The organism is Halomonas sp. IOP_6 (assembly GCF_021151565.1).
In the GTDB taxonomy this organism is placed as follows: Bacteria; Pseudomonadota; Gammaproteobacteria; order Pseudomonadales; family Halomonadaceae; genus Vreelandella; species Vreelandella alkaliphila.
In genome coordinates this window covers 342,626-457,968 of record NZ_JAIRBO010000001.1, presented here as the reverse complement: position 1 = coordinate 457,968, position 115,343 = coordinate 342,626, and the positions used below count along the sequence as shown (strand labels likewise).

The following is a 115,343-nucleotide window of genomic DNA, read 5'->3' as shown; positions in this document are numbered from 1 at the left end:
GATAGCTGGCGTGGTCGTTTGCAATTAGCAGAAGGTAATCCGCGTGAAGTGGACTATTTGCGCATTGGCCGAATCGGCTTTTATTACCTAACCCCTGATGGTCGAGAAGGGGGCGTGTGGGATAAGGCGAGCGGTGAGTGGCAGGCGCTTGATGAAAGCGCCCGCCGCGAGGTGCGTAACGGTCTACGTATTGCTGACGATCAGCGCACGCCAGAGCTGCTGCGTCTACCGCTTTCCATTATTGCTAACGACCACGCAGGGGGCCAGCAATGAGTCTGTTAACACGCCAGCGAGGCGCGCGCAGAAGCATCATCTGTTTTGCATTACTGGCAAGCCTTCTGGGCGGCAGTATGGCAATGGCGCAAACTGACAGCGTTGGTTCGTTACGTGAAGCTCGCGAAGCCGCTGAGGCGCGTGACCAAGCGCGCTTGCAGTCGTTCCTTGAAGATCAAGAGGCGCTGGATGAAGCGCTAGCAGAGGCGCGGGCTGAACATCAAGCTGCAGAAGAACAGCAAGTCGCATTAGCCGCGCAGCAACAGGAACAAGCGCAACAGGCTCAAGCGCTGGCTGCGCGCCAGGAAGAACAGGGCGAAGCACTCACTTCGCTGTTGGCGGATTTGTCACGGCACAGCGAAGAGGTACGTAACGAGCTAGGTGGTGACAGCTGGTTAACGCTGGATGCTGATGCATTACCACCGCGTCTCAATGAGATCGAGGTGCTGGAGCGTCAACAAATCGAAACTGTCGTGGACAGTTTAGCGATGCTAACGCTGAGCACTGGGCGTGCCGAGCGCCTTGAATTACCGGTGGCCGATGCCAGGGGCGAGATTGAATCGAGAAGCGTTGTGCGCTTGGGTGATTTTGCAGCGTTTACTGACACAGCGTTGCTCAGCAAAGGCCAAGATGATGGTGGCTTGGCGGAAGTGCCGCATACTCCTGCTGAAATCAGCGATGTGCTGGCGGCCTATCATCAAGGTGAAAGCCGTGTATTTGCCATTGATCCTACCCAAGGCAGCGTGCTGCAAGCTCTCGCTCAGCAGCCAAGTCTTTGGGAGCGATTCCAACAGGGTGGTTATGTCGGTTACGTCGTGGTCGCGCTGGGTGGTTTTGGCCTATTAGTGGCATTGGCGCAGTATCTTTACCTGGTCGTCGTCAGTGCGCGGGTGCGACGTCAGCGTAAGACGCTGGATCAACCGAATGCTAATAACCCGCTGGGTCGCGTGCTTCAGCGTTTCCAGGAGTTGGATAAGCACCAAACACCGGAAGCACTGGAAGCGAGGTTAGATGAGTCAGTGTTGGCTGAACTGCCGCGTATCGAGCGTGGCCAGCCGATTGTTAAGCTGTTGGCAGCCGTTGCGCCGCTACTGGGTCTGCTGGGTACCGTGACCGGCATGATTGTCACCTTCCAGGCGATTACCGTGTTCGGTACCGGCGACCCGCAGCTAATGGCGGGTGGTATCAGCCAGGCGCTGGTAACAACGGTGCTGGGGCTTGTGACAGCAGTGCCGCTACTATTTGCTCAGACGGCCTTAGCGAGTCGCAGTCGCTTGATTACCCAGGCCATTGAAGGTGAAGCAAGTGCCACCTTAGCTGACCATCTTGAAGCGCAGTCGACGGCTAATGCGCAAGCGGTGACCTAATATGCCCACGTTACCTCTTTGGCTTGAGCCCGTTGAGCGGCTGCTTGATGCCGGTGGTGCCGTTTTAGTGGTGCTGGCATTCGTTGCCGTGTTGGTGTTTGGGATGGCAATTGAGCGCTGGTGGTATTACCGCTTTAGTTGGCGGCGTGCCCGTCGCCAACTGATTCGTCGCTGGGCGGCACGCAGTGATCACCGTAGCTGGAGTGCACGCACGCTACGCAATGTCTGGACAGAGGCGCTGGTTGCTAAGCTACGCCGCCCGTTGCCATGGATCAAACTGCTGGTAGCGTTATGCCCACTGCTAGGCTTACTGGGTACTGTCACCGGTATGATTACCGTGTTCGATAGCCTTTCTCTTAGTGATACTCATCAGGCGCGGGCCATGGCCGACGGTGTTGCCCGTGCCACGCTGCCCACGCTAACCGGCATGGCAATTGCTGTGGTGGGGTTGCTGTTTATTAGTCGTTTAGAGCACGTGATTCGTCGCGAAGACCAGCGGTTACACGACCGCTTAGCCCGTGCCTTGGAGGAGAATGATGCGTAGACGCCGTTCCATAGACACCACGGCTGATAGTAATGAAGTTAACCTAACGCCGATGCTGGACGTTGTCTTTATCATGCTGATCTTCTTTATTGTGACGACCAGCTTCATTAAAGAGAGCGGTGTTGAGATTGAACGCCCCGAAGCGGCAGCAGCAAGCCCGCGCCCCGATGCACAGGTGCTGATTGCTGTGACGCCGGAGGGGGCTGTTTGGGTTGATGGTAAACCAGTTGATGTGCATCGTATTGGCCAGCAGGTCGCCGGCATGTTGAGTGATGATGGCTCTGTTGTTATCCAGGCTGATCGGGAATCCACGACTGGCTTGTTGATTGAAGTGATGGATCGCCTCAAGCAGGCGGGTGTTGACCAGATCGCCGTGGCAGCGAGCCGGAGTGCACCATGATTCGTCATGTCCTCTCAATACTGGGCGGCATTGCCTTAGCCGTTGGTTTGTTTTGGATGTTAGCGCTACTGGTAACGCCCCCGGAGCGCTCGCCTGAGACGCCGATCATGACCATGTCGATGACCATGATAGAAGCGCCAGAGATGGCGCCAGAGCAGGAGGCACCGCCGCCGGCGCCTTCAGAGGCAGCGCCAGTAACACCGCCGCCGATGCCTATGCCAGCGCCGGCACCTATCGCTGAGAGTGCGATTGCGCTACCTGAGGTAGAGCTTCCTGACGAGCCAGTGGAACCGGTTGAGTTGGAGAGTGAGTTACCAGAGCTGACTGAGATTACTCCCGAACCCACCCCGCAGCCCGCGCCGAAGCCGTCTCCACGACCAGCGCCGCAACCTGACCCTGCGCCACAGTCAGCAGCAACGGCAGCGCCTTCTCCTGCGCCTTCGACAGCGCAGCGAGAGGCCGCGCCAGTGGCAGAGCCGGCGCCATCGAATGAGCCTGTCAGTGTCGGGCAAGTTGCCCCGACCAGTCGCGTGAATCCTTCTTATCCGCCGCGTGCTCAGCGGCGGGGCATGGAAGGCTTTGTTGAGGTGGAGTTTGTTATTCGCCGAGATGGTAGCGTCGATAACGGCACGATTCGCGTGACGCGGGCACAGCCGAGGCGAGTGTTTGAAGACGCAGCCCGCGAAGCGATCGCGCGCTGGCAGTTCGAACCCGGTCAGCAGCTTCGTCGCGCCACGCAGCGTATTGAATTCCAGTTGAGATAGCCCGTTGAGTTAGTCCGTTGGAACAGCTCGTTGGAATGGTTCGTTGAGTCAGTCCATTGAAAATGCCAGTCGAGGAAAGAGTATGCAGCGTTGGGTGGGAATCGCCGTATTAAGCGCGCTAAGCGTCATGGCGCACGCGAACGAACCGCTGCCGGGTGACATTGTTCGCGATCTTAATGGGTTGCAAAGCCAATTAGCTGAGCAGCCCAGCGGCGAGGCTGATAGCGATGTGCTCAACCGTATTACGCGACATGCGCGATCCCAGGCAGAGCGCCTCGCTGGCGGCAATCGTGCGGACCAGTGGGCAAGTGCGCTTTATCATCAGCTCGCCGCGAGTGCGTTGGTGCGTCAAGGTGATCACGTTGCGGCAGCTGATGAGTTAGCCAGCGCACGGCAGCGCCCTAGCGTGCCTAGCAGCCAAATTCTGCGCTGGCTGCGTGATGAGGCGTCGCTACGTCGTGCAGGTAACCAGAGCACTGAAGCTATCACGCTATATGAGCAGTGGCTAACCCAGTCCAAGGGCAATCCGCACTACGATGAATCTGCGTGGCGACTCGTTCGCTTATTAGCGGAAGAGGAGCGCTGGGAAGACGCCGCTGAATGGTTGTCCCCGCTACTGCAAAAAGGCGGATTGACTGACACGCAGCAGGCACTAACCACGGTGGTGTTACGCAATGCGGGACAAAACGAGCAAGCTCTCGGTTGGCTAGTGGGTGATTTGAATGCGCAGAGCAAGCCTGATGCTTGGCGTCAGGCGGCAGGGCTTGCCCAGCAAGCAGGGCAGGCTGGTGTGGCTGCTGGCGTGTGGGAGATGGCGTGGCAGCTGGGGAAGTTCACCACGGTCGAAGATCGCTTAACGTTAATTCGTCTGCATTTAGCGGGGGGTACGCCAGCTAGGGCAGGTGAACACTTGGAAGTGGCTATTCAAGAAGGTGTGTTGGCGCGTGATGAAGAAACGTTGCGGCTGCTGGCGGGGGCGTGGCAGCAGGCGAGGCATGTTGATAAGGCGTTAAGCGCTTGGAGAGCACTTGCTGAGAATACTCAGCAAGCGGAAGACTGGCGGCAGTATGGACAGCTGGCTTACCGCTGGGGGCAAGATGATCAGGCTGAGGAAGCGCTTATCAAGGCGGCGAATCTGGGTGATGATCAGGCAGAGCAGTGGTTGGCGAATTTTGAAGAGTGAAGTGACAAGCCCTCGGTAGACGCCCCTCGAATAACGTAAGGGGCGTATGTGTGTTTGGCTTGTTTGTGCTTAGTCTGTCTGGGAAAGCATCAGCGCAAAATCACTCCAGGTAGGAGCGTGATCGGAAGGCCGCTCCATGCCGCGCAGTTCATAATCAATGCCTGCACCGGTGACGCATTCGGCAAGCGGTTTAGACACCAGAATGTAGTCAATGCGCAGGCCGCGTTTTGGCTCGCGGTCAAAACCTTTTGAGCGATAGTCAAACCAGCTGAACCACTCACTATTATCTGGGTGGCACAGTCGATAGCTGTCGCTAAGGCCCCACGCTTTTATACCTTCAAGCCATTCTCGTTCGATAGGCTGAAAGCTGGCTTTGCCCTCGCGCAACCAGCGTTTGCGGCTTGGTTCGCCAATACCAATATCCTGATCTTCCGGCGATATGTTGAAATCTCCCATGATCGCCAGCTGTTCTTCAGGATGGTGCTGGTTTTGTAGCAGGCTTGCCAACTGCTGATAGAAGCGCGCTTTATGAGGGAATTTAGTTGGGTGTTCAACGTTTTCACCCTGGGGGAAGTAGCCATTCCAAACAGTGACCGGTTCACCATTATCGGCTAGTAACCGTACGCCAATCATCCGGCGTTGGGCGTCTTCCTCATCATCAGGGAAGCCATAAAATACCGCTTGGGGTTTTTGCCGACACATTAAGGCAACCCCGTAATGGCCTTTTTGACCGTAATAAAAAACGTGATAGCCCATGGCTTCAACGTCAGCCAGAGGAAACTCGCTGTCGTGTACTTTGGTTTCCTGTAGGCCAATGACGTCTGGCTGCTGCGTATCAATCAGCGCTTGAAGCTGATGAAGCCGTGCCCGAATGCCATTGATATTAAACGAGACCAAACGCATTACGAACGATCTCCTGAAGGGTTGTCTCCTTCTTTATCAGGATGGATGGCAATATTCTGTCCGTCTTGCTGGCGTGCCAGTTTACGCACCGCTTGAAGCTTGCGTTGTTGCTGCTTCTTAGCCACAAAGCGGCGTGAAGGAGCCACTTGGTCAGGGTTGTCATGGCGCCATTTTTTGTAATCTTTGCGGCGACCAGTGCGGATAGTTACCTTATCCGCTAGCGAACGAGTTTTTTTCTTACGCGTCATGTCGCGCTCCTTGGGTTAATTTATGCCTCATTCTAACAGGCAAGCGCACTCCTTCGACAGCAGGACGCGCTCTTATCGCCAACCCCTGGTACAATGCGCACTTCGTGATGCCTAACATCCACAGCAATGGACAGATACACAGCCTATGAGCGAGTCGGAACAGACCACAGCATCGGCCCAGAACCGCAAGCCTAAACGCCGCCGTCGGAAGCCGCGTCGTCGTCAATCGAACTGGGATCTTCGTCAGTTTCAGGTGCCCGCCGTTGCCGGCAAGTGGCGCTTCCATGACTTTGATTTACCGCTGCCTTTAATGCGTGCCATTCATGCCCAAGGGTTTGAGTACTGCACGCCTATTCAGTCAGAGGCACTGCGTCACACGTTGCTGGGTGGCGATATTGTCGGCAAGGCGCAAACAGGCACCGGAAAAACCGCCGCCTTTTTGATCTCGGTAATGGCTTGTTTTCTGGAAGAGCCGACCCCTGATGGCCAAAAACAAGGCGCACCCCGTGCGTTGATTATTGCTCCTACCCGGGAGCTGGCACTGCAAATTGAAAAAGATGCTAAAGCGCTTGCTCGCTTCACGCAGCTCAATGTGGCCAGTGTTGTCGGCGGTATGGACTATCAAAAGCAGCGCGACAGCTTGGGTAAGAAGATCGATATCCTGGTGGCAACACCCGGTCGCTTGCTGGATTTCCACCAGAAGCGCGATATTGACCTCTCCGAAGTTGAGGTGTTGGTATTGGATGAAGCGGATCGCATGCTTTCCATGGGCTTTATTCCCGATGTGAAACGTATTATTCGCTATACGCCTAAGAAAGAGGAGCGCCAGACGTTTCTGTTCTCGGCAACCTTCACCGACGATATCTTAAGCCTAGCGAGTCAATGGACGCTCGATCCTGCTCATGTAGAGATTGAAGTCACCGTTGAGAACCAGGCAGATATCGATCAGCGTGTTTATCTAGTCTCTGATGACGACAAGCAGCGACTGTTGGTTAACCTGCTGACGCAGGAGAGCTTCGAGCGCGTGATGGTGTTTGGTAACCGTCGTGATCTCGTGCGCAAGCTAGATGATTTGCTGAAAAAAGCAGGCGTCAGTGTTGCTATGCTGTCTGGTGACGTGCCACAAAATCAGCGCATCAAAACCTTGGAGAGCTTCCGTGAGGGAGAAATCCAAGTGCTGGTGGCAACTGATGTCGCAGGGCGTGGTATTCATATTGAAGATGTCAGCCACGTGATCAACTACACGCTGCCGGAAGACCCAGAAGATTACGTTCATCGCATTGGACGTACCGGTCGTGCGGGTGCCAAAGGCGTCTCGATTAGTTTTGTTGGCGAAGAAGATGCGTTCTCGCTACCAGAAATTGAGCGCTACATTAACGGTAAGCTGCCCTGCGAACATCCGCCGGAAGGCATGCTGTAACGCGCATGCTCGATAATGCGCTGAAAAGTGATATTCAAGACGCCTATCGTCGCGTGGTGGAAAAGCTTGAACTGACACCACGCTACGGCCAGCGTCTGATGATCGCAGAAATCGCTCGTACGCTAGGTGGCATTGAGCAGGATAGTGAAGGCAAGCGCACAAACGACAATCATGTGTGCGTGCTGGAAGCGGGTACTGGAACCGGTAAAACGCTTGCCTATCTGATTGCCGCATTGCCGATTGCTAAGGCGCAGGGAAAGCGGTTGATTGTTTCCACCGCGACGGTGGCACTGCAGGAGCAGGTGCTTAATCAGGACTTGCCTTCGCTTGCCAGTCATAGCGGTATTGCCTTTCGTTACGCCTTGGCAAAAGGGCGTGGCAGGTACGTATGTGTTGCGCGCCTTGATCAGGCGTTAGAAGGCTCTGAGCCGAACCCGACACTGTCGCTGTTTGAGCAGTCACTTCAATCCCACAGCAGTGACTTTTCCCTATTAGCCACGGATCTGGCCGAAGCCTACGGAAAAGGTGAGTGGGCAGGTGATCGCGATACATGGTCGGCGTCGATCGACGACGGTCATTGGCGACAGCTTACGGTGGATCATCGTCAGTGCACCGGGCGTCGTTGTGGTCATTTCGGTGCCTGCGCCTTTTTCCGTTCCCGGCGTGATCTGGAAGATGCCGATATAATCGTGGCCAACCATGATTTGGTTCTTGCTGACCTAGCACTGGGGGGTGGGGCGATTCTACCTGATCCCGCTGACTGCATTTTTGTCTTTGATGAAGGCCACCACCTGCCGGATAAGGCACTTTCCCACTTTGCCCATCGCTTTGCGGTGCATGGTTGCCTGCGTTGGTTAAAAACACTGAAAAGCAGCCTAACCGATCTGCATCAAGGGTTAGCAGTTCAGCCGACGATTGCGCGTTTGCTCGCTGGGCTACCTGAGCTGCTGCATAGCTTAGAGCCCGCTTTGGGCGATGTGTTTAGCATGGGGCACCAGCTGGCTGGGCGGGAAAACGGCTTGTCGGATGAAGAAGCTAATCATCAACTTCGTTTTGAAAAGGGTCAGGTACCAGAAGCGCTTCGCGAACAAGCTCAGCAACTACTGGTTATGTTCGCCACGCTGTCACGCAGTCTGGAGAGCATTAGCGATATCCTGCGCGAAAGCCTCGACCCTGATAAGCAAACAGGGTTGGATAGGGATCAAGCCGACACGTGGTTGCCGCTGATTGCACTGCTGCATGGGCGTTCGCTTGATGCCCATTCACTATGGCAAGCGTTCAGTGAGCAGGATGCTGCCAATGCGCCGCCCAGTGCTCGTTGGATTACGCTTAGTCGTGTGGCAGGAGAGCCGGAAATTGAGTTTTCGGCAAGCCCCGTATCCGCGGCGCATACCCTTGCGAAACATTTGTGGGGTCGCTGCCATGGCGCGGTAGTAACGTCAGCAACACTTACCGCGCTGGGGCGTTTTGAGCGAATCCAAGAGCGCGCTGGGCTAGCAAACCGCTATCGCTATCAGGCGTTGCCGAGCCCCTTTGATTACGCCAATGCCATTCTGCGCGTACCTAAGGAGGCGACCGATCCCAGTGATCGTGATGCCCATGAAAGCGCCATTGTGAATTTCGTGACCCAACTGGGAGACGACGAAGCTGCACTGGTGCTGTTTTCTTCCCGGGCGCAATTGCGAGCAGTGGAAAAAGCCTTGCCTGCGGCGGCTAAGGGGCGGGTGTTAGCGCAGGATGCGTTACCCAAGCACGAATTGCTTGAGCGTCATCGCGCGGCTGTCGATGATGGCAATGGGAGCATCATTTTTGGCTTGGCTAGTTTTGCTGAAGGTATCGACTTGCCTGGCGACTATCTCACCCATGTGGTGATTACCCGGCTGCCATTCGCAGTGCCAGATGATCCTGTGGGGGCTACGCTTGCCGAATGGATTGAAAGCCAGGGCGGTAACCCATTTATGCGGATTAGCGTTCCAGATGCGTCAATCAAGCTAGTGCAGGCCTGTGGGCGATTGATCCGTAAGGAGAGCGACCGCGGTGTCATTACGCTGTTGGACCGCCGGGTGATTACGCGTCGATATGGCCAGGCGTTGCTAGATGCACTGCCGCCGTTCAAGCGAGAAATCATGCCGTAATAAAAGGTAGCAATAAAAACGCCCCGCTAAGGCGAATTACCTTGCGGGGCGCTTATGGCTAGCGTTGCTAGCCGTTTTTTACTGTGCGATACGCTGGGCGAGCACTGGTGCAAGCTTGTCGTTCATGCGGGTAAAGGTTTCTACCGTTGTGTCCCAATCAATGCAGGCGTCGGTGATGGAAACACCATACGTTAGCTGGCTAAGATCGGCAGGAACTTTCTGGTTGCCCCAGCCAATGTTTGATTCAACCATCAGGCCAATGATGGACTTGTTGCCTTCTAGGATTTGGTTGGTGACGTTTTCGAGCACCAGCGGCTGTAGGCCAGCATCTTTGTTAGAGTTGGCGTGAGAGCAGTCGATCATAATGTTGGCTGAAAGATCAGCTTTTTTAAGCTCTTTTTCAGCCAGAGCAACGCTGACGCTATCGTAATTTGGCTTGCCATTACCACCGCGCAACACGACGTGGCCGTAAGCGTTACCCCGTGTACGGATAATCGCAACTTGGCCTGCGTTGTTGATACCCAGGAAGTTATGCGGGCTGGCAACAGACTGCAGGGCATTGATAGCGACGTCGAGGCTGCCGTCGGTGCCGTTTTTGAAGCCGACTGGGCAGGAGAGCCCTGATGCCATTTCACGATGGGTTTGCGATTCTGTAGTGCGTGCGCCGATCGCAGACCAGCTAATGCAGTCTTGCATATACTGGGGGGAGATCGGGTCTAACGCTTCCGTTGCGAGCGGCAGGCCAAGCTCAGCCAAATCGACAAGTAGCTTGCGCGCGATATGGAGGCCTTCATCAATTTCGAAAGAGTCGTTAAGATGAGGGTCGTTTATCAGCCCCTTCCAACCTACTGTGGTACGGGGTTTTTCGAAATAGACGCGCATGACAATGAACAGGCTGTCGCTCACTTGATCTGCCAATTTACGCAGGCGGCGGGCATAGTCCAGTGCGGCATCGACATCATGGATGGAGCATGGACCTACAACGACGAGAAGCCGGTGATCTTTACCATCGAGGATGTTTTGGATGGTATGGCGGCCCTCAATAACAGAGCGTTCCGCAGCTTCTGTCAGCGGAATAGTCTCTTTAAGGGCTTCGGGGGTGGTGAGAACATCCTGTGCAAGGACGTTAAGATTACTAACCTGCTGATCTGACATCTTGCTACCTGTGCGTGCGCTATGGACTAAAAGTGGCTCTACTATGGCGTGTCAGGCAGGTAAAAATCAATTGTTACGGAACTTGATCTAGACGAAAAGTGTCACGGTCAAGATTTGCGGGGGCTGTGGGTCAAGTTGAGCGGAATGAGGGGGGGAGTGTGTGTAAGCGCTTGATGCCCCGCTAAGAACGCGCAACACTAAGTACCATTGAATACTTTTTCACACTGAATGTGGTTAGCGAATCATTCATTATTATCTGTCATCATTAAGATTAACTAATGCCCAAGGGACACTATGCTGCTTGCTGTGAAGGCCCACATGAAAGGGCGAAGAGAGATAACGCTCGGCGTAAGTCGTACGAGCGGGAGGGGGGTGTGAATGGGCACTCGTGAAACAGACCAGCAGTTGGTTGAACGTGCCCAAAAAGGTGATACACGCGCTTTCGATCTACTGGTCAAAAAATACCAGCACAAAATTATTGGATTGATCGGACGTTATGTTCACGATCATTCCGAAGTACAAGACGTGGCGCAAGAAGCCTTTATCAAAGCGTATCGAGCACTGGGGAAATTTCGGTCGGAAAGTGCGTTTTACACATGGATGTACCGTATCGCGATTAACACTGCCAAAAATCATTTAGTGTCTCGGGGGCGTAGACCGCCCGGCAGTGATCTGGATATTGTCGATGCTGAAATGGTTGACCAAAGTGGACGGTTGGCTGACGCAGAGTCGCCAGAGGCATCGATTGCTCGGGATCAGTTGGAAGCAGCCGTTTACGAAGCCATCGAAAATCTGCCAGATGATTTACGCACAGCGATCACGCTGCGTGAACTGGATGGTCTTGCGTATGAGGATATTGCCCAAGTGATGCAATGCCCCGTAGGAACCGTGCGTTCGCGTATTTTTCGCGCCCGCGAGGCGGTTGATGAGCATATACGCCCATTAGTGACAACGGCCCGGAATAGTCGTGATGAGTAAGGGGCAGAGAGCTGTAGGAGCAGAGCTTTAAATTCACATTTGATTACGTTTTTACATTTTTTGTGAACTGTCTGGAAAGTGAAGCGTCATAGAACCTGACGATCTTAGTTGGGTCGAGTAAGCGCCAAGTGAACGTTCAATGTTCAGTAGTCAAACAGTTTAATCTGCTGATAATTAAGCGTTTAGGAATTGGCGATTTGAAACGAGGTCTTGGCCTGTGGAGTGGCTGTGGTGGTAAACACTGGGTAGCAGTGCCACCGCAGCGCTTCTAATAACACAGTGTGAGGGTGTGAAGTATGAGTCATAACACACGGGAGTCGCTTTCAGCATTGATGGATAGCGAAAGTGACGAGCTTGAATTGCGCCGAGTGTTGAAGTCATTGCCTGACGATTCTGATGCGGCAGAGACATGGCGGCGCTACCATTTGGCGCGCAGCATGATGCAGCGTGAAAGAAATGTTGATGTGAGCATCGATCTTTCCGCTGGCATTATGGATCGATTGCGCGATGAGCCTGCTCCAGCCCTTGAAGACGACACCGTGGTTATTCCCACTCGTTCTGGTGGACTTTCCTTTGCCCGTGGTGCCGGGGTGGCGGCTGCCGTTTCACTGATGGTGATTACCGGGGTGCAGTTCTTTAACAACGGCAACACAACGTCAGGTAGCGCGCAGAGTGCAGGCGATAGCATTGCTGCCCAGTCCGGCAGTGGTGTGCAGGTTCAGCCTGTTAATCTCGCGGCTTCTCAACCCGCTTCCATGACGCCATCAGAAATGCCGATGTTTGAACGAACGCCGTTTCGTGTGAATGGTCAGTCTGGACAAGGCGGCTTTATGAATGTCAGCGACGCTGGGTTCTCAACACCCCATGCGCCCCAGGGGGATATGGCCCAGCAGACACTGGCTATTGATGCTGACCAGATTCGCCTGCTTAAGACGTACCTTGAACAGCACGCGCAGGGTGCTGCCGGTGGAAGTGGTGATAGCTGGATGCCATTAATGCGCTCTTCTTCAGTAACGGAGCCTTTAGGACAACGTTAATATTAGGTGCGTTGGCCAACTTTTTTAACCAAGTGAGGGCCCGCGTGGCTGGAAACGTGATAGGTAAATATCTTTACGGGAGAGGTAGAGGTAGGCTTGCAGTTGGCCTGTGCGTATTGAGCACCTGTTTACTGCCTCTCCATTTGAAAGCTGATAGCTACCCATCGCTTTCCTGCGCAGATGCTCCCAGCCAAGCCCCTTTCACTACTGCTCATGAGTGGCTAGTGGCTAGTGTCTATGCTGGGCACTGCTTTGAGTTTCAAGCGCGTGCGGTTTCTATTGATGCTATCGGGGTTAGAACGCTGGCGCTCTCCCACCGTGTGCGAGATGGCGTTCGCCAACAAGTTGTGCAGCATTTGGATGGTCCGTCCGTTAGCGTTGAGCGCCGTTCCATCGCTGGGCATTTAGCTTGGTTTCCATCTGGCGAGTCTGACTCAGTATCTGCACCAGAAGCATGGGCAGAGCATGTTGCCGAGTACTATGACATAACGCTTCAGGATGAAACACGAGTCGCCGAGCGTGATGCTGTAGAGCTTCGCTTTTCTCCTATCGATAGCCAGCGATATCAACATACTTGGTGGATCGATCAAGCGACAGGACTATTGCTTAAGCATGTGCTTAGTGATGCTCAAGACCGTGTCCTTGAAACCTTCCAAGTTACCCAGCTTCGCTCTCCTACCGCCTATAGTGGTGAAGTGCCCAGACCCACCGATGAGCAGATGCTTGACCAGCCTTGGCAAGCAACTTGGCTGCCTGAAGGATTTGTCGAGCAGCCATTGGAGCCAGGGCAGCAAAGCGGCCAGCGTGTGTATAGCGACGGATTAGCGGCGGTGAGCGTGTTTGTGTCGCCCGCCAGTCAGCCAGCGTTGGAGGAAGGTCTTCATCGAGTCGGTGTATCTAATGCTGCTGTGTCGTTGATTGATGTCGGAGATCAGAGCTGGCAATTAGTGGGCATCGGCGAGCTGCCCGTTGAATTGTTGCAGCGCATTGTTCAGTCAGTGCAATTTGAATAACCAGGTACATCGTTGTGAACACTACAGATTGCAATGCTATCGTACGCTCAGGCACCGTCATTGCTCACTCTGGAGCAGGATTAGTGGTAGATGTGTCGAGCAGTGTCGCTTGTCAGCAGTGTGCTGAAGGGCGTGGATGTGGCGCAGGGCTGTTAGCTCGCCGTCAACCACGCACCGTCATTGATCCGGGTGGTTTGCCCTCGCAATATTCAAGCCTTTATCCAATAGGTAGCTCAGTTTCGTTCACCGTTACTAAAAGTGATGTAAATATTCTGGCGCTGCTCGTTTATGCATTGCCTCTCCTATTTACCATCATCATTACGGGTACGGCGTCAGGAATGGGGGCGAGTGATGGGGTTTGTGCGATGCTATTTTTTAGTACGTTAATTGGCTCTGTCGTCATCCTGAAATATCTACTACGCGGACGAGTGGAACGCTTCCGCCCGCGTCTGGTCAGTTAATACTCCTGTAACTCGCTGAGAGTTGCACTCCCTTGTGTTTAGTACGTGGTTAGTACTTTTGCTTGATTAGGAGCTGTTGCATGAAGCGCTTGGTTTTTCCTTCCGCACTTTGGTTGTGCTTTATTGTATTTTTGTTCGTTGGGCAAAATGCCCACGCGCAGAACTTGCCAGACTTTACCAAATTGGTAGAAGACGCTGCCCCTGGTGTGGTCAATATTTCTACTAGCAGGACGATTCAGCGTAGCTCTGGGCCTTCTATTCAAGGGTTCGGTGGCCAGGATATCCCCGAAATATTCCGCCACTTTTTTGGCGATAGTTTTCCTACGCCTCCCCCTAGTCGAGGGCCAAACCGCAGTGAAGAGCGCCAGTCACTTGGTTCTGGTTTCGTCATTAGTGCGGATGGTTACGTGCTGACGAACGCTCACGTGGTTCAAGATGCTGATGAAATTCTTGTGCGATTAAACGATCGTCGAGAACTAACCGCAGAGCTAGTGGGTAGCGATACGCAAACAGATGTTGCGCTACTGAAGGTGGATGCCAACAATTTACCGGTGCTTGATCTGGGCGACTCCGATGAGTTAAAAGTCGGTGAGTGGGTGGCTGCCATAGGCTCACCCTTTGGTTTTGACCATTCTGTATCTGCTGGCATTGTGAGTGCTATTAACCGCACGCTGCCTCGTGATGTTTATGTACCCTTTATCCAAACCGACGTTGCCATTAATCCAGGTAATTCCGGTGGCCCCTTATTTAACCTTGAAGGGGAAGTCGTCGGTATTAACTCACAAATACTTACGCGTAGCGGTGGCTTCATGGGGCTCTCTTTTGCTATTCCCATTAATGTCGCCATGGACGTGGCTGACCAGTTACGTGAAGACGGACATGTGAATCGTGGATGGTTAGGCGTAATGATTCAGCCTGTGTCTCGTGATCTTGCTGAGTCGTTTGGCATGGAGGAAGCCATTGGCGCGCTGATTGCTGACCTAGATCCGGATGGGCCCGCGGCGCAAGGTGGTCTTCAAGCAGGGGATGTCATTATTGCAGTGAACGGTGAAGAGGTTGATCGTTCCAGCACGTTACCGCGTCTGATTGGTCGCGTTGCTCCTGGCAGTGATGTGGATTTAACACTGATGCGCGATGGTGAAGAGGTGACCGAAACGCTTGAACTGGGTAGCTGGCCTGATTCAGAAGCTGGTCATAGCGATAGTTCGAGCAGCAATAATCAGGTTCGTCTGGGTGTGGCTGTGGTAGAAGTTGATGAGGCAACCCGTGAGCGCCTAAATATTGGTGGTGGCGTGGAAGTGCGTCAGGTTGACCCCGACAGTGTTGCCTCGCAAGCGGGGCTACGTGTGGGCGATATATTAGTCAGCATTGACCATCGCAGCGTTGCTTCAGCAGATGAGCTGTTGAGAATTGTTGAAGAACTGCCAGATGATCGTGCAATTCCATTGCGCTTGTATCGAGATGGACGCTCGCTATTTGTGGCATTACGTCTAGAGTAATCCACTGATTGTCTCTCCAGTCCGGCGGTTCTCGCCGGACTGCTGTTCCTATCCCGCGCATATCGCTACAATAGCGCTTATCTTTTTGACGAACATTGGCAAAGTAGTCGTGCGGCAATCTTTATTGCCTGCGCATATTGGCTCTATAAAGCCAGCTACACCTTGCACACCCATAAGGCAGAACACACTCGATGTCTCAAGACGTTTCCAGCGGAAAGCTCAAGCACATACGCAACTTCTCCATCATCGCGCATATTGATCATGGTAAATCGACGCTATCAGATCGTTTGATTCAGACCTGCGGCGGTTTGACCGAGCGAGAGCTTAAGGAGCAAGTGCTCGACTCCATGGATATTGAGCGCGAGCGTGGTATTACCATCAAGGCGCAGTCCGTCACGCTTGACTACACGGCTGCAGACGGTGAAGTCTATCAACTCAACTTCATTGACACGCCTGGGCACGTGGACTTCTCTTACGAGGTGTCGCGTTCTCTATACGCCTGTGAAGGGGCGCTGTTGGTGGTAGACGCCGCACAAGGCGTGGAGGCTCAATCGGTTGCCAACTGCTACACCGCAATTGAACAAGGCTTGGAAGTACTCCCCGTACTTAACAAGATTGATTTGCCCCAGGCTGACCCTGATCGTGTCGCACAGGAAGTCGAAGAAATTATCGGTTTGGATGCCACCGATGCCTGCCAAGTGTCGGCTAAAAGCGGTATCGGCATCGACGCCTTGTTAGAGCGGTTAGTGCGGGATATTCCGCCTCCTAAGGGTGACCCAGAAGCACCTTTGCAAGCGCTCATTATCGACTCTTGGTTCGATAACTATCTTGGGGTTGTCTCGCTAGTGCGCTTATTCGACGGAACATTGCGCAAAGGCGACAAAATCCGCATCAAGTCCACAGGACGTGATTGGGGGGCCACCGAGGTAGGGATCTTTACACCGCTTCGCAAAGAGACCAATATTCTGCGCGCTGGTGAAGTAGGCTTCATTGTCGCTGGCATTAAGGAGATCCACGGAGCACCGGTGGGCGATACAATCACCCACACCAAAACCCCTGATGTTCCCCGCTTGCCTGGTTTCCAAAAAGTGAAACCGCAGGTATATGCAGGTATGTTCCCGGTTAGTGCCGATGACTACGAAGACTTTCGTGACGCGCTTGAGAAGCTTGCGCTCAATGATGCTTCTCTTGAGTATGAACCGGAAAACTCGGATGCATTGGGCTTTGGTTTCCGCGTCGGCTTCCTGGGTACGCTGCATATGGAGATCATTCAAGAGCGCTTAGAGCGTGAATATGATCTTGATCTGCTGACTACAGCGCCGACAGTGGTGTATGAGCTCGCCATGAAAAACGGCGAGATTCAATACGTATCGAACCCCTCGAAATTGCCTGATATGGCAGACGTTGATGAGATGCGTGAACCCATCGTGCGCGCCAGTATTCTGGTTCCTCAGGAGTATGTTGGTAACGTGATTGCTGAGTGTGAGCAGCGCCGCGGTACGCAATTAGATATGCAGTTCCTGGGTAATCAGATCCAGTTAACCTATGAGCTGCCCATGTCAGAAGTGGTCATGGATTTCTTTGATCGTTTGAAGTCTATTTCTCGTGGTTATGCATCACTTGAGTACAACTTCGAACGTTTTGAAGCGGCTAAGTTGGTTCGCCTGGACGTGCTGATCAATGGCGATAAAGTTGACGCACTGGCCGTCATTATCCACCGTGACCATGCGCATAACCGTGGTCGCTTGCTAGTGGAAAAAATGAAAGAGCTGATTCCGCGGCAAATGTTTGATGTGGCTATTCAAGCCGCTATTGGTGGCCAGGTTGTTGCGCGTTCAACAGTCAAAGCGCTGCGTAAAAACGTGACGGCCAAATGTTACGGCGGTGATGTAAGCCGTAAGAAGAAACTATTGGAAAAACAGAAGGCCGGTAAGAAACGGATGAAACAGGTGGGGCGTGTTGAAATTCCCCAGGATGCCTTCCTTGCTGTGCTCAAGGTAAACGACTAGGGATACTTACCCCACATGGATTTTTCATTACTACTGGTGATCGCCGTTGCACTTTCTGGGGCAGTATATTTGCTGGATGTGCTTTGGTTTAGACCTAAGCGGCGTGAGCGATTAGCCACTGCTGAAGCAGCTACCACGGAAGGCTTGGATGAAACAACGCGAGAGACATTGCTAAAAGAACCGTGGCCGATTGATTACTCCCGCTCTTTTTTTCCAGTTCTGCTGGTGGTGCTTGTCGTACGGAGCTTTATTGTTGAGCCGTTTCAAATTCCATCTGGATCAATGAAGCCGACGCTTGAAGTGGGTGACTTTATCTTGGTGAATAAGTTTGCCTACGGCCTGCGATTACCGGTGCTGCACAGCCGTTTTTTAGAGGTTGATGATCCTGAGCGCGGAGACGTGATGGTGTTCCGCTTTCCAGAAGAGCCGTCGGTCAACTTTATTAAACGTGTGGTAGGGTTGCCGGGCGACCGTATTCGTTATGAGGGGAAGCAACTGTATGTGAACGGTGAACCCATCAATAAAACTTTAATTGAAGAAGGTCCCGCGCTTTCGCCACAGCAACTATTATTGGAAGAGCAATTAGGTAGCATTAGCCACTATATATATAATAACCCCCGTGATCCTGGCCCCCAGATGCGTGAAGTGGTTGTTCCGGATGGGCACTATTTCACCATGGGTGATAATCGTGACCACTCCAACGATAGCCGTTATTGGGGGTTTGTTCCTGAAGATAATATTGTTGGAAGAGCATTTGCTGTTTGGATGCATTGGGACGGTGGCTTGCCTAGCTTTACCAGCGTGCGGCGTATTGAATGAAAAATAGTTTAGAAATTGTTAATGCTGTCATATTAGTTAACGTCAACGACGTAGGAGCACTGTGAGTAATTCCTTAACCGCTTTTTGCCGACGAATCGGCCATACCTTCGGTGACCCAACGCTGATGGAACTGGCCATGACCCATCGTAGCTACGGTGGTCGTAACAATGAGCGCCTGGAATTTCTGGGTGACTCTATCGTCAATTTTGTAATCGCTGAGGCGCTTTTTCAACGTTTCCCTCAGGCTAGGGAAGGACAGTTATCACGTCTTAGAGCGCGTTTGGTAAAAGGGCAGACATTGGCTGAGTTGGCTCGAGAAATGGAGTTCGGCGAATGCTTACGGCTTGGTTCAGGAGAAATGAAGAGCGGCGGGCATCGCCGCGAATCCATTTTGGCTGATGCAGTAGAAGCTGTAATTGGCGCTATTTATTTAGATGCGGGCATGGACGTAGTTCGTCAACGTGTGCTGGCATGGTACGCCGAGCGGCTTGAAAATATTTCGCTACAAGATACCCAAAAAGATCCCAAAACACGTCTGCAAGAATTTTTGCAATCGCGTCAGGCAGCGTTGCCACGCTATGAAGTAGTCTCTGTAAAGGGGGAGGCGCATGCCCAGACCTTTACCGTGGAGTGCTACATTGATTTGCTAACCGAGCATACCACTGGTAAAGGTCCCAGCCGCCGCCATGCTGAACAACAGGCAGCTGAAGAAGCGCTATTCCACCTTGAAAAAACACCTGGAGACAAGTCATGAGTCAAACCTGCGGCTTCGTGGCCATCGTTGGGCGGCCCAACGTAGGCAAATCAACCCTCATGAACCGGATTCTAGGGCAAAAGATCTCTATTACTTCGCGTCGCCCTCAAACCACGCGGCATCAGGTAATGGGCATTAAGACGGTAGAAGAGACACAGTTCATCTATGTTGATACGCCTGGCATGCACATCATGTCAAAAGACCGCAATAAAGCGATCAACCGCTTTATGAATCAAGCGGCAACACAGGCGTTGCGTGATGTTGACTGTGTGGTGTTTATTATCGACCGCACCCGTTGGACGGATGAAGATCAAGCCGTGCTAAAGCGGCTTGAGCACGTGAAAGCACCGGTGATTCTAGCGGTCAACAAGGTAGATCGCTTAAACGATAAAGGTGACTTGTTACCCTGGTTAGCTGAAGTAGGTGCACGTCGTGAGTTTGCTGCGGTTGTACCTATTTCTGCCAAGCATGGCACCCAAGTGGATACGCTCGAACAGGAAGTTGCCAAATACTTACCAGAGAGCGTTCACTTTTTCCCAGAAGATCAAATCACTGACAAGAGCTTGCGCTTCATGGCGGCTGAGTTGGTGCGTGAAAAAGTCATGCGTCAGCTTGGTGATGAACTGCCGTATCAAATGACCGTGGAAATCGAAGAGTTCCGTGAAACCGAGCGTGTGACCCATATCAGTGCCTTAATTCTGGTCGAACGTCAGGGGCAAAAGGTTATCTTGATCGGTGAGAATGGCGAGCGTATTAAAAGCATTGGTCGCGAAGCCCGCCTAGATATGGAGCGTGCCTTGGGTACCAAGGTAATGCTCAATCTATGGGTAAAAGTGAAGCGCGGCTGGTCTGATGACGAGCGGGCATTAAAGAGCTTGGGCTACGATCTCGATTGAGTGCTTCCATGTCGGCAGAGCCAGCGTTTTTACTGCATCGCAGGCCTTACCGTGAAACCAGTGCGCTGGTGGATTTGTTAACCCTTAACCATGGCCGTATCCGCGCCGTTGCCCATGGAGGGCAGCGGCCAGGTTCTAAGTCGCGTCAACGGCTGCAACCCTTTACCCCTTTGTTTGTGTCTTGGCGCGGCGAGCGTGAGCTAAAGCGATTAATGCTGATGGAGTCGCGAGGCCAGACGGCACTGCTAGCCGGAGAAGGGTTGCTCTGCGGCTTATATGCCAATGAAATAGCCACGCGTCTACTGCCTTTGGAGCTTGCAGCGCCAGAGGTTTTTGCATTTTATAGCGCGCTTTTAGAAGCATTGCCAACACCGGCAAACCGCGCCTTGGCGCTGCGACGTTTTGAATGGGCGCTGTTGGAGACGCTTGAGGCAACGCCGCGTTTTTGTACCTACGATGGCGGTGCTCTCGATCCTCAAACGCGTTATCGATTTGATGCAGCAAGTCGTGCTTTTGTACCTGCTGAGCAGGGCATCGAAGGCCGCACGCTGCGCTATATTGATCAAGGCGATTGGCAGCCCATTGGCTTAGCAAGTGCATTAAAAGCGGTTATGCGGGCAGCACTTGCGCCTCATTTGGGCGCGACTGCTTTACGTTCCCGAGAACTAATGCTCGATTTGGCCCGCCGCCGACAGCGCTAGGTGGGCATCTTGATATCACTTATTGGAGACACGTGATGCATCCTCCGAGGATTTTATTAGGCGTTAACATCGATCACATTGCGACGCTACGTCAAGCGCGCGGTACTCGTTACCCTGACCCTGTTCAAGCGGCACTGCTAGCAGAAGAAGCCGGCGCTGATGGCATCACGGTTCACCTGCGTGAAGATCGTCGCCATATTCAGCCTAGAGACGTTCGCCTATTGGCAGAAGTGCTTAATACGCGCATGAATTTAGAGATGGCTGTCACTGAAGAAATGCTAGTGCTGGCTGAGGAAATACGCCCGGCGCACGTGTGTTTAGTACCAGAAAAACGTGAAGAGCTAACCACTGAAGGTGGTTTGGACGTTGTGGGTGGTTTTGATCATATTGCCAATGCCTGTCAACGCTTAAGCGCAGCCGGTTGCGACGTGTCTTTGTTCATCGATCCTGATAACGCACAAATTGATGCTGCCATTCGTGCAGGGGCACCAACGATCGAACTTCATACCGGAGCCTATGCAGAAGCAAAACCTGGCAGTACGGCTGCTATTGCTGAATATGAACGCCTGAGTACAGCGGCCATTCACGCTGTTTCTGCTGGCTTAGTGGTTAATGCTGGGCATGGCTTGCACTACCACAACGTTGAGGCGATTGCTGCGCTGCCGGGTGTTAATGAGCTCAATATTGGTCACGCCATTATTGCTCGAGCTCTTTTTGTCGGCTTGAAGGACGCCATTCAAGAAATGAAACGCTTGATCATTGCTGGTCAGGAAGCTGGATTAATGGCGGCGTTAGATGCTCATGAGCATGAACATGAGCACGAACACAAGCATGACGGTTGCTGTAGCCACTAAGATGATTGTCGGAATTGGATCGGATATCGCCCGTGTCGAGCGCTTTGCTAAGGCAGTAAAGCGTCATGGGCCACGCTTTGCCCAGCGAATTTTAGGCCCTGAAGAGCAAGCTGTGTGGCAGACAAAAGGTCATCCCGCTAGCTATTTGGCAAAGCGTTTTGCGGCGAAAGAAGCGTATGTTAAAGCGCTTGGGCTTGGCCTGAGAAGCGGTATGCAATGGGGCGATATTCAGATTCTCAATGATTCACTTGGTAAGCCAAGCCTGCAGCTAAGTGGTGAGGCGCTTCGTCTATTTCAAGCTAGCGGCGCCTCGGCTACTCATATAACGCTCAGTGATGAAGCAGATTACGCGGTGGCATTTGTGGTACTTGAACGTTAGTACTTGAACGTTAGTACTTGAGCGCTAACGGACTAGCGCTGATTCAAGGTGCTTCGCTGCTCCCTGAGGCGTTTGATGGCGGCATACAGCTTATCAAGTAAATTTTCAGCCTGTTCCAAGCCCCCGGTGCGTAAACGTGTCTCCAACGTTTCGACCGTTAGCGCGAGCTCGGGTGCTCCGCAGTAACGGCTGGCACCATTGAGCGCATGAACATGATCGAGCAAGACCGTCAGGTTGTTTTCTTCGAAAGCGCTGTGAATTTGCTGTTCGCATTCACTTAGGCTATCGATCAGTCGCTTTAGCTGCTGTTTGGCGAACTCGGGGTTGCCGCCTGCTAGTCGCGTGCCCAGCTCAAGGTCAATGACGGATAACGAGGCGGGTGTATATCCAAGAGCAGGGGCTTTTGGGGTCGCCTGTAGCAGCGGACTGATTGGCAGCGTAATACCCAAGAAGCGTTGTAACTGCTGTTGCAGCTGAGTTTCATTGATAGGCTTCACCAATACGTCGTCTAAACCCTCCACAAGCCACTGCTGACGTTCATCGCTTAGCACGTGTGCGGTCACGGCAATAATTGGGCAGCGCGCCCAGCTATTATTAATGCGCCGCAAAGCCTGGGTGGTTTGAACACCGTCCATATCAGGCATACGAATATCCATTAGCACCATGTCTGCTTCGTTCTGGCGTGCGTAATCCAACGCTTCCTGGCCGCTGGCAGCTAATACAATGTTGATATGCTCATTTTCGAGCATGGCTTTTAATAGTTCGCGGTTGGGCGCATTATCGTCAACGATCAGAACCGTGAATGTTGACGAAGGAAGTACTTTAATCGTTTGTGCGTTGGCAGAAATAGTGGTTGTGACAGGTTCTAATAGTTGTTTGAACGTGGCAACCAATTGAGTTCTGGTAAATGGTTTACACAGTATATCCCCCCCATTAGGAAGCTCCCAGTGAGGCAGTTCAAAGCTAGTGGCGTTTGCAAGGATGAGTGTTGGGCAGGGCGCTTGAGCAATTACTGACTGCCAATACGTCTTTCGCTCACCGATGAAGTCATCATGATCTAGGCTCAGCAGTAGCAGCTGTTCGTTGCCAGATTCAATAAAAGAGACGGCAGTTGCGCCCCAGCGTTCCATTAAGTGTTCCAACACATTGCGAGTGGGTAGATGGGGCTCATGTAAACGAACAATTGAGCCGTCGAGTGAGAGTTCCTGCGGCCGTTCCTTGGTCATGTCGGCAAGTAGCGGCAACGTAAATGAGAACGTCGCACCTTCTCCAGGCTCGCTATCAACTGAAATCTCTCCGCCCATTCGTTGAACTAATTGCCTGCAAATCGTCAGCCCTAAACCACTACCGCCAAATTGTCTGGAGTGACTAGGATCTGCCTGGGAAAAGGCACTAAATAGCTGCTTTTGTTGTTTATCGTTCAAGCCAATGCCTGTGTCACTAACGCTAATTCGCAGCACGACATGCTGGCCCTCCTGACTGTCCAGCATGGCACGAATGATGATTTCTCCCTTCTGGGTAAATTTCAGGGCATTGCTGGTCAAATTATTGAGGACTTGATGGATGCGTAGCGGGTCGCCGCGAAGCGTTGACGGCACATCGTCATAAACCATCGCCACTAAATGCAGTCGTTTGCGTTGAGCTTCAGGTGCATGAAGGCCAACAACTTCATCCATCAGCGACACAAGATCGATATCGACTTCTTCTAACGTCAGCCGGTCGGCTTCTAGTTTCGAGAAGTCCAACACATCATTGACTAGCATCAACAGGTTATCGCACGCACGGTGCACGTGTTCTAGCCATTCTTTCTGCCGAGCGTCGAGAGATGAGCGGCCTAATAAACGGCAAAAACCGATGATGCCATTTAAAGGGGTGCGGATTTCGTGGCTCATATTAGCCAGAAATTCGGACTTCACTGCATTCGCGCGTAGAGCGCTTCGATGAGCAAGATCGAGTTTGATATTTTGCTCTTCAATCGTCTCCATGGACTCTTGTAGTTCACTGGTCGCTTGCTCGATTTGGCTTTGCATATCATGCTGAGCTTGCCGGAAATGTTCCGCTAACCCATTGATATGTTCTGCCAGTTGCCGAAACTCAGTAGGGCGGGCAGCCACCATATAAGGCCGGTAGTCCCCCCGGGATAGGCGATAAAGCGCTTGGTTCGCCTCTTCAATTGGACGAGTAGCGTAGCGGCTGATCGCAAACGCGACTAAAAAAAGCAGCAGCCCAAGCAGCATGCCGCCTAAGCTAAGACTGGCAATGAGCTTATAGCGCTCCAGTTTAAGCGTGCGTATGTCCATTTCGGCTTCAAGCCAGCCAGTATTAGCGAGATTAGATGGTTGGCCGTAAGACGTGGTTAAAGGTACCTGTAAACGCCAAATAGCTTCATCCATGGTGAGTGTCGTAGCATTGGGGGCATTTAGGCGAGGTGGTGGAGGTATCGAATATCCCAGTACCAATAAGCGACTCCCTTGCTCGTCGAAAAGCGTCACCGCACGTAACCCTTTGTGCTCCAGAAGCTGTCTGGCAATGGCTTCTAAACGAGGCAGGTCGCCATCTAACATGGCGTTACCCAGGCTTGGTGCCAGTAATTCACCGGCGCTAACTAAGCGCTCTTCTAGCATGTCATGGCCGGTGGTCTCGCTTTGCATCACCAACAATAGTGCCATGACGGCATAGACAAGAAGCGGAAATCCGAGTAACGCAAAAAGTAAGCGCGTGTTTAAAGACATGAGAGAAGCTCGTTGATTCAATGAGGTTGCCTGTCAAGCTAACGGCAGCACCGATATAATGCAGCATAATGGTGATGATAAGGAATGTACGATGAATTATCCGACGCTCGAAGATGTGGTTGGCAATACGCCACTGGTTCGTTTAAAGCGCATAACGGCTGGTCGTAATAACACGCTTCTAGCCAAGCTAGAAGGCAATAACCCTGCTGGTTCGGTGAAAGATCGCCCGGCACTCTCTATGTTAAGTGAAGCTGAAGCACGGGGCGATATTGTTCCAGGCGATACGCTGGTGGAAGCAACCTCGGGTAATACGGGTATTGCCCTGGCCATGGCCGCTGCTATCAAAGGCTACAAAATGACGCTAATCATGCCTGAAAACGCTTCTGACGAGCGTAAGCAGGCTATGGCGGCTTACGGTGCCACATTGGTTTCGGCGAGCAAAGAAGGCGGGATGGAAGAGGCGCGAGATATTGCTGATGCGATGATTGCGAGAGGCGAAGGTAAACCGCTAAACCAATTTGCTAATCCAGATAACCCGCTTGCGCACTATCGCACAACGGGACCCGAAGTATGGCAGCAAACTGGCGGTGAAGTGACGCATTTTGTCAGTTCAATGGGGACAACTGGCACCATCATGGGGGTGTCACGCTATCTCAAGGAACAAAACCCAGCGATCCAAATTGTCGGTTTACAACCGGAGGATGGTGCGAGCATACCGGGGATTCGTCGTTGGCCAAAAGAGTACCTTCCGTCGATTTTTGAAGCACCAAGGGTTGATATTACCCTTGACATCGGTCAGCAAGAAGCAGAAGCCCACATGCGCCGCTTGGCTCGTGAAGAAGGTATTTTTGCCGGGGTGTCGTCAGGTGGCAGTTTGGCTGGAGCATTGCGTATCGCAGAGCAAACTGAGAACGCGGTCATTGTCTTCATCGTTTGTGACCGAGGCGATCGCTACCTTTCCACAGGCTTATTTGCCCCGGAGTTATAGATGGCCATGTTGGGTAAGCGGAGGCCATCTCGCCCCGCCTCGGGACACTCAGGGCTAGTTCGCCAACCAAGCCGTAAAACTGAGTCAAAAGATGATATCTCGACAACGCTGGTGGTTGAGCGTTTAGCTCATGATGGTCGTGGTGTAGCGCATAATATCGAGGGAAAAACAGTCTTTATTGATCAAGCGCTTCCCGGTGAGCATGTCGATGTAGCGATACACGTGACGCGCAAGCGGTATGACGAAGCGCATATAAAAAATCGGCTCACCTCTTCAGAACAGCGGGTTGAGCCTCCCTGTGCTTACTTTGGGCAGTGCGGAGGCTGTGATTTACAGCATCTTAATCTTACTGCACAACGCCAGCATAAGCGCGACGTTGTCACCGAGCTAATGGCGCGTCAGGGCCTTACGCTAGGTCCTATTGCTGCGTTAGATGGTAGTAGCGAGCACTACCGACGTCGCGCCCGTTTGGGGGTTAGGGTAGATGGTCAGGGGAATGTTCTACTGGGGTTTCGAGCACCCAACAGCCACCGATTAGTTGATATTGAGCAGTGCCATGTGCTGGTGCCAGCGCTGAACAAATTGATTCTTCCGTTACGGCAACTGCTGGCAACATTAGCCTCGCCCCGTCTCGTTGGCCATGTCGAATTACTGGCGACCGATGAGGCGACAGTCGTGCTAGTGCGTCAGTTAAAAGCCCATGATCAAGATAGAGCTCGCTGGCAGCAGTTTGCGGAACAGCAGCAGGTCTCGCTCGGCACTTGGTTAGGGCGGGAAACACCTGTTTTGCACTGGAATGGTGCACACGGAGGCGCTACACCCGTTCTACAAGAAGTGCTTAATCTTGATGAACTCGGAATTCAAAGAGCGAGTTCACCCACAAGTGAACACTGTTTGTCGGGTGATAAAGCATCCAGCCTAGTGACGTTACGTTTTTCACCAGGTGACTTTTTACAGGTAAATGCTGAGGTTAACCAAAAGATGGTAGCCCAGGTGGTAGCATGGTTAAAGCCAGCGCCGGGGCAACAGCTCGTAGATCTCTTTGCAGGGATTGGTAACTTCAGTTTGCCGTTAGCCGCCGCAGGAGCAAAGGTGCTTGCTGTAGAGGGCAATCCAGCGATGGTGGAGCGAATTACCGCTAACGCTGATGCTAATCTACTGGATGTGCATGCCCAGCAAGCAGACTTAAGTGACGCCAAAAAGGTGCAAATGCTATTGAGCGAGCATCAGCAAATTGATGCGATTGTGCTGGATCCGCCGCGCAGCGGCGCAGAAGCAGCTTGCCAAGTATTAGGTAGTTACAATGTACCACGGGTGGCCTATATTTCTTGTGACCCGGCAACGCTTGCTCGCGATGCGGCACATCTTGTGCATGCAGGTTATCGCGTCAAGCAAGTAGCAGTGGCCGATATGTTTTTACACACTGCTCACCTGGAAACGCTGATGCTATTTGAATACGAGGGCTAGCCTGCCCATTGCATCAAGCCTCGGTGACGGAAAGTGGCTAGCCGTCACCCTGAAAGGATGAATGATTGTCATGGTGAAAGTGCGTGAAGACCAGCCGCTTACCGAAAGCGGAAAGGTGGACATACAGCAGTGGTTAGCGCGCCTTCAAGAGGATGTGCGCCTACGTGAACCCGAACGACTATTGCAAGCGTGCGCGCTTGCTGAACAGTTGGAGCGAGAGGCGCCGCAAACCCACCGTGTGTGGCTCTCGCCAGGTTCAAGTTTTCGAATGGGGCTGGAAATGGCCGACATTCTGGCCGAGCTCAAGCTTGATCAAGCAACCCTTGAGGCTGCCGTGCTGTATCGCGCGGTTCGCGAAGGGCTGCTGAGTATAGACGCCGTTACCAAACGGTTTGGCGAAGAGGTCGCTAAGCTGATTGATGGCGTTTTACAAATGGCGGCCATTAGCTACCCACTAGCGCCCAACCATGGTATGGGCCAGCATAATCAGCAGGAAAATCTGCGCAAAATGCTGGTTAACATGGTTGGAGATGTACGCGTTGCATTGATCAAAATTGCTGAACGCACCTGCGCCTTGCGCCAAGTAAAAGATGCGCCCCGTGAAAAGTGCTTACAAGTCGCACGTGAAGTGGCTGATATTTATGCGCCGCTTGCTCATCGACTTGGGATAGGACAAATCAAGTGGGAACTTGAAGACCTATCGTTTCGCTATCTGCATGAAGATGAGTACAAAGCGATTGCTAAGCTGCTGGCTGAAAAGCGCTTAGATCGTGATCGCTATATTCATGACGTGGTGGAAACCATCAAGAGCTTGATGGAAGCCCAGAATATTCACCACTATGACGTCGATGGGCGAGCCAAGCACATTTACTCAATCTGGCGCAAAATGAAGCGCAAACGGATTGATTTTTCCCAGGTGCACGATGTGCGCGCAGTGCGCATTCTGGTACCTGATGTGGCCGATTGTTATACCGTACTCGGAATTGTTCACTCGCGTTGGCACCATGTACCCAACGAGTTTGATGACTATATCGCCAACCCGAAGAAAAACGGTTACCAGTCACTGCATACCGCGGTGATGGGGCCAGAAAATAAGGTGTTGGAAATCCAGATTCGCACCTTTGCTATGCATGACGAAGCAGAATTAGGCGTGTGCGCACACTGGCGATATAAAGGGCATGATACCAACGCCAAAAGCCGTAGCTATGAAGAAAAGATTGCCTGGTTGCGCCAAGTGCTTGAGTGGCAGGATGAAGTGGGTGGCTTTGGCGACCTGCGTGAAGGTCTTTCCAGCGACGTTGCGCCAGACCGCATCTATGTGTTCACTCCCGATGGTCATGTCATTGACCTGCCGCGTATTGCCACACCCATCGACTTCGCCTATCGCGTGCATACCGAAATTGGTCACCGCTGCCGTGGTGCCAAGATTAACGGCCGGATAGTACCGCTTACCTATAAGTTAAAAACCGGCCAGCAGGTCGAGATTTTAACGGCCACCAAAGGCGGCCCCAGCCGCGACTGGTTAAACCCCAGTTTGGGCTATGTGCGCACCTCACGCGCGCGGGCGAAGATTCAGGCATGGTTTAAGTACCAAGCACGAGACCAGAACCTAGACGAAGGGCGGGCGCTGTTCGAGCGAGAGATGCGCCGTTTGGATGTTGAAGGGCTTGACCTTGCTAAGCTTGCCGCTGCTGTTAACTACCAAAACGCCGACGATATGTATGCGGCGCTTGGCGCGGGCGACCTGCGCATCGGTCAAGTGCTTCATCAAGCCCAGCAGTTGTTTGGTGAAACGGACGACCAAGAGCAGTTGGATCGGTTGCTGGCGAAGCCACGCCGCCAGCCAAGCAAAGCGACCAAAAGCGACATCACCGTGCTGGGGGTCGGTAACTTAAAAACCAGCATGGCGAATTGCTGTCGGCCAGTGCCAGGCGAACCGATTGTTGGCTTTATTACCCAAGGTCGCGGCGTCACCGTCCATCGCCAAGATTGCAGCAACATCCTTCAATTGCGCATGGAAGAGCCCCAGCGCATTATCGAAGTAGAGTGGGGCGAACGTGCCCACACCCGTTACCCCGTCACTATTGAAATTCAAGCCTGGGATCGCTCCGGCTTACTGCGTGACGTAACCGGACTACTCGGCAACGAGAAGGTCAATGTGTTAGCAGTGAATACGCTGACAGATACTGACGAGGGGATTGCGCGACTGCGCATCACGCTGGAAGTCGACGGTCTTGAAGCGCTAGGCCGTTTGTTTTCTCGTATCCAGCAGTTGCCCAACGTGACGGAAGTACGTCGTCTACGTAATGCCGACCCAGAGAAAAACGTCCGTAAAGGAGGCGCCTGATGCGTTATAGCGTAGAGGATCTGCTGACATTGATGTCGGTACTTCGCAATGCGGAACAGGGGTGTCCTTGGGATATTAAGCAAGATTGGGACAGCATCGTGCCCCATACGCTGGAAGAAGCTTACGAAGTTGCTGACGCTATTGAGCGGCGCGCTTTTGATGAATTGCCCGGCGAGTTGGGTGACCTGCTGTTCCAAGTGGTCTATTACGCCCAGTTTGGTGCTGAAGAGCAGCGCTTCGACTTTCACGACATCGTCGATACATTGACCGCAAAGATGTTGCGACGTCATCCGCATGTATTTCCTGATGGCACGCTAGCGTCACGGCGTCCACCCGGAGTGAGTGCCGAGGACGTACAAACCCAGCACGTTAATTCACGTTGGGAAGCGCTTAAGGCCGGTGAGCGTGCTGAGCGTTCACAGCAAAGCACGCCCTCTGTACTTGACGATGTTCCGCGCACGCTACCTGCGCTTAGCCGTGCCGCTAAACTCTCGAAGCGTGCCGCCAGGGTCGGGTTCGACTGGCCGGATGCCAGCGGTGTACTGGACAAAATCCGTGAAGAGCTGGCTGAAGTTGAAGAAGCCCTTGCCGAGGGTAACCAACAGCACGCTCAAGAAGAAGTCGGCGATTTGTTGTTTGCAGTGACTAATTTAGCGCGCACATTGGGTGCTGACCCCGAACAGTGCTTGCGTACCACAAATACCAAATTTGAGCGCCGCTTTCGCTACGTAGAGCGCGAGCTTGCTGCCGCTGCGCGTCCGCTAACCGACGCCTCGCTGGATGAAATGGAAACACACTGGCAAGCCGCTAAAGCACAAGAAAAAACGCTTACCCCTTAACAACTTATTTTTCACAACTAGCTTTTAACAACTAATGCGACCCCGTAAGGAGGCCATGCCAATGAGTCACGACCTACACGAATCGCTACGTGATAACGTGCGTATTCTCGGTGATAGCCTGGGCCGTACGATTGCCGATGATTTAGGCCAGTCATTTGTTGATAAAATTGAAACGATTCGTGCCCATGCCAAGCGGGGACGGCAGGGCGATTCATTGCAGCAGCGTGAGCTCATTGAGTATCTACGCCAGTTGCCCGAACGCGACCTGCTGCCAGTGACGCGCGCGTTTAACCAGTTTTTGAACCTTGCCAACATTGCTGAACAGCACTACCGGGCGCGCTTTCGCCGAGTGGAAGACTACAAGCCTGGTACCCAGCCAGTGCTTGGTGAACTGCTAAACCGTGCACAGCAGGCGGGTAATTCGCCCCGTAAATTAGTAGAAACCCTGGCCAGTATGCGCGTTGAGCTAGTGCTGACTGCCCACCCTACAGAAGTTATCCGCCGCACGTTGATTCAAAAATACGATGCTATCGACGAGTGCCTGACCGCGATTGAAAGCTCTGAAGACTATCCAGAGCGTGGCACTCGCGCCCAGGGGCGCCTGGAAGAGTTGATCAGTCAGGCGTGGCATACCGATGAGATTCGTCATGAGCGGCCAACCCCTGTTGATGAAGCCAAATGGGGCTTCGCGGTTATCGAAAACTCCTTATGGCAGGCAGTGCCAGACTTCCATCGCGATTTGGATAATTTATTACTCGATACTGCTGGAGAGCGTTTGCCGCTAGATGCTGCGCCTATTCGCTACGCTTCCTGGATGGGCGGTGACCGAGATGGCAATCCCAATGTCACCGCGCGGGTGACGCGAGAGGTGCTGTTATTGGGCCGATGGATGGCCGCCGATCTCTATTTGCGCGATCTTGAGCAGCTGAAAACCGAGCTTTCCATGTGGAAAGCCAACAGCGCCCTGAAGGCAGAGGTGGGAGAAGTTGCTGAGCCTTACCGCGAGCTGCTCAAGCGTCTGCTGCATAAAATGGAAGCCACACGCGACTGGGCAAAAGCAGAGCTGGATGGCCGCAACTATGACGGCGGGCCAATTATTGAAACCCGCGACCAGCTCTACGCACCGCTGCTGGCATGTTACCGCTCGCTGTGTGATGTCGGGCTGGACACCATTGCAAACGGTGCGCTGCTTGATACCTTGCGCCGCGTGGCAGTGTTCGGTGTCACGCTGACCAAACTTGACTTGCGCCAGGAGGCCAGTCGCCATGCCCAGGTAATGGAAGAACTCACCAGTGCGTTGGGCTTGGGGCACTACCAGGACTGGAACGAAGCACAGCGCCAAGAGTTCCTGCTCGCAGAGCTTGAATCAAGTCGGCCGCTGATCCCACGCCGTTGGGAGTGCTCGGCAGAATCCCGCGAAGTGCTCGATACCTTCAAAGTGATTGCTCAAGAGCATGCTGAAGCGTTGGGTACTTATATTATCTCCATGGCTGCCGAGCCTTCGGACGTATTAACCGTTGCGTTATTGATGAAAGAGGTGGGTGGCCAAGTCACGCTACCCATCGCACCGCTGTTTGAAACCCTGAACGACCTTGACCATGCGGGCGATGTCATTGACCAATTGCTGGCGCTTCCCGGTTACCGTGCCCTGGCGAAAGACCGTCAAGAAGTTATGATTGGCTATTCAGACTCTGCTAAAGACGCCGGACAGCTTGCTGCTGCCTGGGCACAGTACCGTGCCCAAGAGTCGTTAGTCGATGTATGTGACAAGCATGGCGTAGATTTGACGCTTTTCCATGGCCGGGGTGGCACTGTTGGTCGTGGTGGCGGCCCCGCGCATGCGGCGATTCTCTCCCAGCCGCCAGGTTCAGTGAATGGTAGCCTACGAGTGACAGAGCAAGGCGAGATGATTCGCTTTAAGTTTGGTCAGCCAGATATCGCACTGCGCTCTATGGAAATTTACGCCTGTGCGGTCATGGAAGCGACGCTCTTGCCACCGCCCGCACCGGAGCCTCAGTGGCGTGAAGAGATGGACCAACTGGCGAAAGTAGCCCATGCCGCCTATGTGGGCGTAGTGCGTGAAGACCCCGATTTTGTCCCGTATTTCCGTGCTGTCACGCCGGAAGGGGCGCTGGGTAGGCTGCCGCTCGGCTCTCGGCCAACCAAGCGTCGCCAGGATGGTGGCGTGGAAACCCTACGCGCGATTCCGTGGATTTTTGCTTGGACACAGATTCGCTTGATGTTACCTGCTTGGTTGGGCAGCGGTGAGGCGTTCTCGCGACGCCTGGAGCAGCCAGGCGGCCGGGAAGTGCTGCAAGAAATGCGCAGTCAGTGGCCTTTCTTTGGCACCTATCTCGATATGTTGGAAATGCTGTTGGCCAAAGCGGACGTAGCGATTGCAGCTTACTATGAGCATCGCCTAGTCGACGAGCCTTCGCTGAAAGCATTGGGTAAAAAGCTACGTGAGCGTTTTGAGCGGCTTGAAAACGTCGTGTTGGATATCCTTCAGCAAGAGAAGCTGCTTGAAAACACCCCGCTTATTCGCCAAGCAATTGATGTGCGCAACCCTTACATCGACCCGCTTCATGGCTTGCAAGCGGAGCTTCTGCAGCGTAATCGGGACGCCGATGGTGCCATTAGTGCCGATCTCTCTCGTGCGCTCATGGTGACCATGGCAGGTATTGCAGCAGGTTTACGCAATACGGGTTAAAAATAACAGTACGCCGCCACTACGCGTGGCGGCGTCGTCATCACCTTATTAGGAATTGGGGGCGTGATGATAAAGGATGCTCAGTCAGTACTGTCGTTTTGGTTTAATGAATTAACGCCAGCGCAGTGGTTTAAAAAAGATACGTCGATGGATCAGCAGATTACCCAGCGTTTCGGCCCACTGCTGACCAAAGCGGCTGCCTGTGAATGTTATGAGTGGCGCAGTACTGCTCGAGGGAGGCTGGCTGAAATTATTGTGTTGGACCAGTTTTCTCGAAATATCTACCGTGACCACCCGCAAGCCTTCGCCAGTGACGCGTTAGCTTTAGCGCTTGCACAGGAAGCGGTTGCTTTAGCGGCGGATAACGAACTGGCTCCCGTCGAGCGTAGTTTTTTATACATGCCTTATATGCACAGTGAGTCTGCCGCTATTCATGAGGTGGCAATGCAGCTGTTTGATCAACCTGGATTAGAGAATAACTTGGATTTCGAGATTCGCCACAAAGCGATCATTGACCGCTTTGGTCGTTATCCCCACCGCAACGAAGTGTTGGGCCGGGTATCTACGCCAGCCGAAATAGAGTTTCTTAAACAACCTGGATCCGGCTTTTAGTTAGGCTTTTAACGTTAGCTTTTGAATTTTGCTTAACCACTTCACCACACTTTTGCCTATGGCGTTTTATGTCGTTACGAAAATCTACCCGCATCAATAAATACATCAGCGAAAGCGGTTTGTGTTCTCGCCGAGAGGCTGACCGCTATGTTGAACAAGGCAACGTTTGGATTAATGGGCGTCGGGCAACGACAGGCGATCAAGTGGTGCCGGGTGATCGGGTTAAGGTCAACGGTCAGGAGATAGAGCCTCAGGAAGAAGAGGATTTGGTGCTTATTGCGCTGAATAAGCCAGTGGGGATTGTCAGTACCACCGAATCCAGCGAAAAAGATAATATTGTTGAATTCGTGAAACATGGCACGCGCATCTTTCCCATCGGTCGTCTCGATAAAGACTCACAGGGGCTGATCTTTCTAACCAACAATGGCGACCTGGTTAATAAAATCCTGCGCGCTAATAATAATCATGAAAAAGAGTATGTGGTTACGGTCAATAAGCCGATTACCGATGAGTTTGTAGCAGGCATGCAGAAGGGGGTACCGATCCTTGGGCAGGTGACTAAAAAGTGTAAAGTGACCAAAACGTCGACGTTTGTGTTCACTATTACGCTGGTGCAAGGGTTGAACCGCCAGATTCGCCGTATGTGCGAGTACTTTGGCTACGAGGTCACCCAGCTTGTTCGCACACGAATAATGAATGTTTCCCTGCAAGGTTTGGCTCTAGGTGATTGGCGGGATTTAACCCCTAAAGAGATTGATACGATTGTCGCGCTGACAGAACGCTCTGAGGCAGTTCCAGACAAGAGCCAGACGGCACGGCCTGATTACAATTCGGGGGCAGGCTCTAACAAACCTAAAAAAACAGCCACCAAGGGGAAGCAGAAACAGGGGAGGCAGAAACTGGGGCACCAGAAGCCGGCTAGGCCAGGAGCTAAAGCGGTTGGCAGCAAACCGCCACCTAAGGGCAAAAAAGCTGCCAGCGGAAAAGCGCGTATTGGCCCGAAGGCTAGTGCATCGGGTAAGCTACACCCTAAGGCCAAAGCTGCTGGCGCGGGTAAGCCTAGCGTAAAAGGTAAGGCCGGGGCTAAGGCAGTTGGTAAAGGCCGTGTTGGTCGGGCGAAAGGGAAGCGTTAGGTAAAAATAGAAAGGCGGGCAGCCCTGGGTGCCCGCCTTTAGCGCCTAACCTATTGCATACCTACAAGCTGATGGATCAGGCAAATAAGAAGTTAGCAATTAGTTCTTTGCCACCTTCTGTGGCAAACGATTCGGGGTGAAACTGAATGCCGTGAATGGGATAATCACGGTGCTTAACGCCCATCAATTCAAACTCACCCACTGTTTGCCAGTGGCTGCGTTGCTCAAATTTGTCAGCACCTAGCGCGCCCACTGTTGCGGTCACTTCCAGGCAGTCGGGCAGGGTGAACGCGTCGGCAATCAATGAGTGATAGCGCATCACCTCAAGCTGGTCGGGTACGCCATTAAATACCGAGCGATTGTTGTGGTTGATCGGACTGATTTTGCCGTGCATCGGTAAAGGCGCTTTTACCACCTTGCCGCCAAAAACGTGAACAATGCCCTGCATGCCCAGGCAAACGCCCAACAATGGTGTGGTTTTGCCGAGTTTCTCGATAACGTCGGCACAGACGCCAAAGTAACGCGGATCATCCGGCGAGCCTGGACCAGGAGAGATTATAATCCGATCAGGCGCCATAGCTTCTATCGCTTTTAAGTCGACTTGATTATTGCGCTTAACAATAATCTCGAAATGGGGCAGCTCGCCGCGGTTCTTCTGCGTGGTTAAAATCTCACCAATAAACTGATACAGGTTATAGGTGAAGGAGTCGTAGTTATCGATAATTAGCACCTTCATGCTTGGCTCTCCATGTCCATATCCGCGCTCATAAAAGGGGCAAGGGCTTTACGGGTGCCAGCAAATTTGCGGCGAATTTCTTCGTATTCATCCTCGGCGTTGCTATCAAACACGTTGCCGCCACAGGTTTGCACGTAAGCGCTTTCACCGTTTACAAAGACCGTACGAATGGGAATCGCGAAGGTGCAGTCGCCATTAAAAGAGAATTGGCCAACCGCGCCGCCATAAGGGCCACGACCGTCAATTTCTAAATCATCAATGATTTTCATTGCTTCGATTTTTGGCGCGCCCGTCAGCGTACCCGCAGGGAAGTTGCTGGCAAGGGATGTAAACATATCTTCGCCCTCGGCAATAATGCCAACAATTTCACTGGAGATATGCTGCACGTGGCTAAAGCGCTTGATGTCCATCAGGCTTCGTACTTTCACCGTGCCAAATTGCGCCACCCGGCCAATATCATTGCGATGCAAATCCACAATCATATTATGCTCGGCAATCTCTTTGGGGTCGTTGAGTAGCGCGCGGGCTAACTGCGTGTCTTCTTGCGGGGTTTTGCCACGAGTGGTAGTGCCTGCCAGCGGGAAGGTCTCCATCTCGCCCTGGCGGAGCCTGAACAGAAGCTCGGGGCTTGCGCCAATCAGCTTTTGCTCGCCGAATTTCACGTAGTACATCTGTGGCGATGGGTTAATGGTGCGCAACTGATCGTAGAGCGCTAGCGTATCGCCTTTAATGCTAAAGCGCTTTTTAAAGCCGACTTCGCACTGGAAAACCTTACCGTCGATGATGTCCTGCTTCACCTTGGCCACCGCTTCGGCGTGCTCTTCGCGGCTCATGGTGTCGCCCAGCGCAGTGATGTGTAATGAGCCTGGAGGGATATCTTCAGCGTCGATCAAGGTTTGCAGAAACTCGTAGCGACTGTTGTCGTAATAAAAATAGGTCACTTCCCCGGTCATTTTGTCGAGGATCAAACCATCTTTATAAAGGCCAAATCGAAACGTGTCGAAATCGTCGCTAGCTTTCAACGATAACGAAGGCTCAAAGTATTGCATAGCGTCATAACCAAGATAACCACTTAGTCCGCCTGCATACTTACGAGAAATAATATTCTGCGGAATCAAGCTGCGTAGCAGCTCATAAGGGTTATCGCTTGGATAGTGGTTTGCATTACCGTCACGATCTTCAATAGTTAGCGTGCTGCCATTGGCGTAAAGCGTGTACTCAGGGTCAAAGCCAATAATCGAGTGGCGCGCCATATGGCTATCTTCGCCTAGTGATTCCAGCATGTAGCAGGTATCAAATTGGCGTTCAATTTTTTGAAACAAAGCAAAAAAGTCACAGTCCGCCGCCAGGGTAACGTAGTGAGGCTTGCGCGACAGCGTAAAAGGCTGCGGGCCTGATGAAGCAGGCGTAGTCGTCGTCATGATTAATCGGTCCGTGAAGTGGGTGACGGTAGTGATGAAGGTAACGTTGAAGAGGGTAATGTGGTTAAAGCGCGCGAACCGCGGGATACCGTGGCAATACCGACGCCCAGGATTTCAGCGATTTTGCGGTGGGGGACTCCTTCACGCAAAAGCTTAAAAATCTGTAGGCGTTTGCAGATTTCTTGGTACTCTGCGGGCGTTAACAAGCTGGCGAGTGCCTCGTCCATTGCTTCTGGCGAATCAATGGCAAGTAAATAGCGTACTAAATCAGCCTGATGGTCATCATCAAATGACATAAAGTGAGTTCACCGTATTGCCACAAAATTAAGGAAATAAGTTGCTGTACTAGCGTACTAGTACGGTATCCTATTACGCAATGAAGTCAAGCCATTCGTGTTAATTTGAGGAAGCCCGATGACCGACTATTTTATTCAAGCGTTTATCTATCTTATTGCAGCGGTAATCGCTGTCCCCCTTGCCAAGCGGTTTGGACTTGGTTCGGTGCTCGGTTATTTGGTAGCTGGGGTGGTGATAGGCCCAATGCTGGGATTAGTCGGCCAGGAAACCACCACGATTCAGCACTTCGCCGAGTTTGGTGTGGTGATGATGCTGTTTTTAGTCGGTATGGAGCTCGACCCAAAAGGGTTGTGGGCCATGCGGGTAAGCCTGATAGGGATGGGTGGTTTACAGGTGCTGATAACAGCCGCTGCAGGTACCGCTGTTGCTTGGTGGCTGGGACTTGCTTGGCAAACATCTTTGGCCATTGGTTTGATTTTCGCGCTTTCCTCAACGGCGATTGTGCTACAAACCTTAAACGAAAAAGGGCTCACGAAAACTGAAGGCGGGCGTAGCGCGTTTTCGGTGCTGCTATTTCAAGACATCGCGGTGATCCTAATGTTGGCGTTGATCCCACTATTGGCGCTCCCTGAACTAATGGGAGAAGGTGGTAGTTATGCTGAACATAGCAGCCTTAGCCTTGTCGAGGGTATGCCAGCATGGCTCCACGGGCTGGTGGTGGTTGGGGCTATCGGGATCGTAATTATTAGTGGGCATTACCTTGGGCCAGTACTGTTTCGCTACGTGGTTTCCTCTGGCTTGAGAGAGGTATTTACAGCCGCCGCTTTAATGCTGGTCATTGGCATTGCTGCGCTAATGGGGATTGTCAATTTGTCTCCAGCGCTTGGCGCGTTTTTAGCCGGTATCGTACTCGCTAACAGCGAATTCAAGCACGAAATCGAGGCCAACATCGAACCGTTTAAAGGGCTTTTGCTCGGTCTGTTTTTCATCACGGTTGGGGCTGGTATCGACTTTCAGGTACTCACGTCACAGTGGCCAGCTGTGCTGGTATTAGTGCTTGGTGTTATTGTTGTAAAGGGCATTATCCTGTTCGGGCTAGCCATGTTGTTCCGGGTCCGCGATAGCAATGGCTGGTTGTTTACGTTAAGCCTTGCTCAGGCAGGGGAATTCGGATTTGTGCTGTTAACTTACAGCGTGCAGAGCAACGTTATTCCTGTTGATGTATCGCAATTACTTTCGCTTGTTGTCGCGTTTTCCATGTTTGCGACGCCGCTATTGTTTATTGCCTACGACCGCTTAGTGTTGCCGCGCTACCAAACAGCTAAAAATGATACGCGCGATGCCGATAAGATCGAAGAGCAAGCGCCGGTGATTATCGCCGGTGTCGGTCGTTTTGGGCAGGTTGTATGTCGCTTGTTGCGCGCCAATAACATTCCCATCGTGGCTTTGGATCTCGAAATTGAGCAAATTGAACTCCTCCGCCATATTCGGATTAAAAGCTACTTTGGCGATGCTAGTCGCTCAGATCTTCTAGAAACCGCGGGTATTGCGCATGCGCGAGTGATGGTAGTGGCGATTGATGATCGCGATCGTGCTGTTGATATGGTGAAGCACGTCAAGCATTACTATCCCAACGTTTGGGTATTGGCGCGTGCATTTGACCGTGGCCATGGGTATCAGCTTCGCGAAGCAGGGGCTGACGATATAACCAGAGAGGTTTATCACTCTGCGCTGGAGCTAGGCGGCCATACGTTAACGGCTATGGGTGTGCATCCTATGCGTGCCAAGCAGATGATCGACTCGTTTGAGCAACACGAAAATGCTCATGAAGATGAGCTGTTTGAAGCCTGGAAAGAGATTGAGGAGGGTATTAGCTTTAGCCCGCGTTACGGCGAACTGTTTATGAAACTGGAAGAGGCGCTGAGTAGGTCAATGCGGCACGGTTGGGATGAGTCAAATCAAGCTGAAGAACCCGTATGGACGTCGCCTGAACAGGCATCCGAAGAAAACCGCTAAAACGGCAGATGCAGAGAGGCGCTTAACATATTGAGGTGGCTGAGGGTCGGGGCATCGATGCGTTCGTACTCTACGCGGCTCACTAAGCGATTGATGGTCATGGTGGCACCAAAGCCTTGCAGGAAGGCGGTGCCGCCGTCGTCGGCTAGTGGTTGATCGGTTTCGCCACGCCACTCGGTGAGGCCAGACTTAGCGTAAACGCTGAAGGCGCCCATTCGCACGCCTGCGACGATCGCTCCGCCTAAGCTGAGAGTATCCATGATGAGGGGGTCAGCACTGGAGGTGATGGGAACTTCTTCACTTTCGCGGTAGGCAATTTCAGCACCAATATCCAACTGTGGTAATTGCCATGGGCTAAAGCCGGCCGAAAAGCGGAAACCTGTTGTGTAGCTATCGAGGCTGCTTAAGTCACTGCCTTCTAAAACGACACCGTTGCGCAGGGCCATAAACTCGCTGTTCGGAGACGCATAGGCGAGGTCGGTATCTCCGCCGCTGGCTAAACAGCCCATAAATGGCAGCATGGAACCAGCAAAACTACAAAACAGGGTGCTTGCCAAGCGTTTCATTGGCGTTCCTCGTGTCCCTGACTAAGGAAGTTATCTTAATCAGCCTAGCAACGGGCGCTGATTTCTACCACATTAATTGCGTTATTTGATAAGTTTGCTAGCAGATTTTTACCCATTTTCAAAAAGCGCTCGCCAAATACCCATTGCGGAGAAAGCACGGCGACGGTATTCGTTTGCTCTTTTTGTCGCTGTCGCTGACGCCACTCAAGCGCAGTGCTGCTCCAATCTTCACTGCGCTGGAGCTGAAAGCCGTTTGCTGCCAGCAAGTCAGTCAGTTCAGTCATCGAAAGTAAGTGTGAATGCTCTGGCGATGCTGCCCAAGGAACCGGGTAGCGCAATTCGGCAAAGTTTTTACCACTAACGACTTCATGCATGACAAGCTTGCCGCCTGGGCGTAGCACTCGTCGGCTTTCGGCAATAACGCGGGCCGGGTCGGGCATGTTCATCAGGCTGTGCTGAAATAGCACGGCATCAAATGTGTTCTCCGGAAAGGGTAATTCACAGGCATCTCCGGTAACCCAGCTAAGTGACGAATTTGCCGGAGAAGCCGATAAGTTAGTCAGTGCCTGATTAAGTACGTTAAAGCGGTGGGTGATATCTAAACCGGTAAGTTGAAAACCTAGCGCTGCCCCTTGACGCATTAATCCGCCTAAGCCTGAGCCTATATCAAGCACCTTTGTATGTTGTGAAGGATCAAGTAGGTTAAGCAGCTTTTTAGAGGCGGCAATACCACCGATATGTAGCTGGTCTAGCGGGGCAAGTTGGTGAAGTGTCGGGCCATCGGGGTAGTGGATGTGAATTTGGCTAAGGATAGCGTCATCGCGTAACCCTTGGTGGTAATGCTCTGCTAGCTGCTGTTGAGTGGACATGTTGGTGTCTCAATACCTTACAAAAATTAACGCCGACCACGGGCCGGCGTTGAGTAAAGGGTTATTTTTGATCCTCAAGCCCAAGCTCTTGGATAGAAATTTCGCGCATTTTAAATTTCTGAATTTTACCGGTTACCGTCATCGGGAACTCATCAACAAATTTAAAGTAGCGAGGAATCTTAAAGTGAGTGATTTTGCCTTTGCAGTACTCGCGAAGGTCTTCTCCAGTGACTTCTCCTGCGCTGCTGTTGAGTTTCACCCAAGCAATTAACTCTTCGCCATACTTCTTATCCGGAACACCGGTGACCTGTACTTCTGAAATCGCAGGGTGGGCGTATAAAAACTCCTCGATCTCTTTAGGGTATACATTCTCACCGCCGCGAATCACCATGTCTTTAATGCGGCCAACGATCTGGATGTAGCCTTCCTCGTCCATCGTGGCAAGATCGCCCGTATGCATCCAACCGGCTTCATCAATGGCTTCAGCCGTGGCTTTGTCATTGTTCCAGTACTTTAGCATCACACTGTAGCCACGGGTGCATAACTCGCCAATTTCACCACGGGGCAGAATGCCGCCGTTGCCAGGATCGACGATCTTGCTTTCCAGGTGGGGTTGGGTGCGGCCAACGGTGGAAACGCGCTTATCAATGGTGTCGTTAGCGCCGGTTTGGGTGGAAACCGGGCTGGTTTCTGTCATGCCGTAGGCGATCTGTACGCCTTTCATGTTCATCTTTTCGATGACCTGCTTCATGATTTCTGCAGGACAAATAGAACCCGCCATAATACCGGTACGCAGCGTGGAAAAATCAGTAGTGGCAAAGTCGGGGTGCTCTAGTTCGGCGATGAACATAGTGGGTACGCCGTAAAGCGCGGTGGCTTTTTGCTCGTGTACCGCTTTTAGCACTTTACCGGGGTCGAACCCTTCATCCGGATAAATCATCGCCGCGCCATGGGTCATGCAGCCCAGGTTACCCATCACCATGCCGAAGCAGTGGTAGAGCGGTACGGGGATGATCAAGCGGTCTTCGCTGGTAAAGCCCATGCTTTCGGCAACAAAGAAGCCATTGTTGAGGATGTTGTGGTGAGAGAGCGTCGCGCCTTTCGGAAAGCCCGTTGTGCCCGAGGTGTACTGAATATTGATCGGGTCATCAAACTGTAGCGTGGCCTGCAGGTCATCAACATCCGTCTGGCTGACCTTGTTGGCTTCGTTAATGAAGTCTTCCCAGCGCCACATACCACTATGCTTGTCAGTGCTCAGATTAATGATGCACTCAAGATCAGGCAGCTTTTGTGATTTTAGCTGACCCTCTGCGCTGCTGTTTAGTTCAGGCGCGAGCTCAAACAGCATGGCGGTGTAATCAGAGCTTTTGAATTGATTGGCAGTGACTAAAAAGCGCGCACCGGATTGATTAAGCGCGTAGTCCAGCTCATGAGTACGATAAGAGGGGTTAATGTTGACTAAAATCGCGCCAATCTTGGCGGTGGCAAACTGGGTTAGGGTCCATTCGCAGCAGTTTGGTGCCCAGATGGCAACCCGGTCGCCTTTTTTTACGCCAATGGCCAGCAACGCACGTGCGCAACGGTTAACTTCTTCCTGAAGCTGGCGGTAGCTCCAATGAATGTTCTGATGAAGGGCGATTAGCGCGTCGTTGTCGGGATACTGTGCGGCGATTTGATCAAATTTATCGCCAATGGTCATGCCCAGCAGCGGCTTATCTGCGGTGCTGCTGGTGTAGCTAGGTAGGGTGTGTGCAGGTGATGCCATGGATGTCTCTCCGAACTGTTTTTTTTGTCTCAACGGGAAGAAAGCAGTTGGCTTCTATATTTATTATTAGCTAACCGTACTTTTGGCCAACGCGACTTTAGAACTGGGCTTGCGACCAAGCTGCTGAGTGATCCAGACGCCCGTATCAATCACTGCCTGGAGGTCTATGCCGGTGTTAATGCCCAGTCCCTCCAGCAGGTAAAGTACGTCTTCCGTGGCCACATTGCCGGATGCACCTTTGGCATAAGGGCAGCCACCAAGCCCTGCAGTCGCTGCGTCAATCACGCTCACGCCTTCTTCCATTACGGCATATAAGTTAGCTAGCGCCATGCCATAGGTGTCATGGAAATGGGCCGCTAAATACTCGATGGGCACCTGCTGGCGGGCAGCCTCAATCATCCGCTTAGCGGCTAGCGGCGTGCCGACACCAATGGTGTCACCTAGGGAGATTTCATAGCAGCCCATCTCATAAAGTGCGCTGGCTACCTCGGAAACTTTTTGCGGTGAAATATCCCCTTCATAGGGGCAGCCCAGTACGCAAGACACATAACCACGCACCCGCACACCTGCTTCGTTGGCGCGCGCCAGCACTGGCTCAAAGCGTGTCAGCGACTCAGCAATCGAGCAGTTGATGTTTTTCTGAGAAAACGCTTCAGAGGCTGCACCAAATACCGCTACTTCCTCAACGCCGGCTGCCAGTGCTCCTTCCAGACCTTTCAGATTAGGCGTTAACGCCGAATAAACCACGCCGGGTTTGCGGGCAATACCGCGCATTACCTCGCTGGCATCGCCCATTTGTGGTACCCATTTTGGCGAGACAAAGCTGGCGGCTTCAATATGGGTAAGGCCAGCATTCGCCAGCCGTTCGATCAGTTCGATTTTGGTGGCGGTGGGCACCAGGGTGCCCGGTTCGTTTTGCAGGCCATCGCGGGGGGCCATTTCAAACAGTTTAATAGACGTCGGCAGTGCCATCGGTTAGCTCCTATTCGTTGGGGGCAAAGTCGAGTAGCACGTCACCTTGACTCACGGTATCGCCCGACTGGAAGTGGAACGTCTCCACGCTACCATCGGCAGGCGCGGTCATGGTGTGCTCCATCTTCATCGCTTCCATGACCATCAACGGCATGCCTTTCTCGACCGCCGCGCCAGGCTCTACCAGCAGCGCGACAACGGTGCCATTCATGGGGGCAGTCAGCGTTGATTCCGCTTCATGGTGACCGTGGTCAATGGCATCGATGCGTCGCCAGAAGAGGCGTGTTTCGCCACTGGGTTCAGCCATCACCACGATATGGCCATCGCGGCGTGCCTGTAGACGGCGGCGGTGGCCGTTTAGCGTGACGGCGACCGCATCACCTGTCAGCGATTGTAGGCTAGCGGTCAACGTTTGATCACCAATGGTCAGATTCCACAGCGATTCGCCGCTTTCGCGCTTACCTTCAACAATCACCACCGCTTCGTCGCTGTCGGCTGCCTGTGCACTTGCCGGGTCACACAGCGCAATACGAATGGTATGGGGAGCATTCAAGCGGAAGCCGTCATGGCGATCCCAGGGAGAGTCGCTCTCGCACTCTTGGGCCAGCTGGTTCAGGCCGATCAGCGCGGCGCTGGCATACGCCTCGGTAGAGTAGCTGCGCGGAGCAAACAGTGTGGCTTCGTTGCGTTCGATAAAACGCGTGTCTAGCTCGACGTTTTTAAAGCTGGGGTGATTTGCCAAGCGTTGCAGGAAGGCGCGGTTCGTCACCACGCCCTGTACATCCAGCGCCGCCAACGCGCGGTTGAGAGTGGCCAGCGCCGCATCACGGTCAGCGCCGTGAACAATCAGTTTGGCCAGCATGGGGTCGTAGTGCATGGAAACCACATCGCCACTTTCCACGCCGCTGTCTAAACGCACCCGATCGCTATCTAAGTCGGCACCTTCTAAATCCAAGGCGAAGCGAGTCAGCAAACCGGTAGCCGGTAGGAAATCTTGCTCCGGGTCTTCGGCATACAGGCGCGCTTCAAAACTATGGCCGGTGATGGTGAGCTCGTCCTGTGTGCAGGGGAGTGGTTCGCCCATCGCAACGCGCAGTTGCCATTCGACCAAATCCTGGCCGGTAATCATTTCAGTAACGGGATGCTCAACCTGCAGGCGCGTATTCATTTCCATAAAGTAGAACGAGCCGTCGGCATCGAGCAGAAACTCCACAGTACCTGCGCCCACATAGCCAATTTCTTTTGCCGCGCGAACGGCAGCATCGCCCATCGCACTGCGCAGTTCGGGCGTCATGCCAGGGGCGGGCGCTTCTTCTATGACTTTCTGATGGCGGCGCTGCACGCTGCAATCCCGCTCGAATAGGTACACGCCATTGCCGTAGCGGTCGCAGAATACCTGTACTTCGACGTGACGAGGCTGCACTAGGTATTTCTCAATCAGCATACGGTCGTCGCCGAAAGCGGCGCTGGATTCGCGCCGACAGCCATCAAGCGCTGCCTTAAATCCTTCGCCGCTTTCAACCACGCGCATGCCTTTACCACCACCACCGGCGCTGGCTTTCAACATCACTGGATAACCGATTTTGTCGGCTTCGCTGCGCAGCAGCGCATCATCCTGGTCGTCACCATGATACCCAGGCACTAGCGGTACGCCCGCATTGGCCATACGCGCTTTCGCGGCAGATTTATCGCCCATCGCGGCAATTGCCGACGCAGGGGGGCCAACAAAGATGATGCCCGCTTGCTCAAGGGCTTTAACAAACCCACCGTTTTCTGAAAGAAAGCCGTAGCCGGGGTGAATGGCGCCAGTGCCAGTGCGTTTGGCGGCATCGATAACCGCATCAACATTAAGATAGCTTTCGCGGGCGGCGGCAGGGCCTAAGCGAACGGCTTCATCGGCCTCGCGTACATGGCGAGCCGTGGCATCGGCATCTGAATAAACGGCAACCGTTTTCAGCCCCATGCGGCGGGCGGTGCGCATTACGCGACAGGCAATTTCACCGCGGTTAGCCACTAGCAACGTGTCGAATTTAGTAAGGTCAAGCGTCATGAGCGTGGCTCCGCAGCAGTGTTGGGTTCTTGAAGGCCAGACGGTTGCGTCCAGGCAGGGCGGCGCTTTTCAAAAAAGCTAGCTAAGCCCTCTTGACCCTCTTGGCTCACCCGCAGTTTGGAGATCACTTGGCAGGTGTGTTCTCGGGTGGCGTCGCTGTCGGGTGCCTGAGCCACGCTTGCCAGCAGTGCTTTGGTTGCCCGTTGGGCTTGTGGAGAGCCACCCAGCAGGGTGTCGAGCATGGCGTCTACGGCGCTATCCAAGGCATCGTGTTCCACCACTTGGTGAACCAAGCCGAGCGCCATCGCTGTTGGCGCATCCATCACTTCAGCAGTGAGTGCGTAACGGCGCATTTGGCGTTCGCCAAGCGCGCGCTGAACATAGGGACTAATCACCGCGGGCGATAGGCCAATTTTGACTTCCGACAGGCAGAATTTAGCTTTATCTGAAGCGATTACCAGATCGCAACAGGCGGCTAGACCCACCGCGCCACCAAAGGCCGCTCCCTGAACTCGGCAAACGGTAGGGCAAGGCAGGGTGTCTAACCCGAACATAAGCGCTGACAGTTTGCGTGAGTCCGCTAGGTTGTCTTCCAAGCCGTAATCGACCATGCGCTTCATCCAGTTGAGATCAGCGCCCGCAGAGAAACTCTTACCTTCAGAGCCAAGCACCACCACCCGAACGTCACCGGCGTTGGCCAGCGCGTGCAATTCGTCTAGATGGGCGTTTAGTTCAGCGATCAGGCTGTCGTCAAAGGCGTTATGCACCTCTGGGCGGTTTAACGTCAGGCGCGCCACGCCTTCTTCGATCAGTAGCGTTGAGTAAGCCATAGTGTTCGCCCTTACATCCGGAACACGCCGAAGCGCGTCTCTTCTACTTCAGCATTCATGGCCGCGGCTAGAGAAAGCCCTAATACGTCGCGGGTTTGAAGTGGATCAATGACGCCGTCATCCCATAGGCGGGCGCTAGCATAATAGGGGTGACCCTGGTGCTCGTACTGGTCGCGAGTTGGCTGTTTAAATGCCTCTTCTTCCTCTTTGCTCCACTCGCGGCCATCGCGCTCATACTGCTCACGTTTGACCTGCGAGAGTACGCCTGCCGCCTGCTCGCCGCCCATTACCGAAATACGCGCGTTGGGCCACATGAAAAGCAGGTTGGGGTCATAAGCGCGACCACACATTCCGTAGTTACCTGCGCCAAAACTGCCGCCAATCAAAACGGTGAACTTGGGTACTTTGGCGCATGCTACGGCAGTCACTAACTTCGCACCGTGCTTAGCGATGCCTTCATGCTCGTACTTAGAGCCGACCATGAAGCCAGTAATGTTTTGCAGGAACACCAGCGGAATCTTGCGCTGGGCGCAAAGCTCGATAAAGTGCGCGCCTTTTACCGCGCTCTCTGAAAACAGCACGCCGTTGTTCGCCACGATGCCAACCGGATAGCCGTGGATATGTGCAAAGCCGGTTACCAAGGTGTCGCCGTAGTAGCGCTTGAACTCATCAAAGTCAGAGCTATCGACAATTCGACCAATGACTTCGCGAACGTCGTAAGGCTTTTTAAGGTCGGTGCCAACAATGCCGTAAAGTTCGCTGGGATCGAGTTTGGGAGGTTTGGGCGCTTGCATGGCTAATTTGCCGCGCTTTTGCCAATTTAAACGGGATACACAAGCGCGCGCCAACTGCAGAGCATGGGCATCATTTTCAGCGTAGTGGTCGGCTACGCCGCTGATTTTGGCGTGCACATCTGCACCGCCCAGGTCTTCTGCACTAATGTTTTCGCCCGTGGCCGCCTTCACTAACGGCGGGCCGCCCAGGAAAATCGTGCCCTGTTCTTTAACGATGATTGATTCATCCGCCATGGCGGGTACATACGCACCGCCAGCCGTGCAGGAGCCCATGACCACCGCTATTTGCGGGATGCCCTCTGCCGACATGGTGGCTTGGTTATAGAAGATGCGTCCGAAGTGATCGCGATCGGGGAACACTTCATCCTGGCGGGGTAAGAATGCGCCGCCTGAATCGACTAGATAGATGCACGGTAAACGGTGCTTACGGGCGATTTCTTGGGCGCGCAGGTGCTTTTTCACCGTGAGCGGAAAATACGTACCGCCTTTTACCGTGGCATCGTTGGCCACAATCACGCACTCAACGCCAGATACCCGGCCAATGCCCGTTACCACGCCTGCCGCAGGCACGTCGCTATCGTAAACGTGATGGGCTGCCAGGGCGGAAAACTCTAAAAATGGCGAGCCTTCGTCAATTAAGTGATCGATACGGTCACGCACAAATAGCTTGCCGCGGCTCTCGTGGCGTTCACGCGCCTTGGGGCCGCCACCTTGGGCGACGGCAGCGGTCAATTCTCGTAGCTTGGAAACTTCCCCCAGCATGGATGCTGCGTTGCTTTGAAAGACATCGCTGCGGGGATTGATCTGTGTAGAGAGTGTGCTCATGGCGCGGCCCTTACTTTGTTTCGGTGAAGAGTTCGCGGCCAATCAGCATCCGGCGAATTTCGCTGGTGCCCGCGCCAATTTCATACAGTTTGGCATCGCGCAGAAGGCGACCGGTGGGGTACTCGTTGATATAGCCGTTGCCGCCGAGCAGCTGAATGGCATCTAGGGCAACTTGGGTGGCTTTCTCTGCACAGTAAAGAATCACGCCCGCTGCGTCTTTACGCGAGGTCTGGCCGCGGTCGCAGGCTCCGGCAACGGCGTATAAGTAGGCGCGACAAGCGTTCAGCGTGGTGTACATATCCGCCACTTTACCTTGCACCAACTGGAACTCGCCGATCGACTGGTTGAACTGCTTGCGCTCATGAATGTAGGGCAGCACGACGTCCATGGCGGCTTGCATAATACCAATAGGACCAGCAGCCAGAACGGTGCGCTCATAATCCAAACCGCTCATGAGAACGCGAACCCCTTTACCGACCTCACCCAGTACGTTTTCAACCGGTACTTTGCAGTCTTGGAAAACCAGTTCGCAGGTGTTAGAGCCGCGCATACCCAGCTTGTCGAGCTTCTGTGCCGTAGTGAAGCCAGGCATGCCTTTTTCAATAATGAATGCTGTAATGCCTTTAGAGCCTGCTTCCGGGTCGGTCTTGGCATACACCACTAATACGTCGGCGTCAGGACCGTTGGTGATCCACATCTTGTTGCCGTTAAGGATGTAATGATCGCCATCCAGCTTGGCGCGTAGCTGCATTGACACGACATCAGACCCCGCACCTGGCTCTGACATTGCCAGTGCACCTACGTGGTCACCGCTGATCAGCTTGGGCAGGTATTTCTCTTTTTGTGCAGCGCTGGCGTTGATCTTTAACTGATTGACACACAGGTTTGAGTGCGCGCCATAGGAGAGTGCGACAGAGGCGCTTGCCCGGGAAATCTCTTCCATCGCAATACAGTGGGCAAGATAGCCCATACCACTACCGCCATCTTCTTCAGATACGGTAATCCCCAATAGACCCATGTCGCCAAACTTCTTCCACAGATCATTTGGGAATTCGTTGTTGCGGTCGATTTCAGCAGCGCGCGGGGCAATTTCGCTAGCGGCAAAGGCATTGACCTGCTCGCGCAGCATGTTCAGTTCATCGTCGAGGCCGAAATTGAGTTCTGAATAGTGTGAAAACATGGTCAATCACCTTGTCATTGTTAAAGGGAGCTTTTCGTCGTTAAAGAAGGTTTTTCATTGAGTTCTTCAAGAGCCTGGCGGCAGCGGATTTCAGCGCTTTCAAGTTCCAGCTGCACCATCGTGATGTCTTTCATTTGTTGTTCTAGAGCCGATTTACGCTCGCTGATTTTGCTTAGCATCAAATGCAGCTGCTTTTTGCTGCCGCTGCGGGTTTCATCCCACAGCTCAAAGAGTTCGCGAATTTCTGCTAAGGAAAAGCCGAGTCGTTTACCGCGTAGCGTTAATTTCAGACGCACGCGATCTTTGCTGCTGTAGATGCGTGTTTGGCCACGGCGAGCAGGGTGGAGTAACTCCTGATCTTCATAGAAGCGAATGCTTCGAGTGGTAACGTCGAACTCGCTGGCCAATTCACTGATCGTGTAGGTTTTGCTCATGATCATTGTTCTCGTCGATAGGGGAATGTCCCTATGGAACACTGACCATGAGGCTAAAACAAGTTTACGTTAACGTAAAGCAGTAGTTGTGCTTTTTTGTTTTCCTTGATTTTTTTATAAGCTATTGAAAAATAATAATTTAGATTGTTAATGTGAAGAAACGTTAAAGAAGCGTAGACCAAAGTTGTAATTGTAATACCCCTCAAGTGATTGCTAGTTTGCACCTACACCTTACGTTCAGGTAAGGGTGTGTTGCCGGCTAACGAGTTTCACTTGGTGACGCAGTTGGTGAAATGTCAGCACCCAACACCCGGATACAAGAACACCCGAACACAAGAACAAAAAGAGGCTTACCACTCCATGCGTGCAGACGATGTTCTTAATGGGCCAGTGCTCGAGACCAGAGGGCTGACCAAAGAATTCCGCGGTTTTACCGCCGTGGATGACGTTAATCTTCAAGTTCAGGAAGGGCATATTCACGCCCTGATTGGCCCCAACGGTGCTGGAAAGACCACCGTTTTTAATTTGCTAACCAAGTTTCTGCCGCCCACACGTGGAGAAATTCTTTATCGCGGTAAGCCCATTACCAGCAAGAAATCCAATGAGATCGCACAGCTGGGTCTCGTGCGCTCATTTCAAATTTCAGCGGTGTTTGCGCACATGACGGCGCTGGAAAACGTCCGAGTAGCGCTACAGCGTCAATTAGGCACATCGTTTCACTTCTGGAAATCAGAGAAGTCGCTAGATCACCTTAATGAGCGTGCGTTAGAGCTGCTTGATGAGGTAGGCCTGCGTGAATACGCCGATACATTAACGGTAGAAATGCCTTACGGCCGTAAGCGCGCACTGGAAGTTGCCACCACGCTGGCGCTTGATCCTACGATGATGCTGTTGGACGAGCCGACCCAGGGCATGGGGGCTGAGGATGTTGACCGTATCGTCGCGCTGATTAAGCGTGTCTCGAAAGGGCGCACCGTTTTGATGGTGGAGCACAATTTGAGCGTGGTTAGCAGGCTTTGTGACCGTATTACGGTATTAGCCCGCGGCGCAGTGTTGGCCGAAGGTAACTATGAAGAGGTTTCCCGCAATCCATTAGTGCGCGAGGCTTATATGGGCAGTGAAGCTGCTGAAGAGGAGGCTGCCGTATGAATACCGCTGAAGCCTATGAAACCAACGAGCTAGCCGATTCCCAAACGCTAGAAATGCTGAGAGTGCAAGACTTGCACGCTTTCTATGGTGAATCGCACATACTTCATGGCGTGAATTTCGATGTTAAGCGTGGGGAGCTGGTTACGCTGCTGGGTCGCAACGGCGCGGGACGTAGTACTACCCTGAAGTCCATTATGAATATGGTCGGGCGTCGCACCGGCTCGATTGTGATTAATGGCAACGAAACGCTGAATATGAAGGCGCACCATATTCCAAGGCTTGGTATTGGTTACTGCCCCGAAGAGCGCGGTATTTTTGCCAGCTTGGATGTGCACGAGAATTTATTACTTCCACCGACAGTTCGCTCTGGTGGAATGAGCCTAGATGAAATCTACGGCATGTTTCCTAACCTTTACGAGCGTCGCAGAAGCCAGGGGACGCGGCTTTCTGGCGGTGAGCAGCAGATGCTTGCCATGGCACGCATTCTACGCACCGGTGCGCGTCTTTTGCTGCTCGATGAAATTACCGAAGGCTTAGCCCCCGTTATTGTGCAAAAACTTGGCGAAGTGCTTATTCAACTGAAAGAGCGCGGTATGACCATTGTTCTGGTGGAGCAGAACTTCCGTTTTGCAGCGCCGCTGGCAGATCGCCATTTTGTAATGGATCACGGCCAAATTGTTGAAGAGATTAGCGCTGAGCAGCTTCCGTCACGTCGAGACCATCTCAACACTATGCTGGGGGTATAACGCCAATCTAGATCATAAACGCAGCATCAGCTTCGCAGTATGTGCACTACAGCATTAACAACACTAAACGCTCTGTAAGTATTTCATTCGTACGTCGTAACACAACAACAAAGGCCTCAAGGGCCAGGAGACGAACATGACCTTTATGAAAAAAACGCTGACCGCCAGCATCGCCGTTGCCGCCGCTTCTACTATGGCAGTCTCAACCGCTCACGCTGAAATTAGCGATAATGAGGTACGCATTGGTTATTTGGCAGATATGTCAGGTACTTACCGTGACTTAGCTGGCCCAGGTGGCGAAACAGCCATGGAAATGGCGGTTGCTGATTTTGGTGGCAGTGTTAACGGCTCGCCCATCGTGATTTTTAGTGCTGATGATCGTAACAGTGCCGACGTCGGTGCTAACACGGTACGTGAGTGGATCGACCAGCGTAACGTCGACATGGTGGGTGGCCTAGTGGCGTCCTCGGTGTCTATTGCCGTCACTAAAGTGCTTGAAGAAAACAATGGCCTGGGCATTGTGTCGGGTTCTGCGGCATCAAGCATTACCAATGAACACTGCACGCCAAACCACATCCACTGGGTTTACGATACTTACCCGCTGGCGAACGGTACCGCAAAAGCAGTCGTAGAGCAGGGCGGCGACAGCTGGTTCTTGTTAACCGCTGATTATGCGTTCGGCCATGCGCTGGAAGCTGATGTGACCAACGTAGTTGAAGCCAATGGCGGCGAGATTGTTGGCGGCGTGCGTCACCCGTTCCCGACAAGCGACTTCTCCTCTTACATCCTGCAGGCCCAAGGGTCTGGTGCGAAGATTGTTGGTTTGGCTAACGCTGGCGCCGACACTGTTAACGCGATCACCACCGCTAGCCAGTTCGGTCTCACGCAGAGCGGCCAGCAGCTAGCAGGCCTATTGATTTTCCTCAACGATGTTCACGCGCTAGGTCTGGAATCCACCCAAGGGCTGCTGCTAACCACTGGCTGGTACTGGAACATGGATGAAGAGTCTCGTGAATGGTCTGAGCGCTACTTTGAAGAAGTTGGCCGTATGCCCACCATGGTTCAGGCGGGTATCTACTCAAGCACCATGCACTACCTGAAAGCCGTAGAAGCAGCGGGAACCGACGACCCTGAAGTTGTACGCGCCCAGATGGCTGATATGCCTATTGAAGACTTCTTTGCGCGTAACGGCTCCATTCGTGAAGATGGTCGTATGATTCATGACATGTACCTTGCCCAAGTGAAAACACCGGAAGAGTCTACCGGTGAGTGGGATCTGTATGAAATCCTCAGCACCATTCCTGCCGATGAAGCCTACCGTCCGCTCTCTGATAGCCAGTGCAAACTGGTTCAAAACTAAGTCGAATAACAACCGCAAGTGACGTTAGAACTGGTTGGTGGCAACTTGCCACCAACCGCTTGACGGCGAGGAGAGTCATACAATGACGATGATATTCGGCGTGCCATTAGCCGTTTTCATGGGCCAGCTAACGCTTGGGCTTGTGAATGGAGCCTTTTACGCACTGCTTAGCTTGGGTCTGGCGGTCATCTTCGGCCTACTGAAGATCGTCAACTTTGCCCATGGGGCGCAATACATGCTGGGAGCCTTCGCCGCACTGCTAGGCTTTCGCTATTTAGGCATCAACTATTGGCTGGCGCTGTTTCTGGTGCCACTGGTGGTGGGTGGTTTCGGCATGTTAATGGAGCGCTTTTTACTGCGTCGCATTGCCCATTTAGACCATCTTTATGGACTGCTGCTCACCTTCGGGTTGGCACTAATTTTTGAAGGCACGCTGGTAAATTTCTTTGGCGTTTCGGGTGCGCGGTACGCGACTCCTGAAGCACTGCAAGGCGGCCTGAATCTAGGCTTCATGTTCCTGCCTACCTACCGTGCCTGGGTGCTGGTAGCGGCACTGGCCATGTGTCTATTTACCTGGTTTATGATTGAGCGCACCCGGTTGGGGGCTTATCTGCGTGCAGGTACTGAAAACTCCCAGCTGATGCAAGCGTTTGGGGTAAACGTACCGCTATTGATTACGCTTACTTATGGCTTTGGCGTAGCGCTAGCCGCTTTTGCGGGGGTGTTGGCAGCGCCGCTATATCCTGTATCACCGACCATGGGGTCAAGCTTGCTGATTGTGGTGTTCGCGGTGGTCGTCATTGGTGGAATGGGATCTATTCTAGGTGCGATTCTTACTGGCCTGGGTATGGGGATCATCGAAGGCTTAACCAAAGTGTATTACCCCGAAGCCTCCAATACCGTGATCTTCTTGGTGATGATATTGGTGCTCATGTTACGCCCCGCTGGGCTGTTCGGTAAGGAGGCATAACCATGGCAGACTCTCAAGCACTCAATGCGCCATCAGCCGTAAAAGAGCGACAGAAGCGGGCCAAAATGCGCCGTAACATGTTTTATATAGCACTCTTGGCCATCGGGTTAGTCGCTCCTTTTTTGGCCTATCCCGTTTTTCTAATGAAAATTCTATGCTTCGCGCTTTTTGCCTGCGCCTTTAATTTGTTGCTGGGCTATGCGGGGTTGCTCTCGTTCGGGCACGCGGCATTTTTAGCCACCGGTGGTTATGTTACCGGCTACTTGTTGGCAAGCTATCCAGGGCTAACGCCAGAGGTGGGGATTATTGCGGGCACCTTAATGGCAACCCTGTTAGGGCTGTTATTCGGGGTGCTTTCGATCCGGCGTCAGGGCATTTATTTTGCCATGGTGACATTGGCACTGGCTCAGCTGATGTTTTTCGTCTTTGTTCAGTCATCGTTTACCGGTGGTGAGGATGGTCTGCACGGCGTGCCACGCGGTGACTTGTTTGGTGTGATCAGTCTAAGCAGCAACTTGGCGATGTATTACTTCGTTTTTGCCATCTTCATATTTGGTTTTGCGCTAATCCAACGCACCGTGCATTCCCCCTTTGGGCAGGTGCTTAAAGCGATTCGTGAAAATGAGCCGCGTGCTATTTCGCTGGGCTACAACGTTGATGCTTATAAGCTGCTGGCGTTTGTGCTTTCTGCGGCGCTGGCCGGGTTGGCGGGGTCTACCAAAACCGTCGTGTTTCAGCTGGCGTCGCTAACCGATGCACACTGGCACATGTCAGGTGAAGTTATCCTAATGACGCTGCTGGGTGGGGTAGGCACACTGCTTGGGCCCCTTATGGGTGCGGGCATTGTGGTTAGCCTGCAGCACATTTTGGCACAGTCGCCGTTGGGTAACTGGGTAAGCGTCATTCTGGGGATTATCTTTGTTGTCTGCGTACTTAGCTTCCGCAGCGGCATTGTGGGTGAGCTCACCAAAATGTATCGCAAAAATTTCAAATAACCGGTTCTGTCCGATGATTGGGTGCCCTAGGGCACCCTTTTTTCTGCCCAAATCACGCCTCTACGCCAAAGGTAGTGAGCTAAGCCGGTTGCACCTGTCAGAGTAAGAATATAAGTTAACGTAAACGTCAACATTGCCAGTAAAGACGATAGCCAGTAAAGACAATTGCCAATAACGCCAACGGCTAATAAAGATAATAGCAAACGCCAAGCTGCCCAGCCTGCTCAAAGGCTGTTCAGCGACGCATGCTGCGGAGATTCGCCATGAATTTTGAGTTAAGTGAAGACCAGGTCGCTTTTTCCGATATGGCTCGGGCATTCGCCCAGAACGAGTTAGAGCCCCACGCTGCACAGTGGGATGCAGAAGCCTTCTTTCCTGTTGATGTTATCCGCAAAGCGGGGGAGTTAGGTTTTTGTTCACTTTACGCGCCAGCGCGCGTTGGCGGGCTTGGTCTTTCCCGCCTAGATGCCAGCATTATTTTTGAACAGCTTTCCATGGGCTGTACCTCAACCACCGCTTATCTCACCATTCATAATATGGTGACGTGGATGCTGGCTGACTTCGGCACCTCTGAAGCAGTGGAACAGTGGGGCGAAAAGCTCGCCACTGGCGAGTTGCTGGGTTCTTACTGCTTAACTGAACCCAATGCAGGCTCTGATGCGGCCTCGCTTAAAACCACCGCCAAGCGTGATGGCAATGACTACATACTCAACGGTAGCAAGATGTTTATCTCTGGCGCCGGCAGCACCGACTTTTTGGTGGTGATGGCGCGTACTGGGGGCGAAGGCCCCAGCGGCGTTTCTGCCTTTGCGGTTGATGCGAAAGCAAGCGGCATTAGTTACGGCCGTAAGGAAGACAAAATGGGCTGGAACAGTCAGCCAACCCGCATGATTACCTTTGAAGATGTGCGCGTTCCCGCCAACCACCTGTTAGGCAACGAAGGTGACGGCTTTAAAATTGCCATGAAAGGCTTGGATGGCGGTCGTATCAACATCGCTACTTGCTCAATCGGCACCGCCCAGCAGGCGATCAACAAAGCCCGTGAATATATGCTGGAGCGTAAGCAGTTTGGCAAGCGTTTGGCAGACTTCCAGGCGCTTCAGTTCCGTATGGCGGATATGGTTACTGAGCTTGTCGCGGCTCGCCAGCTAGTGCGTATGGCAGCCACAAAACTGGATGCTGGCCACCCCGATGCCACTACCTATTGCGCCATGGCTAAGCGCTTTGCGACTGATGTCGGCTTCAAGGTGTGTGATGAGGCGCTGCAGCTCTATGGTGGCAACGGCTACATTAAAGAGTATCCGATGGAGCGCTATGTGCGTGACTCTCGCGTACACCGTATTTTGGAAGGAACTAACGAAATCATGCGGCTGATTATTTCCCGTCGCGTGCTCTCTGATGGTGCCTCTGAGCTGTAGCCAACTACAAGGACAATGGAATGAGTAGCGTACTGTTTGCTGAACACGCCACCCAAGATGGCCATGTTATTGGCGAGATCAAGCTTAACGCCGAGCGTTCGCTGAATGCCTTGACGTTAGAGATGATTGAAGAAATTCTGCCGCGCTTGAAAGCGTGGCAAACCGACGAGCGAGTTGTTGCTGTTCTGCTGGATAGCGCCGGAGAAAAAGCGTTTTGCGCAGGCGGCGATGTCGTCAATCTGTATAAAGCGATTAAAGGTGACGGCGAACCAGATTTTCCTGAGCGCTTCTTTGAACACGAGTACCGCCTGGATTACCTGCTCCACACCTATCCCAAGCCGGTCATTTGCTGGGGCAGCGGTATTGTGATGGGTGGGGGAATGGGATTGCTTAGCGGTAGCAGCCACCGAATCGTGACGGAAACCTCTCGGCTGGCGATGCCAGAAGTGACGATTGGCCTTTACCCGGACGTTGGCGCTAGCTGGTTTTTAAACCGCCTGCCAAATGGTACCGGACGCTTTTTAGCCATGACAGGCAGCCAAATAAACGCGCCAGATGCCGTTCATCTCGGCCTTGCCGATCGCGCGATTGCTAGCCATTACCGCGCAGACCTTGCTCAAAAACTGATGGATGCCACCTGGGGAGAAGGAAAGCAAACTGACGCCCATGGTGTGGTTAACAGCGTGCTGCGCGAGTTTGAACAAGCGTCTCAAGAGGTATTTGCCGAGCTGGAATCGCCGGTTCAAAAATCCGCCGCATTGATTCGTGAGCTAATGGATCACGATACGGTTGAGCAAGCCGTGGATGCCGTATTGGCGGTTCGTAGTGATGACAAATGGTTCAGCAAAGCGCAGAAAACGCTTTCCCACGGCAGCCCCGTATCAGTGAAGCTGATTGATGAGCAGCTAAAGCGTGCCAAGCACATGTCGTTGGCTGAGGTGTTTCAGTTTGAGCTGGCGCTTTCAGTGCAGTGTTGCCGCCATCAGGAGTTCCCCGAAGGCGTACGTGCGCTGTTGGTCGATAAAGACGGTAAGCCTGCCTGGAAATACTCAGATGTCGCGTCCGTCGAACAAACTTTTATCGATGAGCTGCTGGCTTCGCCGTGGCAAAAGAGCCCTCTGGCGGATCTTCACTAAGCTATTTCTTCAACCCATTTCCCCATCAATTTTCTAACAAGGACAATAAAGATGACCACTGTTGCGTTTATCGGTTTAGGCAATATGGGCGGCCCCATGGCGGCCAACTTGGCGAAAGCGGGCTTTAACGTTCGCGCGTTCGATCTTTCTAAACAAGCCTTGGAAACAGCTAAATCCCAAGGCTGTGAAGTAGCAGCCTCTGCAAAAGCAGCGGCCACCGACGCAGATTTTATTATTTCCATGCTGCCCGCAGGCAAACATGTGCGTGGGCTGTATGTGGATGGCGACGAGCCGCTGTTTGATGTCATCAAAAAGAGCGCTCTGGTGATTGACTGCTCGACTATTGATGCGGATACCGCCCGCAGCGTGGCTACCGCTGGCGCTGAGAAAGGTGTTGGCTTTGTCGACGCGCCTGTGTCTGGCGGGGTAGGCGGAGCGCAGGCCGGCACATTGAGCTTTATTGTGGGCGGTAGCGCGGCACAATTTGAACAGGCTAAGCCCGTGCTCGAGGTGATGGGTAAGAATATCTTCCACGCCGGCGACCACGGTGCAGGTCAGGTGGCCAAAGTGTGCAACAACATGCTGCTTTCCATTCTGATGGCGGGCACCTGCGAAGCGATCAATATGGGCGTGAAAAATGGCCTGGACCCAGCGGTGCTTTCCGAAATCATGAAACAAAGCTCTGGAGGAAACTGGGCGCTAAACGTTTACAACCCGTACCCCGGCGTGATGGAAAATGCCCCCGCCTCGAAGGGCTATCAAGGCGGCTTCCAGGTAGACCTGATGATTAAAGACCTGGGTCTCGCCATGGATGTTAGCCAGCAAAGTGCCTCACCAGTGCCCATGGGCTCTGCCGCACGTTCGCTATTCACCCTGCATAAAGCAGGTGGCAACGGCAAACTCGACTTCTCCAGCCTGCTGCAGTTTTATCAAGATAAGGAGTGAGGCCTAAGGCGTGAATGAAAAATGGTGAGGAGCAAGTGGTGGTGTAGCGCGTGGTAACGAGTTTTGCGCGGAACGATCAACATGAGGCACCCGCGAGAGGGCGGCATAAGCCGCCCCTTGCCACTGGCCTCAAGGGCGGGCACACTCATTCTCTTCGCTATTCTCAGATGTATGCTCAGATGTATGCTCAGATAAAAGGACTGCCATGATTACGCTTTGGGGCCGCAATAACTCGACTAACGTCAAAAAAGTACGCTGGGTACTCGAAGAACTCGGATTGACGTTTGAGCAAATTCCGGCAGGAATGCAGCACGGGGTCAACAATACTCCGGCATACTTGGCCATGAACCCCAATGGGCTAGTGCCGCTACTCAAAGACGACGCTACCGATAGCGTGTTATGGGAATCCAACACCATTATCCGCTACTTGGCTGCGCAGTATGGCCAAGGTAACTTATGGATAGATGACCCCGCCAAGCGCGCCCAGGCAGAGAAATGGATGGACTGGGCGAACAATACGCTTTCGCCCAGGCACCGCGTTATTTTGCAGGGGTTCGTAAGAACACCGCCGGAAGAGCGTGATAACGATGCTATTGATGCCGGAATGCTAGCCTGTGAAAGGTCATTCGAACTGCTAGATAACGCGCTGGCAAACCAAAGCCAACCCTGGTTTTCCGGCGATGAATTTGGCCTCGGCGACATCGCCTTAGCGCCTTTTATCTATAATTTATGGAACATTGGGTTAACCTGGCAGCGGCGCCCCAGCCTGGAGCGCTGGTACCAACAGCTTGCAGAACGCCCCGCCTTTCAGAACGTAGTGATGATTCCTGTAACGTGATATAGATAGCGGCCCTTCCTGATGAAGGGAGGGCGCTTTAGCGCGCTACAGTTTGCTAATCAGCAAAATACACGGGCTTTATCGTGCATTTATGCGATGGAGCATACGGGTTTCGTAGTGCGTGGTAAGCGAAGCGCACCCGCAATGGCAGCCCGGCGCAGCGGTTGTAAGTGGCACAGCACAGCCCTGACAGCACCGTAAATAAGGGCAATTTAATATTGTGGGAGGGCGCTTTAGCGCGCGATGATTTAGCCACTAAATTTTCCCTAAAACTCCGCCTCCAATTTAGCCAATTCGCTATCGAGCTCCTTCAACACCCCACACGGCAAACCATGGCGCTCGGCGCTATCAATCAACGGCCCTAAAATCGCCCCGCGCTCGGTGGGACGCCTGGCCTCAACATCCTGCAACATCGAGGCCTTATTGTTAGCGGTGTTCTCCACCACCTGCCACACAAGCGCCAACCACGCGTCTTCACCTTCGCCACCATTCGGGGGGGCAATGTTTTCCTGCTTTAGAATCGCCGCGACCTCTTTGACCACCGCTGCCAAACGGCCTGCATAAGCATCACCGCGCAGCTCACCATTGCGCACGCCATTGAGCGCGACCAATGGGTTTATCGCCGCATTCACCGCCAATTTTTGCCACAAGCGTTGGCGTATATCGCTCACCGCCGTTGCGGTAAAGCCTGCCTCACTCAATAGCGCCGCTAACGTCTTCTCCAATCCCGCGTGCTGATTATCTAAATCACCAATAAAAGTCGGCCCGCGCCCTGCGTGAACCACGCCATCATCTCCAGTGAGATAAGCGCCCTGAGTAGTGGTCGCGCACAGCACTGGCCCAGGCCACGTTTGTGTAATACGTGGTTGTGCTAAAAAACCGTTTTGCCACAGCACCAGCGGAGTCGTGGGCGCAACCACATCAGCAATGCTGGCAAGCGCCGCCTCGGCGGCCATGGCTTTGGTGGTGAGATGTACAAACCCAGGTGCGGGCAGTGGATGAGAGATCAGTTCCGCAACCGTAACGCTCTCCAGCCGCTGAGTTCGTTCTTCACCTTCAGGGGTGGTCAGGCGTTGTTGTTGAGGCAGTGCACGTCGGCCAATCAAAGTGGCGTCAGTGAAGGGTGAAAGCGAATGCGCCAACAGGCGACCAATGGCCCCAGGGCCAAGTATCCAATGGGAAGTCATCGTTGATTTTTAGCCATTAGCAGCGGTGTTGCCGCCAAGCTTACCGTGTTCAGCATAAGGAAATGAAGCCGAGGTGAGCAGTTGCTTCACCGTAGCAAGACGTAACGTGCCGATGCAGTTGACCGTGCTAGCCTTGCTTCACCGCATTGGTTTTTTGTTTTGGTGATAGAAGCTAAAGGGCGTTATGAGCGAATAGGCTCTAGGCGTGGCAGAAGACCGCAATGCGCGGCTAATGACTAATGACGGGGCTGAGGTTTATCTGCTAGCGTTAAGGCTAAGAAGATTTTGTTTGAGAGGCTGAGACGCGCCTCAGGGGAGAGGAAGGCTTGTGCGAAGTGGTATATGCAATATCGGCTTTCGACCCTGAGCGGACTTCGCTGAGACCGGATATTCATAAGTGCCTTTGGCTCACAATGCGCGTTTTTCTGGCAAAGCGCATCGCGTAGACGGCATTTATTTCTCTAAATTTCAATGCATTATAACTATATGGTCAGGATGGTGGTGGCCAGAAAAACACGCATGCGCACTAATAAACTGTTCAGCGTCGCACAAGGGCTAACGAATAAATGAAGCGATTAATCGACCTAACCAATGAAGAAGCACGTGCTCATTTCTTGAAGGGGAGTAGCTACTTCAATGGCGATATTCCGAGCTACATTAATTTCGAGCCTATTTTGGCAAGTGTTTCGGAAATCTTAGGCGGCGCTAGTTTTAATCAGTTCAAGAAAAGCAGTCCAGCCGATTTTCCTGATGTAAATTACAATTTCATTGCCAACAAGGACGGAAGGTTTGCTTGGCGACCATATGAGTTGATGCATCCTGCAATATACGTCTCATTGGTAAACGTTATTTGCGACGAGGAAAACTGGGCTCTAATCATATCCCGTATGGCTGAGTTTGAGGATGGCGTCATCGACTGTTGCAGCGCGCCTGTAATGTCAGTGGACCACCAGACCGATGTTGCCACTCAGATTAAAGGGTGGTGGCAGGCTGTTGAACAACGCTCTTTGACTTATTCGCTGGAATTCAATCACCTTCTTCACACCGATGTGACAGACTGTTACGGCTCGCTGTATACGCATAGCATTGCATGGGCTATCCATGGGATCGAAGAAGCTAAGAAAAACAAAACTAAGAAGTCGCTTCTTGGAAACAAGATTGATTTCCACATCCAGGCTAGTCGTTACGGCCAAACAAATGGAATTTGCCAAGGCTCGGTACTTATGGACTTTATCGCCGAAATCGTACTTGGCTATGTCGATGAGCTTATCAATACTGAGCTAGGTAGCTGTACTGATATCCGAATCCTTCGTTACCGAGATGATTACCGCATTTTTGCAAACAGCGACGAACGTGCAGAATCCGTTCTTAAGGTTGTAAGCGATAAGTTGCGAACGGTCGGGATGAAGCTTGGGGTTTCAAAGACTTTTTCCAGCGGAAACGTAGTGGAAGGGTCTATCAAGCCAGACAAACTTGCAGGTATTGAACTGCAAGACCTTGGAAAAGAAAATGCCAAAACGATCCAAAAACAATTAATGAGACTCCATGCGTTCGGTCAACGATATCCGAATAGCGGTGCGTTACGTCGGTTAGTGGGCGATTTTCACACTAACGTTTCTAGCCAAACGGAATCTCCCGACGACCTCGATGTTCAAGTGGCAATCGCAACAGATATTGCCTATGTGTCTCCAGCAACTTTTCCCGCTGTAGCTGGAATTTTGAGCCATCTTATTGCGCTTGCACCAACCGAAGACAAGGTTCGACTCTGGACTAAAGTCCGAGAGAAAATTAAGCGGGTTCCTTACAACGGTTATCTTGAAATATGGTTGCAGCGAGTAACTCAACCAAAAGCCGTGGGTATCCCATTCGATAGTTCTGAGCCAATTTGCCAGATAGTTAATGGTGGAGCACCGCAATTGTGGGGGTGTGACTGGATCGCTAGTGAAGCTTTGAAAAATGCGATTGATGTGAAAAGTATTGTGGTTGCGGACGTAGCAGAGGCAACAGAAGTGATTGAACCCGAAGAAATCGAGCTGTTCAAACAGAATGCTTGGGCATACTAACATTCTAAATAAGGGTGTCGTAAATGGTGCTGAACAAAGCGTTGCACCGGACAAGCCGGTGAACGCGGCGTTATATCAGCACTACCGCAATGGCCGCTCCTGGCCGCAATGCGAAATTAATTACGCAGTCTCGGCACGTAGTCTATTCTGGTAAATAGACGTTGTTGTTTAAATGCGCAGCATAGCGTTGTTGAACAGTAGAGGAGCACTATTAGTGCCCTCGGTGTCTGAAATCTTGGCGATGTTTTTGTTGCAGTGGGCTGCCAATGCCACATTACAAGAAAGAAAAGTGGGTTCAGTTTTAAGCTTGCTTCACTTAAAGGTAATGCCATGGTTAGGTGCACAACATGTTCGTTGTTAATCCGTGAGTCTCGTATCGCTTTCGCCGCCAGGGTTGGAGGTGATGAAAAAGCTGAGGCTTTTAATCATGCACTAGTGATAGACCGAGAGAGCAATGATCCATTTCCATTTGTGGCAGTTTACTGTTACGCAGAAAGGCCAGAATTCATTCAGCAACTCGGTACAGAACTTCGTACCGATGAGATCCAAGAACATGAGCTATTTAATCGAGAGCATGATTGCGTATTTTATCAACCAGGAACCGGTCATTACGACCTAGAATATGCGATTAACTTATACAATGAGCAGCGAGTAGCTATGACGATGACACCGGTAACAAATATAGTGGCAGGTGGAACGTTCATCCAGAGTCAGGTTGGAGTCGTCAACAGCTCTTTGGATGGGTACATACGCGCGCTGGATGTTAATGCCTACTGCTCTGACGCTGAGCGCGAGTTAAAATCGGTCTTGGCGGAGCTGCGCCGTAGCATCGAGATAGATGAGAGCCTAACGCCAGCGCAGCGTCAGGCCGCAGCATCGGATATCGCAATTTTTACTGAAGAGATGTCTAAGCCAGAGGGTGTGCAGAGTGCAGATACGAAAAGCGTATTCTGGGATCGCCTTAACACGGTTACAAATGCTTCTTCTGCATTGAATTCGCTAGTCCAAACAATCGGACGCATGACAGGACTACTTTAGTCTAGACGTTTTCGGTATGAGTCGAATCGTGGGCTTAAAACTCAGGCTCATGGCCGCCTATGTGTGTTATGTAAAGTTTACTGATTATAACGGCCACTGCGCGGCACACAGAAATCAGCCATTTTCCAGCTATTACTGTTAACACTTGGGTACATAGTCCTAAGGGCTGTTCCTGGACATATAACGACAGCTTGGCTTAAACCGTCGTTTGACTAATCCATGAGATAGTTCCGAAAACGCGACGAGGCTTGAAGGTGGCGAGTGAAGGTACGCCTGTCCACCTTCGCGATGCGGGGGAACCCCATGATACGGGCAATCTTGTTGGCAATCTTCGCGCCGTAATACTCGAGCACCATAAACAGGCACCCCGAAGTAGTCGTGTTGAATACTGGCGCCACCCAATTATGGGTATAGAAGACATACTGAATACCCATCGGGCGGCTCCTGATGCGACCATCATTGCAGTGCATATGGAGATGCCGTGAACCATGTGACGCTGGGCCGTAACGAGCTGGCTGACTACGTGCAGGATGAGGGGCTTAAGAAAAAGCGGGACTGTGCTGAGTGGTGGGTAACCGAGCCTAAGCGAACGTGCTAGGAAATACAGCAAGGCGCTAAGTTTGGAAATGCTACCTAATTTTAATTAACTTATAAAAAGTTAATGAAACTGGCGTTTTTAAAGCAGGCTTATCAAGCCTGCTCGAATTCTAATCGCTAATAATTTAGTAGGCGCCTTCGCTGTAGGTCAGTTCGTAGCTATGGCTATAGATTTCCACAATATTTCCGAATGGATCTTCCATGTAAATCATGCGATAGGGCTTCTCACCTGGATAGTAGTAGCGTGGCTTTTTCATGCGCCGCTTACCACCAGCGGCTACGATACGGTCAACAAGTTCTTCCAAATTGGGGTCTTGCACAGAGAAGTGAAAGACGCCGGTTTTCCAGTATTCAAAGTTATCCTCCGGGTTGGTCTGATTCTTGAACTGAAAAAGCTCGATACCTATCCGGTCTCCGGTAGATAGATGTGCGATTCTGAAGCTTTCCCACCCGGCTCCGAAGACATCCGTGCACATCTCTCCGATGGCGCTATCGTCCTCTTTGATCTCGGTGGGTTCCATGATCAGATACCAGCCCATCACTTCGGTGTAGAACTGTACGGCTCGCTCAAGATCCGGTATAGAAATACCGATGTGTGAGAAACTTCTTGGGTAAACGTTGGGCATTACCTGTCCTCCTCTGGTGTGACTGATAGTAGGTTACAGAACGCCTTTAATTACTTAAAATTATCATTTTTGATTGTGATAATTATGGATAGTGATGATAAACACCACCTGGTTAACTACCTTTTGCACCCTCGTTGATGTAGGACATTTCACCCGTACGGCCGAACGTCTCCACATGACTCAGTCAGGGGTGAGCCAGCATGTGCGTAAGTTGGAAGAGCAACTTGGTGTTGAGTTGCTAATCCGGGAGGGGAAGAAATTCTCACTCTCGCAGGCAGGCGAAAGGCTATACATCGAAGCGCAGAACATTCTGCAGGCGTTATCGAGTTTGGAGCAGGCAGTCCAAGAAGATTCGCCTTACGAAGGGGTAGTTCGGGTGATGTCACCCGGGAGTGTTGGGCTTAAGCTATATCCACGCTTATTGGCGCTGCAGAGTAAGTATCCAAAACTCATAATTGATTACCGCTTTGCACCCAACTCCGACGTAGAAACCGCCATCGCCGAATCTTCTGTGGATATTGGCTTCATGACGTCAAAATCTACCCTGGCCGAGGTCAGTTGCAAGCCTATCGCGGAAGAATCATTGTTATTGGTGACCCCTGAGACCATTGAGGAGCCATCTTGGGAGACGTTGATGGCCCTCGGTTTTATTGACCATCCTGATGGAAGTCACCACGCCAACCTGCTGCTTAGCAAAAATTATCCTGAGTTCCAGCACAGTCATCAGTTTCTAAGAAAGGGGTACTCAAACCAGATCGGGTTGATTCTGGAGCCTGTCAGCATCGGGCTAGGTTTTACAGCATTACCGGCTCATGCGGTTGAGGCGTTTCACAAGCCCGAACAAATAAAGGCTCACCGACTTCCTAACCCGGTGAGTGAGACACTATACCTTTGCGTCCGGCGTCACCGGGGATACCAGAAGAGAATAGAAACGGTAATAGCGGAAGCTAGGTGCTGGCTCTGAGTCCGATTGATATTTAACAAAGCATTGCAGCGAACAAGCCACTGAGTATGGCATTACATTAGAAGTATCCGAAAGTTCGCTTTTACCCGGATACTGACCAAAGCGACTGGTAACAAACTTATTAAATCACCCGAAACCTCTGCACCATGCAGTAAGTCCCCTATATGAAAAACTTCAACATCAAAGTACTAACCCCTGAAGACTGGGCGCTGTACAAGTCCGTCAGGCTGGAATCGCTCAAGGATTCCCCTGACTCGTTTGGAGCCACTTACGAGCAGGAATCTGCATTGTCGGATTCTGATTGGCGGGCGCGCTTAGATCTTAACGCGCGGGGGCTTGTGGCTTTTCCGTTAGTGGCAGAGCAGGGTGGTCGGGCGTTGGGGCTTGCTTGGGGGGTGATACATGCACCAGAGGTGGAAACCGCTCACATCTATCAAATGTGGGTTTCGCCTGCGGCAAGAGGGCAAGGCATCGCCAAGGCGCTTCTGGGTAAAATTGAAACCTGGGCGATAGATAAAGAGTGTGAGTGTCTCGCGCTTGACGTTACAACCAGCAATGAGGCGGCAGTTTGCTTGTATCGGTCGTCTGGGTTTATGGCGACGGGGCAGCCGACGCCGCTTAGGAGTGATTCATTTCTTATGATGCAGCCTATGGAGATGGCGTTACGTAGTGTTGGCTAAGTAACCGCTTAATAATATTTCGGACGCAAACTATGCGCCCGAAATAGGCTTGATACTAAGCAGCTTGGTGGGCTCTTAGCTCACTACGGCGGCGCTATCGCCAACCTGCTGCTTAACTTTCTCTACGATATACGCCCCAATGGGAATGGCAGACGTCGCCGCAGGCGAGGGTGCGTTACACACGTTGACAGTACGCGGCGTGTTGACGAACAGGAAGTCATCGACCAGCTTGCCATCGTTGGACACCGCTTGGGCACGCACGCCAGCCGGGTAAGGCTCAAGATCAGCAAGCGTTAAGCTTGGGCAGTACTTACGCACTTGCTGCAGGTAGCCTTTTTTATAGATTGAGTTCTTAAACTCGGAAAGCCCTGGACGCAAGTTGTCTTTCAGCACTTGGCGGATGCCGCGGTGGCGCAGCATGGCTAGCGTATCGGAAAACGAGATGTCGGTCTTTCGATAGCCTTCACGTTTCCAGGCCAGCACCGCGTTGGGGCCGACCGTCACGCTGCCGTCAATCATGCGTGTCAGGTGAACGCCAAGAAACGGCATCGAAGGGTCAGGAATTGGGTAGATCAGGTGATTAACGATTTGATTGTGCTGCGCGGGAAGACGGAAGTACTCGCCGCGGAACGGGCAGATGGTGAAGTCTGGTTCGATACCCAGCATGCGTACCACGCGGTCTGCCATCAGGCCAGAGCAGGACACCATATAGTGGGTAGAGAAATCACCCTGGCTGGTGGATACCACTACCTCGTTGGTTCGCTCGCTTAAGCCGGTGACTGACGTGGTGTAGCGGATCTCACCGCCAGCGGCTTCGAATTCGCGACCCATAGCGGCAGCCACTTCAGCGTAATTGACGATACCGCTGGAGGGGACAAAGATACCGCCGACGCCGGTGATGTTAGGCTCACGTTCGTGCAGTTCTTCCGCCGTCAACCAATACCGCTCCAGGCCATTAGCCTCCGTGCGCTCCCACAGTGCTTTCATACGCTGGAGTTCTAGGTCATTTGTGGCGACCAGCAGCTTGCCGCATTCGTCGTAGGCAATGCTATGCTCGTCACAAAACGCTTTGGTGGCGAGGTTTCCCTCTAAACAAAAACGCGCCTTTAAGCTGCCGGGCGTGTAGTAAACCCCCGCATGAATCACGCCACTGTTGTGGCCTGTTTGATGGCGGGCAGGACCATCCTCTTTCTCAACCAGCAGCATCTTCTTGTCAGGATAGGCACGGATAAGCTGCATGGCAGTCGACAGCCCAAGAATGCCGCCCCCGATAATAATGTAGTCGTACATAGGCGTCTCGGTAGCCAAGGGAAAATGGCCACCGTCATGGCGGTGGCCAGCTTATTCTAAATGATTATACCTGACGCGGCTGGCGTAGCGTTTTGGCATGGGTGAAATAGCCACGCTGACGCATCAACTCACGACGCAGATCAGGGTGCGGGGTGAAGCGATCGCGACCATGCAGCCAGAAGTGATTGTTAATCAGCAGGAAGCTGCCAGTAGCGACCGGAACCGATAGCTGATGTTGGCTACCTTCCAGCGAATCAGACAGATCAGCTAGCCAGTTGCCTTCCTCGAAGTTCTTCGGCTGAACGAACTGGTCAATGTAGGCCATGATCGGGCGACCCTCGGTATCCACATCGAACACGGGGTGATAGATGTCGCGATCAACATTCTTACTGGGTGGCGCGGTCCAGCGCATGTCACGACGCGCCAGTGGGTGAGAGTAGAAACTGTCTAACCCTTCCCAGTCATCGAGGTGCAACAGTAACGAGTTGCCGCCTTGCATGTTCTGTTCGTCAACTTTCATCATCAGCACGTAGTCAGTGTCCTGCTCCACGAACGTGCCGTCGTTATGCAGCTCCATCACGCGGTGCGGCTGACGTAGGTAGCTGTCTGAGTTATCGACATTCTTCACCACAAACCGCGCATAGTACTGGCCGCTCATGGCGTCGTAATTAGAGCGTCCCATCAGGTGAGACACTGCCGTGGCGAATATCACCATCTCGTCAGCCTGCTCAACCTGATCCAGCCCCTCTGGCGTAACCAGAAATGCCCCCGTATCCCGATCCACCATGGTTTCGATCAACACCGGCTGTAGGGTGTTCTTACACAAATCATCAAGAATCTTAGCCACTCGAAAACGCAGGAAAGACTTATATTCCAGTGCTTGAACCGGCCATTCCGACACGGCGTCAAGAAACGCTTTCACTGTTTCCTTAGGGAAGCTCAGTTGCAGTAAGCGGTCCGACTGCGGTGAGCGGCCAAGGGTGAAACCATGATGCTGCTGTGCGGGGATAGTGGCTGGAGCGTTCATTGGACGCCTCTCTTTAGCAAAAGGGTGAAAAAGAACCGACTGAATAAATAACCTACGCTTAAAAAATATCTACATTTTTATATTTCGTCAACGTTTTATATTTATTTAGTTAAAAATATGGTGCGGGTTCGACCGCAAGGGGAGCTCACATCGTCAAAACAGTGGGGATATCAGAGGGCGTTGCTAAAGGGGTACTTCAGCCTGCCGCGGCTTATGTTAACTTAGTCATTACCACGTCTAAGGTGCTGTCCCATGTCTATCGAAATTTGGTTTGCCTTTGCGCTTGCATCCGTGGCCTTGCTCGCTATTCCTGGGCCGACGATTTTGACGGTTGTCAGCTACTCCATCGCCCAAGGCCGGCGCGCTAATATTCCGCTTGTCGCTGCGGTGGCATTAGGCGATTCCACGGCGCTGATTTTTTCGCTACTTGGCTTGGGTGCTGTTTTGGCCGCTTCGGCGTTTTGGTTCACCGTTATCAAATGGATTGGCGGTTTATACCTGCTCTATATGGGTATAAAGCTGTTGCGTGCCGGGATATCGTCGGTTCAGCCAGTAACACCTGCGGTATCAGGGTCGCGCAGGAAGCTGTTCACCAATACCTATTTGGTAACGGCACTCAACCCCAAGGGCATCATCTTCTTCGTCGCTTTTTTGCCGCAATTTGTTAGCCCGGGCGCTAATGCGGGGCAGCAGTTGTGGATTTTGGCAGTCACGTTCGTGGCGTTAGCGACACTCAATGCCACGCTTTACGCGGTGTTTGCCTCATCCGTGCGCAAAATGCTTGCCTCACGCCGCGCCCAGCGCCGTTTCAATGTCATGGGGGGAACGCTACTGTCTTCGGCGGGTGTTTGGGCATTGCTGGCCAAACGACCTGCGTAATAAGCGGCCTGCGAAATAGGCGGTTGGTGATTTTAGACTGTCAGGAAACCGACGAATTAACCATGATCAGGGAGGCCGGTATTCACAATAAGTGGCGGCATCACGCGCCTGTCCATGGTGAAACCAAAGCTAGACGACTAATTTCTAATGACGGCAGCAATCATTATCTGCTAGCTTTTAGGCTAAGTAGATTTTGATAGTTGCAGGTTGTTGAATAAACGTAAGCGGAGTCGGTTACTGCGATCAGACACCTTGCCGGAAGTCTGTTTTCGGCCTGAGCGGTCATACGGTAACCTCCCGTTTTTAGAAGTGCTCGGTCTTGAAGGCCGCACGTTGGCTTTTGAACCCTCAAACTTATTGATAGGTTGGCTACTGTCTCTAAGATCCTTGTCTGTACTAATCGGTAGTAAATAATGATACTTCGGTGGCAAACTAGCTAATTATTCTGGGCGGGGGCATGGAGACTATGGAGCGGCGACCTTACCTTGCGTTAGAGACCAGCCGGCTGAGCAAGATCGTTAATAGCAACACGCAGGATAAAAAACTGTTAGAAGCAGTCCTCTTCGAGCTGGACTTTCGAAAAACAAGTGCAGCGAGGCAGCTCAAGCGCCGAGTTGAAAAACTGCTAGAGCAGTTTGGTCAGCGATTAAACGATTCCCATGAAGTACCTCAAATACAAGAAGTAAAAAATAAGCATGATGAATCAATAGATTATAGCTCTACTAAAACAAAGGAACCAAGCTGTACCATGTCTAATGAACAAGACCAGCAAGCTGCGGATAACTTCCTAAACTCATCAGACCCTTTCGTGCTTGAATCGCTGGAACTGATGCGCAAAAAGCTATTAGATCTCACGGCTCGAAACAGATTGTTGAATTTCCCTATCCAACAGAAAGCTGCAGCCCTGCGAATTATAGATGAAGTTCCAAACCAGCTATGCGAAGTGCTTCTTTCTGAGCGTGAGCTTACGTTCAGGTCTGTTCCGCCTCCTACCCGGGAGGAGTTAGTTGAGCATGGTTACCTTGAAGTAGATGAAGAAAATGGCAAAGATCGCCAGTTAAAAGCTAACCCTGATGCGAAGGAGTGGGCAAAGGTCCTCGGTTTTGATATTAGTTATGAGTTGCCGAGAGATGATGAGGCCCAAGGTGGTGAAAAGCATCAGGATGATGCGATACAGGTTCTGCTCTACCCACCAGAAATGGAATCTAGATTACGTGCGATACGAAGCAAAGCTCAAACCGCGATAGAGGAAATGGGTTCAAGCATTCTCTATTTGTCGCTTGGTTTTCTGGAATGGGCAGAAAATGACAGCGGCTCAAAAACAAGATTGGCTCCGCTTTTTACAGTTCCGGTACATCTGAGCCGCGGGAAGCTAGACCACAATAGTGGAACCTATCAGTACACCTTGAGTTACACCGGTGAAGATATCCTTCCAAACTTGTCTCTAAAAGAAAAGCTGGCAGTCGATTTCGGTATTGCGTTACCGGAAGTTGAGGAAGATGTCTCTCCTGAAACCTACCTCGATCAAGTTGCTGAAGTAATTAGAATTACAAAACCAAATTGGACCGTCCGGCGTTACGGCGCTCTTGCTCTGCTGAATTTTGGCAAGATGCTGATGTATTTGGATTTAGATCCAAAGAGATGGCCTCTCGACGAGCGAAATCTGATTAAGCATTCAATTGTCCAGCGCTTTTTCAAAAGTTCGGAAAATGGCTCGGATGAGGGGGAAGGCAATACTGTGGAGTATGCCATCGATGAGGTTGAACAAATACATGATTTGTTCCCGCTAATCGATGATGCTGATAGCTCCCAACATAGTGCACTTATTGATGCAGTGAATGGTCAGAACCTCGTTATTGAAGGGCCCCCAGGGACTGGTAAATCACAAACGATAACTAACTTGATTGCTGCCGCTATGTTAAACGGCAAGAAAGTTCTATTCGTAGCGGAGAAAATGGCCGCTCTTGACGTAGTTAAAACTAGGTTAGATAAGGCCGGATTAGGTGATTTCTGTCTTGAACTACACAGCCATAAATCACAAAAGCGCAAGGTACTTGAAGATATCAGTGCTCGTGTAGTGAAGCAGAAGCATTTGAGCTCAACACAAAATATTGACGCAGAAACCATGCGTTACGAGGAGCTTAAAGAGCGACTCAATCACTATGCTCAAGAAATCAACGAAACATGGGCTAATACAGATAGAACAATCCACGAGATATTTAGTAGTGCGGCTCGTTATCGTCAACTGTTAGAGATAAGTCCAACCGATATTCATATCGCTGGGCTGACGGGGACGTCTCTCACCGAATTGAAACGGCTTCAGCTTGTCGATCAAGTTAAAGAGTTCCAGCAGATTTATCGAGGAATGATAGAACAGGTCGGGCAAAGTGCCCAACTTCATGATCATCCTTGGTCTGGGGTAGAGAGTACGGCAATTCAGCTTTTTGACTCAGAACAGGTTGTATCTGTTCTTCGGGAGTGGCAACAGTCACTTGATCAATTGCATGAGCGCAACCAGGGAGCTGCACATACTCTCAAAATTGATGTGTCAGAGCTGTTAACGTTGGAGAAATGCGAGTCATTGGCTTTGGATCTCTACGATCTACCATCACTCTCTCGTAAAGAGCTGTTTAAGGCGCTTGATGGGCTTGATCTCAAGACGCAGTCTGAGGTCGAGGAATTGCTGAGTCTCCATCAAAGAATTCAAGAGACATTTGAGAAACTAGCACAGCACATCTTTTCAGAAAAGCTTTCAGCACTATCGCGTGGCGAGCCCTTGCCGGCATTCCCCGACTTGCATCTCCTATCTGGTGCATGTCGAGAAGAACTCTTCTCAAATATTGTGCGCGCAACCATTAAGCTTGAGAAAGTTGAGGCTGAACTGGAGGCTCTTGACCGACAGCTGCAAGAATTGAAGATCGCTTTGCCTTCGCCATTAAATACGAATTTAGAGCCGACTGTTGAGGGCCTCGAAGCTGCAATCAAAATGATTGAAGCGATTGGAGCGCTTGATAGCCGGATGATTAGCCTTCGTTCGGAGCATTTTGATGAAGATGGCCTCGATGCCACACTGGAAGCTCTAGACGTAAAGCTTCTTCACCTCAAGCCGTTGCGGGAAAGGGTGAGGCAGGTTTTTGATATTGACAAATTACCTGATTCAAAGGAATTACAAGCTTTACAAGTACAGCTATTGCGAGAGGGAATGAGTAAATGGTTCTCTGGGGATTGGTGGCGAGCTCGCAAGCAGGTTAAGGGGTTGGCAAAACAACCTGACATTAAATTAAAACAGATCAATCCTGTTCTATCTGAGGCAATAGAATATGTCTCGGGAATGGAAACATTCGATTCACGGTTGTACAAGCGTCAAATAGGGCCTGCATTTGAAGGGCTGGAAACGGATATAGAGGGGCTGAAACTTCTTCGTGAATGGTATCAGCAAATTCGCAATACTTATGGCATCGGTTTTGGTCAAACGGTGGCTATCGGAGACGGCATTTTTTCACTAGATGCTCAGCTATTCAAAGGTATTCAGCAGCTTCAACAGAAAGGGCTCGTAAAAGAACTGAGGGAGATACTCGCTTCACTAGATGATATTCAGGCGGTACTGCCCGGCATCCGGCATGAGCTTCATCAGAACCAAAATCTTACAGGCGAACAAGGCTCTTTGCTTTCGGCACACCGTCGCTTTAAAGCGGCCGTGCATGTGATTCAGCAATGGTTTAAAAACAACGAGTTTACTCTTGAAGAAATTGAGTCTTGTATAGAACAGTTGAGAACTTTACAAAAGCAGCATTCAACGTTTGAAGAGAATGATCTGCTATATAAGCTCTTCGCTCCTGAGGCTGAGTTGTCAGTAGGGCCAACTGCGGAAAACAAACTTTCATTAGAGTCTATTCGGGAAACACTGGATTTCGCGAGCTACGTCCATCGCAAGCTGCGGTTCGAACCGCTCAGAAAGGTAATCCTAGCGATCAAAACGCATGGTGAGTATGAGCGGCTAAAGGATGAAGCAGATGCTTATATTTCGGATTGGAGCGATCAAGAAGAGGCATACGAGCAGTTTAAAAGTAAGACTGAGCTGAGGCCCGAGCAATGGTTGACTAATCAAGATTGGAATATAGATGAAATCAGGCAAAGAAACCTACTAGCGATTGGAAAGCCGGAGTGGCTGAATGATTGGATCAACTTCGTCCGAATTCGAAACGAGATGAAAGCACAAGGGCTTGAGCCACTTTGGCATCTGGTGACGAGTGGCAGGCTCAGTATCGAGAGTGCAAGGAAAGCTTTGAATTTGGCGATATTTGATCAGTTGTCCAGAGAAATCCTCTCACAAAGGCCACACCTAGGCCGAATATCTGGCAAGAATCAAGCAGCACTTCAGACTACCTTTCGCGAATATGACCAAAAACTAAAGACATTACAGCGTCAAAGAATTGCCAGTGTATTGGCGGAGCGTCATGTGCTTGGGGGCAATGCAGGGGGAAGAAAATCCGAATATACAGAAATGGCTCTGATAAAAAATGAGCTTGGAAAAAAGACAAAGCATATTCCAATTCGTCAGCTAATTAATCGTTCAAGCAACGCCTTATTGGCTTTGAAGCCGTGCTTCATGATGGGGCCCATGTCCGCCGCTCATTATCTTAAACCAGGTCACCTGCAATTTGATTTGGTCGTAATGGATGAGGCTTCGCAGGTTAAACCAGAGGATGCGCTAGGCGTCATTGCTCGTGGTGCACAACTTGTCGTTGTAGGAGACCCAAAACAACTACCACCCACAAGCTTCTTCGATCGTCAGGATATGAATGATGATGACGAGGAAAATGCTGCTATGACGCAGACAGATAGCATTCTTGATGCTTCCCTGCCTCTATTCAAAATGCGTCGCCTGCGTTGGCACTACCGCTCTCAGCACGAAAGCTTGATCGCGTTTTCGAATCGAAACTTTTATGACAACGATCTTGTGATTTTTCCATCGCCCCACGCTAAGGCTCAGGAATATGGAGTTAAGTTCAACTATGTCAAAGGTGGCCGTTTTGTAAACCAATACAACGTTGAAGAAGCAAGTATTGTAGCTAAGGCCGCTGTGAAGCATGCCGTCAATCATCCAAATGAGTCGCTTGGCATCGTTGCCATGAGCTCGAAGCAACGGGAGCAGATTGAACGTGCAGTAGAAGAAGAGTGCAAAGCAGATAGTAAAATCGCAGATGCCGTAGATTGTCTAAGGAATATGGAAGATGGCATGTTCATTAAGAACCTGGAAAATGTTCAAGGTGATGAACGAGACGTGATCTTCATTTCTTGCACTTATGGCCCAAGCGAGGTTGGGGGGCGGGTCTATCAGCGGTTTGGCCCAATTAATTCTGATGTAGGTTGGCGGCGTTTGAATGTGCTTTTCACTCGATCCAAGAAGCGGATGCACATTTTTAGCTCCATGCGTGCCGACGATATTTTAATTTCGGAAACCTCTAAGCGTGGCGTAATAGCCCTTCGTGATTTTTTGGACTATGCGGAGAAGGGCAGTATGAATGGGACGCCTCTCCATACAGGTAGATCTCCTGACAGCGACTTTGAGATCTCGGTTATCGATGCCCTCCATCAGGCTGGTTTCGAAAGTGAAGCTCAGGTAGGTGTGGCTGGTTTCTTTATAGATATAGCGGTTAAAGACCCAGGAAAACCAGGGCGTTTTTTGATGGGAATCGAATGTGATGGGGCGACATATCATTCTGCCAAATCAGCTCGGGATCGTGACCGCTTGAGACAAGAAGTCTTAGAGCGGCTCGGCTGGCGGATTCGGCGTATTTGGTCAACGGATTGGTTTAGTAACCCCAAAGGTGAGCTTGAGCCGATTATTCGGGAATTGCACAGTCTAAAAACTGATATGTCTGTCGATGAGGATCTCTACGAACATGATGCTGATCGTTTCGAGGAGGCCGAAGTTGATGCAGAAGCGAATGATGAAGAAGTTTCTTCAATATTAGGCAGTGAATGTAGCTTACGTGATCGTCTCGAAGCTTTTAGCAAGACTGTTATCGCAAAGCATTTCCCAAATACACCTAAAGATAGGTGTCTGCTGCGGCCCGCGATGATAGAGGCTTTGGTTGAACTCGAACCCGTATCTACGTCCGAATTCGTCGAGGTAATTCCCGAATACCTGCGGAAGTCAACAGAGCCTAAAGAGGCGAGGCAATACTTGGGACAAGTACTGGAAATTGTCGCAGGATCGGAGGTCTCACAGACTGCTGAACCCACCATTTGAAGCGGAATGGATAAGCAGTGCCCAAACATATAACTATTGTTGATCTTCCGTTTTCGACCCTGAGCTGACGTTCTCTGCAACCATACATTTACGGAGCGCTCAGCTCACAATGCGTATTTTTCTAACGGGCCTTACGAGAAGAGATAGTATTTACCCATTTTATATCAGTAGGTTAGGTGTCTATTGGCAAGGTGGGGCTTCCCAGTAAACACGTATGCGTATGAATAAAACTGTTAGGTCGAAGCTGAGCTATTGAGGTCTTGGATTTTACTGCAGCTACCGGCACCCAACTATCTATAAAGGTTGATCATGAAATTAATACAATTCCGCGTGACAAATTTCCGATCTATTACTGACAGTGGTTGGGTTGACGTCTCCGATGTAACCGCCCTAATTGGTGAAAACGAAGCAGGAAAAACAAATCTTTTACTTCCTCTATGGAAATTTAACCCAACAGCAGCTGGTGAAATTAGTCTTCTTGATGATATGCCACGCAGTCGATACGCGGAAATGCGCAATGAACCGAATTTACATCGGTTTATTTACTGCAAGTTCGAACTGGATGAATCCGATATTGAAATTGCTAACAGCTACGGTATCGAAGCTAAGGAGGGAGTGACCATTGTTGCTCGGCGAAATTTCGAGGGACAATACGGCTTCGAGTTCCCCGATTTTCCAGATGTAGTATTTACAGATACGTTTAACCCAGCATTGGAACAGCCTGCCGAAACCGAAGGTGAGGAGCCTAAGCAGGGGCCGAGTCTTTGGAGTCGTTTCAGGAATCGGTTGCCACACTTCGTATATTATTCAAATTATGGAAATCTGGACGATCAAATTTATTTGCCACATGTCGTTGATAATATGGAACGCAATGATTTGGGGGCGCGAGAAGCTGCAAAGACTCGGACTCTTAGAGTATTGTTTGACTTAGTAAGCCTGAGTGCTGAGGAGATGTTAGAGCTAGCCCGTTCAACAGGTGTTGTTGAGAGAGTGAATCAACAAGGCCAGAAGATCGGAAACGTCACAAACAAGACTGACGATGAGATAAAAGAAGACGACAAACAACTTCGTGAGCGTTTGGCATTGTTACAATCAGCATCATCCAAGCTGACGAGGAGCTTTTCGGACTGGTGGAAACAAGGTAACTATCGATTTCGGCTGGTTGCTGATGGAAACTACTTTCGAATTTTGGTAGCGGATGATCGCCGACCAGAGGAAATCGAACTCGAGAACAGGAGCTCTGGACTTCAATGGTTCCTGAGCTTCTTTTTGGTCTTTACCTATGAAAGCGAAGATGCACATGAAGAGGCAATCGTGCTTCTTGATGAGCCGGGGCATTCGTTGCATCCACTCGCACAGCGAGATTTAACAGCGTTCTTCAACAATCTGGCAAAAACTAATCAGTTGATTTTCACAACGCACTCTCCATTTATGATCGATGCCGACCGACTGGATCGTGTCCGAAAAGTATTCGTGGGAGAAGATGGCAGCACAGAGGCTTCAAGCGATCTAGGAGTCACGAAAGGAGCCAAAGGGCTGAAAGACAAAGGGGCAACCTACGCGGTCCATTCTGCCTTGAATTTGACTGTTGCAGAAAGCCTGCTTCTTGGCTGTCAGCCAATCATCGTCGAAGGCCCATCAGATCAACATTACCTTACTGCTATCAAAAGTATATTGATAGGCAAGAAAAAGATTGCACCTAAGTTCGAATTAGTTTTTCCCCCATCCGGTGGCGCCAAGACCGCAAAGATTATCGCGTCCATCTTGTCTGGGCGAGATGACGATCTGCCGAAGGTGTTGCTAGACAGTGACGTTGCTGGAAAGCAGGCCATCAAATCTCTTCAAGGAGATCTTTATTCTGATGACAAGGAAAAGATAATTGAAACTGACGAAGTGTTTTCCGACCTCAAAGGTACGGAAATAGAAGACCTTTTACCCAGTAGTCTGATGATTCAAGTACTCGACCGAATGGAGCGACGTGCCGAACAAGAATTTGAAGACGTTCATGATCCAAAGAAACCAATAGTCCCTCAAATAAAGAATTGGGCTGAGAGTGAGGGCTTCGCCATGGAGCCTGGATGGAAGGTGAAGCTCGCGCTGGGCGTCAAAGATAAGCTTTTAGCGAATACGAGCCGATACGTTGAGGATGAAGATATAAAACGATGGAAAGAGCTTTTCGACAAGTTACTTTGATTTCTCCTATATGGATGTGCTGTGCCCCAAGTGAAGGGCACTGTCGAAGGGATCATTTTAAGCGGCACAATCGACCTATCAAGGTGCTGCTGCCGGACAATTTTTCCGCTGTGCTCCAAATTTGCCGCAGAGCGCAGCGATATTCACTCGGGTAGCCAAGTCATGAGCATCAAACTTTTTGGCTTCATAGAACCTGCAGAAGAAAATCGATACTGCGTATTTGGCGCACAGCTAGAAGACGACGAGAACGTATTTTTCCACATCACTCATGCCTCAAATAAGCAAGCCATTATTACTAATGTCTTTAAGTCCGCTAAGGAGCTGGGTGTAGGAGAATTGGAGTCGGTCTCATATGCCAAAAGGAGTTCCGGGTGCTTTGCAAACTTAGGCACTCATCTTCAAGAGGAGTACGTCATTTTCGCAGTAAGGTTTACGCTAGAGGAGCTCAAAGAGGTGGCTGTAAACCCTTCAGATATCCATGTATACAAAAAGCACCTTCAGCCAGAGAAATTGGGTGTCGTACACCTGCCGAAAGGGCTTCAGCTGTCGTGAATATAACAAGTCAGTCAACTTCGCGCCTTCGGCGCCGGACGCAGCAAAGCTGCACCGGTTATTGAGGCGTTAGCTGTGATTGTCTTGCCTAAAAAGTGATACTATAGTGCCACTATCAGTCTGACTCAGAGTATGCCCATGAAAGTTGAGCTTGTTACCAACCTTAAACGCCAAGCCACAAAGATTCTGGCAGACCTGCATCTTTCTAAAGAGCCGGTACTGATCACTGAACATGGCAAGCCATCCGCATACCTTGTCGATGTGCAAGATTACGAGTTTATGCAGCGCCGACTCGAGCTGCTTGAGGGGCTTTCGCGGGGAGAGCGCGCTGTACTTGAGGGAAGAACGTACAGCCAAAGTGAGGCCAGGGAGAAAATGAGTAAATGGCTGAAGTAATTTGGACAGAGCCTGCCCTTCAAGAACTGGATGCCATCGCTGAGTACATTGCTCTGGATAAACCTGCTGCCGCAAGCCATCTGGTCAAAGACGTTTTCGATAAGACCGAGCGTTTGGAAAATTTCCCCCGATCCGGACGGATTCCTCCTGAGCTCCCCAATTCGGTATACAGGGAGATAGTGGTTCCACCATGCCGCATTTTTTATCGTGAGGATGAGAAACAGGTTCTGGTCCTTTATGTTATGCGAGAGGAGCGGCAGCTCCGTGCATACATGCTTGGGAATAGCTAACCAAGCGCGTTAATAGGATGCCGTTGTCTTCGCTGTGTCAACGTCACCGATGAGCTTTCGATCAATCTGGCGAAGTTCATTATGTGCGTTAAGCTTAAAACGTTACGTTTCTAAATTAGGTGGACATAACATTTTGCCACCTCCTGAGCCTGATCAAGCGGCTCTTGTTTTAAAGCTGTTTAGATTGCTAAGGGGGTAAGTGTGGTCGAATCATTACGCGAGTTGCTAACTGAGTTAGAGCAATTTGGCCAGAAAAACGATGCTGCCATTGCTGATCGTCCGCGTCGTATGTTGAATATCACTCATGATACGGGGGAGTTTCTTTCAGTACTGACTCAAGCCACGAATGCCAAACGGGTACTTGAAATAGGCACCTCTAATGGCTATTCCACCTTGTGGTTTGCCCAGGCAGCCCAGAAGATTTCCGGGCACGTCACGACAGTAGAGCTTTCCGAATACAAGTTCGATCTGGCCGCCACGAATTTTGAGCGCTCGGGTCTTTCTGACTACATTACATCGCTTCAATGTGAGGCTGGTAAGTTGCTGGAAAGCGTGGAGGATTCTTCATTCGATCTGCTCTTTCTCGATTCTAACCGTTCTGAGTACGTGCAGTGGTGGCCGAATATTAAGCGGCTCTTGAAAGGTGGTGGGCTTCTTGTGGTGGATAACGCCACTTCCCATGCTGATGAAATGGCTAGTTTTGTGGCGCTGGTTTCGACAGACCCAGATTTCACCACATGTACCGTCCCTGTTGGTAAGGGAGAGTTTCTGGCAACGCGCTGTTTTGGTTTTTCCGCCTGACGAGGTGGTGCTGGCGCTCAATGATCGCAATGAGTGGGAAGTGCCCGCTAGGCGTATTGAGATAATTGGGGCAGTTAATTCAAGTGCTAAATTGGTTTGTGTTGAATGGTCGCTCCTAGCCGAACCATGAACTTTCCTTCATATTAACAATGGATCAATTAAAGACCCGCTAGCGTTCATATGTTAGCCATCATAGTAGCGATAGCCCTTAAGCGAGAGGAATGCACCAATGACAGGGACTACTAAACCATCAACGATTGAACTGTTGAGCGACAACCGTGTAAAGGTGATCTTAGCCATCGCCATTATTGCGGTGGTCTGGGCTATCGTTGCGCACACCATTGCAGGGTCGCGACAAGACAGTAAGGAAGCGCTCGAAGCGCGCTTGGCCGAAACTGAGCGAGAGCATCAGCAGATTCAGGCGCAGATGTCTGAGGTCGAAGCCGCAGAGCTTGATCTAGCAACCTTACAGCAGAGAATGAACGCGCTAGAGGTTGAGCAAGCCGAAGCTGAAGCCGAGCTTGCTTCAACGCGAGCGGATATTGCCAATGCTGAAGACGATTTGACCACTTTACGGGGTGAGCGTGAATCTCGCGAAGAAGAGGTTGCCACCCTAAATGAGCAAGTAGACGAAAAGCAGGGCCGCCTAGAAGAATTGAATGAAACATACGCCGAGGTAGATGAGGATAAAAAAGAGGCTGAAGCAGCCCGCGATGCCGCTCAACAGTCGCAGGAAGATGCAGAAGAGGCTCGAAGGCAGGCTGAAGAAGACCTTGAAGAGCTCAACGCTGAGATTGAAGAGGCCAATACCCAGCTTGCCGCGGTCAGTGAGCAGGTAAGTGACTTAGAAAAAACGCGTGATGCGCTTACCATTGAAATCACTTCGCTCAGAGTAATACGCGACGAAGCGCAAACGCCCTAACAAGTTAGGCGCTATAACAATTCCTCCTCGCCGCGCATCAGTGAAACGATCTCCCCGCTTATTAAACGGGGAGGTCGTCGACGGTATCCACCACTGCGGCATACAGATCTCGCGTTGACGCTAACGCCCCCTCATGAACCGCTTGAGCTGATAACGTCTTGCCTTGGTCAGCTTGAAGCGAGCGGGTAGCTGTCGCGCTGGCAACTACTGTCACTTCAAACCCAAGGTTGAATGCACCGTGAGCAGTGGAGTTAACACACATATGGGTCATGAAACCAGCTAGAACCAGTTTGTTGCAGCCGACCTTTTTCAACTGTGCTTCAAGATCGGTCTGAACGAAGGAGTTGGGAAACGCTTTAGTGATAACCGGCTCGCCGTCTATCGGCTTTACTATATCTGCGATCTGCCCTATGGGCGCATTAATATCGTAAGGCGATCCTTCCCCGCTATTATGCTGAATATGAATGATCGGAGTACCAGCCTCGCGCGCTTTTTCAAGGAGTTTTTTGGCTTCTACCAGGGCTTCTTCCACGCCTTCTAACTGCATGACGCCTTCCCGGTAGGTATTTTGGCAATCGATAAGGATTAATGCAGACTCAGAAAGTTTGCTATGGGTGAGCTCAAGCCCTGAAAGTTCACGTAGTGTGACAGGTGTGGTCATTAATAACTCCTTGATGCTATTGATTGTTGTTTAAAAGAGAGCGGCGTCAGTTTAATAACGACAGGCTTATGGCCACAGTCGATGATACAGGTCACAGCGTACATGGGTTCGTTATTCAATATCGGCTAATTTAATTAGCCATTTGTCGATAGGGAGGTTGATCACTTTTTGAGGATGACGTAGATGACTATGACTCAACAAACGTTACTCTTGCTTCTGGCGGATTCGGTACTGGTTCTCCATGTGCTGTTTGTGGCGTTTGTTGTCGTCGGCTTGTTAGCCATCTACGCAGGGTATTTCCTGCAATGGCGGTGGGTGCGACATCGGACATTCCGGGTCATTCATCTGTGTGCCATTGGTTATGTGGTCGTGCAGGCGTGGTTTGGCATCGTTTGCCCATTAACTACGTGGGAAATGGCGCTACGAGCCAAGGCTGGGGCGGGCACTTATGCGGGCTCTTTTGTTCAATACTGGCTGCAGAGCCTGCTCTATTTCACGTTGCCGGAATGGGTATTTATCGTGGTTTATACCCTGTTTGGGAGCTTGGTGCTGGCTAGCTGGTTTGTTGTGCGGCCAAATGCGCGCTTTCGTTAGTTTTTTCAGATCCTGATATCCTCGAACTCGGCTAATCAAGTGCTATGCATTGGTGGGGCCTGCTGCGCTAATGGCAGGGAAGCTTGTCGCTCAATGTTTGGTGATATATGATTCGTATATGTTTCATATTCATTTCGTATATTTTGAGAGAGCGCTATGGGGATCGTGAAAATTAATGATCAGCTACACGAAGACGTGCGAAAGGCTAGTTCGGTGATGGTGCGTTCCATCAATGCGCAGGCTGAGTATTGGATAAAAGTAGGTATGCTCGCGGAGGCTAATCCGGGCATGACCTTCTCTGAAATTATGCGTGACCAAATGCAGCAAGCCGATGTCGATCTAAGGAAGGTGATTGGTGGCTAAGGTAACGCTGAAAAGTGCAGAGGAACTACGCGTAATGCGCGAGGCTGGGCGGCTACTCGCATCAGTTTTCAGTTATCTCGATAAACAAATAGTGCCCGGCATCTCCACGATGGATATTAATCATTGGGCCGAGCGTTATATCGTTGACCAGTTACAGGCTCGTCCTGCCAGCAAGGGGCAGTATGGCTATCAGTATGTGTTGAACGCGTCAGTTAACCATGTGGTTTGTCATGGCATTCCATCTGAAACACAAAAACTTAAGTCAGGCGATATCGTTAATGTCGATATTACCTTAGAGAAGGGCGGGTTTATCGCAGATTCAAGCAAGATGTACCTTCTTGGAGATGTAAAGCCCTATGCCAAGCGGCTGGTCGATAAAACCTACGAGTCCATGTGGCATGGGATACAAGCGGTTAAGCCTGGCGCAACGTTAGGTGATGTTGGTTACGCGATCCAGCAATATGCTGAAAAACAGGGCTACTCTATCGTTCGTGAGTATTGTGGGCATGGAATTGGCCGAGAAATGCACGAAGAGCCCCAGGTGTTGCATTATGGGAGGAAGGGCAAAGGGCTTGTTTTACAAGAGGGTATGGTATTTACCATAGAACCGATGGTTAACCAGGGGAAAGCCAAGATAAAAACCAAGAAAGATGGCTGGACAGTGGTTACCAGTGACAAGAAGTTGTCTGCACAGTGGGAGCACACGATTGCGGTCACCTCATCCGGTTTTGAAGTGTTAACACTTCGCGACGATGAAACCATCCCTACGCCTATTAACCAATAACCCTTCACCATTCGCCATTCACCATTCACCATTCACCATTCACCAGCGTATTTCATCCTCTCAAATCCCTTCTGGCGAAGCATATCAGATGCGTTAAGCTGAAAACCTAGGTGCTATTAGGTACGCATATCTTGGAGAAACCTCATGACAACCTTCGCAAAGAACACTATTTGCCTTTGGTACGATGGTCGCGCAGAAGAGGCAGCACGCTTTTACGCTGACACCTTTCCTGATTCGTTCATTAAGGCCGTTCATTATGCACCGGGAGACTTTCCGTCGGGTAAACAAGGGGATGTATTAACCGTCGAGTTTTCCGTGATGGGCATTCCGTGCCTTGGGCTCAACGGTGGGCCAGCGGTCACACACAATGAGGCGTTCTCTTTTCAAGTCTCAACGAATGACCAAGCCGAAACGGATCACTATTGGCATGCCATTGTTAGCAACGGTGGTGAAGAAAGTGCCTGTGGCTGGTGTAAGGATAAATGGGGCGTATCTTGGCAGATAACACCGGCGGTACTAATGAACGCGATTACCAATCCCGACCCTAACACCGCTAAGCGTGCTTTTGATGCGATGATGCAAATGAGAAAAATCAACATTGCTGAGATCGAGGCAGCGCTTAAGGGGTGATGAGTTTGCGATGGCCGATCGAATGGCTGGCAGCACGTCTGTTGTGCGACCAAATGCGCGCTTTCGTTAATACGCATCTGACGCTCAACTGCTATTATTTTTTCGCTAGCACTTTCCCGCTAACTCTAAGGATGGACCCAAATGCTGACACTCATCATTGTTTTGGTAGTCGTCGCCGTTATCGCGTTTTACGTTATCGGAATCTATAACCGTCTTGTTTCGTTGAAAAATCGCTTTGAGAACGCCTTTGCCCAGATTGAAGTACAACTTAAGCGGCGGCATGACCTAATTCCTAACCTGGTAGAGACCGCCAAAGGCTATCTGAGCCATGAGCGGGAAACGCTGCAGTCGGTCATTGAGGCTCGTAACACGGCAGTGGCCGGCCTTAAAGCGGCGGCGGCGAACCCTGGTAGCGCCAAAGCGATTGCTGATCTTGGTGGTGCTGAAGGTGCGCTAACTCAAGCGATGGGACGGCTCAATGTCGTCATGGAAGCTTACCCAGACCTAAAAGCTTCGCAAAATATGATGCAGTTGTCAGAAGAGCTCACCAGCACGGAAAACAAGGTGGCTTTTGCCCGTCAGTCATTCAACGATGCGGTAATGCACTACAACACTTATCGGCAGAGCTTCCCTCCAGTGGCGGTGGCTGGCATGTTTGGGCATGGCCAAGATGCCTCATTGCTAGAATTTGAAGACAGCGCCCAGATCCAGGTGGCACCCAAAGTGTCGTTCTAAGCTACTGCGCAGGAGCCAGGATTAGATGGATTTTTTTACTGCTCAGGAACACGCTCGGCGCAAAACCTGGCATCTGGTTGTCTTGCTGGTACTCGCAGTGCTGGCGTTGGTTGCCGTGACGACATTGGTGGTTGCCATCGCCTTGCAGCTGATGGGTGGCGCAGAACAAACCAGCCTTTCGGCGCAGGGAGTGTGGTCCGCGCTCTCATTTCAGCTAGTTGCTGGTGTGGCTGTCGGGGTGCTGGCTGTTGTGGTGCTAGGCGGCCTATTCAAACAACGTCAGCTAAGTGGTGGTGGCCGGGCAGTCGCAGAAGCGCTCGGCGGGCGCGAGATTAATCTAACGACCCATGACCCCGATGAACGCCGCATTCTCAATGTCGTTGAAGAAATGGCCATTGCATCGGGCACGCCGGTGCCTTCCGTTTATGTTGTAGAGGAAGAGGGCATTAATGCTTTTGCGGCAGGGTACCAAACCACTGATGCGGTGATCGGTATTACCCGTGGCACCATTCGCAACTTGACACGGGAAGAGTTGCAGGGGGTCGTCGCGCATGAGTTTAGCCATATTCTGTACGGCGACATGCGGCTAAACATACGCTTGGTCAGCATCCTCCACGGTATTCTGCTGATTGGGCTATTGGGCGGTACTTTGCTACGTAGCATGCGCTATCGGCGTGCCGGGGGCAGTAAACGTAACAACTCAGCGGCGGTAATTTTGGGGTTGGGAGCGGCGCTAATGGTGGTCGGCTATGCGGGCACCTTTTTTGGCAATCTGATTAAGTCAGCGGTCAGCCGTCAGCGCGAATATCTGGCGGATGCTTCCGCAGTACAGTTCACTCGTAACCCCTATGGCATTGGTAATGCGCTGGTCAAGATTGGCTCGCATAGCCAGGGTTCCTACCTGAAAGCGCCACAGGCAGCCGAATTCAGCCACCTGTTTTTCGGCCAGGGCATCAAGCTGGGATTTACGCGTATGATGGCGACCCACCCGCCACTAAAAGAGCGTATTCAGCGGGTAATGCCAGACTGGGATGGTCGCTTCGAGGCTCGCTGGCCCCCGCAGCAAACTGATCATGACGCCCCTGGTTCAGTAGATAATGAAGATGATAGTGAAGATGGCAGTAAAGACCGTTCTGATGCGAAGCTAAGCAGAGGGACGTTGGCTGCTGTATTAACCGCGGCTTCTGCTCAAACGGCCATTAACGCCATCGGCCAGCCCAGTCAACGCCACCTGGCGCAAGCAAGGGAAACGCTAAATGCGCTGCCAGAACAAATCAAAACTGCGGCCCATGAACCCTATACCGCCCGTGCGTTAATTTATGCACTACTGCTAAGTGATGAACCGTCAGTTCGTGAGCAGCAGTTAGATGCATTACAACAAATTGCCTTGCCAGATACTTATCAAGCGCTGATGGACATTGGTTCCGAGGTATTGAGGCTGAATATCGAGTTACGTCTACCGCTGGTTGAGTTGGCACTACCAGCCTTAAAGTCGCTGTCCGTGGAACAGGCTCAGCACTTTCGCCTCTGTATGGAGCAATTAATCAACGCGGATGGCCACGTCAGCTTGTTTGAATGGGCGCTGTATCAACTGCTGTTGAACAATCTGGGCGAAAAGTACAGCGGGCTCTCTCATCTTAAACTCAGTGATTTGCAGCGAGAGTGTCAGCGCCTACTCAGTGTGTTGGCAGCAGCTGGCCAGGATAATCCTGAAGAGATTAGCGCAGCGCTGCATGCAGCGGAAAGCGAGCTGCCGTTCGCCTTATCTGCCACTGACGAAGTAAGTGATATGCGGGCATTAAGCTTAGCCGTGGAACGTTTACGACGCTTGAAGCCGTTGCAAAAGCCCGTTCTTCTGCAAGCCATGGCGCGCTGCATTGAGCATAGCGGGCATATTCGCCCAGCCGAAGCTGAGTTGTTCCGGGTAATAGCCGATATTCTCGACTGCCCGATGCCGCCACTGCTGTCGGACGAGTTATCAAGTTCTGTAAAGTAGAGAGAGTATTGTTTGAATATTAAGGTCTATAAGAAAAGTGATAGCCAATATCGATGACTGAAATTACCTATATCTTATTATTATCATTGCTGGCTGGCGCGGCAATGCCCACGGGGGCATTGCTCGCTCGGCTTGATCTTGTGCACCCCTATTGCTTGGGTGCTTCTTGGCGGCATTTCATCATTGCTTTTGGCGGGGGGGCGCTTATATCGGCAGTCGCTTTGGTGCTAGTTCCTGAGGGAGCGAGCAAGCTGTCTCCTTTATTGGCCGCGTTGTGCTTTGCCGCGGGAGGGGTGTGCTTTTATCTTTTGGATGCTTTTTTAAGTAGGCTGAACAGCTCTGTTGGTCAACTGGTTGCGATGCTTTCTGATTTTGTTCCAGAAGCCATTGCTTTAGGCGCAGCCTTCGCCGCTGGAGGAAGCGCTGGCTTATTGCTGGCGCTGCTAATGGTTTTGCAAAACTTACCGGAAGGGTTTAATGCCTTTGAGGAGTTAAGTAGTAACTCTCAACTCTCACCAAATAAAATCGTGCTAGCTTTTAGCGGTTTAGCGTTAGTAGGTCCTGCCTCTGCCGCCACAGGGTATTATTTGCTGTCCCAGTATGACGAGTTGATGGGCGCTTTAATGCTGTTCGCCAGTGCGGGAATTCTTTACTTAGTTTTCCAGGATATTGCACCAGAATCTAAGCTTGTACATCAAAGCATGCCTGCAGTGGGAGCAGTTACTGGCTTCTTGCTCGGTTTAGTCGGCAATATGATGATTGCTGGTGGCTAATAAAGTCAGCTATGAGTTGTGATCAATTGAGATGATCTCAAGCGGTCTCCTGTAACTCATCTATCAGCGTCAAGTAAGCAATGTGCGCTTATAAGCTTTCTTTTAGCTCGTCTTCTTTCTGGCCCCAGCATTTTTCCTTTTCGGATAGCTTTTTCTTGGCTTAGTTGCACGTTTTGCTGGGCCTCCGGCCTCACCTTGGGCAGTTTGTAGGCTGTGTCTCAGCTTGGCCGCATCGCTGTGGGTGAGTAGGCCACGTAGATCATCCAGGAGTGCTTGCTGAAACGCGCCGGGGTCATCCTGCTGTTCTGAGATCGCCCTAAGCCGCTGTTCCCAAAGCGCAGTGCGTTCTGGCGTGCTTACGGCGCTTGGCAAGGCGGCAATCAGCGCGCAGCCGAGTTTAGTGGCACGCAGGGCTTTTTGCTGCCGCACTAAGTAGCCACGCTGCACCAGCGTTTCAATAATACCTGCACGGGTTGCTTCGGTGCCAAGGCCATCGGTGTCACGCAGCGTGCGGCGCACGTTAGGGTCATCTACGTAGCGGCCAATGTTCATCATCGCTTTAATCAAGCTGGCATCAGTGAATGGTTCCGGCGGGCGAGTTTCTTTCTCCTCAACGCCTGCGCCAAGCGCTTGGCAGGCTTCCCCCTGAGTGAGCGGCGGTAGCGGCGGAGTTTCGTCGCGGGTGGTGAAGAGTGGCTTCCAACCGTGATCAAGAATGCTCTGGCCGCGGGCACGGAAAGCTTCATCTAGCAGGGTGAACTCTGCTTTCACCTCAAAGGTGCGCAGCGGCCGATAAAACTGCGCCATCACATTGCGCACAATTAACCGAAATACATGGCCTTCAGTGGCGGAAAGTTGGCTAAAGTCTGCAGGCTTGCCGGTGGGCGCTAGGGCATGGTGCGCGCCTACCTGTTTGTCGTTCCAGGCTTTTGAGCGCAGGGTAAAGTCAGCACCACCCAGCCACTGACGCAGCGTGTCATCGTTTTGGCAGGCGCTGCTCAAGCTACGCTGGGCCAGCGCTAGATGCTCTTCGGGCAGGTAGCGGCAGTCGGAGCGAGGGTAGGTGATTAACTTGTGCTGTTCATAAAGCCGCTGGCAAATATCCAGCACCATCTGTGCGGAGAGCCCGTGGCGGCGCGCGGCGTCTACTTGTAACGCGGAAAGCGAATAGGGTAGCGGCGGCGCTTGGCGCTTTTCCTGTTGATCGAGGGTGGTTAGGGTGCCCCGTGCGCCGGGAAGCTGTGCTGCTAAGGCATCGGCGGGAGTGCGATCGATCAGCCGCCCTTGTTCATCTAAGGGCTGGTGCTCTTTGGGTGCCCACCAGGCGCGCAGCTGACCTTGGGCCACCTGTAAATCCACCCATAGCGGGTAGAACGGGTGAGGCTTGAAATCACGAATGGCATTGTCGCGGCGCACGATCAACCCGAGTACTGGTGTTTGCACACGGCCAACGGAAAGCACGCCGTCATGTCCCGCTTGGCGGCCGGTAAGTGTCCAGGCGCGGGTTAAATTAATGCCATACAGCCAGTCAGCACGCGAGCGCGCCTGGGCCGCTTGAAACAGCGGCTGGTATTCCATATTGGAGCGCAGCTTGGCCAGCGCACGGCTCACGGCGGGTTTGTTAAGGTCACTGATCAGCAGCCTCTGAACGGGGCCGCGATACTTCATGTACTCAATTACTTCCTGCACCAGTAGCTGGCCTTCGCGGTCTGGATCGCCAGCGTGCACCACGCTAGTGGCCTGCTTAATCAGCTTGCGAATCACTGCCAGTTGCCCTCGCGCCTTGGGGCGCGGCATCAGTTTCCACTGCTGCGGCACAATGGGTAGCCGATCTAGCCGCCACTGTTTATCGGCAGGATCGTAGGCTTCGGGCGGGGCTTGTTCTAGCAAGTGGCCCAGGCACCAAGTGACGGTGGTGTCGCCGCAGACCATTGCGCCTTCCTGGCGTTTTGCGCTGCCGGGCAGCGCGTCGGCTATGGCCCGTGCAAGGCTGGGTTTCTCGGCGATAATCAAGCGCATACAGTGTCTAGCCCTGTCTGATAACAACAAGTTGCCATCTTAGCAGAACCGGCAACAGGTTAGTGTCTGGCTTGTGTGTTAGATGGCTAGTGAGTTGTTTTGTAGATGGATGAATTTATTTCTGTGTATAGTTTTTGTATAAAATTAACAAATTGAGTAAGCTGTCAAAAAGCAATTAATGAGGCGATTTCCATGCGCGAGCGCGGCAGAACACGACGTTTATTGGGTCTGGGTGCCCGCACTGGCGGGGCGCTGCTGAAAACTCGTCTAGGTGGTCAAGCTGATTGGCGGGCGCTTGGTGAAGCGCTGTTTGAAGGGCTTTCGGAGCTGAAAGGTCCGGCCATGAAGCTAGCGCAAATTATGTCCCAGTGGGATGACCTGCTGCCCCCAGACCTAGCTAATGAGCTTGCTCGCTTGCAGCGTCAAGCAGAGCCAATGCCTTGGCCGCGTATCCATGAAGCGTTGCTACTGCAGTACGGCGATATTGATCAGTACTTTAGCGATATAGAAGAGCGTCCGTTTGCCAGTGCTTCCATGGGGCAGGTGCATAAAGCAGTAACTCATGCAGGTGAAACCGTGGTGCTGAAAGTGCAGTACCCTGGACTTGCGGATGTGTTGGAAAGCGATCTTAAGCAGGTCAAACGGATCATGAGCTTGGGCCGCTGGTTCAAAGTGCCTCAAGCGCGCTTGGATGCGCTGTTTGAAGAGTTGGCGGCGGGGCTGCGTGAAGAGCTGGATTATCACGCCGAAGCACGGGCGCTGGCTCGCTATCGCGAGCGGTATCAGGATAACCCTCAGTTGGTCATACCCGAACCACTTTTTGAGCTATCTGGCCAGCATGTCCTTGCTATGCGCTTTGTAGACGGTACACCGCTGCGGGATTTAGAAAGCACCGATGATGGCACTCGTCAGAAAGTGGCCGTGGCGTTGGCTGATTGGATTACCGAGGAGCTGTTTACCTACGGTGAGCTGCATGCCGACCCCCACGCCGGTAACTTTGCGGCGGATGCTGAAGGTCGCTTGATCATCTACGATTTTGGTGCGGTCATACCTGTGCCCGAAGCGCGTCTAAAAGCCATGATGCAGCTATTAGATGCCACCTTGGCGCAAGACCCGATGGCAATGGATGATGCGTTAATGAAAATGGGCGGCCGCCAGGGGCAGGGCGCGCCGCTGGCACTTTATCGAGAGTCCGCTGAGTGCGTGTCGCCACTATTTTTCCCTGGTGAGCAGGATTTCAGCGATGTGCGGGTACACCGCCGCCTGCGCGAGCTAACGCCCAAAGTGTGGGCTGCCATGGATCGGCTGCAACCGCCTGCGGATACCTTGCTGCTCTCCCGGGCGCTGAATGGGCACTATTGGAACTTGGTACGTCTGAAAGCGCGTCTGGATATGCATACGCGCACCGAGCCGCTGCTAGCCTGGGCGCGTAGACCCTAACTAATTGCCGCTGCGGGAGAGCTGCCTGTCATGCTAGACTATTGCGCTTTTCAATCGCGTTTTGAAGACAGTGGAGACGGCAATGCTGGCGGTATGGGTCGATCAACTGCTGGGATTTGCCTCTGGGGCACTCTCGGCAATTAGGAAACAGGAACACTACCCCGATTTTATGACCTGGGTACGTGCCGAAGGCGCAGATTCGTTTAATGGCGATGTGGCAACTGCCCAGGCGCTTGCGCCTATTTTATGGTCGCAAACGCCGCTAGAGCGGCTTAATTTTGCGAACGAACCATTGGCCACACCAGGGCGTAACGAGCCTTGCTGGTGTGATTCAGGGCGTAAATTCAAACAGTGCTGCTACCGCGTTGACTTCCCCACGGATATTCCTGAGCAGATGATGTGGATGCTTTCCCTGCGTGAGTGGAAAGGCGCTACGTTGAAAGCAGCGCTGGAAAGTCAGCAAGCACCTGCCCAGGCGTTATTAGAAGCCGGGCTAATTGCTGCTGAAAGCGGTCAAACCGGTCGTTCAATGCAGATTCTTGAGTCACTGTTCGACGGTAGTGATTGGTCGCGCTTGCCGGAGCAGGCCGAGCCTGCGTTTGAAATTCTGTTAGATATCTATCAAGAGCGTGGCTTTACCCGTAAGCGTGCTGACCTGCTTGATGATGTTATGGAGCGCGGCCCACTGTTTTTGCGCGGCGTGGCGCTTGAGCGGTTGTGCCTCATGCACCTGGATAACGACGACTTGGACAGCGCCCGCGCTGCGTTCGTAAAAGCCCAGCAGGCGCTACCGGATTCTCCGACGCTAGCCTACATTGAAGCCATGTTGCTGCTGCATGAAGGTCATGAGGAAGAGGCCAAAGAGCGAGCTAACTTCTGGTACCGCCGCTTGGTTCGCCAGGGCGACTTGGATGAAGAGCAGCTCGAATTCCTGGCAGCTCTGGCTGAAAATCCTGGTGCCACTTTGGCCGACCAGCTGTTGAGCGCCGAAGAAGATATGGCGACGCCGCTAGTATCGCTACAGGCGCTGTTGGCTGCACTCCCAATCGCACCGAAGCTGACCATTGAACAAGATGCCGATTCCGGTAGGTTGCACTACACCACCACTGCTCGTGAAGAAACCCTGTTTGCGGCTTGGCACGAACAGTTTCAGGTCATGGTCGATGAAGAGGTCGCCTTGGGCTTTCGCGATGATCCGTGGGGCAACGCGATAGAGTGGATGTCTGAGCTATGTGCTCACCCAGAATGGTTAGATGCCCCCCAGGTAGTGCAAGATGTAACGTTAGCACTGACCAGCCGCTTTGGTAGCCTGCCATGGATGGCGCCGAGCCTGCTGGAACCGCTGGCACTGCGCCTTTCTCGCTGGCTTGAGCAGGCCCGTGCAGCTGGTGACGGCAGCTTGTGTTGGGACGACGCCGATAACGCCATGCTGCTGCGCACCGGCCTTGCGCTGGTGGTGGGCATGGAGCGCGGCGCGCGCCAGCACTCCCGCGAGTTGGCTGAAGAGCTGCTAGCCATAGACCAGGAAGATAGCCTTGGCTTAAGAGAGTTGGTACTTGACCAATTGCTGCGTGATGACCGCAATGAAGAAGCGCTAGCGCTTACTGATGAGCCCCAAAAAGACGATGGCTCTTTAGAGTTGGGTTTATTAATGGGTCGTACGCTGGCGCTGTATCGATTGGAAAAGCACGATGCCGCTGAAGCAGCGCTGGCGGATGTGGTCGCTCATAATCGCTATGCGATAGAGCTGTTATGTGCCGAGAACCCGCGGCCTTCAATGCCTCACGCGGATGGGCAAGTCGATCCTGGCTCCCGTGCGGAAGCGTGGCAGTATCGTACCTTGATGCGTGACCAGTGGCGCACCACGCCAGGCGCGCTGGCGTGGTTAGCGGATCACCGCTAACTTTATTTTGCCTCTGCGATCACTGGGGTAGGCACCAACTGCTTATCTCGGCTGATCCAGATGGCTAGCAGAATGGCGGGTAAACCGAGCAGAGTGGCCACTACGAAGAAAGTGGCGTATCCCTGAGCCGTGACAACCAGCCCGCCAAAACCGCTCAGAAACTTCCCTGGTAACGTCATTAGCGACGAAAACAGTGCGTATTGGGTGGCGGTATAAGCCCGCGACGTTAAGCTGGAAAGAAACGCGATAAAGACAGCGCTGGCTAAGCCATTGGCAAGATTATCGCCAATAATGGTGACGACCAGCATGGGAAGTTGGTTGCCTATCAACGCTAACGCGGCAAACAGCAGGTTGGTCACCATGACAAAGCCAGCGCCAATGACCAGCAGTGGCCCAATGCCGTAGCGAGCAACCAGCAAGCCGCCAAGAATGCCCCCCGTTATACTCATGGCAATACCAAAAATATTGGTGACGTTGGCGATGGTGGCCAGCGAAAAGCCTAAATCGATATATAGCGGATTTGCCATAGAGGCCATGGCAAGGTCGCTAATTCGGAACACCGCGATAAAGATTAAAATGCCCAACGCCTTCACCCCGTAGCGGCGGAAGAAGTCGGTGAAAGGGCACACAATGGCACCAATCACCCAAGCACCTAGACGTCGCAAAACTTTCGGTTGGCCACGGCTGGCACGAATGAAGGCGCGTACCTTGGGTTCGTGAATGAGCTGAACCGTCAACGATGCGCGCTTTGGTTCAGGTCGAATCAGCACGGTGAGCACGCCAATGCCCACAAGCGCGGCCATGCAGAGGTACGCTGCGTTCCAGGAAATCGCTGATGCCACATACAGCGCCCCGGCACCTGCCGCTAATAGCCCACCGCGGTAACCGATAATGTAAGTAGAGGCCATCGCTGCTTGTACATCGTCATCGGCGGATTCGATGCGATACGCGTCAATAGCAATATCCTGGGTGGCTGAGCCAAAGGCTACCAGCAGCGCAAAGGCTGCTACCCAGCCTAGGTTACCTACTGGACTGACTCCCGCTAAGCCAATCAGCCCTGCCGCAATCATCCCTTGGGCAAGCAGCATCCAGCCACGTCGTTGGCCAAACGTGCGTGTCAGGATTGGCAGGGCAAGTCGGTCAACGATAGGCGCCCAAAAAAACTTGATTGAGTAGAGCATGCCAATCCAGGCGAAGAAGCCAATGGCGGCCACTTCAACGCCGTCACTGCGTAGCCATGCAGACAGAGTGGAAAACACCAGCAAAAAAGGTAAGCCTGCAGAAAAACCTAGAAACAGCATGGTGATGACAGGCGCACGACAGTAAATACCTAACGCATCCAGCCAGCTGCGCTGGGGAGTAGGGGTGGGCATATTGGTTAACACTCCAGGAAAGAAAACGTCTGCATCGAGGCCCGCTAAAAACCGCTCAGTGGTAGACTAGGCCTGATATCCATGACAAAGCCGATAGCTTACCGGAGAGGAGTTTTCAATGTCGATTACAGCCCATCAAGTAGTCACTTTACACTACGTGTTAAGCGATGTGCTTAGCGATGGCAGTACCCGCGTGCTAGATGACTCCAACGCGCGTGATAAGCCCTTAGAGTACCTTCATGGACACGATAATATTTTGCCCGGTTTAGAGAGTGCTCTGGAAGATAAAGCCGCTGGAGATGAGCTGCGTGTCACGCTTGCGCCTGCTGATGCCTACGGCATCCGTAATGAAGACTTGGTGCAACAAGTGAGTCGTGCCTCATTTGGCAGCGCAGCACTTGAACCCGGTAGCCGTTTCCAAACAGAAGGTGAAGCAGGCCCGCAAATTGTCACGGTGATGAGTATTGATGGGGACATGGTAACGGTCGATACAAATCATCCGCTGGCAGGCCACACGCTTCGCTATCAAGTCAACGTGCTGGATGTGCGTGATGCAACCCGTGCAGAGCTGGCGAAAGGCCACCCTCTACCGCCGGGAACCGAACACAGCAAAGTAGAAGATCGAAAAGTGCTTTAGCAGCAAGTTTTAGGGGCTTTAAGTTTCACAGACTTTAAGTTTCACAGGCCTTAAATCTTCAGCGTGCTCAAAATTGACAGTGTATTTTAAAGCTGCAGCGTATTTTGAGCGTTAAAAACTGACCCATATCAAGTTCCTGATGGGCCGCAAATAACCCCGCTGAAAAGCTTGACCCAGGTCAGCTTCCTGCCGCGATTAACGCACTAGGATGGTGTCATACATCACGGCAGGAGGGGATCACCATGTACTGGGATGATGCTGTTATTTTCGGTCTAGTTACTGTCGCGTTAATGATTGCTTTTATGATTGGTTGGGTAGGTTTTATTGTACGCGACCACCTCCGTAAGGATGAACGTAAAAAGCATTAACGCCGTTGTGGTGACCGTCGTCAGGGGAGGGAGCTTGCTTCTAATAGCGAGCTTCCTGTTGCCGGCCCATTTGGGTCGGCTTTTTTTTGTTGATTAAAAACTGTTTCCGAGTATTCGCATTAATCGTCTGGTAAAGTACCTAGTTGTACAATAAGGCATTGTACCGCAAGGAAGCCATTTGCCATGAATGCTGTTACTTTAATCGTTGCCATACGCTGCTGCGCTCATCATTATCCCAAAGCTAGTGTTGCCTGTATTCTTCTATTACTTAGCTGGCTATCAGTGCCGGTCTATGCTCAAGCATTAAGCGTCATTAATGGTGAAAAAACCACAGCACTCTCTCTTAATGAGTTACGTCAACAATCTACGATTACCTCGCCAGTATTTGATCCTTTTCAAGGCCGAGAACTAGAGATGCATGGGCTTGAATTCCGTCGCTTTCTCATTAATCAATTTGGCGAAGTTCCTCCCGCATTGCACTTTACGACATGGGATGATTACGAAGTGACGTTAGGTGGCTGGGATGATCCTAAGTGGTTAATGGTCACGGCAGAGAGTGGAGAGCCACTTACATTGCGTTCGCGAGGGCCATTGCGGCTGGTTGATCAGGCTTATAATGATCAGCGTGATATCAAAAATTTACGTGAATTCAATGACTGGATATGGATGATTCGAAGTATTGAGGCCCGTTGGTGATCACTAAGCCGCCCCCTTCTCCACCTGCCGTACCACTGCCACCACCCGCTCCTTTAGCGAGGAAGCGCCGCTATGTAACGTGGTTATCATTGAGCCTCATGAGTTTTATGGCATTGATGGTGGTTATTGTTTATGAGGCGCGCTGGGTATATCCCGAAATACAGGCTTACTTCAGCCAAACAGGCAATTTGACAGGGCAGCAATTGGCCACCAGGTCACGGGGATATTTACAGCTTGCCCAGCAACATTTGTTAGGCAAACAGCCCTTTGATGATGAACAACGACAAATGGTTAGGCTTAATCTCGATCTTGCCTATGGGCTAATTGATGTCGAGGTATATCGTCAAAGGTACAGCTGTACCCAGCCGAGTTTACAAACCCTCAATTTACTAACAGAGCGCCTTAAAGAAAATGCCGTGACGCCGTTTGATGCCGCAGCTGAATTGTTGGGTCCAATTGATTGTTTAACAAACATTGAGATGAACCAGCTCGACCTGCGTGGTATGGCAATTAATGAGTTTTCTGAAAACACCCGGCGGCATAATCAGATTCTCACCTATTCGAGTATGGTGATTTTTGCACTAGGGTTGCTGTTTTGGGGAATGCATGAGCGTCAGTTGCGGCGTACAGAGCGCGCTACTAAGCAAACCCTAGCCTGGATGCAGCATGCGATGCGCGATCCGCTGACGGGGATAGGTAACCGCATTGCGCTTCATCAGGATGTCGCTGCCAAAAAAGGGGCTGCGCTTGCTTTGATCTTGGTCGATATCGACTTCTTTAAGCAGTACAACGATTCATTGGGGCATCCAGAGGGTGATCAACTGTTACGGCGCCTAGCCAGTCTATTGAAATATGTACTTGGAGCAAAAGCAAAACTGTACCGATTAGGCGGGGATGAGTTTGCCGCAGTATTGCCTTGTGATAATGACGCGTTATTGATTGGCTACTGTGATCAATTGACGTCTGTTTTAGAGCAGGCTGATTTCAAACACCCCACGCATCCGCACAATGAAAGGGTCACCTTGAGTATTGGGGCAGTGCGCTTTACCGCAGGGGAAGCCACTTTTCCAGATGCCTACAAAGCTGCTGATAAGGCGCTTTACCGAGTAAAGAGCGCAGGCCGTAATGATTGGCAAATTACTGCAGCTGCATAATGTTTTCACAAAACGCTGAAGTATAGTTGAAAAAAGTAAACAATGGGAAAGTGACGCTCAGTCAGTGGTTTGATGTGTACTTCGGGGCTAGGATTGTTTTTAAAACAGTGTTTCATAACCTTTCTAGCGATTAATCCGGAGTGCTGATATGAGCAATGAAGCCGATTCCCTGCTGAATAAACGGCGTTCACGCCGACAAGTGTTAGCAAGTTTAGGCCTTGGCGCCGCTGCACTTTACGTGGCCCCTACGATGTTTTCCATGGGGCAAGCTGAAGCGCGCGAACATCACCATTCCCGTTCACGTTACTCGCGGCCCAGCTATTCAAGGCCCCGTTATTCAAGACCCAGCTATTCAAGACCCCGTTATTCTAAATCCAGCCATTCACGTCCCCATTATTCACGTCCTTACTACGCTCGCCCACAGCGCTCTCGTTGGGATGGAGACGCTGTGATTGAGATTCGCATAAGCCGCTTATTACCTCGCTGGTAGGGGTAGGTGCCATGTCTACTACATCGATTGCTGTCGATTATGCGCTGGAAAATGTTGGTCCTTGCATACGCTTGATTGATGCAGAGGACCTACTGCCAGTGATTCATCAAGCCATGCCAGGTTGGCGGCTAACGCCCTGTGAGGCTCAACAGCACGCACCCTCTATTTGTGTTTGGCGTCATCCTAATGGTTACTGGCAGGAAGCGCCGGCCCTGCCGGGAGGCATGTTATTAGATACACCGGCAGGAACCGCATGTAGCGTGATTGCTGATTTAGCGGGGGCTTATCTTCGACATCATCCTGAGCATATTGGGCTTCACTGTGGGGCGGTAGAGGTTAATCAACAGCTAGTAATATTTCCGGATAGTCATCGAGCTGGTAAAAGCACGCTCACGGCGGCGTTCGCCGCGGCTGGTTATCGGGTGTTTGGCGATGATGTGCTGGCACTCACTAGCTGTGGTGAAGGGATAGCGCTGGGCGTTGCACCTAGATTGCGTTTGCCGTTGCCAGAGACCCTTGCGCCGGAGTTTCATAAGTTTGTTGCCAACCACCTAGGGCTTCATGATGATCGCTATGGCTATCTGGCGTTAGGCGAGCAGCAACTGGCATCGCATGGGATGCGTTGTCCGCTAGGCGCCGTACTGCTTATTGAGCGCGATGAATTGCTCAGTGAGCTACAGCTGGTTCGTCTGCAGCCGGGAGATGGGTTGTGGCAGTTGTTGCAGCAGAATTTCGCTGAGCATGAGTCGGATCAAACGTTGATTGAGCGCTTTTTGCCCCTCTTAAAAGATTTACCGTGTTTTTTAATGCGTTACCGAGATGCTTACGAAGCGGCAACATGGCTGGCAACTGAGATAGATAGCGATGGGTTTCTTGACGGTGCTGTGGCGACGAATCCGTGTCGTCGTCAAACTGAGCCGGAGGCGTTCAAACAGAGTCAGGTGCTGGCAGCAAACGACGCGCGCAGGTGGCAAATCAGTCCGGTGGCTCACGAGTTTCCACTGGGTGAAGAGCTGTTCGTCATTGCTAAAGAGGGCGGCGAAATTCATCGTTTGAATGTGACGAGTAGAGCCGTGTGGGTACTGCTGCAGCATGAGGCTCTATGCCAAGATGAAATTATTGATACCTTGATGGCTTTTTTTGTTGGCGCTAGCAGGCAAAGTGTCAAGCGAGATATCTGCCAGTTATTGGGCCAATTAGTCAGCTTGGGATTAGTGCAGCCTGTCGCCGATTAGCGCTGGCACTGGCGAGGCAACCTAACTGATGATGCCTGCCAGTGTCTCTTTTATTGGCCACGATGCAGTTCTAGTCGTGGCCGTTATAAACGGTTATGCGCTGATCAGTCCTGCTTTTTCGCGTAGGAAATCAACAATTGTGTCAGCAGGAACCATGGTGGCTTCGCTGTCCCTGCGGCCTTTGTATTCCAGTTCGCCGTTATCCAAGCCACGATCACCAATCACTAAACGGTGAGGCACTCCCATAAGCTCCAGGTCAGCAAACTTGACGCCGGGACGCGTGTCGCGGTCATCAAGCAGTACATCTAAGCCTGCGGCTGTTAGCGCTTGATAGAGACGTTCGGACTCTTCACGCACACGTTGTGATTTGTGGGCATTCATCGGCACCAATGCCACTTGGAACGGTGCGATAGCGTTTGGCCAGATAATGCCTGAATCATCGTGGTTTTGCTCAATGGCGGCAGCGACCACGCGGGTAACACCGATACCATAGCAGCCCATCCACGGATGGCTGGTTTTGCCGTTGTCGCCCAGCACCGTCGCGTTCATTGCTTCGGAGTACTTTTGTCCAAGCTGGAAGACATGGCCCACTTCAATGCCGCGCTTGATAGACAGCGTGCCTTTGCCGTCTGGCGAAGGGTCACCTTCGACAACGTTACGTAGATCGGCAACTTGGGGCAGCGCCACGTCACGCTCCCAGTTAATACCGAAATAGTGCTTGCCATCGATGTTTGCACCCGCACCAAAGTCACTCATAAGCGCCACGCTGTGATCAATAATGATCGGCATGTTTAGGCCAACTGGACCAAGTGAGCCTGGGCCAGCGCCAACCACGGCGCGAATTTCTTCTTCGTTTGCCATGGTAAGTGGGGCGGCTACCTGGGGCAGGTTTTCAGCTTTGACTTCATTAAGCTCATGGTCACCACGGATTAGCAGGGCAATCAAACCACCTTCAGCGGCATGCACCATCAGTGTCTTGATGGTTTTCTCAATCGGCAGGCCATGCTGCTCTACCAGGGCGGCAATTGTCTTAGCGTTGGGCGTATCGACCAGGTGCATCTCTTCGCTGGGGGCTGCACGCTCGGCGTTGCTGCCTAGCGGCGCGGGCAGAGCCTCAGCTTTTTCCATATTAGCGGCGTAATCGGAGGCGTTGGAGAACACGATATCATCTTCGCCGGATTCTGCTAGCACGTGGAATTCGTGAGAACCAGTGCCGCCAATTGAGCCGTTATCAGCAATCACAGGACGGAAATCGAGACCCAGGCGGGTGAAGATGCGTGTATAGGCATCATACATCGTCTGGTAAGTCTCTTTGAGGGAGGCTTCGTCCAGGTGGAAGGAGTAAGCATCCTTCATAATGAATTCGCGAGAACGCATCACCCCAAAGCGCGGGCGAATCTCGTCACGAAACTTGGTCTGGATTTGGTAAAAATTAACCGGCAACTGCTTGTAGCTGGCAATCTCTTTGCGCACCAAATCGGTAATGACTTCTTCATGGGTCGGGCCTACGCAGTAGTCACGCTCGTGGCGATCTTTCAGGCGTAGTAGCTCCGGGCCGTACTGTTCCCAACGGCCAGACTCTTGCCATAGGTCAGCAGGTTGCACGGCGGGCATTAATACTTCCTGAGCGCCGGCACGGTTCATCTCTTCGCGGACAATGGCTTCAACCTTACGCAGCGTGCGTAGGCCAAGCGGCAGCCACGTATAGAGGCCGGAGGTAAGACGACGGATCATACCGGCGCGCAGCATTAACTGGTGGCTGATGACTTCAGCGTCGGCCGGGGTTTCTTTTAATGTCGCAATCAATAATTGGCTGGCGCGCATGGGCGTGAGCATTCCTTGTTGGTAGGGGTGATGCTTAATCGTTTAGTAACGTAGCGCTTAAACTAGCGTTGAATGCGGCATTGTACGGCTAAGCGGGTATGGCGGCAAAATCCTACGTTAACAGCTTGGCGTGTGCTGGTAATCAAATGTGTTAAACTTGCCCAGTTTTGTGGCTCGATAGCAGTGGGCAAACAAGCGCATCTTCTTCAGCTATCGGTACGTTAGGACTTTGAGGGAACCTTCATGCAGCAAGCAGTACGCCGTTGGTTAACGGGGGCCGTTGTTGGTGTCTCCATTGTAACGTTAAGTGGTTGTGGGACGCTTTTTCATCCTGAACGTAAAGGACAAATGAGCGGTAATGTTGACCCCGTGGTGGCGATCGCCAATGGTGTCGGCTTACTGTTTTTTATTGTGCCAGGCGTTATCGCTTATGCCGTGGATTTCTCTAATGGCACTATCTACTTACCAAATGCGAGCAGTGCGTCGGTAGATATTCACCACTTAGACGACGCTATGGATGTAGCTTCGCTGGAAAAGCTGCTGTCAGATAAAGCGGGACAGCCTGTTAGCTTGGAAAACGAATTATTGATGATGGAAGAAGTGGCCAGCCTGGATGAAGCGTTAGCCATGGTGCGGATGTCGGGCGTACTGGATGAAGAACGCCTCGCTACGATGTAATGCGTAATGGCCTCATATGTAGAGGCAGATAGCGCTGAACAGAAATAATAAAATGCCCCTAGTAGTGAACGCTCTGGGGGCATTTTTTGTCGTATCGTTATTAAATAAATAGTTATTGTATGAATAACATACCGCTAATGATTTGGAGCCTTTGTCAGCTTTAGTACCACCAAGCCCGCCACAAGCCCCCAGAATGCACCGCCGATACCTAACAACGTGATGCCTGAGCCGGTTAGTAAAAAGGTAACAATGGCGGCATCTCGTTGCCCGCTATTTTCAAATGCATTCGCTAACCCACCGCTTAATGTGCCAAGTAACGCTATACCTGCCAGCGACATGACCAGGACGCTGGGAAGCGCATTGAAAACACCGGTAACTGTGCCCCCAAATATGCCCATCGCGATATAGAACACGCCCGCTGCAACGCCTGCGGTATAGCGTTTAAGAGGATTCGCATGGGCATCAGGCCCTATGCATACCGCGGCGCTAATGGCCGCCATATTGAGTGCATAGCCACCGAAGGGCGCAAGTAACAGCGTTGCGCCCCCTGTCCAACTAATGAGCGGCGAACTGTTTGGCTGATAACCTGCTGCCCGTAGCACGGCTACGCCAGGTAAATTTTGAGTCGCCATGGTAATGACAAACAGGGGGATTCCTATACTGATCAGCGTTGTCAGCGAAAAGGTAGGCGCAGTGAAAACCGGTACGGTAGGTGCTAACGGAATGCTGTGTACGTTAAGTTGACCCTGCCAAAGGGCAATAGCAATGCCGGTTAACAGTACGCCAGGCACTGCGAGCGTTGGCCATAGGCGCCGACCGGCTACCCAAGCGGCTAACATGGCCAGTGGTAGTAGCCATTGGCTTTCCATCACGTTGAACAGCTCTAAACCGAAGCGCAGCAGAATACCTGCCAGTAGGGCCGAGGCGATTGCGCTGGGGATATAGCGCATCAAGCGCTCGAATAACCCTGTTACGCCGCAGAGCGTAATGAGCAGCGCGGAGAAGAGGAAGGCACCGATCGCTTCATCAAGTGGAATGCCAGGAAGATTCGTTGCCAAAAACGCCGCGCCTGGCGTTGACCACGCTGTCAATAAAGGCATGCGGTAGCGCAGCGATAGTCCTATCGAGGTAATGCCCATGCCAATGCCCAACGCCCACAGCCAAGAGCTGATTTGCGCAGTGCTGGCGCCCGCTGCGGCTGCCGCCTGGAAAATGATTGCCGCTGAGCTTGTATAGCCGATAGTGACAGCAACGAAACCTGCTGTGACGGCCGAGAGGCTAATGTCTCGCCAGAAAGGAGTTCTATGGCTTCCTGTGGGCTGTAGGGTAGGTGGTGCCTCCATAGTGTTGCCTCGTTTACATTGGGTGGCGTGCGCTATAACGCACAATGCTGCCAGACTATCACTGTGCGTTATAGCGCACAATATTGGCATCGCCGGTGTTCATCGCTGTTCGGATAGGTAAACTACGACACTAAATTCTATGGAGAACCACATAGTGAGTGACCCTCATACCATTGCCGAACACATTGCGGGAACCGTTAAAAAGCTACGTAAAGATCGTGGTTGGAGCCTAGATCGCGCGGCGGGTGAAACGGGTGTGAGTAAAGCCATGTTGGGACAGATAGAGCGTGGTGAGTCTAGCCCTACCATCTCAACGCTGTGGAAGATCGCGAGTGGTTTTCGGGTGTCGTTTTCAACCCTGTTTGATGGTGACAAGCCTGCGTTAGGCGAACTACACAGAGATGGCTGGGAGTCCGTTTGGGGCGATGATAGCGCTGGGATGCAAGCGCGGCTGCTTTTCCCTTACGACCCGCTGCTGGGCTTTGAAATGTTTATGATTGAGCTAGCGCCAGGGGCGATCAGTGAGTCGTCTCCCCACGCCAGCGGTGTGGTAGAACACATCGTCGTTGTTGAAGGCGAGATGGAGCTGCGCATTGACGAGCGCTGGCAAACGCTACGAGTAGGCGAGGGGCTGCGTTTTTTTGCCGATCGTCCCCACGCCATGCGTAACAGCGCTACGACGCGGCTACGTTTTCACGATGTGATTCACTATTTGCCAGGCGCTGCTTCAGGCACTTGAGCACCGGGTACTTGAGCACCTGGTACTTGAGCACGTAGCCAGTTGATTTCATCAGCCCAAATGCCGGGTTCGACGGTTTCCAGAATCATCGGTATGTCATGAATGCGTTCGTCTCGCATGATCGTTGTGAACGCATCCAGGCCGATATTGCCTTTACCCAGGCTGTGGTGGCGGTCTACACGGCTGGCGAAGGCACTCTTGGCATCGTTTAAATGCATACCGCGTAAATACTCAAAACCGACTACCTTGCCTAGCTCGTCCAACGTTGCTTTGGTGGCCTCGGCGGTACGTAGGTCATACCCTGCGGCGAAGGCGTGGCAGGTATCAATACAAACGCCAACACGGGTTTTATCATCGACGTGGGCAATAATTTCCGCTAAGTGCTCGAAGCGCCAACCGAGGTTGGTGCCTTGCCCGGCAGTGTTTTCAATCACTGCCGTAACACCTTGTGAGGCTAGTAATGCTTCGTTGATGGAGTCTGCAATGCGTTTCAGGCAATCGGCTTCGCTGATTTTGTTCAGATGACTGCCTGGGTGGAAGTTCAATAACGTGAGACCTAGTTGCTCGCAGCGCTGCATTTCGTCTAAAAACGCAGCGCGTGATTTTTCAAGCCCAGCGGTTTCCGGGTGGCCTAAGTTAATCAGGTAACTGTCGTGGGGTAAAATTTGTTCCGGGCCAAACCCGTGGGTTTGGCAGGCTCGTTTAAATGCAGCAATAGCCTCATCGGTCAGCGGTTTACCTTTCCACTGTCGCTGGTTTTTGGTGAACAGAGCAAAGCCATTTGCGCCGATTTCTACCGCACGGAACACTGCTTGATCCGCGCCACCCGCGGCGCTTACGTGGGCACCAAGATAGTGCATAGTCTTCCTTAGGTAGAATATTGATATTGACGAATTTAACCGTGTCGACGTCGATTATTCAAATAGCGTTGAAATGCTTCAGGCTCATCAGTGATCGCGCTGGCTATTCCCCAGCCCCAGCGGCTTTCAAAAGCGCTGGGGTCATTGGCGGTATAGCATAAAATTTCATAACCATCTCGGCGCATGGCAGCGGCCTGTGTGTGTTTTAAGCGCGGCCAATGAGGGTGAATACTAAAGGCGTCGATGGCTTCACACTGGTCACGCCAGGTTGGTGGTGTGCTGCCAAATAGTACGCCCAGCGCGAGGGCTTCTTTGGGTGCGAAGCGGCGGCATCGAGCTAACGCTCGGGCATCAAACGAGGACACAATCAGCCGTTCAGGGGGCAATGTTGCTAATACGATTGGTAATACGGTATCCACCAAGGCGATGGGGTCACGGCCTTTGTTTACCTTGATCTCTAAATTCACCCCCATATTGAGTTCGTTCAACAGCGCTAGCATGGCCTCTAGACTGGCCATTTTTTCACCTGCAAACAAATCTCCAAACCAACTGCCGACGTCAAGCTGTTGTGCATGCTGCCACGTCAGGCTAGCAAGGTCGCCACGGCTATCGGAGCAGCGGCTAATATCGCTATCGTGCCAGATGACAGGGGTACCATCGCCCAGTAGTTGAACGTCTAATTCCACCCAAGTAGTGCCCACTTGATGAGCGGCGCGCACTGCCGTTAGGGTGTTTTCAGGTGCGGCGGCTGAGTATCCGCGATGGGCTATAAGCGTAGGCAAACAGATTGCTGGGTGCGTCATAGTCTGTCCGTTTTAGAGTAATCGATAAGCATTGTTATCAACATTTTTAAATAGTCTAGCATGAGTGCATGACAGCAATATGTCCTGTATGGCTGGCTAATCGCTTGATTTGAGACGCACAACGCGGTTGGATAGCCTGCTAATGTGTGTCCAGTAATTAATAATGGGAGTATGCCCAGATGTCTAAACGTATTCAGTTTTCAAAAACGGGCGATTCAGGTGTATTGGAGTGGGTCGACACAGAGCCTAAGGCACCCGGCAGCGGTGAAGTGCGTATTGCTAATAAAGCGGTGGGCCTGAATTTTATCGATATCTACTTTCGTACAGGGCTCTATCCTGCGCCATCTATGCCTTCTGGATTAGGCACTGAAGGTGCAGGGGTTGTCGACGCTGTGGGTGAAGGCGTTACCCATCTAAAAGAGGGTGACCGGGTAGCGTATGCACAAGGGCCATTGGGTGCCTATGCAGAGATGCATACCTTGCCAGCGGCCAAGGTGATTAAGCTGCCGGACTTTATTGATTTTGAAACCGCTGCGGCCAGTATGCTGAAAGGGCTAACCGTGCAGTATCTGCTGCGTCAAACTTATGCGCTAAAGGGCGGTGAGACCATTCTTTTTCATGCCGCTGCTGGAGGCGTTGGCTCGATTGCCTGCCAGTGGGCCAAAGCGCTAGGCGTTAAACTGATTGGAACGGTTAGCTCAAAAGAGAAAGCCGACCTGGCGATGGCCAACGGTGCATGGGCAACGATCAACTACAGCGAAGAGAATGTGGTAGAGCGGGTACGTGAGCTAACCAATGGCGAAATGTGCGATGTGGTTTATGACTCCGTAGGAAAAGATACCTGGGAAATGTCGTTAGACTGCCTAAAGCCTCGTTCGCTAATGGTCAGCTTTGGTAATGCGTCTGGCCCAGTAGACGGGGTTAATATAGGTATTCTGAACCAAAAAGGCGCGCTCTTTGTAACCCGCCCAAGTTTGAACGGCTATGCGGATACCCGTGAACGCTTTGAAATGATGTGCGATGACTTTTTTGGCATGATCAAAAGCGGCAAGCTTCATATTGACGTAGCAAATCGTTACCCGCTTAAGGACGCTGGAAAGGCCCAAGATGCCCTGCAAAGCCGCAAAACAACTGGCTCGACGGTGCTACTTCCTTAATACGTTTACGCGCCTGGTTAAACGGCCACGCTTTGCCGCCATTTTTGGCAACATGGAGTGAGCTGTGTGGCTTAGTGGTCCTTTAACCACTTTTTATGAATGCCTGGCGTGGCCAGGCATTTTATTGGCCTAACGTTCTTTTGTTGCTCTGCTCTTCTAGGGCTATACGGCCGTATAGTCATCATCTACTGTGTTGCTAGTTATTTGGCACATCAGCCGAGCGTACCCAACACAAGGAGATGGACATCGCATGACAATGGAAAGCATCGGGCTTGCGCCCAGTACGCTGGTCTTTATCGTTTTGGGATTAACGCTTGCCGCTTTTATGTGGGGTCGATTTCGCTATGATCTCGTCGCGCTTGCGGCATTGCTTGGCTCGGTAATGCTTGGGCTTGTGCCTAGCGATGAGGCTTTTAAAGGCTTTGGGCATCCAGCCGTGATTACGGTGGCCGCGGTATTGGTCATTAGCCGAGGGTTTGAGCGCTCGGGCGTTGTCGATATCATCGCCAATCAAGTGCTCAAAGTAGGTGAACGGCTGCTACTACAATTACTCGTGTTGGTCGGCACGGTCGTGGTGCTTTCTGGGGTTATGAATAACGTAGGGGCACTGGCGTTACTGTTGCCCGTTGCCATGCGGCTTGCTCGAGAGCACAACACATCCCCGTCGCTGTTATTAATGCCGTTGGCGTTTGGTTCATTGCTGGGAGGCTTAACCACGCTGATTGGCACGCCACCCAACATCATTATTGCCACATACCGGGGTAATATCACCGGTGAAAACTTCGGTATGTTCAGCTTTACCCCGGTGGGGATTGCTGTTGCGTTAGCCGGTCTGGTGTTTATTGTGCTTGTGGGCTGGCGCTTAACGCCTAAGCGCAGTGGGCAGGCTTCAACCGAAGAAATGTTTGATACTGCTAATTATTTGGTTGAGCTAAAGGTCTCAGAAGAGTCAAAGGCTAATGGTCTGACACTCCAGCAACTACATGATGAGCTAGAAGAGACCATCCCAGTACTTGCCGTGGTACGGGAAGATAATCGCCGCGCAGGGTACTCATTTCATGGGGTGCTTCGAGAGGGGGACATTTTGCTGCTGGAAGCAGGGCCTGATGAGCTTAAGCTGCTGGAAGATAAAGTAGGGTTGAGCGCCATTGCGGAACCAGAAGAAGATGAAAAAGATAGCGATGAGGCCGATAGTGAGAATGGGGCTTCACAACCGTCGGATGAGCGCCAGCCTGTCGATACGGAAGGTCTGCAACTGATTGAAGCGGTGGTGCGTAACGATTCAATGATGGTCAATCGAAGCGTACGCCAGCTGCGGTTAAATCAGCAGTTCGGCCTGCATTTAGTGGCGGTAGCTCGGGATGGGGGGCGTTTAAAGCAGCGTCTTCGAGATATTCGTTTTCAAACCGGTGATGTACTGCTGTTACAAGGTAGTGAAAATGAAATCGCCGATAGCTTAGCGACCCTTGGTTGTTTGCCGCTGGCTAATCGTGAGCTTCACTTAGGTCAACCGCGAAAATTGGCGTTGTCGATTGGTATTTTTGCCCTCGCCATTATTGCAATGCTGTTTGATCTTCTGCCTGCCGCTGTTGCCATGAGTAGCGCGGCGTTGATATCACTACTGATTGGTGTACTGCCGCTGAGAGAAGGTTACCAAGCCATTGATGGTCCCGTTATTGTTCTCTTGGCGGCTATGCTGCCGGTGGGAGAAGCGCTTGAAACGAGCGGTGGCGCTGAAATTATTGCTGATGCATTACTACGATTCGGCGTTGAGTGGCCCATTATTGTTTCATTGGCAGGGCTGTTTATGCTCTCGATGTTACTTTCCAACGTGGTCAATAACGCCGCAGCCGCGCTGTTGATGGCGCCTATTGCCGCCAGTCTTGCGAGTGGTTTTGATGTATCACTCGATCCCTTTTTAATGATAGTGGCCGTCAGTGCCTCATGTGCTTTTCTAACGCCGATAGGACACCAGTCCAATACGCTAGTGTTAGGCCCGGGCGGCTATCAATTTGGTGATTATTGGAAGCTCGGCCTTCCACTTTCGTTAGTAGTGATGGTAGTCGCTATTCCTGCCATTTTATGGGCCTGGCCGCTCTAATGGAGCAGGTACTTAGCGAGAAAATGGGGAAGGCCCAATGTTCGTATTATTGAATTTCGAAAATTTGCTACTCTATAGCCCATAGAGAACAGCACTTATACACCAATAAATAACGAACAGGCCGGGCTTATGAACCAACAGTTTCGCCAAGATGCTATCGTCGAGTTAGTACGCCAGCATGGCTATATGAGCATTGAGCAGCTGACCGATCACTTTGCAGTGACGCCACAAACCATTCGGCGTGATTTAAATACGCTAGCAAACGAAGGGCGGGTTCGTCGTGTGCATGGCGGTGTAGGAATAGAGTCGAGCACTGTTAATACCGCTTACAGCACGCGTAAAACGCTACATTTAGAAGAGAAGGAGCGGATTGCTCACTGCCTGGCGCAGCAAATTCCTCATCACTCCTCACTGTTTATTAATATCGGTACCAGTAACGAGATGATCGCCCAGGCGTTGCTTGAGCACCAGGGCTTAGAAATCATTACTAATAACCTGAACGTGGCCGCCATTCTTCAGCATAAAGAGGACTTCACGGTGATTATTGCTGGCGGGCAAGTTCGCTCTCGCGATGGCGGTATTATTGGCGAAGCCACTATCGATTTTATCAATCAATTTAAAGTGGATTACGGAATCATCGGGATCAGCGGTATTGATGAGGATGGCTCGCTCCTTGAATTTGATTACCAGGAAGTACGCGTTGCTCAAGCGATTATTGCCAATTCGCGACGCATTTATCTCGCCGCAGATTACTCAAAATTTCATCGTAATCCGGTGGTACGCCAAGGGAATATTTCCCAACTTGATGCTCTGTTCACTGATCGGAAGCCTCCTGAATCGATTCTGCAGCTGTTATCGCAACACGGTGTTGCATTGCATATCGCTTAAGCATGATGCGTAAGCTAAGGCAGAACACGGCCACCGACGAGTTTAAGAGTGAAGGAGAGTAGTTTCATACTTGAGCATTTGGGGCGGCTAGAGTAGCCTTGGATGATAATAAAGCGAAACAAAACACACAAAACCGAAAGAACCTACAACAAAGTGAACGTGATATGTCCTCCTTTATTCTCGCCATCGATCAAGGTACGACCAGCTCGCGCGCCATTTTATTTGACCGCCAAGGTCAAATAGAGGCGGTTGCCCAACAGGAATTTCCTCAGCACTTCCCTCAGGATGGGTGGATAGAGCATGATCCCGAAAATATTTGGGAGACTGTCCTCGCCACCTGTCGTGAGGTATTAGAAAAGGCGAATATTTCGCCAGAGCAGATTGATGGAATTGGCATTACTAACCAACGTGAAACCACGGTGGTGTGGGATAGAGTGACGGGTAAGCCGCTCTATAATGCGATTGTCTGGCAGGATCGGCGGACCTCTGAACTTTGTCAAACACTCCGTGACGAAGGGCATACAGAGGCAGTACAAGCGAAGACAGGCCTCTTAATAGACCCCTATTTTTCTGCCACCAAGCTCGCCTGGATACTCGATAATGTAGCAGGGGCCCGCGAGCGTGCGCAGCGTGGTGAGCTACTCTTTGGCACTATCGATACCTTTTTGATTTGGCGATTAACGAATGGCAAGCAACACGTCACTGATGCTACCAACGCATCGCGAACAGCCATTTTTAATATCCATAATCAAACATGGGACGATGAGCTGTTAGCGTTGTTTAACGTTCCTGCCAACATGCTGCCCGAGGTAAAAGATTCCAGCGATGATTTTGGCACCACTGACGCAGATTGGTTAGGGGCGTCTATCCCTATTGCGGGTGTGGCAGGGGATCAGCAGGCCGCGTTAGTGGGGCAAGCGTGCTTTCAGCCAGGAATGGGTAAAAGCACCTATGGCACCGGATGTTTTATGATCGTGAACACCGGGGATACACCCTCGGTATCACGAAATCGCCTGCTAACCACCATTGGTTACCGAATTAATGGCAAGCCGACCTATGCGATGGAAGGCAGTATTTTTGTTGCTGGAGCGACTGTGCAGTGGCTACGCGATGGGTTGAACCTGTTTGCAGATGCGTCAGAAACAGAGACGCTTGCTAAAGAAACCCGTAGCGGACATAGCGTTTACTTGGTACCGGCCTTTACTGGCTTGGGCGCGCCCCATTGGGACCCTAAAGCGCGAGGCGCCATTTTTGGCCTCACCCGGGATACCGGTATTGCCGAAATCGTTGCGGCGGGGCTCCAGGCGGTGTGTTACCAGACCCGTGACCTTCAGCACTGTATGAACGACGATATGGAAGCCACGCCTGGTAACCTACGTGTCGATGGTGGCATGGTGAAAAACAGCTGGGTGATGCAGTTTTTAGCCGATATGCTCGATGTCCAGGTGGATAGGCCGACTATTCTTGAAACGACAGCGCTTGGAGCTGCTTATTTGGCAGGCTTGCGTTTGGGTTGGTATGACACGCTTGAAGAAATTGAGCAACTCTGGCGTTGCGAAAAGAGCTTTACACCTAAAATGCCAGAATCGACTCGGGAGGAGTTGTACCAGGGTTGGCTAGATGCCGTGAATCGCGTGCGTTGTAATTAACAACCGTTTATTGGCTACTTCAATAGGCAAAAGCCGCTACCGATGATAGCGGCTTTTTAATGTTGTTGATGGTTAATCAGTGAGTGTTCTGTGGCTCTGCTTGTGCAACGAAGGGCTGAGAGGTGTCACGATTTTCAGCAAAGTAGGTAGCAAAGCGCTCTTCCGCTTGGTCTCCGAATAGGACACGACAAGCTTCTTTCAGCCCCTTAGAGTGGCGCAGCTGTTCATGGTGAACAACCAGTGACACTTTGGCTCTTCGGCGCAGGAAGTCCTCCAGTTGCGTAATCATTTCGTGGTCTCGGGCATGCTCTAGTTCGCAGCGAATATATTCGGTACCTTCAATGAGAATATCGGCTTCCGAAGGATCCTGACGAATTTTTTCCAGCATTTGCATGGCCTGCTCTGCATAACGCCGCCACAGCCGGGAAGAGAGCGGCTCGGTAGACGTCGGTGCGGTCATCGCATCTAGATTCATCCGTTTAGCTTGGTCCATAAACTGCTGTTTAACAGGCTCTGGTGGCTCACCGTACCAGCGATAGTTGATATCGCTGAGATTGACACCTAGGCGGACCACTTCTTCTGCGATTTCATCACCTACATTCAAGCAGTCGGTTAATTTACCGCCAAAAATACTAATGTGGGCGCTATCCGCATTGGTATCGATGACATGTTTACGCGACAGCTGGAGAAAATCGCGATCGTTACCTTGATCCGCTTTGATAGCCAGCGGCCGAACACCACAGCGTGTTGAAATAATATCGTCTTGGGTAAGCGGCTTTTCTAATGTTAGGCGCTTATTGATATTTTCCAATACAAATTCAATATCTTCAGCGGTGACATCCACCTCTGGATGTTCCATATGTGTATCAGTCGTGCCGATGCAGGTGCGATTCCCCATGGGAATAACAAAAAACAGTCGTCCATCGTCGGCAAAAAACGCCAGTACCCGTTTAGTTTCCGTCAATTGCGGAACGATCAGATGAATGCCTTTTGAGTAAAGATGTTGATGGGTGGTTTTCTCGCCGGTAAGTGCGTTGTGCTGGTCTACCCAGGGGCCAGCAGCATTAATCAATACTTTGGAACGGATATTAAACGTGCTGCCATCCATGACATTGCGCGCTTTCGTTACCCAGTGCTGTCCTTCACGTTCAGCACCAAGCGACTCAACATAATTGGCTGCAATCGCCCCATAGTTAAGCGAATGGCGAACAAAGTTAAATACAAATCGGGCATCGTTATCGTGTAAGTAGGCATCTGAGTATTCAAACCCACCGACTGAGCCTTCGATATCAATGATGGGTTCTTCTTGCTTAATGTTCTTGGGAGATAGTAAGCGGGGCAGCTTAGTAAACCCGTTTCCCATCAGCCAGTAGAGCCAGGTGCCTGCCCACAAATACCAGGGTGAATGGCGGAAACCTTTGCTGATGGTAGTAAGAAAGCGAATTTCCTGAACGGTAGATGGGTAACTTTTAATCAAGTGATTACGGCTTTTGCACAACTTGCGTACTAATGCGAAATCCTTGCTTTCCATATACTTAATGCCTCCCCAAACTAAGTTGGAGGAGTGCATACTGGTGCTTCCTGCAAAATCACCGCGGTCTATTAAGGCGACTTTAGCGCCTTTGCCTGCAAGCGCGGCTGCAGTTGCTGCGCCGTTAATGCCGCCACCGATGATTAGTGCGTCAAAGTCGTCAGTGTGCAATTTCTCGATATTCCGGTTACGCAGTTTCATAGCGGTTCCAATTAACAAAGAAAAAGCCCCGTGTTTAGGTAGCGGTTTCAACATGACAACAAAGCAATAAGCCTATGTAGACCAGCGAGCCTTGCTGTTATCTGCTCGCCGCTGATGAAACCTAGTTTTTGAGCCTTAACAGGGCGGGCCGAAGCCCGCCCCAACTGGATTAGCGGGTACCCGCTTCCATCCAGGCTTCCATCATTTCATCGTAAGGAACGGTCGTTCCTTGCGGCATTTCATCATCAAGCTTTTGCTTAGGAGAGCCTTCTTGATCCAGCCAGTATTGCGGGTCGCGCTCTTCGTTAAGCGCTGGGGCGTAGCTATCGAAGACGTTTGCGCGAGCTAAGCGGTACATGGTGTTATCCATATCTGCCGCCAGCTTATCCAAGCCCTCTTGAGGGGTAACTTCGCCACTCATTACCGGTGCTAGGTTTTGCCACCATAGCGGAGCCATACGCGGATAATCGGGTACGTTGGTGCCGGTAGGCGTCCAGTTGGATTCGTTGGGGCTACGGTAGAACTCAACCAAACCACCAAGCTTGGGTGCCATTTCGGTCATCTGCTCAGAGAAAATGTCAGATTCACGAATCGGCGTTAGGCCAGCCATCAGTTTTTCAAGAGAGGTAGTTTTAGCTACCGTAAACTGGGCAAATAGCCAAGCAGCGGTTCGACGGTCTTCGGGTGTGGAGTCAAAGAACGTCCATGCACCTACATCCTGATAACCCACTTTCATGCCTTCTTCCCAGTAAGGGCCGGTAGGGGAAGGTGCCATGCGCCAAAGTGGGTTGCCTTCATCGTCGGTCACTGCTACAGCAGGATCGGTCATGTCTGCTGTAAAGGCGGTGTACCAGAAAATTTGCTGAGCAATATGACCTTGAGCAGGCACAGGACCCGCTTCACCAAAGGTCATGCCCTGTGCTTCAGGCGGTGCGAAGTCACGTAGCCAATCAACGGCTTTTTGCATGGCAAAGACAGACGCTGGCGAGTTGGTTGCACCGCCACGACTAACGCTGGCACCTACCGGCTGGCTATCTTCGTTAACGCGAATACCCCAGTCATCGACTGGATTACCTGATGGTACGCCCGGGCTACCCATACCGGCCATTGAGAGCCAGGAGTCGTGGAAGCGCCAGCCAAGCGACGGATCACGACGGCCGTAGTCCATGTGGCCATAGACGGTAGTGCCGTCGATTTCACCAACATGTTCGGTAAAGAACTCGGCAATATCTTGATAAGCCGTCCAGTTGGTGGGTACCCCAAGATCATAGCCATAGATTTCACGGAACTGATCTTGCAGGTCTTCGCGCTGGAACCAGTCATAACGGAACCAGTAAAGGTTGGCGAACTGCTGAGTGGGTAGTTGGTATAGACTGCCATCGGGGCCGGTGCCGTACTGCAAGCCAATGAAGTCGTCTAGGTCCAGCGTTGGAAGTGTGTAGTCAGCCCATTCGTTTTCCATCGCCTCGGTGAGGTTGATGGTGGTGCCGTAACGAATGTGCGTGCCGATAGCGTCGGTGTCATTAACAAAACCGTCGTAGATGCTGTTACCTGATTGCATCTGATTTTGCATCGTATCAACGACGTCGCCTTCGCCGATAATATTGTGAGTAAGGTTGATACCGGTTAACTCACTGAATGCTTCTGCCAGTACTTCACTTTCATAGACGTGAGTGGTCAAGCCTTCTGCGACAGTTTGAATATCCATACCGCGGAAAGGCTCAGCAGCTTTTGCAAACCAAAGAAGCTCTTCGATTTGCTCTTCACGACTCAATGTAGAGTTTTGGAAGTGTTCGTCGACCAAGCGCTCCGCGATTGCCCGCGCATCGTGATCGTCTGCCATCAGTGTCCCCGATGCGAGCATGAGGCTGGCGGCGAGGGTAGTAAGTTTGAACTTGTTGTTGCGCATGTTGACCTCGTTTTGTTGTGCTCTTCCCTGATATCTTGAGCGTCCTTGATACTGCCGTACTTAACGCCAGGGTTTTCCTGGAATTGCTGATTGGCTAACCCCAGCGCATTAACACCAGCAGCCATACCGCTGAAAGTGCTAGTGCAATCCAAATTGAAAGCGACGTGAACCCAATGAAGCCCAAGTGAATAAACGCGGCAGACAGCAAGCCGATAAACAGCCGATCACCGCGGGTGGTGCTAATGGGTAAAAATCCCTTTCTTTCAATGCTTGGCGAGCGTAGTTCCCAGATCGTCATGCCAGCTAGCATGGCCGCAATGGAAGAAAAGAAAATAGCCGTCGGTAAAGTCCATACCATCCAGGACATAAGGTTTCCTCCTACTCAGGTGCGGCCCAGGGCAAAGCCCTTGGCGATATGGTTGCGTACGAAGTAAACCACCAGAATGCCGGGAACAATGGTCAACATACCGGCGGCAGCAAGGGTGCCCCAGTCGATACCTGATGCCGTCGAGGTTCTGGTCATGATCATGCCGATTGGCTGAGCGTCTGTAGACGTCAGTGTGCGTGCCAGCAGCAGTTCAACCCAGGAAAACATGAACAGGAAGAAAAGCACCACACCAATGCCAGAACTGATCATGGGAATGAAGATCTTGATGAAGAACTTGGGAAAGCTGTAGCCGTCGATATAGGCGGTTTCGTCGATTTCTTTAGGCACGCTGCTCATAAAGCCTTCCAGAATCCAGATGGCCAGCGGAATATTGAATAGGCAGTGAGCTAGCGCTACGGCGATGTGCGTATCGAATAAGCCGACCGAGTAATAAAGCTGGAAGTAGGGCAGCAAAAATACTGCGGGTGGCGCCATCAAGTTGGTTAATAGCCAGAAGAACAGGTGCTTATCACCGATGAACTTGTAACGGCTGAAGGCATAGGCGGCCGGAAGTGCCACTAACATGGTGATGACCATATTCATCACCACATACATGATGGAGTTGACGTACCCCATGTACCAGCTTGGGTTAGTGAAGATGCCGATGTAGTTGTCAAAGGTCAGGTTTTGCGGCCACAGCGTCATCGACCCGAGGATCTCGCTGTTAGTCTGCAGCGACATATTGAGCA

Annotated in this window: 101 protein-coding genes (2 of these 101 running past the window's edge); 70 read left to right on the top strand and 31 right to left on the bottom strand. The window is 51.8% G+C overall.

The genetic code is table 11. The features are described from left to right. The 6 genes in view from K7H08_RS02150 to K7H08_RS02125 are tightly spaced (at most 43 nt apart) and all read left to right on the top strand, a layout consistent with a single transcriptional unit that may run on beyond the window. On the top strand, positions 1–273 hold the final stretch of the coding sequence (locus K7H08_RS02150; protein ID WP_231657095.1) for a DUF3450 domain-containing protein. The gene continues 510 nt to the left of window position 1, outside the view; the window shows 273 of its 783 coding nt (coding positions 511–783); its start codon lies beyond the left edge, outside the window; the stop codon is at positions 271–273. Further along, on the top strand, positions 270–1,640 hold the full coding sequence (locus tag K7H08_RS02145) for a MotA/TolQ/ExbB proton channel family protein (protein ID WP_231657094.1): 1,371 nt from the start codon (positions 270–272) through the stop codon (positions 1,638–1,640). The genes K7H08_RS02150 and K7H08_RS02145 overlap by 4 nt, the downstream gene beginning before the upstream one ends. A 1-nt stretch (position 1,641) precedes the next feature. Further along, positions 1,642–2,184, top strand: a complete 543-nt coding sequence (locus K7H08_RS02140; RefSeq protein ID WP_089037770.1) for a MotA/TolQ/ExbB proton channel family protein — start codon at positions 1,642–1,644, stop codon at positions 2,182–2,184. Next, on the top strand, positions 2,177–2,584 hold the full coding sequence (locus tag K7H08_RS02135) for an ExbD/TolR family protein (protein WP_038485222.1): 408 nt from the start codon (positions 2,177–2,179) through the stop codon (positions 2,582–2,584). The genes K7H08_RS02140 and K7H08_RS02135 overlap by 8 nt, the downstream gene beginning before the upstream one ends. Further along, positions 2,581–3,348, top strand: coding sequence for a TonB family protein (locus K7H08_RS02130; protein WP_231657093.1), 768 nt, complete (start codon positions 2,581–2,583; stop codon positions 3,346–3,348). The genes K7H08_RS02135 and K7H08_RS02130 overlap by 4 nt, the downstream gene beginning before the upstream one ends. A 43-nt stretch (positions 3,349–3,391) precedes the next feature. Beyond that, a complete protein-coding gene (locus K7H08_RS02125) occupies positions 3,392–4,531 on the top strand; it encodes a hypothetical protein (protein WP_331460280.1) in 1,140 nt (379 codons plus the stop codon). Positions 4,532–4,600: 69 nt separating this feature from the next. Here K7H08_RS02125 and xthA read toward each other — a convergent pair whose 3' ends face one another. Beyond that, positions 4,601–5,434: an exodeoxyribonuclease III gene (gene xthA, locus K7H08_RS02120; RefSeq protein WP_038485213.1), complete on the bottom strand. Its 834-nt coding sequence runs from the start codon at positions 5,432–5,434 to the stop codon at positions 4,601–4,603. Further along, positions 5,434–5,682: a hypothetical protein gene (locus K7H08_RS02115; RefSeq protein WP_038485210.1), complete on the bottom strand. Its 249-nt coding sequence runs from the start codon at positions 5,680–5,682 to the stop codon at positions 5,434–5,436. The genes xthA and K7H08_RS02115 overlap by 1 nt, the downstream gene beginning before the upstream one ends. A 145-nt stretch (positions 5,683–5,827) precedes the next feature. Here K7H08_RS02115 and rhlB point away from each other — a divergent pair, with 145 nt between their 5' ends. Continuing rightward, positions 5,828–7,102, top strand: coding sequence for an ATP-dependent RNA helicase RhlB (rhlB, locus tag K7H08_RS02110; RefSeq protein ID WP_231657092.1), 1,275 nt, complete (start codon positions 5,828–5,830; stop codon positions 7,100–7,102). Between the two features lie 5 nt (positions 7,103–7,107). Further along, positions 7,108–9,237, top strand: coding sequence for an ATP-dependent DNA helicase DinG (dinG, locus tag K7H08_RS02105; protein ID WP_038485204.1), 2,130 nt, complete (start codon positions 7,108–7,110; stop codon positions 9,235–9,237). Positions 9,238–9,315: 78 nt separating this feature from the next. Here the strand turns inward: dinG and K7H08_RS02100 are convergent, their stop codons facing one another. Further along, positions 9,316–10,392: a 3-deoxy-7-phosphoheptulonate synthase gene (locus K7H08_RS02100; RefSeq protein WP_038485201.1), complete on the bottom strand. Its 1,077-nt coding sequence runs from the start codon at positions 10,390–10,392 to the stop codon at positions 9,316–9,318. A 378-nt stretch (positions 10,393–10,770) separates the two neighbouring features. Here K7H08_RS02100 and rpoE point away from each other — a divergent pair, with 378 nt between their 5' ends. The 12 genes from rpoE to acpS all read left to right on the top strand — a co-directional run bounded on the left by rpoE (position 10,771) and on the right by acpS (position 21,792). Beyond that, positions 10,771–11,370 (top strand): RNA polymerase sigma factor RpoE, encoded by a 600-nt coding sequence (gene rpoE / locus K7H08_RS02095; RefSeq protein WP_038485199.1) that lies wholly within the window; start codon positions 10,771–10,773, stop codon positions 11,368–11,370. Between the two features lie 296 nt (positions 11,371–11,666). Then, positions 11,667–12,407: a sigma-E factor negative regulatory protein gene (locus tag K7H08_RS02090; protein WP_120386795.1), complete on the top strand. Its 741-nt coding sequence runs from the start codon at positions 11,667–11,669 to the stop codon at positions 12,405–12,407. Between the two features lie 116 nt (positions 12,408–12,523). Further along, on the top strand, positions 12,524–13,420 hold the full coding sequence (locus K7H08_RS02085; RefSeq protein WP_231657091.1) for a MucB/RseB C-terminal domain-containing protein: 897 nt from the start codon (positions 12,524–12,526) through the stop codon (positions 13,418–13,420). 14 nt (positions 13,421–13,434) lie between these two features. Further along, the gene (locus tag K7H08_RS02080; protein WP_120386796.1) at positions 13,435–13,881 is read left to right on the top strand and encodes a SoxR reducing system RseC family protein; all 447 of its coding nucleotides are present in this window, start codon (positions 13,435–13,437) and stop codon (positions 13,879–13,881) included. Positions 13,882–13,961: 80 nt separating this feature from the next. Then, on the top strand, positions 13,962–15,380 hold the full coding sequence (locus tag K7H08_RS02075; RefSeq protein ID WP_038485193.1) for a DegQ family serine endoprotease: 1,419 nt from the start codon (positions 13,962–13,964) through the stop codon (positions 15,378–15,380). 191 nt (positions 15,381–15,571) lie between these two features. Then, complete coding sequence (lepA, locus tag K7H08_RS02070; RefSeq protein ID WP_038485191.1) at positions 15,572–17,389, top strand: translation elongation factor 4; 1,818 nt, start codon at positions 15,572–15,574, stop codon at positions 17,387–17,389. A 15-nt stretch (positions 17,390–17,404) separates the two neighbouring features. Then, the gene (lepB, locus tag K7H08_RS02065; RefSeq protein ID WP_038485188.1) at positions 17,405–18,208 is read left to right on the top strand and encodes a signal peptidase I; all 804 of its coding nucleotides are present in this window, start codon (positions 17,405–17,407) and stop codon (positions 18,206–18,208) included. A 61-nt stretch (positions 18,209–18,269) separates the two neighbouring features. Continuing rightward, entirely contained in the window at positions 18,270–18,962 is a 693-nt protein-coding gene (gene rnc, locus K7H08_RS02060; RefSeq protein ID WP_009722084.1) for a ribonuclease III, read from the top strand. Then, on the top strand, positions 18,959–19,858 hold the full coding sequence (gene era, locus K7H08_RS02055; RefSeq protein ID WP_038485185.1) for a GTPase Era: 900 nt from the start codon (positions 18,959–18,961) through the stop codon (positions 19,856–19,858). Before rnc ends, era begins: the two co-directional genes overlap by 4 nt. Before the next feature lie 8 nt (positions 19,859–19,866). Beyond that, on the top strand, positions 19,867–20,559 hold the full coding sequence (gene recO / locus K7H08_RS02050) for a DNA repair protein RecO (RefSeq protein ID WP_231657090.1): 693 nt from the start codon (positions 19,867–19,869) through the stop codon (positions 20,557–20,559). Positions 20,560–20,594: 35 nt separating this feature from the next. Next, complete coding sequence (gene pdxJ / locus K7H08_RS02045; protein WP_038485179.1) at positions 20,595–21,413, top strand: pyridoxine 5'-phosphate synthase; 819 nt, start codon at positions 20,595–20,597, stop codon at positions 21,411–21,413. Position 21,414: 1 nt separating this feature from the next. Next, entirely contained in the window at positions 21,415–21,792 is a 378-nt protein-coding gene (acpS, locus tag K7H08_RS02040) for a holo-ACP synthase (RefSeq protein WP_038486891.1), read from the top strand. Between the two features lie 32 nt (positions 21,793–21,824). Here acpS and K7H08_RS02035 read toward each other — a convergent pair whose 3' ends face one another. After that, a complete protein-coding gene (locus tag K7H08_RS02035; RefSeq protein ID WP_231657089.1) occupies positions 21,825–24,524 on the bottom strand; it encodes an ATP-binding protein in 2,700 nt (899 codons plus the stop codon). A gap of 91 nt (positions 24,525–24,615) precedes the next feature. Here K7H08_RS02035 and cysM point away from each other — a divergent pair, with 91 nt between their 5' ends. The 7 genes from cysM to rluF all read left to right on the top strand — a co-directional run bounded on the left by cysM (position 24,616) and on the right by rluF (position 34,620). After that, complete coding sequence (gene cysM, locus K7H08_RS02030) at positions 24,616–25,512, top strand: cysteine synthase CysM (RefSeq protein ID WP_231657088.1); 897 nt, start codon at positions 24,616–24,618, stop codon at positions 25,510–25,512. Next, complete coding sequence (locus K7H08_RS02025; protein WP_231657087.1) at positions 25,513–26,979, top strand: TRAM domain-containing protein; 1,467 nt, start codon at positions 25,513–25,515, stop codon at positions 26,977–26,979. A 70-nt stretch (positions 26,980–27,049) separates the two neighbouring features. After that, positions 27,050–29,326 carry a GTP diphosphokinase gene (relA, locus tag K7H08_RS02020; RefSeq protein ID WP_231657086.1) on the top strand — a complete coding sequence of 759 codons (2,277 nt, stop codon included), beginning with the start codon at positions 27,050–27,052 and terminating at the stop codon, positions 29,324–29,326. Then, positions 29,326–30,165 carry a nucleoside triphosphate pyrophosphohydrolase gene (gene mazG, locus K7H08_RS02015; protein WP_231657085.1) on the top strand — a complete coding sequence of 280 codons (840 nt, stop codon included), beginning with the start codon at positions 29,326–29,328 and terminating at the stop codon, positions 30,163–30,165. Before relA ends, mazG begins: the two co-directional genes overlap by 1 nt. 61 nt (positions 30,166–30,226) lie before the next feature. Beyond that, the gene (gene ppc / locus K7H08_RS02010; protein WP_231657084.1) at positions 30,227–32,875 is read left to right on the top strand and encodes a phosphoenolpyruvate carboxylase; all 2,649 of its coding nucleotides are present in this window, start codon (positions 30,227–30,229) and stop codon (positions 32,873–32,875) included. A 66-nt stretch (positions 32,876–32,941) separates the two neighbouring features. Further along, positions 32,942–33,487, top strand: coding sequence for a DUF924 family protein (locus K7H08_RS02005; protein WP_198349269.1), 546 nt, complete (start codon positions 32,942–32,944; stop codon positions 33,485–33,487). Positions 33,488–33,555: 68 nt separating this feature from the next. Continuing rightward, complete coding sequence (rluF, locus tag K7H08_RS02000) at positions 33,556–34,620, top strand: 23S rRNA pseudouridine(2604) synthase RluF (protein WP_231657083.1); 1,065 nt, start codon at positions 33,556–33,558, stop codon at positions 34,618–34,620. 76 nt (positions 34,621–34,696) lie between these two features. Here rluF and K7H08_RS01995 read toward each other — a convergent pair whose 3' ends face one another. Genes K7H08_RS01995 through K7H08_RS01985 form a run of 3 tightly spaced genes read right to left on the bottom strand, consistent with a single transcriptional unit; the run spans position 34,697 to position 37,073 of the window. Continuing rightward, on the bottom strand, positions 34,697–35,356 hold the full coding sequence (locus K7H08_RS01995; RefSeq protein WP_095603113.1) for an anthranilate synthase component II: 660 nt from the start codon (positions 35,354–35,356) through the stop codon (positions 34,697–34,699). Further along, positions 35,353–36,777 (bottom strand): anthranilate synthase component I family protein, encoded by a 1,425-nt coding sequence (locus tag K7H08_RS01990; RefSeq protein WP_198349099.1) that lies wholly within the window; start codon positions 36,775–36,777, stop codon positions 35,353–35,355. Before K7H08_RS01990 ends, K7H08_RS01995 begins: the two co-directional genes overlap by 4 nt. Before the next feature lie 2 nt (positions 36,778–36,779). Continuing rightward, on the bottom strand, positions 36,780–37,073 hold the full coding sequence (locus K7H08_RS01985) for a Trp family transcriptional regulator (RefSeq protein WP_038485152.1): 294 nt from the start codon (positions 37,071–37,073) through the stop codon (positions 36,780–36,782). 118 nt (positions 37,074–37,191) lie between these two features. On the opposite strand from K7H08_RS01985, the gene K7H08_RS01980 reads away from it, so the two are divergent. After that, positions 37,192–39,090, top strand: coding sequence for a monovalent cation:proton antiporter-2 (CPA2) family protein (locus tag K7H08_RS01980; RefSeq protein WP_038485149.1), 1,899 nt, complete (start codon positions 37,192–37,194; stop codon positions 39,088–39,090). On the opposite strand, the gene K7H08_RS01975 is transcribed toward K7H08_RS01980, so the two are convergent. From K7H08_RS01975 to K7H08_RS01935, 9 genes are all read right to left on the bottom strand, one after another. Next, positions 39,087–39,656, bottom strand: a complete 570-nt coding sequence (locus K7H08_RS01975) for a hypothetical protein (protein WP_095603111.1) — start codon at positions 39,654–39,656, stop codon at positions 39,087–39,089. The genes K7H08_RS01980 and K7H08_RS01975 overlap by 4 nt on opposite strands. Positions 39,657–39,700: 44 nt before the next feature. Beyond that, positions 39,701–40,525, bottom strand: coding sequence for a class I SAM-dependent methyltransferase (locus K7H08_RS01970; protein ID WP_231657082.1), 825 nt, complete (start codon positions 40,523–40,525; stop codon positions 39,701–39,703). Between the two features lie 61 nt (positions 40,526–40,586). Next, complete coding sequence (locus K7H08_RS01965; RefSeq protein ID WP_231657081.1) at positions 40,587–42,290, bottom strand: AMP-binding protein; 1,704 nt, start codon at positions 42,288–42,290, stop codon at positions 40,587–40,589. Positions 42,291–42,356: 66 nt separating this feature from the next. Next, complete coding sequence (locus K7H08_RS01960; protein WP_231657080.1) at positions 42,357–43,262, bottom strand: hydroxymethylglutaryl-CoA lyase; 906 nt, start codon at positions 43,260–43,262, stop codon at positions 42,357–42,359. Between the two features lie 10 nt (positions 43,263–43,272). Next, positions 43,273–45,312 carry an acetyl/propionyl/methylcrotonyl-CoA carboxylase subunit alpha gene (locus tag K7H08_RS01955; RefSeq protein ID WP_231657079.1) on the bottom strand — a complete coding sequence of 680 codons (2,040 nt, stop codon included), beginning with the start codon at positions 45,310–45,312 and terminating at the stop codon, positions 43,273–43,275. Next, the gene (locus K7H08_RS01950; protein WP_038485132.1) at positions 45,309–46,142 is read right to left on the bottom strand and encodes an enoyl-CoA hydratase/isomerase family protein; all 834 of its coding nucleotides are present in this window, start codon (positions 46,140–46,142) and stop codon (positions 45,309–45,311) included. Before K7H08_RS01950 ends, K7H08_RS01955 begins: the two co-directional genes overlap by 4 nt. Before the next feature lie 11 nt (positions 46,143–46,153). Continuing rightward, a complete protein-coding gene (locus K7H08_RS01945) occupies positions 46,154–47,761 on the bottom strand; it encodes a carboxyl transferase domain-containing protein (RefSeq protein ID WP_038485129.1) in 1,608 nt (535 codons plus the stop codon). Between the two features lie 10 nt (positions 47,762–47,771). Beyond that, positions 47,772–48,941 carry an isovaleryl-CoA dehydrogenase gene (locus K7H08_RS01940; RefSeq protein ID WP_038485126.1) on the bottom strand — a complete coding sequence of 390 codons (1,170 nt, stop codon included), beginning with the start codon at positions 48,939–48,941 and terminating at the stop codon, positions 47,772–47,774. 20 nt (positions 48,942–48,961) lie between these two features. Beyond that, the gene (locus tag K7H08_RS01935; RefSeq protein WP_231657078.1) at positions 48,962–49,375 is read right to left on the bottom strand and encodes a MerR family transcriptional regulator; all 414 of its coding nucleotides are present in this window, start codon (positions 49,373–49,375) and stop codon (positions 48,962–48,964) included. A gap of 360 nt (positions 49,376–49,735) precedes the next feature. Between K7H08_RS01935 and K7H08_RS01930 the strand changes: the two genes are divergently transcribed. From K7H08_RS01930 to K7H08_RS01890, 9 genes are all read left to right on the top strand, one after another. Further along, on the top strand, positions 49,736–50,524 hold the full coding sequence (locus K7H08_RS01930) for an ABC transporter ATP-binding protein (RefSeq protein WP_038485123.1): 789 nt from the start codon (positions 49,736–49,738) through the stop codon (positions 50,522–50,524). Further along, on the top strand, positions 50,521–51,270 hold the full coding sequence (locus K7H08_RS01925; protein WP_038485120.1) for an ABC transporter ATP-binding protein: 750 nt from the start codon (positions 50,521–50,523) through the stop codon (positions 51,268–51,270). The genes K7H08_RS01930 and K7H08_RS01925 overlap by 4 nt, the downstream gene beginning before the upstream one ends. Before the next feature lie 136 nt (positions 51,271–51,406). Further along, positions 51,407–52,630, top strand: coding sequence for an ABC transporter substrate-binding protein (locus K7H08_RS01920; RefSeq protein ID WP_038485117.1), 1,224 nt, complete (start codon positions 51,407–51,409; stop codon positions 52,628–52,630). Positions 52,631–52,712: 82 nt separating this feature from the next. After that, the gene (locus tag K7H08_RS01915; protein ID WP_038485114.1) at positions 52,713–53,600 is read left to right on the top strand and encodes a branched-chain amino acid ABC transporter permease; all 888 of its coding nucleotides are present in this window, start codon (positions 52,713–52,715) and stop codon (positions 53,598–53,600) included. A 2-nt stretch (positions 53,601–53,602) separates the two neighbouring features. Next, positions 53,603–54,595 (top strand): branched-chain amino acid ABC transporter permease, encoded by a 993-nt coding sequence (locus K7H08_RS01910; RefSeq protein WP_038485111.1) that lies wholly within the window; start codon positions 53,603–53,605, stop codon positions 54,593–54,595. A gap of 263 nt (positions 54,596–54,858) precedes the next feature. Continuing rightward, positions 54,859–56,013 carry an acyl-CoA dehydrogenase family protein gene (locus K7H08_RS01905; protein WP_038485105.1) on the top strand — a complete coding sequence of 385 codons (1,155 nt, stop codon included), beginning with the start codon at positions 54,859–54,861 and terminating at the stop codon, positions 56,011–56,013. 20 nt (positions 56,014–56,033) lie between these two features. Beyond that, entirely contained in the window at positions 56,034–57,149 is a 1,116-nt protein-coding gene (locus K7H08_RS01900; protein WP_231657077.1) for an enoyl-CoA hydratase/isomerase family protein, read from the top strand. Positions 57,150–57,173: 24 nt separating this feature from the next. Then, entirely contained in the window at positions 57,174–58,094 is a 921-nt protein-coding gene (mmsB, locus tag K7H08_RS01895; RefSeq protein WP_271909935.1) for a 3-hydroxyisobutyrate dehydrogenase, read from the top strand. A gap of 205 nt (positions 58,095–58,299) precedes the next feature. Then, positions 58,300–58,932: a glutathione S-transferase family protein gene (locus K7H08_RS01890; RefSeq protein ID WP_231657075.1), complete on the top strand. Its 633-nt coding sequence runs from the start codon at positions 58,300–58,302 to the stop codon at positions 58,930–58,932. A gap of 266 nt (positions 58,933–59,198) precedes the next feature. Here K7H08_RS01890 and K7H08_RS01885 read toward each other — a convergent pair whose 3' ends face one another. After that, positions 59,199–60,119: a ketopantoate reductase family protein gene (locus K7H08_RS01885; protein WP_231657074.1), complete on the bottom strand. Its 921-nt coding sequence runs from the start codon at positions 60,117–60,119 to the stop codon at positions 59,199–59,201. Between the two features lie 566 nt (positions 60,120–60,685). On the opposite strand from K7H08_RS01885, the gene K7H08_RS01880 reads away from it, so the two are divergent. The 3 genes from K7H08_RS01880 to K7H08_RS01870 all read left to right on the top strand — a co-directional run bounded on the left by K7H08_RS01880 (position 60,686) and on the right by K7H08_RS01870 (position 63,705). Further along, positions 60,686–62,182 (top strand): RNA-directed DNA polymerase, encoded by a 1,497-nt coding sequence (locus tag K7H08_RS01880; RefSeq protein WP_120386816.1) that lies wholly within the window; start codon positions 60,686–60,688, stop codon positions 62,180–62,182. A 354-nt stretch (positions 62,183–62,536) separates the two neighbouring features. Continuing rightward, positions 62,537–63,220, top strand: a complete 684-nt coding sequence (locus tag K7H08_RS01875) for a hypothetical protein (RefSeq protein WP_231657073.1) — start codon at positions 62,537–62,539, stop codon at positions 63,218–63,220. Between the two features lie 254 nt (positions 63,221–63,474). After that, positions 63,475–63,705 carry a hypothetical protein gene (locus K7H08_RS01870; protein WP_231657072.1) on the top strand — a complete coding sequence of 77 codons (231 nt, stop codon included), beginning with the start codon at positions 63,475–63,477 and terminating at the stop codon, positions 63,703–63,705. A gap of 237 nt (positions 63,706–63,942) precedes the next feature. Here K7H08_RS01870 and K7H08_RS01865 read toward each other — a convergent pair whose 3' ends face one another. After that, positions 63,943–64,443, bottom strand: a complete 501-nt coding sequence (locus K7H08_RS01865; RefSeq protein WP_231657071.1) for a lactoylglutathione lyase family protein — start codon at positions 64,441–64,443, stop codon at positions 63,943–63,945. Between the two features lie 94 nt (positions 64,444–64,537). On the opposite strand from K7H08_RS01865, the gene K7H08_RS01860 reads away from it, so the two are divergent. Next, positions 64,538–65,407 carry a LysR family transcriptional regulator gene (locus K7H08_RS01860; RefSeq protein WP_231657070.1) on the top strand — a complete coding sequence of 290 codons (870 nt, stop codon included), beginning with the start codon at positions 64,538–64,540 and terminating at the stop codon, positions 65,405–65,407. Positions 65,408–65,571: 164 nt separating this feature from the next. Further along, complete coding sequence (locus K7H08_RS01855) at positions 65,572–66,087, top strand: GNAT family N-acetyltransferase (RefSeq protein WP_231657069.1); 516 nt, start codon at positions 65,572–65,574, stop codon at positions 66,085–66,087. A gap of 75 nt (positions 66,088–66,162) precedes the next feature. Here the strand turns inward: K7H08_RS01855 and lhgO are convergent, their stop codons facing one another. Both lhgO and glaH read right to left on the bottom strand, forming a co-directional pair. Further along, entirely contained in the window at positions 66,163–67,377 is a 1,215-nt protein-coding gene (lhgO, locus tag K7H08_RS01850) for an L-2-hydroxyglutarate oxidase (RefSeq protein ID WP_231657068.1), read from the bottom strand. A 64-nt stretch (positions 67,378–67,441) separates the two neighbouring features. Next, the gene (gene glaH, locus K7H08_RS01845) at positions 67,442–68,404 is read right to left on the bottom strand and encodes a glutarate dioxygenase GlaH (protein WP_231657067.1); all 963 of its coding nucleotides are present in this window, start codon (positions 68,402–68,404) and stop codon (positions 67,442–67,444) included. Between the two features lie 252 nt (positions 68,405–68,656). Between glaH and K7H08_RS01840 the strand changes: the two genes are divergently transcribed. From K7H08_RS01840 to K7H08_RS01805, 8 genes are all read left to right on the top strand, one after another. After that, entirely contained in the window at positions 68,657–69,283 is a 627-nt protein-coding gene (locus tag K7H08_RS01840; protein ID WP_231657066.1) for a LysE family translocator, read from the top strand. 457 nt (positions 69,284–69,740) lie between these two features. Beyond that, positions 69,741–75,539, top strand: coding sequence for a DUF4011 domain-containing anti-phage protein Hhe (hhe, locus tag K7H08_RS01835; RefSeq protein ID WP_231657065.1), 5,799 nt, complete (start codon positions 69,741–69,743; stop codon positions 75,537–75,539). Between the two features lie 309 nt (positions 75,540–75,848). Further along, on the top strand, positions 75,849–77,732 hold the full coding sequence (locus K7H08_RS01830) for an AAA family ATPase (RefSeq protein ID WP_095603090.1): 1,884 nt from the start codon (positions 75,849–75,851) through the stop codon (positions 77,730–77,732). A gap of 21 nt (positions 77,733–77,753) precedes the next feature. After that, positions 77,754–78,284 (top strand): hypothetical protein, encoded by a 531-nt coding sequence (locus K7H08_RS01825; RefSeq protein ID WP_231657064.1) that lies wholly within the window; start codon positions 77,754–77,756, stop codon positions 78,282–78,284. A 138-nt stretch (positions 78,285–78,422) separates the two neighbouring features. Beyond that, positions 78,423–78,680 (top strand): type II toxin-antitoxin system Phd/YefM family antitoxin, encoded by a 258-nt coding sequence (locus K7H08_RS01820; RefSeq protein WP_095603088.1) that lies wholly within the window; start codon positions 78,423–78,425, stop codon positions 78,678–78,680. Further along, positions 78,668–78,970 carry a type II toxin-antitoxin system RelE/ParE family toxin gene (locus tag K7H08_RS01815; RefSeq protein ID WP_231657063.1) on the top strand — a complete coding sequence of 101 codons (303 nt, stop codon included), beginning with the start codon at positions 78,668–78,670 and terminating at the stop codon, positions 78,968–78,970. The genes K7H08_RS01820 and K7H08_RS01815 overlap by 13 nt, the downstream gene beginning before the upstream one ends. A 201-nt stretch (positions 78,971–79,171) precedes the next feature. Continuing rightward, the gene (locus K7H08_RS01810) at positions 79,172–79,771 is read left to right on the top strand and encodes an O-methyltransferase (protein WP_231657062.1); all 600 of its coding nucleotides are present in this window, start codon (positions 79,172–79,174) and stop codon (positions 79,769–79,771) included. 229 nt (positions 79,772–80,000) lie between these two features. Continuing rightward, positions 80,001–80,693 carry a hypothetical protein gene (locus tag K7H08_RS01805; RefSeq protein WP_231657061.1) on the top strand — a complete coding sequence of 231 codons (693 nt, stop codon included), beginning with the start codon at positions 80,001–80,003 and terminating at the stop codon, positions 80,691–80,693. Between the two features lie 61 nt (positions 80,694–80,754). On the opposite strand, the gene K7H08_RS01800 is transcribed toward K7H08_RS01805, so the two are convergent. Then, positions 80,755–81,354: a cysteine hydrolase family protein gene (locus K7H08_RS01800; protein ID WP_231657060.1), complete on the bottom strand. Its 600-nt coding sequence runs from the start codon at positions 81,352–81,354 to the stop codon at positions 80,755–80,757. Between the two features lie 183 nt (positions 81,355–81,537). Here K7H08_RS01800 and K7H08_RS01795 point away from each other — a divergent pair, with 183 nt between their 5' ends. From K7H08_RS01795 to K7H08_RS01765, 7 genes are all read left to right on the top strand, one after another. After that, positions 81,538–81,948: a DUF2784 domain-containing protein gene (locus K7H08_RS01795; RefSeq protein WP_231657059.1), complete on the top strand. Its 411-nt coding sequence runs from the start codon at positions 81,538–81,540 to the stop codon at positions 81,946–81,948. 156 nt (positions 81,949–82,104) lie between these two features. Further along, positions 82,105–82,311 carry a ParD-like family protein gene (locus K7H08_RS01790; RefSeq protein ID WP_038485042.1) on the top strand — a complete coding sequence of 69 codons (207 nt, stop codon included), beginning with the start codon at positions 82,105–82,107 and terminating at the stop codon, positions 82,309–82,311. Beyond that, a complete protein-coding gene (gene map / locus K7H08_RS01785) occupies positions 82,304–83,095 on the top strand; it encodes a type I methionyl aminopeptidase (protein ID WP_231657058.1) in 792 nt (263 codons plus the stop codon). The genes K7H08_RS01790 and map overlap by 8 nt, the downstream gene beginning before the upstream one ends. A gap of 144 nt (positions 83,096–83,239) precedes the next feature. Further along, the gene (locus tag K7H08_RS01780) at positions 83,240–83,725 is read left to right on the top strand and encodes a VOC family protein (protein WP_198349592.1); all 486 of its coding nucleotides are present in this window, start codon (positions 83,240–83,242) and stop codon (positions 83,723–83,725) included. Between the two features lie 141 nt (positions 83,726–83,866). Then, positions 83,867–84,460: a LemA family protein gene (locus K7H08_RS01775; protein WP_038485032.1), complete on the top strand. Its 594-nt coding sequence runs from the start codon at positions 83,867–83,869 to the stop codon at positions 84,458–84,460. A gap of 25 nt (positions 84,461–84,485) precedes the next feature. Continuing rightward, a complete protein-coding gene (locus K7H08_RS01770; RefSeq protein WP_231657057.1) occupies positions 84,486–86,456 on the top strand; it encodes a M48 family metallopeptidase in 1,971 nt (656 codons plus the stop codon). A gap of 53 nt (positions 86,457–86,509) precedes the next feature. Beyond that, positions 86,510–87,229, top strand: a complete 720-nt coding sequence (locus K7H08_RS01765) for a ZIP family metal transporter (protein ID WP_231657056.1) — start codon at positions 86,510–86,512, stop codon at positions 87,227–87,229. Positions 87,230–87,331: 102 nt separating this feature from the next. Here K7H08_RS01765 and K7H08_RS01760 read toward each other — a convergent pair whose 3' ends face one another. After that, the gene (locus tag K7H08_RS01760) at positions 87,332–89,248 is read right to left on the bottom strand and encodes a DNA topoisomerase III (protein ID WP_231657055.1); all 1,917 of its coding nucleotides are present in this window, start codon (positions 89,246–89,248) and stop codon (positions 87,332–87,334) included. Between the two features lie 192 nt (positions 89,249–89,440). Between K7H08_RS01760 and K7H08_RS01755 the strand changes: the two genes are divergently transcribed. Next, on the top strand, positions 89,441–90,688 hold the full coding sequence (locus tag K7H08_RS01755; protein WP_231657054.1) for an ABC1 kinase family protein: 1,248 nt from the start codon (positions 89,441–89,443) through the stop codon (positions 90,686–90,688). Positions 90,689–90,770: 82 nt separating this feature from the next. After that, the gene (locus K7H08_RS01750) at positions 90,771–92,591 is read left to right on the top strand and encodes an SEC-C domain-containing protein (RefSeq protein ID WP_038485004.1); all 1,821 of its coding nucleotides are present in this window, start codon (positions 90,771–90,773) and stop codon (positions 92,589–92,591) included. A 2-nt stretch (positions 92,592–92,593) separates the two neighbouring features. On the opposite strand, the gene K7H08_RS01745 is transcribed toward K7H08_RS01750, so the two are convergent. Then, entirely contained in the window at positions 92,594–93,964 is a 1,371-nt protein-coding gene (locus K7H08_RS01745; RefSeq protein ID WP_231657053.1) for an AmpG family muropeptide MFS transporter, read from the bottom strand. A gap of 118 nt (positions 93,965–94,082) precedes the next feature. On the opposite strand from K7H08_RS01745, the gene K7H08_RS01740 reads away from it, so the two are divergent. The 5 genes from K7H08_RS01740 to K7H08_RS01725 all read left to right on the top strand — a co-directional run bounded on the left by K7H08_RS01740 (position 94,083) and on the right by K7H08_RS01725 (position 98,544). Continuing rightward, positions 94,083–94,601, top strand: coding sequence for an FKBP-type peptidyl-prolyl cis-trans isomerase (locus tag K7H08_RS01740; RefSeq protein WP_095603078.1), 519 nt, complete (start codon positions 94,083–94,085; stop codon positions 94,599–94,601). Positions 94,602–94,843: 242 nt separating this feature from the next. After that, positions 94,844–94,969: a cytochrome c oxidase subunit CcoM gene (ccoM, locus tag K7H08_RS18360; RefSeq protein ID WP_267900570.1), complete on the top strand. Its 126-nt coding sequence runs from the start codon at positions 94,844–94,846 to the stop codon at positions 94,967–94,969. A gap of 183 nt (positions 94,970–95,152) precedes the next feature. Beyond that, positions 95,153–95,665 carry a hypothetical protein gene (locus K7H08_RS01735; protein WP_231657052.1) on the top strand — a complete coding sequence of 171 codons (513 nt, stop codon included), beginning with the start codon at positions 95,153–95,155 and terminating at the stop codon, positions 95,663–95,665. Between the two features lie 98 nt (positions 95,666–95,763). After that, a complete protein-coding gene (locus K7H08_RS01730; RefSeq protein ID WP_231657051.1) occupies positions 95,764–96,819 on the top strand; it encodes a GGDEF domain-containing protein in 1,056 nt (351 codons plus the stop codon). A gap of 501 nt (positions 96,820–97,320) precedes the next feature. Then, positions 97,321–98,544 carry a PqqD family protein gene (locus K7H08_RS01725; RefSeq protein ID WP_231657050.1) on the top strand — a complete coding sequence of 408 codons (1,224 nt, stop codon included), beginning with the start codon at positions 97,321–97,323 and terminating at the stop codon, positions 98,542–98,544. A 93-nt stretch (positions 98,545–98,637) separates the two neighbouring features. Here the strand turns inward: K7H08_RS01725 and K7H08_RS01720 are convergent, their stop codons facing one another. Further along, positions 98,638–100,368: a proline--tRNA ligase gene (locus K7H08_RS01720; RefSeq protein WP_120386852.1), complete on the bottom strand. Its 1,731-nt coding sequence runs from the start codon at positions 100,366–100,368 to the stop codon at positions 98,638–98,640. Between the two features lie 243 nt (positions 100,369–100,611). On the opposite strand from K7H08_RS01720, the gene K7H08_RS01715 reads away from it, so the two are divergent. Continuing rightward, complete coding sequence (locus tag K7H08_RS01715) at positions 100,612–101,046, top strand: hypothetical protein (RefSeq protein WP_231657049.1); 435 nt, start codon at positions 100,612–100,614, stop codon at positions 101,044–101,046. 134 nt (positions 101,047–101,180) lie between these two features. Here K7H08_RS01715 and K7H08_RS01710 read toward each other — a convergent pair whose 3' ends face one another. Continuing rightward, positions 101,181–102,389 carry a benzoate/H(+) symporter BenE family transporter gene (locus tag K7H08_RS01710; RefSeq protein ID WP_095603071.1) on the bottom strand — a complete coding sequence of 403 codons (1,209 nt, stop codon included), beginning with the start codon at positions 102,387–102,389 and terminating at the stop codon, positions 101,181–101,183. 151 nt (positions 102,390–102,540) lie between these two features. On the opposite strand from K7H08_RS01710, the gene K7H08_RS01705 reads away from it, so the two are divergent. Then, positions 102,541–103,128: a helix-turn-helix domain-containing protein gene (locus K7H08_RS01705; protein WP_084183794.1), complete on the top strand. Its 588-nt coding sequence runs from the start codon at positions 102,541–102,543 to the stop codon at positions 103,126–103,128. Here K7H08_RS01705 and nfo read toward each other — a convergent pair. Together nfo and K7H08_RS01695 are read right to left on the bottom strand one after the other, a co-directional pair. After that, positions 103,098–103,988 (bottom strand): deoxyribonuclease IV, encoded by an 891-nt coding sequence (gene nfo, locus K7H08_RS01700; protein ID WP_231657048.1) that lies wholly within the window; start codon positions 103,986–103,988, stop codon positions 103,098–103,100. The two genes, K7H08_RS01705 and nfo, sit on opposite strands and share 31 nt — an antisense overlap. A 35-nt stretch (positions 103,989–104,023) precedes the next feature. Continuing rightward, positions 104,024–104,791 (bottom strand): glycerophosphodiester phosphodiesterase family protein, encoded by a 768-nt coding sequence (locus tag K7H08_RS01695; RefSeq protein WP_095603069.1) that lies wholly within the window; start codon positions 104,789–104,791, stop codon positions 104,024–104,026. A 179-nt stretch (positions 104,792–104,970) separates the two neighbouring features. On the opposite strand from K7H08_RS01695, the gene K7H08_RS01690 reads away from it, so the two are divergent. The 4 genes from K7H08_RS01690 (at position 104,971) to glpK (ending at position 110,586) form a co-directional block, all read left to right on the top strand. Beyond that, a complete protein-coding gene (locus tag K7H08_RS01690) occupies positions 104,971–105,948 on the top strand; it encodes an NADPH:quinone reductase (RefSeq protein WP_231657047.1) in 978 nt (325 codons plus the stop codon). Between the two features lie 250 nt (positions 105,949–106,198). Next, complete coding sequence (locus K7H08_RS01685; protein WP_038484962.1) at positions 106,199–108,049, top strand: SLC13 family permease; 1,851 nt, start codon at positions 106,199–106,201, stop codon at positions 108,047–108,049. 129 nt (positions 108,050–108,178) lie between these two features. Beyond that, a complete protein-coding gene (locus K7H08_RS01680) occupies positions 108,179–108,937 on the top strand; it encodes a DeoR/GlpR family transcriptional regulator (RefSeq protein ID WP_193085225.1) in 759 nt (252 codons plus the stop codon). Positions 108,938–109,101: 164 nt separating this feature from the next. Continuing rightward, positions 109,102–110,586 (top strand): glycerol kinase GlpK, encoded by a 1,485-nt coding sequence (glpK, locus tag K7H08_RS01675; RefSeq protein WP_231657046.1) that lies wholly within the window; start codon positions 109,102–109,104, stop codon positions 110,584–110,586. Positions 110,587–110,662: 76 nt separating this feature from the next. On the opposite strand, the gene K7H08_RS01670 is transcribed toward glpK, so the two are convergent. The 4 genes from K7H08_RS01670 to K7H08_RS01655 all read right to left on the bottom strand — a co-directional run. Then, positions 110,663–112,318 carry a glycerol-3-phosphate dehydrogenase/oxidase gene (locus tag K7H08_RS01670; protein ID WP_231657045.1) on the bottom strand — a complete coding sequence of 552 codons (1,656 nt, stop codon included), beginning with the start codon at positions 112,316–112,318 and terminating at the stop codon, positions 110,663–110,665. 169 nt (positions 112,319–112,487) lie between these two features. Then, positions 112,488–114,227, bottom strand: a complete 1,740-nt coding sequence (locus K7H08_RS01665) for an ABC transporter substrate-binding protein (RefSeq protein WP_231657044.1) — start codon at positions 114,225–114,227, stop codon at positions 112,488–112,490. Positions 114,228–114,321: 94 nt separating this feature from the next. After that, the gene (locus K7H08_RS01660) at positions 114,322–114,594 is read right to left on the bottom strand and encodes a DUF2160 domain-containing protein (RefSeq protein ID WP_038484947.1); all 273 of its coding nucleotides are present in this window, start codon (positions 114,592–114,594) and stop codon (positions 114,322–114,324) included. 15 nt (positions 114,595–114,609) lie between these two features. Then, on the bottom strand, positions 114,610–115,343 hold the 3' portion of the coding sequence (locus K7H08_RS01655) for a carbohydrate ABC transporter permease (protein WP_038484944.1). The gene runs 163 nt beyond the window's last position; the window shows 734 of its 897 coding nt (coding positions 164–897); the start codon falls outside the window, past its right edge; its stop codon occupies positions 114,610–114,612.

Excerpts from the sequence above, each read along its gene's own strand:
- K7H08_RS02145 (WP_231657094.1), top strand. The coding sequence starts at position 270 with ATGAGTCTGTTAACACGCCAGCGAGGCGCGCGCAGAAGCATCATCTGT.
- K7H08_RS02140 (WP_089037770.1), top strand. The coding sequence starts at position 1,642 with ATGCCCACGTTACCTCTTTGGCTTGAGCCCGTTGAGCGGCTGCTTGAT.
- K7H08_RS02135 (WP_038485222.1), top strand. The coding sequence starts at position 2,177 with ATGCGTAGACGCCGTTCCATAGACACCACGGCTGATAGTAATGAAGTT.
- K7H08_RS02130 (WP_231657093.1), top strand. The coding sequence starts at position 2,581 with ATGATTCGTCATGTCCTCTCAATACTGGGCGGCATTGCCTTAGCCGTT.
- xthA (WP_038485213.1), bottom strand. The coding sequence starts at position 5,434 with ATGCGTTTGGTCTCGTTTAATATCAATGGCATTCGGGCACGGCTTCAT.
- K7H08_RS02115 (WP_038485210.1), bottom strand. The coding sequence starts at position 5,682 with ATGACGCGTAAGAAAAAAACTCGTTCGCTAGCGGATAAGGTAACTATC.
- rhlB (WP_231657092.1), top strand. The coding sequence starts at position 5,828 with ATGAGCGAGTCGGAACAGACCACAGCATCGGCCCAGAACCGCAAGCCT.
- dinG (WP_038485204.1), top strand. The coding sequence starts at position 7,108 with ATGCTCGATAATGCGCTGAAAAGTGATATTCAAGACGCCTATCGTCGC.
- K7H08_RS02100 (WP_038485201.1), bottom strand. The coding sequence starts at position 10,392 with ATGTCAGATCAGCAGGTTAGTAATCTTAACGTCCTTGCACAGGATGTT.
- rpoE (WP_038485199.1), top strand. The coding sequence starts at position 10,771 with ATGGGCACTCGTGAAACAGACCAGCAGTTGGTTGAACGTGCCCAAAAA.
- K7H08_RS02090 (WP_120386795.1), top strand. The coding sequence starts at position 11,667 with ATGAGTCATAACACACGGGAGTCGCTTTCAGCATTGATGGATAGCGAA.
- K7H08_RS02075 (WP_038485193.1), top strand. The coding sequence starts at position 13,962 with ATGAAGCGCTTGGTTTTTCCTTCCGCACTTTGGTTGTGCTTTATTGTA.
- lepA (WP_038485191.1), top strand. The coding sequence starts at position 15,572 with ATGTCTCAAGACGTTTCCAGCGGAAAGCTCAAGCACATACGCAACTTC.
- lepB (WP_038485188.1), top strand. The coding sequence starts at position 17,405 with ATGGATTTTTCATTACTACTGGTGATCGCCGTTGCACTTTCTGGGGCA.
- era (WP_038485185.1), top strand. The coding sequence starts at position 18,959 with ATGAGTCAAACCTGCGGCTTCGTGGCCATCGTTGGGCGGCCCAACGTA.
- recO (WP_231657090.1), top strand. The coding sequence starts at position 19,867 with ATGTCGGCAGAGCCAGCGTTTTTACTGCATCGCAGGCCTTACCGTGAA.
- pdxJ (WP_038485179.1), top strand. The coding sequence starts at position 20,595 with ATGCATCCTCCGAGGATTTTATTAGGCGTTAACATCGATCACATTGCG.
- acpS (WP_038486891.1), top strand. The coding sequence starts at position 21,415 with ATGATTGTCGGAATTGGATCGGATATCGCCCGTGTCGAGCGCTTTGCT.
- K7H08_RS02035 (WP_231657089.1), bottom strand. The coding sequence starts at position 24,524 with ATGTCTTTAAACACGCGCTTACTTTTTGCGTTACTCGGATTTCCGCTT.
- cysM (WP_231657088.1), top strand. The coding sequence starts at position 24,616 with ATGAATTATCCGACGCTCGAAGATGTGGTTGGCAATACGCCACTGGTT.
- K7H08_RS02025 (WP_231657087.1), top strand. The coding sequence starts at position 25,513 with ATGGCCATGTTGGGTAAGCGGAGGCCATCTCGCCCCGCCTCGGGACAC.
- relA (WP_231657086.1), top strand. The coding sequence starts at position 27,050 with ATGGTGAAAGTGCGTGAAGACCAGCCGCTTACCGAAAGCGGAAAGGTG.
- mazG (WP_231657085.1), top strand. The coding sequence starts at position 29,326 with ATGCGTTATAGCGTAGAGGATCTGCTGACATTGATGTCGGTACTTCGC.
- ppc (WP_231657084.1), top strand. The coding sequence starts at position 30,227 with ATGAGTCACGACCTACACGAATCGCTACGTGATAACGTGCGTATTCTC.
- K7H08_RS02005 (WP_198349269.1), top strand. The coding sequence starts at position 32,942 with ATGATAAAGGATGCTCAGTCAGTACTGTCGTTTTGGTTTAATGAATTA.
- rluF (WP_231657083.1), top strand. The coding sequence starts at position 33,556 with ATGTCGTTACGAAAATCTACCCGCATCAATAAATACATCAGCGAAAGC.
- K7H08_RS01995 (WP_095603113.1), bottom strand. The coding sequence starts at position 35,356 with ATGAAGGTGCTAATTATCGATAACTACGACTCCTTCACCTATAACCTG.
- K7H08_RS01990 (WP_198349099.1), bottom strand. The coding sequence starts at position 36,777 with ATGACGACGACTACGCCTGCTTCATCAGGCCCGCAGCCTTTTACGCTG.
- K7H08_RS01985 (WP_038485152.1), bottom strand. The coding sequence starts at position 37,073 with ATGTCATTTGATGATGACCATCAGGCTGATTTAGTACGCTATTTACTT.
- K7H08_RS01980 (WP_038485149.1), top strand. The coding sequence starts at position 37,192 with ATGACCGACTATTTTATTCAAGCGTTTATCTATCTTATTGCAGCGGTA.
- K7H08_RS01975 (WP_095603111.1), bottom strand. The coding sequence starts at position 39,656 with ATGAAACGCTTGGCAAGCACCCTGTTTTGTAGTTTTGCTGGTTCCATG.
- K7H08_RS01970 (WP_231657082.1), bottom strand. The coding sequence starts at position 40,525 with ATGTCCACTCAACAGCAGCTAGCAGAGCATTACCACCAAGGGTTACGC.
- K7H08_RS01965 (WP_231657081.1), bottom strand. The coding sequence starts at position 42,290 with ATGGCATCACCTGCACACACCCTACCTAGCTACACCAGCAGCACCGCA.
- K7H08_RS01960 (WP_231657080.1), bottom strand. The coding sequence starts at position 43,262 with ATGGCACTGCCGACGTCTATTAAACTGTTTGAAATGGCCCCCCGCGAT.
- K7H08_RS01955 (WP_231657079.1), bottom strand. The coding sequence starts at position 45,312 with ATGACGCTTGACCTTACTAAATTCGACACGTTGCTAGTGGCTAACCGC.
- K7H08_RS01950 (WP_038485132.1), bottom strand. The coding sequence starts at position 46,142 with ATGGCTTACTCAACGCTACTGATCGAAGAAGGCGTGGCGCGCCTGACG.
- K7H08_RS01945 (WP_038485129.1), bottom strand. The coding sequence starts at position 47,761 with ATGAGCACACTCTCTACACAGATCAATCCCCGCAGCGATGTCTTTCAA.
- K7H08_RS01940 (WP_038485126.1), bottom strand. The coding sequence starts at position 48,941 with ATGTTTTCACACTATTCAGAACTCAATTTCGGCCTCGACGATGAACTG.
- K7H08_RS01935 (WP_231657078.1), bottom strand. The coding sequence starts at position 49,375 with ATGAGCAAAACCTACACGATCAGTGAATTGGCCAGCGAGTTCGACGTT.
- K7H08_RS01930 (WP_038485123.1), top strand. The coding sequence starts at position 49,736 with ATGCGTGCAGACGATGTTCTTAATGGGCCAGTGCTCGAGACCAGAGGG.
- K7H08_RS01925 (WP_038485120.1), top strand. The coding sequence starts at position 50,521 with ATGAATACCGCTGAAGCCTATGAAACCAACGAGCTAGCCGATTCCCAA.
- K7H08_RS01920 (WP_038485117.1), top strand. The coding sequence starts at position 51,407 with ATGACCTTTATGAAAAAAACGCTGACCGCCAGCATCGCCGTTGCCGCC.
- K7H08_RS01915 (WP_038485114.1), top strand. The coding sequence starts at position 52,713 with ATGACGATGATATTCGGCGTGCCATTAGCCGTTTTCATGGGCCAGCTA.
- K7H08_RS01910 (WP_038485111.1), top strand. The coding sequence starts at position 53,603 with ATGGCAGACTCTCAAGCACTCAATGCGCCATCAGCCGTAAAAGAGCGA.
- K7H08_RS01905 (WP_038485105.1), top strand. The coding sequence starts at position 54,859 with ATGAATTTTGAGTTAAGTGAAGACCAGGTCGCTTTTTCCGATATGGCT.
- K7H08_RS01900 (WP_231657077.1), top strand. The coding sequence starts at position 56,034 with ATGAGTAGCGTACTGTTTGCTGAACACGCCACCCAAGATGGCCATGTT.
- K7H08_RS01890 (WP_231657075.1), top strand. The coding sequence starts at position 58,300 with ATGATTACGCTTTGGGGCCGCAATAACTCGACTAACGTCAAAAAAGTA.
- K7H08_RS01885 (WP_231657074.1), bottom strand. The coding sequence starts at position 60,119 with ATGACTTCCCATTGGATACTTGGCCCTGGGGCCATTGGTCGCCTGTTG.
- K7H08_RS01880 (WP_120386816.1), top strand. The coding sequence starts at position 60,686 with ATGAAGCGATTAATCGACCTAACCAATGAAGAAGCACGTGCTCATTTC.
- K7H08_RS01865 (WP_231657071.1), bottom strand. The coding sequence starts at position 64,443 with ATGCCCAACGTTTACCCAAGAAGTTTCTCACACATCGGTATTTCTATA.
- K7H08_RS01860 (WP_231657070.1), top strand. The coding sequence starts at position 64,538 with ATGATAAACACCACCTGGTTAACTACCTTTTGCACCCTCGTTGATGTA.
- K7H08_RS01855 (WP_231657069.1), top strand. The coding sequence starts at position 65,572 with ATGAAAAACTTCAACATCAAAGTACTAACCCCTGAAGACTGGGCGCTG.
- lhgO (WP_231657068.1), bottom strand. The coding sequence starts at position 67,377 with ATGTACGACTACATTATTATCGGGGGCGGCATTCTTGGGCTGTCGACT.
- glaH (WP_231657067.1), bottom strand. The coding sequence starts at position 68,404 with ATGAACGCTCCAGCCACTATCCCCGCACAGCAGCATCATGGTTTCACC.
- K7H08_RS01840 (WP_231657066.1), top strand. The coding sequence starts at position 68,657 with ATGTCTATCGAAATTTGGTTTGCCTTTGCGCTTGCATCCGTGGCCTTG.
- hhe (WP_231657065.1), top strand. The coding sequence starts at position 69,741 with ATGGAGACTATGGAGCGGCGACCTTACCTTGCGTTAGAGACCAGCCGG.
- K7H08_RS01830 (WP_095603090.1), top strand. The coding sequence starts at position 75,849 with ATGAAATTAATACAATTCCGCGTGACAAATTTCCGATCTATTACTGAC.
- K7H08_RS01820 (WP_095603088.1), top strand. The coding sequence starts at position 78,423 with ATGAAAGTTGAGCTTGTTACCAACCTTAAACGCCAAGCCACAAAGATT.
- K7H08_RS01815 (WP_231657063.1), top strand. The coding sequence starts at position 78,668 with ATGGCTGAAGTAATTTGGACAGAGCCTGCCCTTCAAGAACTGGATGCC.
- K7H08_RS01805 (WP_231657061.1), top strand. The coding sequence starts at position 80,001 with ATGACAGGGACTACTAAACCATCAACGATTGAACTGTTGAGCGACAAC.
- K7H08_RS01800 (WP_231657060.1), bottom strand. The coding sequence starts at position 81,354 with ATGACCACACCTGTCACACTACGTGAACTTTCAGGGCTTGAGCTCACC.
- K7H08_RS01795 (WP_231657059.1), top strand. The coding sequence starts at position 81,538 with ATGACTATGACTCAACAAACGTTACTCTTGCTTCTGGCGGATTCGGTA.
- K7H08_RS01790 (WP_038485042.1), top strand. The coding sequence starts at position 82,105 with ATGGGGATCGTGAAAATTAATGATCAGCTACACGAAGACGTGCGAAAG.
- K7H08_RS01780 (WP_198349592.1), top strand. The coding sequence starts at position 83,240 with ATGACAACCTTCGCAAAGAACACTATTTGCCTTTGGTACGATGGTCGC.
- K7H08_RS01775 (WP_038485032.1), top strand. The coding sequence starts at position 83,867 with ATGCTGACACTCATCATTGTTTTGGTAGTCGTCGCCGTTATCGCGTTT.
- K7H08_RS01770 (WP_231657057.1), top strand. The coding sequence starts at position 84,486 with ATGGATTTTTTTACTGCTCAGGAACACGCTCGGCGCAAAACCTGGCAT.
- K7H08_RS01765 (WP_231657056.1), top strand. The coding sequence starts at position 86,510 with ATGACTGAAATTACCTATATCTTATTATTATCATTGCTGGCTGGCGCG.
- K7H08_RS01760 (WP_231657055.1), bottom strand. The coding sequence starts at position 89,248 with ATGCGCTTGATTATCGCCGAGAAACCCAGCCTTGCACGGGCCATAGCC.
- K7H08_RS01755 (WP_231657054.1), top strand. The coding sequence starts at position 89,441 with ATGCGCGAGCGCGGCAGAACACGACGTTTATTGGGTCTGGGTGCCCGC.
- K7H08_RS01750 (WP_038485004.1), top strand. The coding sequence starts at position 90,771 with ATGCTGGCGGTATGGGTCGATCAACTGCTGGGATTTGCCTCTGGGGCA.
- K7H08_RS01745 (WP_231657053.1), bottom strand. The coding sequence starts at position 93,964 with ATGCCCACCCCTACTCCCCAGCGCAGCTGGCTGGATGCGTTAGGTATT.
- K7H08_RS01740 (WP_095603078.1), top strand. The coding sequence starts at position 94,083 with ATGTCGATTACAGCCCATCAAGTAGTCACTTTACACTACGTGTTAAGC.
- ccoM (WP_267900570.1), top strand. The coding sequence starts at position 94,844 with ATGTACTGGGATGATGCTGTTATTTTCGGTCTAGTTACTGTCGCGTTA.
- K7H08_RS01735 (WP_231657052.1), top strand. The coding sequence starts at position 95,153 with ATGAATGCTGTTACTTTAATCGTTGCCATACGCTGCTGCGCTCATCAT.
- K7H08_RS01730 (WP_231657051.1), top strand. The coding sequence starts at position 95,764 with ATGAGTTTTATGGCATTGATGGTGGTTATTGTTTATGAGGCGCGCTGG.
- K7H08_RS01725 (WP_231657050.1), top strand. The coding sequence starts at position 97,321 with ATGTCTACTACATCGATTGCTGTCGATTATGCGCTGGAAAATGTTGGT.
- K7H08_RS01720 (WP_120386852.1), bottom strand. The coding sequence starts at position 100,368 with ATGCGCGCCAGCCAATTATTGATTGCGACATTAAAAGAAACCCCGGCC.
- K7H08_RS01715 (WP_231657049.1), top strand. The coding sequence starts at position 100,612 with ATGCAGCAAGCAGTACGCCGTTGGTTAACGGGGGCCGTTGTTGGTGTC.
- K7H08_RS01710 (WP_095603071.1), bottom strand. The coding sequence starts at position 102,389 with ATGGAGGCACCACCTACCCTACAGCCCACAGGAAGCCATAGAACTCCT.
- nfo (WP_231657048.1), bottom strand. The coding sequence starts at position 103,988 with ATGCACTATCTTGGTGCCCACGTAAGCGCCGCGGGTGGCGCGGATCAA.
- K7H08_RS01695 (WP_095603069.1), bottom strand. The coding sequence starts at position 104,791 with ATGACGCACCCAGCAATCTGTTTGCCTACGCTTATAGCCCATCGCGGA.
- K7H08_RS01690 (WP_231657047.1), top strand. The coding sequence starts at position 104,971 with ATGTCTAAACGTATTCAGTTTTCAAAAACGGGCGATTCAGGTGTATTG.
- K7H08_RS01685 (WP_038484962.1), top strand. The coding sequence starts at position 106,199 with ATGACAATGGAAAGCATCGGGCTTGCGCCCAGTACGCTGGTCTTTATC.
- K7H08_RS01680 (WP_193085225.1), top strand. The coding sequence starts at position 108,179 with ATGAACCAACAGTTTCGCCAAGATGCTATCGTCGAGTTAGTACGCCAG.
- glpK (WP_231657046.1), top strand. The coding sequence starts at position 109,102 with ATGTCCTCCTTTATTCTCGCCATCGATCAAGGTACGACCAGCTCGCGC.
- K7H08_RS01670 (WP_231657045.1), bottom strand. The coding sequence starts at position 112,318 with ATGAAACTGCGTAACCGGAATATCGAGAAATTGCACACTGACGACTTT.
- K7H08_RS01665 (WP_231657044.1), bottom strand. The coding sequence starts at position 114,227 with ATGCGCAACAACAAGTTCAAACTTACTACCCTCGCCGCCAGCCTCATG.
- K7H08_RS01660 (WP_038484947.1), bottom strand. The coding sequence starts at position 114,594 with ATGTCCTGGATGGTATGGACTTTACCGACGGCTATTTTCTTTTCTTCC.